At 62.8% G+C, this 115,343-nt stretch carries 101 protein-coding genes, 1 tRNA gene and 1 pseudogene (1 of these 103 running past the window's edge); 80 read left to right on the top strand and 23 right to left on the bottom strand.

What is annotated here, in order from left to right; all coding sequences use genetic code 11:
• On the top strand, positions 1 to 3,575 hold the 3' portion of the coding sequence (locus tag V6F88_RS27070; protein ID WP_332613406.1) for a YhdP family protein. It extends 139 nt beyond the left edge of the window; 3,575 of the gene's 3,714 nt are visible here — the last part of the coding sequence; its start codon lies beyond the left edge, outside the window; its stop codon occupies positions 3,573 to 3,575.
• A gap of 96 nt (positions 3,576 to 3,671) precedes the next feature.
• On the opposite strand, the gene rho is transcribed toward V6F88_RS27070, so the two are convergent.
• Positions 3,672 to 4,931 (bottom strand): transcription termination factor Rho, encoded by a 1,260-nt coding sequence (rho, locus tag V6F88_RS27065; RefSeq protein WP_006218533.1) that lies wholly within the window; start codon positions 4,929 to 4,931, stop codon positions 3,672 to 3,674.
• Positions 4,932 to 5,047: 116 nt separating this feature from the next.
• Complete coding sequence (gene trxA / locus V6F88_RS27060; protein WP_006218534.1) at positions 5,048 to 5,374, bottom strand: thioredoxin TrxA; 327 nt, start codon at positions 5,372 to 5,374, stop codon at positions 5,048 to 5,050.
• A gap of 328 nt (positions 5,375 to 5,702) precedes the next feature.
• On the opposite strand from trxA, the gene parE reads away from it, so the two are divergent.
• From parE to V6F88_RS27040, 4 genes are read left to right on the top strand one after another with little or no spacing between them, the layout of a single operon-like run.
• Positions 5,703 to 7,664, top strand: a complete 1,962-nt coding sequence (parE, locus tag V6F88_RS27055; RefSeq protein WP_046803714.1) for a DNA topoisomerase IV subunit B — start codon at positions 5,703 to 5,705, stop codon at positions 7,662 to 7,664.
• A complete protein-coding gene (locus V6F88_RS27050) occupies positions 7,664 to 8,272 on the top strand; it encodes a YcxB family protein (protein WP_332613405.1) in 609 nt (202 codons plus the stop codon). The genes parE and V6F88_RS27050 overlap by 1 nt, the downstream gene beginning before the upstream one ends.
• 45 nt (positions 8,273 to 8,317) lie before the next feature.
• Positions 8,318 to 10,648, top strand: coding sequence for a DNA topoisomerase IV subunit A (gene parC, locus V6F88_RS27045; RefSeq protein WP_332613404.1), 2,331 nt, complete (start codon positions 8,318 to 8,320; stop codon positions 10,646 to 10,648).
• Positions 10,649 to 10,677: 29 nt separating this feature from the next.
• Positions 10,678 to 11,889 carry a DUF418 domain-containing protein gene (locus V6F88_RS27040; RefSeq protein ID WP_332613403.1) on the top strand — a complete coding sequence of 404 codons (1,212 nt, stop codon included), beginning with the start codon at positions 10,678 to 10,680 and terminating at the stop codon, positions 11,887 to 11,889.
• Between the two features lie 13 nt (positions 11,890 to 11,902).
• Here V6F88_RS27040 and V6F88_RS27035 read toward each other — a convergent pair whose 3' ends face one another.
• Positions 11,903 to 13,249 (bottom strand): aspartate aminotransferase family protein, encoded by a 1,347-nt coding sequence (locus tag V6F88_RS27035; protein ID WP_332613402.1) that lies wholly within the window; start codon positions 13,247 to 13,249, stop codon positions 11,903 to 11,905.
• A 31-nt stretch (positions 13,250 to 13,280) separates the two neighbouring features.
• Entirely contained in the window at positions 13,281 to 14,222 is a 942-nt protein-coding gene (locus tag V6F88_RS27030) for a MurR/RpiR family transcriptional regulator (RefSeq protein WP_332613401.1), read from the bottom strand.
• A 289-nt stretch (positions 14,223 to 14,511) separates the two neighbouring features.
• Here V6F88_RS27030 and V6F88_RS27025 point away from each other — a divergent pair, with 289 nt between their 5' ends.
• The 6 genes from V6F88_RS27025 to V6F88_RS27000 all read left to right on the top strand — a co-directional run bounded on the left by V6F88_RS27025 (position 14,512) and on the right by V6F88_RS27000 (position 19,444).
• Positions 14,512 to 15,063 (top strand): MarR family winged helix-turn-helix transcriptional regulator, encoded by a 552-nt coding sequence (locus V6F88_RS27025; RefSeq protein WP_046803710.1) that lies wholly within the window; start codon positions 14,512 to 14,514, stop codon positions 15,061 to 15,063.
• Complete coding sequence (gene ectA, locus V6F88_RS27020; RefSeq protein ID WP_332613400.1) at positions 15,060 to 15,620, top strand: diaminobutyrate acetyltransferase; 561 nt, start codon at positions 15,060 to 15,062, stop codon at positions 15,618 to 15,620. Before V6F88_RS27025 ends, ectA begins: the two co-directional genes overlap by 4 nt.
• 127 nt (positions 15,621 to 15,747) lie before the next feature.
• Positions 15,748 to 17,055, top strand: coding sequence for a diaminobutyrate--2-oxoglutarate transaminase (gene ectB, locus V6F88_RS27015; RefSeq protein ID WP_104145719.1), 1,308 nt, complete (start codon positions 15,748 to 15,750; stop codon positions 17,053 to 17,055).
• Entirely contained in the window at positions 17,052 to 17,456 is a 405-nt protein-coding gene (locus tag V6F88_RS27010; protein ID WP_332613399.1) for an ectoine synthase, read from the top strand. Before ectB ends, V6F88_RS27010 begins: the two co-directional genes overlap by 4 nt.
• Before the next feature lie 15 nt (positions 17,457 to 17,471).
• The gene (gene thpD / locus V6F88_RS27005; protein ID WP_332613398.1) at positions 17,472 to 18,398 is read left to right on the top strand and encodes an ectoine hydroxylase; all 927 of its coding nucleotides are present in this window, start codon (positions 17,472 to 17,474) and stop codon (positions 18,396 to 18,398) included.
• 173 nt (positions 18,399 to 18,571) lie between these two features.
• On the top strand, positions 18,572 to 19,444 hold the full coding sequence (locus tag V6F88_RS27000) for an MOSC domain-containing protein (protein ID WP_332613397.1): 873 nt from the start codon (positions 18,572 to 18,574) through the stop codon (positions 19,442 to 19,444).
• Between the two features lie 52 nt (positions 19,445 to 19,496).
• Here V6F88_RS27000 and sugE read toward each other — a convergent pair whose 3' ends face one another.
• Positions 19,497 to 19,814 (bottom strand): quaternary ammonium compound efflux SMR transporter SugE, encoded by a 318-nt coding sequence (sugE, locus tag V6F88_RS26995; protein ID WP_332613396.1) that lies wholly within the window; start codon positions 19,812 to 19,814, stop codon positions 19,497 to 19,499.
• 211 nt (positions 19,815 to 20,025) lie between these two features.
• Here sugE and panD point away from each other — a divergent pair, with 211 nt between their 5' ends.
• From panD to V6F88_RS26925, 14 genes are all read left to right on the top strand, one after another.
• Positions 20,026 to 20,394 (top strand): aspartate 1-decarboxylase, encoded by a 369-nt coding sequence (panD, locus tag V6F88_RS26990; RefSeq protein WP_332613395.1) that lies wholly within the window; start codon positions 20,026 to 20,028, stop codon positions 20,392 to 20,394.
• Between the two features lie 70 nt (positions 20,395 to 20,464).
• On the top strand, positions 20,465 to 21,511 hold the full coding sequence (locus tag V6F88_RS26985) for a CDP-6-deoxy-delta-3,4-glucoseen reductase (protein WP_332613434.1): 1,047 nt from the start codon (positions 20,465 to 20,467) through the stop codon (positions 21,509 to 21,511).
• 178 nt (positions 21,512 to 21,689) lie between these two features.
• A complete protein-coding gene (locus V6F88_RS26980) occupies positions 21,690 to 22,946 on the top strand; it encodes a D-amino acid dehydrogenase (protein WP_332613394.1) in 1,257 nt (418 codons plus the stop codon).
• 4 nt (positions 22,947 to 22,950) lie between these two features.
• Positions 22,951 to 24,291, top strand: coding sequence for an extracellular solute-binding protein (locus tag V6F88_RS26975; RefSeq protein WP_332613393.1), 1,341 nt, complete (start codon positions 22,951 to 22,953; stop codon positions 24,289 to 24,291).
• A 215-nt stretch (positions 24,292 to 24,506) separates the two neighbouring features.
• Positions 24,507 to 25,448: a TcpQ domain-containing protein gene (locus V6F88_RS26970; protein WP_332613392.1), complete on the top strand. Its 942-nt coding sequence runs from the start codon at positions 24,507 to 24,509 to the stop codon at positions 25,446 to 25,448.
• Positions 25,445 to 27,034 (top strand): type II secretion system protein GspD, encoded by a 1,590-nt coding sequence (locus V6F88_RS26965; protein WP_332613391.1) that lies wholly within the window; start codon positions 25,445 to 25,447, stop codon positions 27,032 to 27,034. Before V6F88_RS26970 ends, V6F88_RS26965 begins: the two co-directional genes overlap by 4 nt.
• A 135-nt stretch (positions 27,035 to 27,169) precedes the next feature.
• Positions 27,170 to 28,414 carry a hypothetical protein gene (locus V6F88_RS26960; protein ID WP_442880410.1) on the top strand — a complete coding sequence of 415 codons (1,245 nt, stop codon included), beginning with the start codon at positions 27,170 to 27,172 and terminating at the stop codon, positions 28,412 to 28,414.
• Complete coding sequence (locus V6F88_RS26955) at positions 28,401 to 28,865, top strand: hypothetical protein (protein WP_332613389.1); 465 nt, start codon at positions 28,401 to 28,403, stop codon at positions 28,863 to 28,865. The genes V6F88_RS26960 and V6F88_RS26955 overlap by 14 nt, the downstream gene beginning before the upstream one ends.
• A complete protein-coding gene (locus tag V6F88_RS26950; protein WP_332613388.1) occupies positions 28,862 to 30,643 on the top strand; it encodes an ATPase, T2SS/T4P/T4SS family in 1,782 nt (593 codons plus the stop codon). The genes V6F88_RS26955 and V6F88_RS26950 overlap by 4 nt, the downstream gene beginning before the upstream one ends.
• Positions 30,640 to 31,776, top strand: a complete 1,137-nt coding sequence (locus V6F88_RS26945) for a hypothetical protein (protein ID WP_332613387.1) — start codon at positions 30,640 to 30,642, stop codon at positions 31,774 to 31,776. The genes V6F88_RS26950 and V6F88_RS26945 overlap by 4 nt, the downstream gene beginning before the upstream one ends.
• Positions 31,777 to 31,853: 77 nt before the next feature.
• Positions 31,854 to 32,471: a type 4 pilus major pilin gene (locus V6F88_RS26940; protein WP_332613386.1), complete on the top strand. Its 618-nt coding sequence runs from the start codon at positions 31,854 to 31,856 to the stop codon at positions 32,469 to 32,471.
• 104 nt (positions 32,472 to 32,575) lie between these two features.
• Complete coding sequence (locus V6F88_RS26935) at positions 32,576 to 33,559, top strand: prepilin (RefSeq protein WP_332613385.1); 984 nt, start codon at positions 32,576 to 32,578, stop codon at positions 33,557 to 33,559.
• 79 nt (positions 33,560 to 33,638) lie between these two features.
• On the top strand, positions 33,639 to 36,263 hold the full coding sequence (alaS, locus tag V6F88_RS26930; RefSeq protein ID WP_046803697.1) for an alanine--tRNA ligase: 2,625 nt from the start codon (positions 33,639 to 33,641) through the stop codon (positions 36,261 to 36,263).
• Complete coding sequence (locus V6F88_RS26925; protein ID WP_332613384.1) at positions 36,263 to 36,526, top strand: sulfurtransferase TusA family protein; 264 nt, start codon at positions 36,263 to 36,265, stop codon at positions 36,524 to 36,526. The genes alaS and V6F88_RS26925 overlap by 1 nt, the downstream gene beginning before the upstream one ends.
• A gap of 120 nt (positions 36,527 to 36,646) precedes the next feature.
• Here the strand turns inward: V6F88_RS26925 and V6F88_RS26920 are convergent, their stop codons facing one another.
• Complete coding sequence (locus tag V6F88_RS26920) at positions 36,647 to 37,228, bottom strand: hypothetical protein (protein ID WP_332613383.1); 582 nt, start codon at positions 37,226 to 37,228, stop codon at positions 36,647 to 36,649.
• A gap of 427 nt (positions 37,229 to 37,655) precedes the next feature.
• Between V6F88_RS26920 and rpsP the strand changes: the two genes are divergently transcribed.
• The 8 genes from rpsP to V6F88_RS26880 all read left to right on the top strand — a co-directional run bounded on the left by rpsP (position 37,656) and on the right by V6F88_RS26880 (position 43,984).
• Positions 37,656 to 37,916 (top strand): 30S ribosomal protein S16, encoded by a 261-nt coding sequence (gene rpsP / locus V6F88_RS26915; protein ID WP_006218566.1) that lies wholly within the window; start codon positions 37,656 to 37,658, stop codon positions 37,914 to 37,916.
• Between the two features lie 84 nt (positions 37,917 to 38,000).
• Positions 38,001 to 38,618, top strand: a complete 618-nt coding sequence (rimM, locus tag V6F88_RS26910; RefSeq protein WP_046803694.1) for a ribosome maturation factor RimM — start codon at positions 38,001 to 38,003, stop codon at positions 38,616 to 38,618.
• The gene (gene trmD, locus V6F88_RS26905) at positions 38,618 to 39,466 is read left to right on the top strand and encodes a tRNA (guanosine(37)-N1)-methyltransferase TrmD (protein ID WP_332613382.1); all 849 of its coding nucleotides are present in this window, start codon (positions 38,618 to 38,620) and stop codon (positions 39,464 to 39,466) included. The genes rimM and trmD overlap by 1 nt, the downstream gene beginning before the upstream one ends.
• A 154-nt stretch (positions 39,467 to 39,620) precedes the next feature.
• A complete protein-coding gene (locus tag V6F88_RS26900) occupies positions 39,621 to 40,325 on the top strand; it encodes a helix-turn-helix domain-containing protein (RefSeq protein ID WP_332613381.1) in 705 nt (234 codons plus the stop codon).
• Positions 40,326 to 40,424: 99 nt separating this feature from the next.
• Positions 40,425 to 41,180: an ABC transporter substrate-binding protein gene (locus V6F88_RS26895; RefSeq protein WP_332613380.1), complete on the top strand. Its 756-nt coding sequence runs from the start codon at positions 40,425 to 40,427 to the stop codon at positions 41,178 to 41,180.
• 123 nt (positions 41,181 to 41,303) lie between these two features.
• A complete protein-coding gene (locus V6F88_RS26890; protein WP_332613379.1) occupies positions 41,304 to 41,957 on the top strand; it encodes an amino acid ABC transporter permease in 654 nt (217 codons plus the stop codon).
• Positions 41,954 to 42,685, top strand: coding sequence for an amino acid ABC transporter ATP-binding protein (locus tag V6F88_RS26885; protein ID WP_332613378.1), 732 nt, complete (start codon positions 41,954 to 41,956; stop codon positions 42,683 to 42,685). The genes V6F88_RS26890 and V6F88_RS26885 overlap by 4 nt, the downstream gene beginning before the upstream one ends.
• A gap of 9 nt (positions 42,686 to 42,694) precedes the next feature.
• The gene (locus V6F88_RS26880) at positions 42,695 to 43,984 is read left to right on the top strand and encodes an NAD(P)/FAD-dependent oxidoreductase (protein ID WP_332613377.1); all 1,290 of its coding nucleotides are present in this window, start codon (positions 42,695 to 42,697) and stop codon (positions 43,982 to 43,984) included.
• An 82-nt stretch (positions 43,985 to 44,066) separates the two neighbouring features.
• Here V6F88_RS26880 and V6F88_RS26875 read toward each other — a convergent pair whose 3' ends face one another.
• Complete coding sequence (locus V6F88_RS26875) at positions 44,067 to 46,961, bottom strand: valine--tRNA ligase (RefSeq protein ID WP_332613376.1); 2,895 nt, start codon at positions 46,959 to 46,961, stop codon at positions 44,067 to 44,069.
• A 405-nt stretch (positions 46,962 to 47,366) separates the two neighbouring features.
• Between V6F88_RS26875 and ndk the strand changes: the two genes are divergently transcribed.
• From ndk to V6F88_RS26775, 20 genes are all read left to right on the top strand, one after another.
• On the top strand, positions 47,367 to 47,792 hold the full coding sequence (gene ndk / locus V6F88_RS26870) for a nucleoside-diphosphate kinase (protein WP_006218576.1): 426 nt from the start codon (positions 47,367 to 47,369) through the stop codon (positions 47,790 to 47,792).
• A 44-nt stretch (positions 47,793 to 47,836) separates the two neighbouring features.
• Positions 47,837 to 48,991 (top strand): 23S rRNA (adenine(2503)-C(2))-methyltransferase RlmN, encoded by a 1,155-nt coding sequence (gene rlmN / locus V6F88_RS26865; protein WP_332613375.1) that lies wholly within the window; start codon positions 47,837 to 47,839, stop codon positions 48,989 to 48,991.
• Positions 48,988 to 49,482, top strand: a complete 495-nt coding sequence (locus V6F88_RS26860) for a helix-turn-helix domain-containing protein (RefSeq protein WP_332613374.1) — start codon at positions 48,988 to 48,990, stop codon at positions 49,480 to 49,482. Before rlmN ends, V6F88_RS26860 begins: the two co-directional genes overlap by 4 nt.
• 13 nt (positions 49,483 to 49,495) lie before the next feature.
• The gene (gene ispG, locus V6F88_RS26855) at positions 49,496 to 50,782 is read left to right on the top strand and encodes a flavodoxin-dependent (E)-4-hydroxy-3-methylbut-2-enyl-diphosphate synthase (protein WP_046803684.1); all 1,287 of its coding nucleotides are present in this window, start codon (positions 49,496 to 49,498) and stop codon (positions 50,780 to 50,782) included.
• Positions 50,783 to 50,837: 55 nt separating this feature from the next.
• Positions 50,838 to 52,124: a histidine--tRNA ligase gene (gene hisS / locus V6F88_RS26850; RefSeq protein WP_332613433.1), complete on the top strand. Its 1,287-nt coding sequence runs from the start codon at positions 50,838 to 50,840 to the stop codon at positions 52,122 to 52,124.
• A 3-nt stretch (positions 52,125 to 52,127) separates the two neighbouring features.
• Positions 52,128 to 52,766, top strand: coding sequence for a YfgM family protein (locus tag V6F88_RS26845; RefSeq protein ID WP_046803682.1), 639 nt, complete (start codon positions 52,128 to 52,130; stop codon positions 52,764 to 52,766).
• Between the two features lie 5 nt (positions 52,767 to 52,771).
• On the top strand, positions 52,772 to 53,929 hold the full coding sequence (gene bamB / locus V6F88_RS26840) for an outer membrane protein assembly factor BamB (protein WP_046803681.1): 1,158 nt from the start codon (positions 52,772 to 52,774) through the stop codon (positions 53,927 to 53,929).
• 25 nt (positions 53,930 to 53,954) lie between these two features.
• Positions 53,955 to 55,313, top strand: a complete 1,359-nt coding sequence (gene der / locus V6F88_RS26835; protein ID WP_332613373.1) for a ribosome biogenesis GTPase Der — start codon at positions 53,955 to 53,957, stop codon at positions 55,311 to 55,313.
• A gap of 3 nt (positions 55,314 to 55,316) precedes the next feature.
• Positions 55,317 to 56,390, top strand: a complete 1,074-nt coding sequence (hisC, locus tag V6F88_RS26830) for a histidinol-phosphate transaminase (RefSeq protein ID WP_332613372.1) — start codon at positions 55,317 to 55,319, stop codon at positions 56,388 to 56,390.
• Between the two features lie 158 nt (positions 56,391 to 56,548).
• Entirely contained in the window at positions 56,549 to 56,785 is a 237-nt protein-coding gene (gene hfq / locus V6F88_RS26825; RefSeq protein ID WP_006218585.1) for an RNA chaperone Hfq, read from the top strand.
• Positions 56,786 to 56,869: 84 nt separating this feature from the next.
• Positions 56,870 to 57,976, top strand: coding sequence for a GTPase HflX (gene hflX / locus V6F88_RS26820; protein WP_332613371.1), 1,107 nt, complete (start codon positions 56,870 to 56,872; stop codon positions 57,974 to 57,976).
• Positions 57,942 to 59,246, top strand: coding sequence for an FtsH protease activity modulator HflK (hflK, locus tag V6F88_RS26815; protein WP_332613370.1), 1,305 nt, complete (start codon positions 57,942 to 57,944; stop codon positions 59,244 to 59,246). Before hflX ends, hflK begins: the two co-directional genes overlap by 35 nt.
• A gap of 18 nt (positions 59,247 to 59,264) precedes the next feature.
• Positions 59,265 to 60,167 carry a protease modulator HflC gene (hflC, locus tag V6F88_RS26810; protein WP_046803676.1) on the top strand — a complete coding sequence of 301 codons (903 nt, stop codon included), beginning with the start codon at positions 59,265 to 59,267 and terminating at the stop codon, positions 60,165 to 60,167.
• Between the two features lie 275 nt (positions 60,168 to 60,442).
• A complete protein-coding gene (locus tag V6F88_RS26805) occupies positions 60,443 to 61,600 on the top strand; it encodes an ATP phosphoribosyltransferase regulatory subunit (RefSeq protein WP_332613369.1) in 1,158 nt (385 codons plus the stop codon).
• A 76-nt stretch (positions 61,601 to 61,676) separates the two neighbouring features.
• Positions 61,677 to 62,972: an adenylosuccinate synthase gene (locus V6F88_RS26800; RefSeq protein ID WP_050446295.1), complete on the top strand. Its 1,296-nt coding sequence runs from the start codon at positions 61,677 to 61,679 to the stop codon at positions 62,970 to 62,972.
• 81 nt (positions 62,973 to 63,053) lie between these two features.
• Entirely contained in the window at positions 63,054 to 63,596 is a 543-nt protein-coding gene (locus V6F88_RS26795) for a phosphoribosyltransferase (protein WP_046803673.1), read from the top strand.
• Between the two features lie 399 nt (positions 63,597 to 63,995).
• Positions 63,996 to 64,208 (top strand): 30S ribosomal protein S21, encoded by a 213-nt coding sequence (rpsU, locus tag V6F88_RS26790; RefSeq protein WP_006218592.1) that lies wholly within the window; start codon positions 63,996 to 63,998, stop codon positions 64,206 to 64,208.
• 19 nt (positions 64,209 to 64,227) lie between these two features.
• Entirely contained in the window at positions 64,228 to 66,291 is a 2,064-nt protein-coding gene (gene dnaG / locus V6F88_RS26785) for a DNA primase (RefSeq protein ID WP_332613368.1), read from the top strand.
• 779 nt (positions 66,292 to 67,070) lie between these two features.
• Positions 67,071 to 69,347 (top strand): RNA polymerase sigma factor RpoD, encoded by a 2,277-nt coding sequence (gene rpoD / locus V6F88_RS26780; protein WP_332613367.1) that lies wholly within the window; start codon positions 67,071 to 67,073, stop codon positions 69,345 to 69,347.
• A gap of 9 nt (positions 69,348 to 69,356) precedes the next feature.
• Positions 69,357 to 69,435, top strand: a tRNA-Ile gene (locus tag V6F88_RS26775).
• Between the two features lie 26 nt (positions 69,436 to 69,461).
• Here the strand turns inward: V6F88_RS26775 and V6F88_RS26770 are convergent.
• From V6F88_RS26770 to V6F88_RS26765, 3 genes are all read right to left on the bottom strand, one after another.
• Positions 69,462 to 70,253 carry a tyrosine-type recombinase/integrase gene (locus V6F88_RS26770; RefSeq protein WP_332613366.1) on the bottom strand — a complete coding sequence of 264 codons (792 nt, stop codon included), beginning with the start codon at positions 70,251 to 70,253 and terminating at the stop codon, positions 69,462 to 69,464.
• Positions 70,254 to 70,264: 11 nt separating this feature from the next.
• On the bottom strand, positions 70,265 to 70,606 hold the full coding sequence (locus tag V6F88_RS27955) for a helix-turn-helix domain-containing protein (RefSeq protein WP_442880405.1): 342 nt from the start codon (positions 70,604 to 70,606) through the stop codon (positions 70,265 to 70,267).
• 82 nt (positions 70,607 to 70,688) lie between these two features.
• Positions 70,689 to 71,036 (bottom strand): hypothetical protein, encoded by a 348-nt coding sequence (locus V6F88_RS26765; RefSeq protein ID WP_332613365.1) that lies wholly within the window; start codon positions 71,034 to 71,036, stop codon positions 70,689 to 70,691.
• A 99-nt stretch (positions 71,037 to 71,135) separates the two neighbouring features.
• Here V6F88_RS26765 and V6F88_RS26760 point away from each other — a divergent pair, with 99 nt between their 5' ends.
• The 4 genes from V6F88_RS26760 to V6F88_RS26745 all read left to right on the top strand — a co-directional run bounded on the left by V6F88_RS26760 (position 71,136) and on the right by V6F88_RS26745 (position 74,394).
• A complete protein-coding gene (locus V6F88_RS26760; protein WP_332613364.1) occupies positions 71,136 to 71,588 on the top strand; it encodes a DUF2612 domain-containing protein in 453 nt (150 codons plus the stop codon).
• Positions 71,578 to 72,546, top strand: coding sequence for a glycine-rich domain-containing protein (locus V6F88_RS26755; RefSeq protein ID WP_332613363.1), 969 nt, complete (start codon positions 71,578 to 71,580; stop codon positions 72,544 to 72,546). Before V6F88_RS26760 ends, V6F88_RS26755 begins: the two co-directional genes overlap by 11 nt.
• Before the next feature lie 8 nt (positions 72,547 to 72,554).
• The gene (locus tag V6F88_RS26750; protein WP_332613362.1) at positions 72,555 to 72,986 is read left to right on the top strand and encodes a hypothetical protein; all 432 of its coding nucleotides are present in this window, start codon (positions 72,555 to 72,557) and stop codon (positions 72,984 to 72,986) included.
• A 70-nt stretch (positions 72,987 to 73,056) separates the two neighbouring features.
• Positions 73,057 to 74,394 (top strand): hypothetical protein, encoded by a 1,338-nt coding sequence (locus V6F88_RS26745; RefSeq protein WP_332613361.1) that lies wholly within the window; start codon positions 73,057 to 73,059, stop codon positions 74,392 to 74,394.
• A 43-nt stretch (positions 74,395 to 74,437) separates the two neighbouring features.
• On the opposite strand, the gene V6F88_RS26740 is transcribed toward V6F88_RS26745, so the two are convergent.
• A complete protein-coding gene (locus tag V6F88_RS26740) occupies positions 74,438 to 75,229 on the bottom strand; it encodes a class I SAM-dependent methyltransferase (RefSeq protein ID WP_332613360.1) in 792 nt (263 codons plus the stop codon).
• Between the two features lie 123 nt (positions 75,230 to 75,352).
• Between V6F88_RS26740 and V6F88_RS26735 the strand changes: the two genes are divergently transcribed.
• Genes V6F88_RS26735 through lysC form a run of 4 tightly spaced genes read left to right on the top strand, consistent with a single transcriptional unit; the run spans position 75,353 to position 76,638 of the window.
• Entirely contained in the window at positions 75,353 to 75,640 is a 288-nt protein-coding gene (locus tag V6F88_RS26735; protein WP_332613359.1) for a hypothetical protein, read from the top strand.
• The gene (locus tag V6F88_RS26730; RefSeq protein WP_332613358.1) at positions 75,637 to 76,131 is read left to right on the top strand and encodes a lysozyme; all 495 of its coding nucleotides are present in this window, start codon (positions 75,637 to 75,639) and stop codon (positions 76,129 to 76,131) included. Before V6F88_RS26735 ends, V6F88_RS26730 begins: the two co-directional genes overlap by 4 nt.
• Positions 76,110 to 76,520 (top strand): hypothetical protein, encoded by a 411-nt coding sequence (locus V6F88_RS26725; RefSeq protein WP_332613357.1) that lies wholly within the window; start codon positions 76,110 to 76,112, stop codon positions 76,518 to 76,520. The genes V6F88_RS26730 and V6F88_RS26725 overlap by 22 nt, the downstream gene beginning before the upstream one ends.
• The gene (lysC, locus tag V6F88_RS27950) at positions 76,417 to 76,638 is read left to right on the top strand and encodes an Rz1-like lysis system protein LysC (RefSeq protein ID WP_442880412.1); all 222 of its coding nucleotides are present in this window, start codon (positions 76,417 to 76,419) and stop codon (positions 76,636 to 76,638) included. The genes V6F88_RS26725 and lysC overlap by 104 nt, the downstream gene beginning before the upstream one ends.
• Here the strand turns inward: lysC and V6F88_RS26720 are convergent.
• On the bottom strand, positions 76,631 to 77,311 hold the full coding sequence (locus V6F88_RS26720) for a class I SAM-dependent methyltransferase (RefSeq protein ID WP_332613356.1): 681 nt from the start codon (positions 77,309 to 77,311) through the stop codon (positions 76,631 to 76,633). The genes lysC and V6F88_RS26720 overlap by 8 nt on opposite strands.
• A 660-nt stretch (positions 77,312 to 77,971) precedes the next feature.
• Between V6F88_RS26720 and V6F88_RS26715 the strand changes: the two genes are divergently transcribed.
• Positions 77,972 to 78,175, top strand: a complete 204-nt coding sequence (locus V6F88_RS26715; RefSeq protein WP_172616244.1) for a cold-shock protein — start codon at positions 77,972 to 77,974, stop codon at positions 78,173 to 78,175.
• Between the two features lie 241 nt (positions 78,176 to 78,416).
• Positions 78,417 to 78,755, top strand: coding sequence for a DUF6693 family protein (locus V6F88_RS26710; protein ID WP_332613355.1), 339 nt, complete (start codon positions 78,417 to 78,419; stop codon positions 78,753 to 78,755).
• 672 nt (positions 78,756 to 79,427) lie between these two features.
• Here the strand turns inward: V6F88_RS26710 and V6F88_RS26705 are convergent.
• Together V6F88_RS26705 and V6F88_RS26700 are read right to left on the bottom strand one after the other, a co-directional pair.
• Complete coding sequence (locus tag V6F88_RS26705) at positions 79,428 to 79,721, bottom strand: hypothetical protein (RefSeq protein WP_046803669.1); 294 nt, start codon at positions 79,719 to 79,721, stop codon at positions 79,428 to 79,430.
• Positions 79,722 to 79,769: 48 nt separating this feature from the next.
• Complete coding sequence (locus V6F88_RS26700) at positions 79,770 to 80,432, bottom strand: SOS response-associated peptidase (RefSeq protein WP_332613354.1); 663 nt, start codon at positions 80,430 to 80,432, stop codon at positions 79,770 to 79,772.
• 380 nt (positions 80,433 to 80,812) lie between these two features.
• Here V6F88_RS26700 and V6F88_RS26695 point away from each other — a divergent pair, with 380 nt between their 5' ends.
• The 10 genes and pseudogenes from V6F88_RS26695 to V6F88_RS27945 all read left to right on the top strand — a co-directional run.
• On the top strand, positions 80,813 to 81,079 hold the full coding sequence (locus V6F88_RS26695) for a hypothetical protein (RefSeq protein WP_332613353.1): 267 nt from the start codon (positions 80,813 to 80,815) through the stop codon (positions 81,077 to 81,079).
• A gap of 2 nt (positions 81,080 to 81,081) precedes the next feature.
• A complete protein-coding gene (locus tag V6F88_RS26690) occupies positions 81,082 to 82,485 on the top strand; it encodes a hypothetical protein (RefSeq protein WP_332613352.1) in 1,404 nt (467 codons plus the stop codon).
• Between the two features lie 50 nt (positions 82,486 to 82,535).
• Positions 82,536 to 83,117, top strand: a complete 582-nt coding sequence (locus tag V6F88_RS26685) for a pilus assembly protein (RefSeq protein ID WP_332613351.1) — start codon at positions 82,536 to 82,538, stop codon at positions 83,115 to 83,117.
• Positions 83,114 to 83,845 (top strand): hypothetical protein, encoded by a 732-nt coding sequence (locus V6F88_RS26680; RefSeq protein ID WP_332613350.1) that lies wholly within the window; start codon positions 83,114 to 83,116, stop codon positions 83,843 to 83,845. The genes V6F88_RS26685 and V6F88_RS26680 overlap by 4 nt, the downstream gene beginning before the upstream one ends.
• The gene (gene cpaB, locus V6F88_RS26675) at positions 83,842 to 84,699 is read left to right on the top strand and encodes a Flp pilus assembly protein CpaB (RefSeq protein WP_332613349.1); all 858 of its coding nucleotides are present in this window, start codon (positions 83,842 to 83,844) and stop codon (positions 84,697 to 84,699) included. The genes V6F88_RS26680 and cpaB overlap by 4 nt, the downstream gene beginning before the upstream one ends.
• An 8-nt stretch (positions 84,700 to 84,707) precedes the next feature.
• Positions 84,708 to 86,081, top strand: a complete 1,374-nt coding sequence (locus tag V6F88_RS26670; protein WP_332613348.1) for a type II and III secretion system protein family protein — start codon at positions 84,708 to 84,710, stop codon at positions 86,079 to 86,081.
• A gap of 19 nt (positions 86,082 to 86,100) precedes the next feature.
• Positions 86,101 to 87,924 (top strand): ATPase, T2SS/T4P/T4SS family, encoded by a 1,824-nt coding sequence (locus V6F88_RS26665; protein ID WP_442880411.1) that lies wholly within the window; start codon positions 86,101 to 86,103, stop codon positions 87,922 to 87,924.
• Positions 87,921 to 88,766 carry a type II secretion system F family protein gene (locus V6F88_RS26660; RefSeq protein ID WP_332613346.1) on the top strand — a complete coding sequence of 282 codons (846 nt, stop codon included), beginning with the start codon at positions 87,921 to 87,923 and terminating at the stop codon, positions 88,764 to 88,766. Before V6F88_RS26665 ends, V6F88_RS26660 begins: the two co-directional genes overlap by 4 nt.
• A gap of 12 nt (positions 88,767 to 88,778) precedes the next feature.
• On the top strand, positions 88,779 to 89,648 hold the full coding sequence (locus tag V6F88_RS26655; RefSeq protein ID WP_332613345.1) for a type II secretion system F family protein: 870 nt from the start codon (positions 88,779 to 88,781) through the stop codon (positions 89,646 to 89,648).
• Positions 89,645 to 89,920 (top strand): annotated as a pseudogene (locus V6F88_RS27945) (hypothetical protein); the annotation flags it as partial. The gene V6F88_RS26655 and the pseudogene V6F88_RS27945, both read left to right, overlap by 4 nt.
• Positions 89,921 to 89,926: 6 nt before the next feature.
• Here the strand turns inward: V6F88_RS27945 and V6F88_RS26650 are convergent.
• Both V6F88_RS26650 and V6F88_RS26645 read right to left on the bottom strand, forming a co-directional pair.
• Complete coding sequence (locus V6F88_RS26650) at positions 89,927 to 90,730, bottom strand: BPSS1780 family membrane protein (RefSeq protein ID WP_332613344.1); 804 nt, start codon at positions 90,728 to 90,730, stop codon at positions 89,927 to 89,929.
• 66 nt (positions 90,731 to 90,796) lie between these two features.
• A complete protein-coding gene (locus V6F88_RS26645) occupies positions 90,797 to 91,765 on the bottom strand; it encodes a homoserine kinase (RefSeq protein ID WP_332613343.1) in 969 nt (322 codons plus the stop codon).
• A gap of 182 nt (positions 91,766 to 91,947) precedes the next feature.
• Here V6F88_RS26645 and dusA point away from each other — a divergent pair, with 182 nt between their 5' ends.
• Complete coding sequence (dusA, locus tag V6F88_RS26640) at positions 91,948 to 92,964, top strand: tRNA dihydrouridine(20/20a) synthase DusA (RefSeq protein WP_332613342.1); 1,017 nt, start codon at positions 91,948 to 91,950, stop codon at positions 92,962 to 92,964.
• Between the two features lie 55 nt (positions 92,965 to 93,019).
• Here the strand turns inward: dusA and V6F88_RS26635 are convergent, their stop codons facing one another.
• Entirely contained in the window at positions 93,020 to 93,478 is a 459-nt protein-coding gene (locus V6F88_RS26635; RefSeq protein ID WP_006218678.1) for a CBS domain-containing protein, read from the bottom strand.
• Positions 93,479 to 93,514: 36 nt separating this feature from the next.
• Entirely contained in the window at positions 93,515 to 94,828 is a 1,314-nt protein-coding gene (locus V6F88_RS26630; RefSeq protein WP_332613341.1) for a YihY family inner membrane protein, read from the bottom strand.
• 17 nt (positions 94,829 to 94,845) lie between these two features.
• On the opposite strand from V6F88_RS26630, the gene V6F88_RS26625 reads away from it, so the two are divergent.
• The 3 genes from V6F88_RS26625 to V6F88_RS26615 all read left to right on the top strand — a co-directional run bounded on the left by V6F88_RS26625 (position 94,846) and on the right by V6F88_RS26615 (position 97,646).
• Positions 94,846 to 95,217 carry a DUF2069 domain-containing protein gene (locus V6F88_RS26625; RefSeq protein WP_332613340.1) on the top strand — a complete coding sequence of 124 codons (372 nt, stop codon included), beginning with the start codon at positions 94,846 to 94,848 and terminating at the stop codon, positions 95,215 to 95,217.
• Positions 95,214 to 96,701, top strand: coding sequence for a protein adenylyltransferase SelO (locus V6F88_RS26620; RefSeq protein ID WP_332613339.1), 1,488 nt, complete (start codon positions 95,214 to 95,216; stop codon positions 96,699 to 96,701). The genes V6F88_RS26625 and V6F88_RS26620 overlap by 4 nt, the downstream gene beginning before the upstream one ends.
• Positions 96,702 to 96,926: 225 nt before the next feature.
• Positions 96,927 to 97,646 (top strand): response regulator transcription factor, encoded by a 720-nt coding sequence (locus tag V6F88_RS26615; RefSeq protein WP_006218682.1) that lies wholly within the window; start codon positions 96,927 to 96,929, stop codon positions 97,644 to 97,646.
• On the opposite strand, the gene V6F88_RS26610 is transcribed toward V6F88_RS26615, so the two are convergent.
• On the bottom strand, positions 97,628 to 98,908 hold the full coding sequence (locus tag V6F88_RS26610) for a sensor histidine kinase (RefSeq protein ID WP_332613338.1): 1,281 nt from the start codon (positions 98,906 to 98,908) through the stop codon (positions 97,628 to 97,630). The genes V6F88_RS26615 and V6F88_RS26610 overlap by 19 nt on opposite strands.
• A 287-nt stretch (positions 98,909 to 99,195) precedes the next feature.
• On the bottom strand, positions 99,196 to 101,163 hold the full coding sequence (locus V6F88_RS26605; RefSeq protein ID WP_332613337.1) for an EAL domain-containing protein: 1,968 nt from the start codon (positions 101,161 to 101,163) through the stop codon (positions 99,196 to 99,198).
• Positions 101,164 to 101,687: 524 nt separating this feature from the next.
• On the opposite strand from V6F88_RS26605, the gene V6F88_RS26600 reads away from it, so the two are divergent.
• The 3 genes from V6F88_RS26600 to V6F88_RS26590 are packed head-to-tail and all read left to right on the top strand — an operon-like array spanning position 101,688 to position 105,038.
• Entirely contained in the window at positions 101,688 to 103,070 is a 1,383-nt protein-coding gene (locus V6F88_RS26600; protein WP_332613432.1) for a putative bifunctional diguanylate cyclase/phosphodiesterase, read from the top strand.
• Positions 103,071 to 103,106: 36 nt separating this feature from the next.
• Positions 103,107 to 104,174, top strand: coding sequence for a chorismate synthase (gene aroC, locus V6F88_RS26595; protein ID WP_332613336.1), 1,068 nt, complete (start codon positions 103,107 to 103,109; stop codon positions 104,172 to 104,174).
• 36 nt (positions 104,175 to 104,210) lie between these two features.
• Positions 104,211 to 105,038, top strand: coding sequence for a M48 family metallopeptidase (locus tag V6F88_RS26590; RefSeq protein ID WP_332613335.1), 828 nt, complete (start codon positions 104,211 to 104,213; stop codon positions 105,036 to 105,038).
• Between the two features lie 107 nt (positions 105,039 to 105,145).
• Here V6F88_RS26590 and V6F88_RS26585 read toward each other — a convergent pair whose 3' ends face one another.
• The 3 genes from V6F88_RS26585 to V6F88_RS26575 form a co-directional block, all read right to left on the bottom strand.
• A complete protein-coding gene (locus tag V6F88_RS26585; RefSeq protein WP_332613334.1) occupies positions 105,146 to 107,098 on the bottom strand; it encodes a bifunctional diguanylate cyclase/phosphodiesterase in 1,953 nt (650 codons plus the stop codon).
• Between the two features lie 17 nt (positions 107,099 to 107,115).
• Positions 107,116 to 107,799 (bottom strand): transglutaminase-like cysteine peptidase, encoded by a 684-nt coding sequence (locus tag V6F88_RS26580; protein WP_332613333.1) that lies wholly within the window; start codon positions 107,797 to 107,799, stop codon positions 107,116 to 107,118.
• Positions 107,800 to 107,904: 105 nt separating this feature from the next.
• Positions 107,905 to 115,343 (bottom strand): VCBS domain-containing protein (locus tag V6F88_RS26575; protein WP_332613332.1); only part of this gene is annotated, 7,439 nt, incomplete at its 5' end.

Genomic DNA, 115,343 nt, shown 5'->3' with positions numbered 1-115,343 from the left:
ACGCCAGCGAGGCGCTGGGCGCGCGCGTCACCATCGGGGACATCAAGGCCGAGTGGCAGGGCCTGAACCCCCGCCTGGACCTGACATCGGTTCAAGTGGTGGACGACAGCGCCACGCCGGTTCTGTCCCTGCCTTCCGTATCCGCCGTGCTGGCGTGGCGCAGCGTGCTGACCTTGTCGCCCCGTCTGGTGCGCTTGCAGGTGCGCAAGCCTGAACTGACCCTGCGCCGCGATCCCGATAATCATCTATGGGTGGCCGGCCAGAACATCGACCTGAATGCCAGCGACCATCGGTCCGATCTGGACCACCCCGCGTTGCGCTGGCTGGTGCGTCAGCGCGAATTGGCAATTAGTGACGCGACCATCATCTGGCAAGACGATCTACGGCGCGCGCCCGCGCTGCCGTTGACCGGCGTCGATTTTCTGATGCGCAACGGCAGCCTGTCGCATCGCTTCGTGCTGCGCGCCTCGGCCGGCGATGCGCTGGCGCGCAAGGTTGAACTGCGCGGCGAATTCAATCGCAGCCTGTTCGCGGCCAACTCGTCCAACCCCGCCAGCTGGAGCGGCCAGCTTTATACAGAGCTTGATGACGTCGAACCGCAAGCGTGGGCGCCGTGGGCACCGGCCCCGGTCATCTCCGGCCGCATTGCCGCCCGCGCGTGGCTGCAACTGGAGCGCGGCAAGTTCACCGATCTGACGACCGACGTGGCGGTGCGCGGGGTGAATTGGGCGGCCTCCAAGGACGGCACGGCAGTACGCGGCGCCTCGGCGCAATTCCGTTTGCAGGGGCTGCCCGGCGATTTTTTCCAGGTTGAAGGCGTGCCGTTGGCGCGCAGCCCGGGGGCGGCCGATGTGTCGCTGAAGGGCGCGGCGCAGCACCTGCAAGTGACGCTGCCGGGCGTGTTCCAGGAACCTACCCTGGTCGCGCGTGAATTGGCCGTGGACGCGCAGGTGAAAGGGCCCGATGCGAAAAACTGGTTTGTCGACGTGGCCGGCCTGCACGTGGTGAACGACGACCTGGACGTGCGCTTGCAGGGCCAGTGGAAGCGCGAAGGCAAGACAGCGGCCGGCAGCGTCGACATGCGCGGCACGATGGTGCGCGGCGCTATGTCGGCTATCCACCGCTACCTGCCGCTTGAGGTAAACGCCGACGCCCGGGAATGGCTGGCCGTAGGCTTGCCCGCCGGGGAAATGCGGTCGGCCTCTATCTTGCTCAAGGGCGACCTGGACGATTTCCCGTTCGCCGCGCCCAACGCAACGGGCGAATTCGTCATCGCCGGCGCCTATGCGGGCGCCAAGGTCGATTACGCGCCTCCCGGCCAGCGACGCAAAGGCTGGCCGATGTTGGAGAATCTGTCCGGCAACTTCCGTATCGACAAGGTCAGCCTGAAGCTGGATAGCGCAGGCGGTGCCACCGCGCGCACCGGACCCGGCCAGACGCTGAATATGGGGGCCGTGACCGCCACCATTCCCGACATGGACCAGGGCGCGGAATTGTTGCTCAACGGCGAGACGTACGGCCCGGTGTCGGCCTATCTGGCGATGGCGGCCAATTCCCCGCTTGGCGGTCTGTTGGACGGCGCGCTGGACGAGGCGCGCGGCACCGGTGACTGGCGGGTGCCGCTGAAGCTTAAGGTGCCCTTGTTGAACACCGACGACACGCAGGTGCAGGGGCACATCCTGTTCTCGGACAACAGTTTTACCTTCATGCCGGAAATGCCCTTGCTCAAGGACATGCACGGCGATCTGGAATTCTCGGAAAAAGGGGTGCAGACCAAAGAACTGCGCGCGCAGTTCCTGGGCGGGCCGGTGAAGATTTTCGGCACCCTGGCGCAGAACTCGGACGCGCTTCAGTTTGAAGGAGCCCTGACGGCGGGCGGATTGACGCAGTTGGGCAATATGCCTTCGATGTCGCGCTTTTCGGGCAAGACGGCCTACAAGGGGCGGCTGGGTTATCAGAAGGGCGGATCGGTCGAGATCTCGATGGAATCGAATCTTTCGGGCATGGCCATCGACATGCCGGCGCCCGTGGGCAAAGCGGCGTCGTCATCGCAATTACTGAAATTGCAGTGGGGAACGGCCCAGGACCGCGGCTCAAAAGACCGCCGCTGGCTGACGGCCAGCCTGGGCGAGAACGTCAACGCGCTGTTCGAGCGCGACCCTGCTGATGGGGCGCCGTCTTACTTTGCCCGGGGCGCATTGGGCATCGGCCGGCCCGCCAGCTTGCCGGAACGCGGAATGAGCCTGAACGCCAGCCTGCCAGGACTCGACATGGACGGCTGGGAAGCCGTGGTGGACGGGTTCGACACGCCGGCGGGCAAAAGCGGCGCCAAGAAAGCCGCGCAAAAACCGGTATTCCCGCCGCCTGAACGCATCAGCCTGGCCACCGGCATGTTGCGCACCAGCGGCTACACGCTTAATGACCTGACGCTGTATGCCATGCGTCCCGGGCCGTCTCAGTGGCGGGTGGACATCCAGTCGCGCCAGGCGACCGGGTCATTGGAATGGCAGGAGGCCTCGGGCGCAATCGCGGGCCAGATCAAGGCGCGAATGAAGCACCTGGCGTTCGGCGGCGAGGGCGACACGAACGAAGCCGACAAGGCCCTGGCGTCCGGCAACGACTTGTCCGATATTCCGGCCATCGACCTGCAAGCGAAGGAGTTCTTTCTGTATGGCAAGAACGTAGGCGAGCTTCAGGTGGTGGGCACGAACCTGGCACGCGGGCGCCAGTGGCGGCTGGACAAACTGACGATCACCAACGATGCCGCCAACCTGAACGCCACCGGCACGTGGCGGCTGGAAGGACCCGATCGGGGCCTGAGCGTGGACGTCAACGCCAACTTCGTGGACCTGGGCAAGTTCATGAACCGCATCGGCTTCGAGAACGTCGTGTCGGGCGGCTCGGGCACCGCGCAAGGCAAGGCAACCTGGCGCAATCTGCCGTGGACGCACAAGGTGGCGGATGTGGCGGGCGAGGTCGATATCAGCCTGGACAAGGGCCGCTTCATGCACGTGAATTCCCGTACCGCCCGGCTGCTGGAATTGTTGTCGCTGCAATCGCTGCAACGTCTGGCGCGGCTGGATGTCAACCCGACCAACCTGCTGCGCGACGGGTTCCCGTTCGATACCATCCGGGGCCGCGTGAAGATGGCCGACGGCAAGATGTCCACCGAAGGCTACAAGATCAACGGGCCCGTGGCGGCGATTGTTCTGGCGGGCGGCGTGAACATCATCAGCGAACGCTGGGACTTGAAGGCGGTGGTGATCCCCAACCTGGATGCCAGCGGGGCGGCCATGGTGACGGCGCTGGCCGTGAATCCGCTGATCGGCCTGGGCGCTTTTGTCACGCAATGGCTGCTCAAGCAGCCGCTGGCGCGCGCAATGACGATGGAATATTCGGTGACGGGTAACTGGGACGATCCGCAGATCGAGCCCATCGAAGCCGCGGGCAAGTCGGGCGACAAGTCGGGCGACAAGTCAGGCGACAAGTCAGGCGACAAGCCGGCAGACAAGCAGACGCCGCGCCCCTTCACGGCGCCAGCCCGGGGCGCCATGCCGGAATTCATCGAACATTAGCGCCAAGCCAGTGCACTGAGCCCATAAAAAAACCGCCTGTATGCAATGCAGGCGGTTTTTTCTTTGACGCAGGGCGCCGGCTTACCGAATGTCGGCTTACTTCTTCTTCATCATGTCGAAGAATTCGGCGTTGGTCTTGGTGGCACGCATTTTGTCCAGGATGAACTCCATGGATTGCACTTCGTCCATGTCGTGGATGAACTTGCGCAGCACCCACACCTTTTGCAGCAGGTCGGGGGCAATCAGCAGTTCTTCGCGGCGCGTGCCCGACTTGTTCAGGTTGATGGACGGGTAGACGCGCTTTTCAGCCAGACGACGCTCAAGGTGGACTTCGGAGTTGCCCGTACCCTTGAATTCTTCGTAGATGACTTCGTCCATGCGGCTGCCGGTTTCAATCAGCGCCGTACCCAGGATGGTCAGCGAACCGCCTTCTTCCAGGTTACGGGCGGCGCCGAAGAAGCGCTTCGGACGTTGCAGGGCGTTGGCGTCCACACCGCCGGTCAGCACCTTGCCGGAGGCCGGCACAACGGTGTTGTAGGCGCGGGCCAGACGGGTGATCGAGTCCAGCAGGATCACGACGTCCTTCTTCATTTCGACCAGGCGCTTGGCCTTTTCGATAACCATTTCAGCCACTTGCACGTGGCGCGTGGCGGGTTCGTCAAAGGTCGACGCCACCACTTCGCCGCGCACCGTGCGCTGCATTTCGGTCACTTCTTCAGGGCGCTCGTCCACCAGCAGGACGATCATGACGGCGTCCGGGTAGTTGGTGGTGATGGCATGCGCGATGTGCTGCATCATCACCGTCTTGCCGGACTTGGGGCTGGCGACGATCAATCCGCGCTGGCCCATGCCGATCGGGGCGAACACATCCAGGATGCGGCCCGTCAGGTTCTCTTCGCTCTTGATGTCCCGTTCCAGGCGCATCGTGCGGTTCGGGTGCAGCGGCGTCAGGTTTTCGAACATGATGCGATGCTTGATCGCTTCGGGCGCCACGCCGTTGACCTTATCCACCTTGACCAGCGCAAAGTAGCGTTCGCCGTCTTTCGGCGTGCGCACTTCACCTTCGATGGAATCGCCGGTGTGCAGGTTGAAACGGCGGATCTGCGAGGGCGAGATGTAGATGTCGTCCGTGCTGGCCAGATACGAGGTCTCGGGCGAGCGCAGGAAACCGAAGCCGTCAGGCAGGACTTCCAGAACGCCGTCGCCAAAGATCTGCTCGCCTTGCTTGGCGCGCCGTTTCATGATGGCGAACATCAATTCCTGCTTGCGCAGGCGGTTGGCGTTCTCGATTTCCAGGCCAGCGGCCATTTCGAGCAGCTGCGAAACGTGCAGCGCCTTCAGTTCGTTGAGGTGCATCGCGGTGAATGTGGGGGAAAAGTAAAGGAGGGTTCTGGCGGCGCGCCACGGACGGGCTCGCGCGGTATTGAATGAGCGCCGCCTCCAGGGCGGCGCCTTCGTTCACAGCACGCAGTTTACAACGCGCCGTCCAGGAATGCAGTGAGTTGCGACTTCGACAGCGCGCCAACTTTGGTGGCGGCGGCTTGGCCGTCTTTAAAGAGCATAAGGGTGGGGATGCCGCGGATGCCGTACTTCGTGGCGGTACCCTGGTTTTCGTCCACGTTCAGCTTCGCGATCGTCAGGCGACCTGCGTACTCGGTGGCGACTTCTTCCAGGATCGGGGCAATCATCTTGCAGGGGCCACACCAGGCAGCCCAGTAGTCCACCAGCACCGGCTGGCCGGATTTCAACACATCGGCATCGAAGCTTGCGTCACTGACGTTCTTGATTTGGTCGCTCATGATGGTGATTCTCGGTTCGGCAGCAAAAGGCGCGTAAAAAGGAACGCGCCTTGCCGTTGTTCTTGTATGTGGAATGGATTAAAGCATACCACTGTCAATAACAACAGGCATACCACTGTTAATAACAACAGGGTTTGCTGGTTTTGTGTAGGATGTTGCGGCGCAGTCGTTTGTGATCCGGGCATTGAAGCCCTGACGCGCTGGCTGTGACTGTCATCATCCTACCGAATTCGGAGTTGGTCAGGTCGTGCGCAACCCACCGGGAGCCGCGCAGAATCTAGGCTTATCCGTAAAATGTCGGTTTTTTTCCACAGATGTTGGGGATAACTTGGCCACTCCACGTTACACCGAGGCGTCCATTCGCGTCCTGAAGGGGCTGGAGCCCGTGCGCCAGCGCCCGGGCATGTACACCCGCACCGAAAACCCCCTGCACGTTGTGCAGGAGGTCATTGATAACGCCGCAGACGAGGCCTTGGCCGGCTACGGCAAACAGATCCAGGTCACGCTGCACAGTGATGGCAGCGTGTCCGTCGAGGATGACGGCCGGGGCATCCCCGTCGGCCTGCATCCCGAAGAAGGCGCGCCCGTCGTCGAATTGGTCTTCACCCGCCTGCACGCGGGCGGCAAGTTCGACAAGGCGGGCGGCGGCGCCTATGCCTTCTCGGGCGGGCTGCACGGGGTGGGCGTTTCTGTCACCAACGCGCTGGCGACCCGGCTTGAAGTCGTGGTCTGGCGCGACGGCGCGGTCAACCGGCTGGTGTTCAAGGGCGGCGACGTTGCTGAACCCCTGGCGCCGTACGACCAGGGCGGCCGCAAGAAATCGGGCACCCGCGTGCGCGTCTGGCCCGATGCCAAATATTTCGACAGCCCCAATATTCCGCTGGGCGAACTGACGCACCTGTTGCGTAGCAAGGCCGTGCTGCTGCCCGGCGTGAAAGTCACGCTGGTCAACGAGAAAAGCGGCGACACCAAGACGTGGCAATACCAGGATGGCCTGCGCGGTTACCTGGCCGAAGCGCTGACCGGCGCCGAATTGATGGTGCCGTTCTTCGAAGGCCAGCAGTACGCCGGGGCCGACCACGAGAACTTTGCCGAAGGCGAGGGCGCCCAGTGGGTTGTGGCCTGGACCGAAGACGGCAACGCCGTGCGAGAGTCCTACGTCAACCTGATCCCGACACCGGCCGGCGGGACGCACGAGTCCGGTCTACGCGAAGGCCTGTTCGGTGCGGTGAAGGGCTTTGCCGAATTGCACAGTCTTTTGCCCAAGGGCGTGAAGCTGTTGCCCGAAGACGTGTTCGCCCGCGCCAGCTTTGTGCTGTCGGCCAAGGTGCTGGACCCGCAATTCCAGGGCCAGATCAAGGAACGGCTGAACAGCCGCGACGCCGTGCGTCTGGTGGGCGGCTTTGCCAAGAGCGCGCTGGATCTCTGGCTGCACAGCAACGTCGAATACGGCAAGAAGCTGGCGGAGCTGGCAATTCGTCAGGCACAGGCGCGCCAGCGCTCGGCCCAAAAGGTTGAAAAGCGCAAGAGCTCCGGCGTGGCCGTGCTGCCCGGCAAGCTGACCGATTGCGAATCCAGCGACGCCAGCCGCACGGAAGTGTTCCTGGTCGAGGGCGACTCCGCGGGCGGGTCCGCCAAGATGGGGCGCGACAAGGAATTCCAGGCCATCCTGCCGCTGCGCGGCAAGGTGCTCAATTCCTGGGAAGTGGACCGCGACCGGCTCTTTGCCAATAACGAAATCCACGACATTTCCGTTGCGATCGGCGTAGACCCCCACGGCCCCAACGACACGCCGGACCTGTCCGGCCTGCGTTATGGCCGCATCTGCATCCTGTCGGACGCTGACGTCGACGGCTCGCACATCCAGGTCTTGCTGCTGACCCTGTTCTACAAGCACTTCCCGAAACTGGTGGAAGCTGGCAACGTGTTCGTGGCCAAGCCGCCGCTGTTCCGGCTGGATGTGCCCGCGCAGGGCAAGCGCCCGGCCCGCAAGATCTACTGCCTGGACGAAGGGGAACTTGAAGCCGCGCAGGACAAGCTGCGCAAGGAAGGCGTGCGCGAAGGCGCCTGGTCGGTCAGCCGCTTCAAGGGCCTGGGCGAAATGAACCCGGAACAACTGTGGGAAACCACCATGAATCCGGACACGCGCCGCCTGCTGCCCGTGGGTTACGGCGATCAGACCCCCGAAGACACCACCCGCATGTTCGACATGCTGATGGGCAAGGGCGAATCCTCGCAGCGCCGCGCCTGGATCGAGGAAAAGGGCAATCTGGCAGAGTTGGACATCTGATGACGTCCACCTTGCCTGACCCCGCCTCCGACTCCGCTCGCATGACCGTCGACATGACGGCCGACGACTACGCCGAGTTCGCCGCCTATGTATACAGGCGGCCCGAACTGCGTCGGCGTCGGTATCGCTCGCACCTGCGCTTTGGCGTGCTGATGATCGTGGCGCTTTTTGCCTACCTGGTCTGGCAGACCTGGGACGGCAAGGGGCCCAACTGGTCGCAGATGCTGCCTGTGTATTTCGAGGGGCTGGCGGTGGGCCTGGGCATTCTGGCGCTGTTGGCGCTGGCGTATGAATTCGTCCTGCCGCCGCTGGTGCGGATGAACACGCGCCGCATGCTCAAGAGGCAGCCCGACGACCTCTTCCTGGGACGGCATCAGCTGGACTTCGGCCCGGACGGCATTCTGGATACCACCGGCAGCGCTTCCGGCCGGATGGAATGGTCGGATATCCGTCGCGTCGAGGAAACGCCGCAGCACCTGTACGTCATTCTGGGCACCTTGCAAGGCGTGATCATTCCCAAGCGCGGCCAGGATGCCGCCACGCTGGCAGCGGTGCGCGCCCAACTGCGCGCGCACGTCGCCGATACCCAGCTGGCCCCGTCCGCGTAAAGGCGCATTGGCGCCGTTTCGATGAAATTGTCTACCTGAATAACCATGACCGACAGCAATCAACCCGGCCTGTTCGACCCCACCCCGCCCGATGGCGATGGCGATGCCAATGCCGCCATCACGTTGGCGCGCTACGCGGAACAGGCTTATCTGGACTACGCGGTGTCCGTGGTGCGCGGCCGCGCCTTGCCCGACGTGGGCGACGGGCAGAAGCCCGTGCAACGCCGCATCCTTTTCGCCATGCAGGCGATGGGGCTGGCCGCCGGCGCCAAGCCGGTGAAGTCCGCGCGCGTCGTGGGCGACGTGCTGGGTAAGTACCACCCGCACGGCGACCAGGCCGCCTATGACGCCATGGTGCGCATGGCACAGGACTTCTCGCTGCGTTATCCGCTGATCGATGGCCAGGGCAACTTCGGTTCGCGCGACGGCGATAACGCCGCCGCCATGCGATACACCGAGGCGCGCCTCACGCCCATTGCCAAGCTACTGCTTGATGAGCTGGACGAAGGCACGGTCGACTTCGTGCCTAACTACGACGGCAGCCAGCAAGAACCCCAGATGCTGCCCGCGCGGCTGCCCATGATGCTGCTGAACGGCGCATCCGGCATTGCCGTGGGCATGGCCACCGAGGTGCCGCCGCACAACCTGCGCGAAGTGGCGCAGGCCTGCGTGGCGCTGATCAAGCAACCGCAATTGCCCGACGCCGAATTGCACGCCATGATTCCCGGCCCCGACTTTGCCGGTGGCGGCCAGATCATCACGCCGGCCGCCGATATCGCGCAGATCTACGGCGCGGGGCGTGGGTCCCTGAAGGTGCGCGCGCGCTGGCAGTTCGAAGAAATGGCGCGCGGCCAGTGGCAGCTGGTCATCACCGAATTGCCCCCGGGTACGTCGGGCCAGAAGGTGCTGGAAGAGATCGAGGAAATCACCAATCCCAAGGTCAAGTCCGGCAAGAAGAGCCTGACGCCCGAGCAGACGCAGGCCAAGGCCATGATGCTGAATCTGCTGGACGCCGTGCGCGATGAATCCGGCAAGGATGCGGCGGTGCGCCTGGTCTTCGAACCCAAGACCTCGCGCGTGGACCGTGACGAATTCGTCAACACGCTGCTGGCGCAGACCAGCATGGAAAGCAGCTCGTCGATCAACCTGGTGTGTATCGGCACCGACGGCCGGCCGCGCCAGAAGGGCCTGCGCGACATCCTGGTCGAATGGGTGGCGTTCCGCACCAATACCGTGGTGCGGCGCACGCGTTTCCGCCTGGACAAGGTCACCGACCGCATCCACGTGCTGGAAGGCCGCATGCTGGTCTACCTGAACGTGGATGAAGTCATCCAGACGATCCGCGAATCCGACGAGCCGCGCGCGGCGCTGATGGAACGCTTCAAACTGTCCGAGCGCCAGGCCGAAGACATCCTGGAAATGCGCTTGCGCCAGTTGGCTCGCCTTGAAGGCTTCAAGATCGAGCAGGAACTGGCCGACAAGCGCAAGGACCAGATTTCGTTGCAGGAACTGCTGGACAATCCGACGACGCTCAAGCGCCTGCTGATCAAGGAAATCGAGGCCGACGCCAAGCAGTATGGCGACGACCGCCGCACGCTGATCGAAACGGCCGAACGCGCCGTGCTCGAAACCAAGGTGCTGGACGAGCCGGTGACGGTGATCGTGTCGCAAAAGGGCTGGCTGCGCGCGCGTCAGGGCCACGGCCACGATGCCGCCCAGTTCACCTTCAAGCAGGGCGACGATCTGTACGGCGCCTTTGAGTGCCGCACCACCGACACGCTGATCGCCATGGGCGACAACGGCCGGGTGTATTCGGTGCCGGTGGCGGGCTTGCCCTCGGCCCGGGGTGACGGCCAGCCGGTCACGACCATGATCGATCTGGAGTCCGGCACGCGCATTGTCCACACGATCGCGGCCGCGCCCGAATCTCGTTGGCTGTTGGCCACGCGCGGCGGCTATGGCTTTGCGGCCAAGCTGTCCGACATGGTCAGCCGCCAGCGCGCCGGCAAGCAGTTCATCACGCTGGAAACCGGCGATGAAATGCTGCGCCCCGTGCCGTTGTTCGACGGCGCCACGCAACTGGCGCTGCTGTCGGCCAAGGGCAAGTTCCTGGTGTTCGGGCTGGACGAATGCAAGTCCTTGTCGGGCGGGGGCCGTGGCACCATCCTGATGGGCCTGGACGCGTCCGACAAGCTGGATCAGACGGTGCCGATCGGCGCTCGCGGCCTGCGCGCCACGGGCATCTATCGCAACAAGCTGACCGAGGACATCCTGGTGGGCGCTGCGCTGGCGCCGTATGTGGGCAAGCGCGCGCGCAAGGGTCGTCAGCTGGACGTGCGTCCCAAGCAGCCGGTCCTGTCGCCCGTGCTGGGGTAAGGCCAAAGGCCATGCCCGGGCGCGCGCCCATGACTCACGCCGCAGCGCATGCCATGCCCGCCAGCCGCTTGGCGCACGTGGATGCGCTGCGCGGCTTTGCGCTTTTCGGCATCCTGGTCGTGAACATCGGCGTTTTCTCGTCGCCTTTCTACGGCGCGGGCATGGCCGACCCGAACTACTCCCGCCCGCTGGACCTGGCGGTGCGCTGGCTGATCGCCTGCCTGTTCGAAACCAAGTTCTATCTGCTGTTTTCCTTTCTGTTCGGCTACAGCTTCACGTTGCAGATGGCGGCGGCTGAACGCAGCCACGCGGCCTTCGCCCCGCGCTTTCTGCGGCGGTTGGGGGGCTTGGCCATGCTGGGCGCACTGCACGCCGTGCTGTTCTATCAAGGCGATATCCTGCTGACCTACGCCTTATTGGGTTTGGGCTTGCTGGCGTGCCGCCGGATCGCACCCCGGCATGCACTGCGCACCGCGCTGTGGCTGATCGTGCTGGCCGCAACGGTGTGGGGGGTGCTGGGCCTGCTCAGTTTCCTGGACCCTGTACCCACCGGCTACGAGGCGCGGTATTGGGCCGACGCGCTGGCGTCTATCGAGGCGTATCGCGGCACGATCGGCACAACAATCGCCCAGCACATCAAGGAATTGACGACGTCGGTGTGGTTCATGGTGCTGTTCGTGCAAGGGCCGTTTGTGTTCGCGATGTTCCTGGCCGGCTACGCGCTGGGCCGGCGCCAGGCGCTGGCCGACCCCTGGCGGCAACCGCGCGCGCTGTGGTTGCTGTGCGCGTTCGGCTTGCTGCCGGGCCTGGCGGGATCTGCGTTGTATGCGACCTCGTCCCTGCCGTTTGCCGGTGCCGCCTGGGAATTGCCCGGGCTGGCGGTGGACTTGCTGACGGCACCGCTGTTAAGCATGTCGTACGCCGCCGTGTTTCTGCTGGCGATCCGTACCCGCGCGGCTGGTGGCTTGGGGGCGTGGCTGGCGCCGGCCGGGCGGATGGCGTTAAGCAACTATCTGATGCAGTCGGTCGTTTGCGCGTTCCTGTTCACCGGCTGGGGCCTGCGCCTGTTTGCGTCGGTGTCGCCGCTGGCGACCGTGGGCATCGCGGTAGCCATATTCGCCGCTCAGCTGCCGTGGTCCGCGTGGTGGTTGAAGCATCACGCTTACGGCCCTGTGGAGTGGTTTTTACGCGCACTGACCATCGGAGCATTGCCGCCGTGGCGGCGGGCGCGCGCGGGCTGATTGGCATACCGGCTTACTCGTTGCGGCGGACCGCGTTTAGCGCGGTATCGATGGCGCCAACCAGACGTTCGGTCAATTGGTCCAGCTCGTCATCGGAAATGATGAATGGCGGGGCCAGCAACACGTGGTCGCCTTGGCGCCCGTCAATGGTGCCGCCCATCGGGTACACCATCAGCCCCTGGGCCATGGCTTCGCGCTTGATGCGTGCATGTAGCGCCAAGGCGGGGTCGAAGGTCTGCTTCGTGGCGCGGTCTTGCACCAGCTCAATCCCCATGAACAGGCCTCGACCACGGATGTCACCCACGTGCGGATGCTGGCCCAGCGCCTGCTCTAGCCGTTGCCGCAAGCCCGCGCCTTGTTCGCGCACGCGTTGCAGCAGCTTGTCGCGGCGGATCACCTCTTGTACGGCAAGCGAGGCGGCGCAGGCGATGGCGTGGCCCAGATACGTGTGCCCGTGCTGAAAGAAGCCGCTGCCTTGCTGCATGGCGTCCACGATGCGTTGCTGCGCCATCACGGCGCCAATGGGCTGATAGCCGCCACCCAGGCCCTTGGCGATGGTGATCAGGTCGGGCACGACGCCTTCCTGCTCCACCGCGTACAGCGTGCCCGTGCGGCCCATGCCGCACATCACTTCATCGGCAATCAGCAGCACGCCGTGGCGGTCGCAGACCTCACGCACGTGCTTGAAGTAGCCGGGCACGGCGGTGACGGCGCCGCTGGTCGCACCCACCACCGGCTCTGCCACGAACGCCATCACGGTGTCCGGCCCAAGCTTCTCAAAGGTCTGTTCCAGTTCCCGCGCCAGGCGTTCGCCGTACTGCTCGGCGCTTTCGCCGTCGCGTTGATCCCGATACGCGTAGCAGGACGAGACGTGTTCGACGTCGATCAGCAACGGCGCAAATTGCGCACGGCGCCACGCGTTGCCGCCCACCGCCAGCGCGCCCAGCGTGTTGCCGTGGTAGCTCTGGCGGCGGGCCACGATGTGGCGCCGTTGCGGCTGGCCGATTTCGACAAAGTACTGGCGCGCCATCTTCAGCGCCGCCTCGACGGCCTCGGACCCGCCCGACACGAAGTACGCGTGCGAAATGCCTTCCGGCGCGTCGGCCACCAGCCGCGCCGCCAACCGTTCGGCCACGTCGGTCGTGAAGAAGCTGGTGTGGGCGTAGGCCAGCGCATCGATTTGGGCGTGCATGGCGGCCTGGACGTCGGGGTGGTTATGTCCCAGGCAGGACACGGCGGCGCCGCCGGAGCCGTCCAGGTACGCGCGGCCGGCGCTGTCGCGGATCCACACGCCTTGGCCACTGACGGCGACTGGGGGCGTCTGGCGCAGGGAACGATGCAGAACGTGGGTGTGGCTCATGGCAATCCGTTTGGCAAAGAAAGGGTTGAAGTCAGCCGGGGCGGCGGGAAGTCGGGGCGGTCCAATAGATGTTGTCGGCGCGCAGACGCTGTTCCACTTCGGTCAGGCGGTTCAAGACGTCCGCGCCGCCGCGCGCCGTCAACCGGGCGATCAGATGTTCTGCCAAGCCAAGCAAACCGGCCGTGGTGTGAAAGAACGACCCCGGGCCTCGGCGGGCGGGACTAGCCTGCACGCCTTCGCGGTCGGGCGGGGCGAAGCGCAGCGTGTGGCGCGCGCCCACCGCCAACGGCGACAAGGGGTCGTCAGTCAGGGCGATCAGGGCCACGCCTCGTTGCGCCGCCTGGCGGGCGAGCTGCACGGTGGCGGTGGGATAGGGCGCCTGCGAAATCACGATGAGCGCGTCCTGGGCGGTAAGGCTGTCGGCCTGTTCGGCCGGCGCGCCGCCCAGGCCGTCGATCAGCACGCTGTTACGGCGCACCAGTTGATACGCGTAACGCATCTGAAACGCGATGCCAAAGGCGGATCGCGTGCCCAGAAAGCCCACCTGCCGCGCGTTCAGCAGGGTCTGGACGGCCGCGTCGAAGGCGGGCGCCGGGTTCAGTACACATACTGACGTCACCGCCTGCACCTGGTAGTCGGTCAGCACGTCGTGGCCTGGCGCGGCGGCATCGTCCGCCGCCGCTTGCAGCGCGGCGGCACGATCACGCAGGCCGGGCAGGGCAAGCCCGCTGTTGCCGGCAAGCGCTTGTTGAAAAGGCTGTCTAAATGCTTCGTAGCTGGAATACCCCAACGCCCGCGCCAGCCGCAGCATGGTGGCCGGCGCAACGCCCAGCGCCAGGGCTTGCCGCCGCATGGACCACAGCCCCACTTCCGCCGGATGCGCCGCCACCCAATGCGCTGCGCGTTGCAGCTCGGGCGGTAGTCCTTCCATTTTTTGCTGCAACGTCGCGAGGAGCTCGGAGGGCACAGGCATAGGGGTAAAGCGCGGGGTCGGCGACAAAAAACAAATGATATATCGATGGATTTGAATAAAACAAATGTTTTTATGTGCGCCTTTCTCAGTGGTGGTTCCGCATTTTCGGCCACGTCGGGGTAACCTTGAGCACGCAACTTGCTCCTCTCGCAAGTGCCCGAAGTTTGCTTATATCTTCTGCAAATCCGTGTTCATTTATTTACATCGTGCACGGGTTTTTTGTTTGACGCGAATACATCGGGCGCATATCATTCGTGTAGAAATGAATTTGACCGAACCTTTCTCTTCCATGACCAGCCCCGCGAACACTGATCCCTCCCAGCAGTACGATCTGCGCATTTTGCGAGCCCTGCGCCGCATCACGCGTTCGATCGCATTGCACTCGCGACAGTTGTCCGCGGTCAGCCATATCACTGCGCCGCAGTTGATGTGTCTGCGTACGGTAATGGCCAATGGCCCGATGACGGCCACGGCCATCAGCCGTGAAATGCATGTCAGCCCCAGCACGGTGGTTGGCATCCTGGACCGCCTGGAAGACAAGGGTTTGATCCGCCGTGAACGCGGCCGCGAAGATCGCCGCATTGTTTTCGTTACTGCCACGGACGCCGGGCGTGAATTGGCCCAAGGCGCGCCGTCTCCCTTGCAAAAGCACCTGGCCGACGCATTGAATGCGTTGCCCGAGCTTGAGCAAGCCACCATCACGCTATCGCTGGAACGCATCGTGGCGCTGATGGAACAGGAAGGCCAGGCAGTCGCAGCGGAACCGCACGGCGATGTATCGTCGCCCATCCTTGAAGTGCCCACGGGCGGGGCACCCCCAGAATCGGGAATCGTTGCATGAAGAAAAACGAACTGGATACCCCCCATCTCTCAAGTGCCGTGGCGCCGGCGGTTCGCGCGCAGACCCATACGATGCGTCTGCCCACCCGCAAAGACGGCGCCGCCATTCACCACCTCATTTCCGAGTGCCCGCCGCTCGACCTGAATTCCCTCTACGCCTACTTGCTCCTTGTTGAGCATTTCAGCGACACCTGCGTCATCGCCGAAAGTGCCGGCGGACGTATCGACGGTTTTATCTCCGCTTATGTGATCCCGACCCGACCCGACGTGTTGTTCGTCTGGCAGGTTGCGGTGCACACCCGCGCACGCGGCCATCGGTTGGGCCGCGCCATGCTTCGCGAACTCTTGCAACGCAAGGGGCTCGAGCATGTTCGATATCTTGAAACCACGGTGGGGCCTGACAACCAGGCATCGCGCCGCAGCTTTACCGGCCTGGCCGGCGAGCTTGGCGCCCACGTTTCCGAACAGCCGTTCTTCGACCGGCAATTGTTTGGTGGCGCGGACCATGACGACGAGATGTTGTTGAGGATAGGCCCGTTCGCATTGCCTGCCCCGTAGGGCAGCGCAACCCCAGCGGACTTATCGAAATTACCGGGATGGCAGTGCCTGTCCGAATGCGTTCGCCGCATCCGGAGGGATCGTGCCGTCTATTCAACTTATGAGATGAAAAGGGAGGATTGATCATATGGACTTGAAAATCTTTGACCGGATGGAATCCGAAGTGCGGGGCTACATTCGGTCGTTTCCCGTGATATTCAGCCAGGCCCGAGGCTCGACGCTGATCGACGAAGACGGCACCGAGTACATCGATTTCTTCAGCGGCGCAGGCACGCTGAACTACGGCCACAACAATCCTGTTCTCAAGGAAAAGCTGCTGGAGTATGTGCAGGCGGACGGCGTCGTCCACGGCCTGGACATGGCGACCAGCGCGAAGAAGCGTTTCCTGGAGACGGTGGATCGCGTGCTGCTCAAGCCGCGCAACTGGCAATACACGCTGCAATTCACCGGCCCCACCGGCACCAACGCCGTGGAAGCCGCGCTGAAGATCGCGCGCCAGGTCAAGGGCCGTTCGAATGTGATTTCATTCACGCATGGTTTTCATGGTGTCAGCGGCGGATCGCTGGCTGTGACAGCCAACATGAAGTTTCGCGAAGCGTCGGGCTATGCACTGGGCAACACCACGTTCATGCCCTATGACGGCTACTTCGGTCCCGACGTGGACACGATGGCCTACCTGGAACGCATGCTGGAAGATCCCAGCAGCGGCATGGACAAGCCCGCCGCCGTCATCGTTGAAACCGTGCAGGGCGAAGGCGGCGTCAACGTTGCCACGCTACGCTGGTTGAAAGAGCTGGAAAAGCTGTGCAAGCGCCACGACATGCTATTGATCGTGGACGACATCCAGGTGGGCTGCGGTCGTACCGGCACCTTCTTCAGCTTTGAAGCCGCCGGCATCCGCCCGGACATCATCACGCTGTCGAAGTCGCTGTCCGGTTTCGGCCTGCCGATGTCCTTGGTGCTGATGAAGCCCGAGCTGGACATCTGGAAGCCCGGCGCGCACAGCGGTACGTTCCGTGGCAACAACCTGGCGTTCGTCACCGCCACGCAAGCCTTGGAAACCTACTGGGCCAACACCGCGTTCACGGCTGACATCCAGCGCAAGGAACGCACGGTGCGCGACTGGCTGGAAAACCTGGTGCACAGCTATCCCAACGCCGGCCTGTCGGTGCGTGGCCGTGGCCTGATCCAGGGCCTGGTGTGCAACACCACGCCCGCGCTGGCCAACCGCATCGCGCAGCAGGCATTCAAGAAGGGCGTCGTCATCGAGACCTCGGGCGCGCATGACGAAGTGCTGAAGTTGCTGCCGGCGCTGACGATCGAAGAGGATCTGTTGAGCAAGGGCCTGGACATCATCGAGGCCAGCGTGGCCGACGCGCTGGCAGAAGAAGGCCAGTCCGCCCGCATTCTTAAATTTGGAGGAAAACGTCAATGATCGTACGCAATGTCAAAGATGTGATCGGCACCGCCGACGAAGTCCGTACCGACACCTGGGTCAGCCGCCGCGTGCTGCTCAAGAAGGATGGCATGGGCTTTTCCTTCCACGAGACCACCATCTTTCCCGGCGGCCGCACGCACATCCACTACAAGAACCATCTTGAAGCGGTGTGGTGCATCGAAGGCGACGGTTCCATCGAGACCATCGCCGACGGCAAGAAGTATGACCTGGGCCCCGGCGTGGTCTACGCGCTGAACGAGAACGACGAGCACTGGCTGTGCGGCGGTAAAGAGCCGCTGCGCGTCATCTGCGTCTTCAACCCCCCGCTGACCGGTCAGGAAGTGCACGACAAAGAAGGCGTCTACGCCTTGCCTGAAGCCCAAGCCAAAGCGGCTTGATATAAGGAGGTTCGCATGATCTCACCTGCAAAGGATCCGTACGCCTCCCGTACGGACCGAGGTTCCGCCATCATTGCCCGCCAGGACCCTGTGGTCTATGGCGACGGCAAGTACGCCAATGCCTTGTCGGGCGACCAGGTCGGACAGTATGAGCGTGATGGCTTCCTCTTGTTGGAAAACCTGTTTTCCGAAGAAGAGATCCGCGCGCTGTCCGCCGAGGTCGAGCGCATGACGCGCGACCCGTCGATCATCCGGCGCGAGGAATCCATCACCGAACCCGGCAGCAATGCCGTGCGCTCCATCTTCATGGTGCACGTGTTGAACCCCGTGCTGTCACGCCTGGTGCGCGATCCGCGCCTGGTCAACGTGGCGCGGCAGATCCTGGGCTCCGAGGTTTACATCCACCAGTCGCGCGCCAACATGAAGCCCGGCTTCAAGGGCAAGGAGTTCTACTGGCACTCGGACTTCGAGACGTGGCACGTGGAAGACGGCATGCCGTCGATGCGCGCGCTGAGCTGCTCGGTGCTGCTGACCGACAACAACGAGTGCAACGGCCCGTTGATGCTGGTGCCGGGCTCGCACCGCCAGTTCATCTCGTGCGTGGGGGAAACACCGAACGAGCACTACAAGCAATCGCTGAAAAAGCAGGAATACGGGGTGCCGGACCCGGTCAGCCTGCAATTGCTGGTAGAGCAGGGCGGCATTCGCTCGATGACGGCCAAGTCCGGTTCGGTGGTGTTTTTTGATTGCAACACCATGCACGGCTCGAACAGCAATATCTCGCCGTGGCCGCGCGCCAATGTCTTCATGGTTTACAACAGCATGGAGAACACCTTGAACCCGCCCAAGTACGGCTTGACGCCGCGTCCCGAACATATCGCGACGCGCAAGGGCTTCAAGGCGGTCACGCCGCTGGATACGCTGAAGCTGGTGGGCGGCTGATCCGCCGCATTCAGCCCGCCGACGCACAACCGCGGGCTGTGCATCACCACACCGAAACCCGGGCCTTGCCCGGGTTTTTTGTTGGGCGGCGCGGCGCCGAAAAATCGGACGATACCGGCGTCTGCTCTCTGCTATTCTTGCGCGGATTCCCCTCACGCCTAACCGATGCCGCCATGTCCGCCCGTATCCTGAGCTTGCACATTTACCCGATCAAATCCTGCGCCGGCATCGACCTGGCGGAGTCGCCCATCGACCGGGCCGGCCTGGCTTACGACCGTCGCTGGATGTTGATTGGCGCCGATGGGCAATTCATGACGCAGCGCCAATGGCCGGCAATGGCCTTGATCCGCACGGCGCTGACCGCCGACGCGCTTCGAATCAGCGCGCCGGGCATGCCCGATCTGGATGTGCCCTTGGATGAATCCGGCATCGAGCCCGGCGCGCAAGCCGTGGCGGTCTGGGCCGACACGATATCGGCGCGCCACGAAAGCGCCGCCACGGGCCAATGGTTTTCGGAATTCCTGAAAACGCCGTGCCGCCTGCTGAAGGTGGATAGCGCCGCCGCGCGCAATGCCAAGCCCGACTGGGTATCGCGCTGGGTGGATGCGCATCCCGATCTGGCGGATGCCTTCGTGGGCGAACATTACTTCGGCTTCGCGGATGGCTTCCCGCTGCTGATCGCGAACCAGGCGTCCCTGGATGACTTGAACGCGCGCCTGCAAGCCAAGGGCGTAGCGCCGGTGCCCATGGACCGTTTCCGTCCCAACATCGTCGTCCAAGGCGAATGGGAGCCCTTCGAAGAAGACCATACCGCCATGATCACGGCAGCGGGCGTCCGGATGGCGTTCGTCAAACCGTGCACCCGCTGCTCGATTCCCGACATCGACCAGCGCACCGCCCAGCAGCACGACGAGCCCGGCCGTACGCTGGCGGGTTATCGCAACCTGGATATCGGGGTGGTATTTGGCCAGAACGCCATTCTGGACGCGCCGGCCGGCGCGCGGTTGAAAGTCGGCGACGAGGTCGAGATCGAACTGGATTTCTGACCGGTCGCCGGACCGAGGCTGTCTTCGGCCACGCCGAAGACAGCGGTGCGGATTACGCCGAAGACAACTTCAGGCCGATCAGGCCCAGCACGATCAGCGCCACGCTGACCATGCGCATCCAACTGGTGGATTCCCCGAACAGCACGATGCCGGCCACAAAGGCGCCCACGGTGCCGATGCCCACCCATACGGCGTAGGCGGTGCCCAGCGGCAGTGTTTTCATGGCGACGGCCAGCAGCCACACGCTGATGGCCATGCCGCCCGCCGTAATCAGGGACGGCCAAAGGCGAGTGAAGCCATGGGTATATTTCAGGCCCACGGCCCAAACGATTTCAAACAGGCCCGCTAGCACCAGGATGATCCAGGTCATTGACGACTCCTTCTGTTGCGCTGCCGGCGTTGCGCCGGCAATAAGGGGTCGTCCCCGGATAAAAAAACACCGGTCGTTTGACCGTGCGCGGCAACGGGCCGTCCCGCTGCGGCAAAAATTATAGAATACCGGCTTCCAACGGCAAAACCGGATGCCGGGCATCACTTAAGCAACACGTCGCGGACCGGGCCGCGAACCAGGAATTTCCATCATGCAACGCATCATGCTGCGGGCAAAGCTACACCGCGTTACGGTCACCGAAGCCGACCTTCACTACGAAGGATCTTGTGGCATCGACGAAGACCTGCTGGACGCTGCCGGCATGCGCGAGTTCGAACGCATCGAACTCTACAACGTCACCAACGGTGAACGCTTCGACACCTACATCATCAAGGCGGCCCGCGACAGCGGCGCCATCTCGTTGAATGGCGCGGCGGCGCGCCGCGCCCAGGTGGGCGATCTGTTGATCATCTGCACCTACGGGCCGATGTCCGAAGAAGACTCCGCCAAGCACAAGCCGCGGGTCGTGCTGGTGGACGACGCGAATCGCGTCAAGGAAATTCGCAAGTTCCCGGCCTGAGGCCGGGCCGGGCAACGCGTCGTTCCGGCCTGGCCGGATGGCGCTTTCGTCAACCCTGAACCATTTCATCATGAGCTTCCAGGTCATCATCCAACCCAGCAAGCATCAATTCCCGGTTGAGCCCGGCCAGACCGTGCTCGACGGCGCCTTGGCCGCCGGCATCGTGCTGCCCTATAGCTGTCGCAACGGCGCGTGCTCCACCTGCAAGGGCAAAGTGGTGTCCGGGGAGTTCGACGCCGGGCAATATCCCGCCCAGATCCTGTCGCCGGAAGAGCTGGCCAACGGCTACACGCTGTTCTGCCAGGCGCGGCCCGCGTCCGACATGGTGGTTGAATCCACCGAAGTCCGGCTGGCCAGCGACATCCAGATCCGCAAGCTGCCGTCACGCGTGCAGACGCTGGAACGCGTTGCGCCCGATGTCACCGTCCTCAAGTTGCAACTGCCTGCTTCCGAGCAGTTCCGCTATTACGCGGGGCAGTACATCGAAGTCATCCTGAAAGATGGGCGTCGGCGCAGCTACTCCATGGCCGGCGCGCCGCATACGGGCAGCCCGCTTGAACTGCACATCCGGCACATGCCGGGCGGGCTTTTCACGGACCACGTCTTTGGCGCCGGCACCACCCAGATGAAGGAACGCGAGATCCTGCGGCTGGAAGGGCCGTTCGGCTCTTTCTTCCTGCGCGAAGACAGTGACAAGCCGATCGTGTTGCTGGCCAGCGGCACGGGCTTTGCGCCCGTGAAGGCCATCGTCGAGCACATGATCCACAAGAACATTGCGCGCCCGGTCACGCTGTACTGGGGCGGGCGCCGTCCCCAGGACTTGTACATGGACGCGCTGGCGCAGTCCTGGTCTGGCCTGCTGCCGAACTTCAAGTACGTGCCGGTGGTGTCCAATGCGCTGCCTGAAGACGGCTGGTCGGGTCGCACCGGCTTCGTCCATGAAGCCGTCATGCAGGACATTGCGGACCTGTCCGGCCATCAGGTCTATGCCTGCGGCACGCCGTTGATGGTGGATGCCGCACGCCGCGAATTCAGCGTGCAGAACGGCTTGCCGCCGGAAGAGTTCTACGCGGATGCCTTCACGTCCGAGGCCGACCTGGCGAAAGCCGCGTCGTAAATCGGACCAAGGGAATCATCGGGGGGGGAATTCACAGGCTGAAAAGCTTCGTGACTTCCGCCCCTTTTTTATACGTAGGCGAAGGCAAATCGGCGGGGTAAACTGCCTTCGCAGCGGCTTGCCAAAGGGGCGGACATCGGGTCCGTGGCCGATTTGGCACGCAAGGAGCAATGCGGGCATGAAAGTAGCGGTATTGGGTAGCGGCATTATCGGAATCTCCAGCGCCTGGTGGCTGAACCAGGCCGGTCACGACGTCGTGGTCATTGATCGCTGCACCGGTCCCGCCCAGGAAACCAGCCTTGCCAATGGCGCACAGATTTCGGTTTCCTATGCCGAACCCTGGGCCAATCCGCAGGCGCCGCTCAAGCTGCTCAAATGGATGTTCCAGGACAATGCGCCGTTGCTGTTCCGGCCGCAGCTGGACTGGCGTCAATGGATGTGGGGCCTGGCCTTCCTGCGTGAATGCCTGCCCGGCCGACTGGCTCCGAATATTCGCGCCATGGTGCGCATGGCCGAGTACAGCCGCGCCACACTGCGCAGCATGCGCGCGGAACTGGGCATCGAGTACGACCACCTTGAACGCGGCATCCTGAACTTCTACCGTGATCCCCACGAATTTGAAAACTCGCAACGGGCCGCCGGCCTGATGCGCGATTTTGGCGTCGAGCGCCGCGTGGTCACGGCCGACGAGGTCATCGCCATCGAACCGGCCCTGGCCCCGCACCGCCAGACCATCGTGGGCGGTGATTACACGCCTGAAGACGAAAGCGGCGACGTCCATCTGTTCTCGGTCGCGCTGGCCGAACGCTGCGCCCGCGCGGGCGTGGAATTTCGCTACAACACGCGCATCACGCGCTTGCTGACGCAAGGCGGCGCCGTGCAAGGCATGGAAATCATTGAACCCGATGGCCGCTACGGGGCGCTCTCGGCTGACGCGTATGTCGTCGCGATGGGCAGCTTCAGCCCCAATCTGCTGCGTCCCCTGGGCATCCCGTGCAACGTGTATCCCGCCAAGGGTTACTCGGCGACCTTCCCGGTGCTCAAGCCGGAAGCCACGCCTACGGTCAGCCTGACCGACAGCAGCCATAAAATCGTGTTTTCGCGCCTGGGCGACCGCCTGCGCATGGCCGGCACCGCCGAGCTTTCGGGATATTCCCGCAGTCTGAACACCGGCCGTTGCGAAGCCATGACGCGCCTGGCGCAAGAACTTTTTCCCGACGCGCTCGATTTCGAACGCGTCAGTTATTGGTCGGGCCTGCGCCCGTCCACTCCCTCGAACGTGCCCATCATCGGCCGTAGCCGCATCCCCAACCTGTATATCAATACGGGTCACGGAACGCTCGGTTGGACGATGGGCGTTGGCTCGGGCCGGGCTTTGGCTGATCTGCTCAGCGGACGGCGGCCGGAACCGGAATTTCCTTTTCTTGGTCTGTGAACCTATGAAGAATCTGCAATTGGCGGGCGTTGCCCGCGCGATGTTCGCCAGCCGGCGTGCATGGGTCTTCGGCGCCGCGATGGCGCTGGCGGGGGTGGCTAACGCCGCGCCCGTGGAAATCCAGGTCTGGCACACACTGTCGGACGCGAACAAGGCCGAGTTCGAAAAACTGGCCAAGCAGTACAACAAAGAGCAGGACCAGGTCAGCGTCAAGCTGCGTGGTTTCGCCTCGCAAGAGGCGCTGGAACAGGAAGCCGCATCGGCCGCCAAGGCCAAGAAGGCGCCCAACCTGGTACAGCTGACGGACAACCATTCGCCGGAAGTCGTGGCGCAGCACAAAGCCATCATGCCGATGTACGAACTGCTGGCCAAGTACCCGATCAAGGACCTGAACTGGTTCGTGCCGGCCACCAGCAGCTTCACGCGCGACAGCAAGGGCCGCCTGCTGGCCTTCCCATGGATGGCCGAAGTGCCGGTGATGTTCTACAACACCGCCGCCTACAAGAAGGCCGGCCTGGATCCCAACAACCCCGCGCGCACCTGGAACGGCCTGCAAGCCGAACTGCTGAAGCTGCGCGACGTGGCCGACATCGATTGTCCGTACGCGTCCAGCGATCAGGTCACCGTGCACCTGGAGAACCTGGCCCCTATCAACGGCCAGCAATTCACCAGCAACAACAACGGCCTGGATGCGGTCACCAAGAAAAGCGCCGCGCCCGCGATGCAGTTCGACACGCTTTACATGCGCCACATCTCCCTGATGGTCAGCTGGAAGCGTTCGTTGCTGTTCATGGCGCACACCGGTGACGCGTCGGCCGACAAGCTGTTCGCCAAGGGCGAATGCGCGGTGCTGACCGCCAATTCCGGCGCGTTCGGCACATTCCTGAACACCAAGTCGCTGTCGTTCGGCGTGGCGCCGGTGCCGTACTACGACCAAGCCACCAAGGCCGCCGGCCAACCGTTTGTCAGCGGCTCGGCCTTGTGGGCGCTGGAAGGCCGTCCGCAATCCGAAGAAAAGGCAACGGCACAGTTCCTGGCTTGGTTGTCCAAGCCGGTCGTGGCCGCCGAATGGCATCAGCGCACGGGTTTCCTGCCCCTGACCGAGGCCGCGTTCCGCGCGTCTGACGTGTCGTTCTACAAGAGCATCCCGGGCGCACAGGCCGTGATCGCGGCGATGAGCAACCGTCCGGCCAGCAACAGCCGCGGCTTCCGCATGGCCAACTACGCGCGCATCGAACCCGTTCTGAACCAGCAACTGAACGACGCCTTCGAAGGCAAGGTTCCGCCCGTGTCGGCATTGAACAATGCGGCCTCGCAGGCGCGCAGCATTGCCGCGCAGCGTTAAGCTCCGAGCTTGGCCCGGGCAGCGCTGAAGCTGCCTGCCGCCACCGCAAGAACCCGGTCTATCAGGCCGGGTTTTTTTTCGTCTTCGGCAGGCCTGGCCGGCTGGGTGGATCAATTCATCCATGCGTACATGCCAGTCTGGCGGCCCGCCTTGCCCTCGTCCACCATGCCGTGCATGCGTACCGATTCCGGTGCGCCTTCAGCTTGCGGTGAGGCATGGTTCGAATCATTTTCCTGGTGGCAGGCGTGTCCTGTCTGGGGGCTTGCACTGGCTGGCCCGCCAACGACGGTGCCGGCATGGGTTGGCAGGCCGCCGGGTCTGCCGCGCGCACTTTTCGTTTTGATTGGCGCTTGTCGGGCGACCCCTCGGTCGCACCCATGCAGGTTTTTGATGACGGCAAGGACGTCTGGCTGCAATTCGCGCCGGGGCAGCCCTTGCCTGCCATCTTTGGTGTGCGCGCACATGTCGAACATGCGTTGCCCTATACCCGGCGCGAACCCTATGCGGTGGTGGCGGGGGCGTGGGACGCGCTGCGTTTTCGCGGCGGACGGCTGATGGCACTCGCAGAACGCGAAGCCGATGTTGCGGCCGCGCCTGGCGCACCGGTTTCGCTGTCGGCAGAAGCCGCCGTCGCCGTCCCACTTGCGGGCGTGGGGCAGCTGGCGGGTGCAGGGCCGCTGGGCATCCGCGATGCGGCTGAGCACGCGTCGGCTGCGGCGGACGGGGTGGCGGGCAAGAAGGGGGGCGAGGGCGCCGTGCTTGGCCACGGCGGCGCCGTGGACCATGTGAGCGGGACGGCCGCATCAACGTCGGGCATATCCGCCACCGCCGATCCAAGTCCAAAGTTGGCCGGTGCGGTCAGCAGGTATCGGGCCGCACCCCCGGACACTACGCTGCGCGCCGTGCTGGCGCGTTGGGCCGATGATTCCGGCTGGACCTTTCGCCCGCAACACTGGGCCGTCGACGTCGACATTCCTCTGTCCGCCTCGGCCGATTTTGCCGGTGATTTCAAATCCGCTGTCCGCGAATTGCTAAGCGCGACCGAGCTGGCCGACAAGCCCTTGCAGCCTTGCTTCTACGGCAATCAGGTCCTGCGCGTGGTGCCGCTGGCCCAATCGTGTTCGCGGGCCACGCCTGCACAAGGGGGTGGGACATGAACCGGCTTCATTGGTTTGCGGTGGCTGCGTGCTGCGCGTTGGCCGGCTGTGCGGCAACGGAGCAGGTGGCGCGCTTGAACCGGGCGGCGAACGAACGGCTTGACGTGGTCTCCAGCCATCATCGGGCATTCGCTCAGGGCTTGTCCGACCGCCAGGCCCGCATCGCCGCGCAGGACGTGGCGGCGCCGTGGGTGGCCGGCACGCCGCAACCCTTGGCGCGCGACGTGTCGCTGCCGCCCGCCTTGCGCGAGAACGTGCCAACCACGTTGATGCTTGCCGACGACGCCGATCTCTTCGGATTGGCGCAGCGCCTTGGCGCGGCCACCGGCATCCCGGTGCGGGTGCAACCCGAAGCGTTGCTGCCGCTGGAACAATTTCTGCCACGCCTCGCGATAACAGGCGGCCTGTCCGTGCCCGCGCCGTATCGCATGGAAGTCCGGGACGGACCCTTGCCGCTTGCCGACTTGCTGGACGCGTTGGCCGCGCGCTTTTCGGTGCATTGGCGATACGTGCGCAATGCCCTGGAGTTCTACCGTACCGAGACGCGCGTTTTCGATGTGCGCGCGCTGTCGCTGGCAAGCGCGGTCGACGTGCGCCTGGGCCGGTCGGGCAACGCCGATGGCGAAGGCTTCGAAAGCACGTCCAGCACCACGTTGGCGGCGCGGGAACATAACGCGCTGGCGGTGCTGCGTGCCAGCATCGTGCCGTTCCTGACCAGGTCAGGTCTGGTCGCCGACGCCGTGGACGGCGCCGCGTCCATTGTCGTTACCGACACCCCCGACGCGTTGGAGCGCGTCGCGTCTTTTCTCGACCGTGAAAACAAGGCCATGACGCGTCGCGTGCGGCTGGTTTTTGAAGAAATCACCGTCATCGTCAAGCAATCCGCCTCGGGAGGCCTGGACTGGAATGCGCTGTACGCGGCGGCGGGCGCCTCCGCGCGCTACGCCATGCCCGTCGCCGCCGCTGCGGGAGCAAGCACGCTGGATGTTTCGGCCGGGCGGGGTGCCTGGCAAGGGTCGCAAGCGCTGGTGTCGGCGCTGAGCACGATGGGCGCGATCGTGCGGCACAACAAGGTTCCCGTTTTGACGCTTAACCGGCGCCCGGTCACTCATGCCATCCGCACCACGTTTTCCTACATCGACCGCGTGCAAAGCACCGCGGTGCCGGGCACCACGGCGGGTGGCGCCAATGGCACGTTGCCGGCGGTGTCCATCACCCAAAAAGAAGAAACCGTGGGCTCGTTCCTGACCCTGGTTCCGGACATCCAGCATGACGGCCAGATCCTGCTGTCCGTGGCGTATGACAACGCAGTGGCGCAACCGCTGAAGACCATCACCTTTGGCGAGCGCGGCAATCAAGTCCAGGTGCAGCAGATCACGATTGATGGCAATGGCACGGTTCAGCAAATAGAGCTGCGGCCGGGTCAACCCGTGATCTTGTCGGGCTTCGACCGCAGTACAGACCAGCATGCGGGCCAGCGTTTGGCGCCTGGGCTACCGCTGATCACCGGCGGGCACGACAGCGCGGAACAGGCGCGCGAGACAACGCTGATGCTCGTCACCGCCCAAGTGGAAGAGGGGTACTGAACCGCCATGAAAAGAGCTCCGGACCCGTTGTTGCTTGATTGCCCCGGCGCCGGCCATCGCCTGGCGTTCGGCCTGAGATGGCTGGTATTGATCGGCTCCGACACGCAGACCCTTGCGCGCGCCCGCGGGCGCCGGTTGCGCGCCACGCACGTCGTCGTAGGCGGATCGCCCGCAACCATGGCGGGGTACGGGCGCCTGCGCGGCCAGCGGCGCGCAAGGGTCGGCCATTGGTGGCGCAATCGCCTCGGGAATTTCCTGTCCGATCGCGCGGCCCGCCGTCCTGCAAGGCCGCCCGTCCTGGCCGCCGCGCAGCTTTACGCGCTGCGGTTTCCGTCCGGTGGACACTGCGTTATCGCGCTTCCTGAGGGGCGGTACTGGCTGGTCGCTGCTCAGGAAGGTGTGGTGATTTCCCAGGCGGATCGTGTGTTTGTGTCTCACGATGACGCGTTGCAGGCGCAGGCGCGGTTGCAAGAACAACGCCCTGGCTTGCTGGCGCACGATCCAGAGTCCGTCTGGCCCAGCCTGATCAGCGCGGTGGATCCGGGTGCCCGCCTGGCGCCTTTGCCATCGCGCTGGGCAGGCGTGCCGTTCGCGCTGCGTCTGTTCCTGCTGTGCGTCGCCATGTCGGCCCTTGCGCCGCCGGTATGGCGTTCTGTTGTCCCTTATGTTCTTTCCAATTGGGTGGCGGTGCCTGCTCAGGACTCCGCGCCACCAGATCCGAAAACTGCATATCAGACTATGTTGGGCGGCCTGACCGCGCATGGCCCCAACGACGTCGCGCGGCTGCTGCGCAGTGTTGGAATGTTGCCCGTCCAGGTGCAGGGCTGGGCGTTGCGCCGCGCGCAATGCGATGCCGGCGAAGGCGTTTGGCGTTGCGCGGCGGTCTATGCGCGCGCGCACCGTTTCGCGACGAATCAACGCTTGTACGCGCGGTTGCCCGCGGGCTGGCAGGTGTCTTTCAAGCCCTTGGATGAAGCCACGTTAGCGTGGCGCGTGGCATCCGAACCGGTTCCGTTGTCAGCCCTGGCACTGCCTAGCGGCTTGCATGTCGACACCAAGCTGGTGGCTGCATTGCAGCGTTTGCAGCCTGCATTCGCATCAGTGTCGCTGGCGTCGGCGGTGGTGCTGTCGTTATCGAACGCATCTGTCGGCGGCGCGCAGCCCTCCGCGTCGCAGCCCCAGCCGGTAGTGCGGCGGCGGGCGCTGCGCCTGCAAGGCCCTTTGAGATCGATCGGTCTTGTACCCGCCGCGCTTACCCCCGCGCTTGGCGCCGCGCGTTGGTCTCGGCTTGTGGTTGATGTCCAGGCACAAGCCAAGCCCACCTTAGTGGCCAGCACGCTGGTTGCCGAACTGCAAGGAGAGCTCTATGAACAGGATTAGAACGGGCCGGGTCGCCATCGCGCTTGTGGCGCTATGCGTCGGCGCCGCCTCGCGCGCAACGCCGCTATCGCTTGAAGACGCCCGGCCCTGGCCGGAGGTTGAAACCGTGCAGACCTTGCTGCGTGCCGACGCGGCTGCCGCGCTGGCCGATTGCCGTGTGCCGGGCATCTGTCCGTCCGGCCCCGCGATAGCGCAGCCCGACGAGCCCACCGCACGCCAGGTAGACGCCATCCGTGTGGCGGCCATTTATGGATCCGCCCGTAGGCTGAACGTTGACGTGGTCATCAATGGCGCGCTGTTGCGCTATCGGGCCGGCCACCACGCACCCGTCGCGGGAGCCTACTTCGGGCGCGCCTATCAACTGCTGGCAGTCGAAGGCGCTTGCGTGCATTTGCGCCGCGACGATCTTGACCACACCGCCTGCGTCGATATCGGGACAGCCACGCCATGAACCTGCGCCTTGTGCCAACCCCGCCGCAGCCACCTCCCGCGTTGGCTACCGTCGACGACATCGCCCGGCTGACCCCCGCGTTTGCGCGCGCGCTGGTCCGCGAATTCGACCTGGCCTCGTTGGCGGGCAGGCTGTGCCCTGTGTTGCTGGACAGCGGCGAGGCGGCCATCTTTGCCGTCAAGGAATATGTCCACGGCGACGCCATCGACGAGTTGCAGCGCATGGTGGTGGCGGCCGGCTATCGCTTGGCCGTGCCCCGGCGTTACCAGTTGCCCGCGCCATTGCTCCTGATGATTGCGCGGGGCCAGTTGACGGCGTCTGGTGTCAGCGGTTCGGGCGCCGGTCCGCAGCCGGATCGCGCGTCCGCCTTGGCCGCGCTGTTTCTGGACATTGTTCGCTGGGGCGTCTTGCAGGGCGCCAGCGACGTGCACATCAACGTGAATCGCCGGCACGAGTCCTGCGACGTTCGCTACACGATCAATGGCGACTACGTGTCCACGGACCGGTTCGCGGGGTTGTCGAACGACACCTTGCTGGAGGTGCTGGCGGTGGCCTGGATGGATGTGCGCGGCGGCAACGGCGCCGTTTTCGACCCGGCGCTTGAACAGCAAGGGCGGCTGGCCTTTGTGGTCGATGGTGTTCCGATCGTGTTGCGGTGGGCCTCTTTGGCCGCGGATGCCGGGCCGTCGGTGTGCTTGCGCATCCTGCGTCTGGACGCCACGGCCGACGGCAACCTCCAGACCTTGGGTTACCCGCCCGGGCAAATCGCCACCTTGCTGCGCGCCCGAGACCGGGAAGGCGGCGCCATCGTTCTGGCTGGCGTGGTCGGGTCGGGCAAGTCCACGACCATCGCGACTTTGATGCGCGGTATCGATCCCGCTCGCAAGGTCATTACCTTGGAAGATCCGGTCGAATACATCATCGCCAATGCGCTGCAAAACACATTGGGTGGCGCGCTGGCGGAATCTGCCTGGGCGTCGTTCGATGCCAAGTTGAAGACCATCAAGCGCTCGGCCATGAACGACCTGCTGATCGGTGAAATCCGTGACGTCAATACGGGTCGCGCGTTCATGGATCTTGCCAGTTCGGGCATCAGCCTTTACGCCACGACCCATGCGGGCGCGGCCGCCATGATTCCCGAACGCCTTGCCTCGGATGCCATCGGGGTATCGCGGGATTTCCTCGCCACGCCAGGCATTTTAAAACTATTGGTCTATCAGACGCTGCTGCCGCGCTTGTGCCTGGCGTGTGCGTTGCCGGTCGACAGTCTCTGGCGGGCCGCCGATGTCGTTGGGGGTGTCGAAGGCGCGTACGCGTCGTACGACGCGGCGGGTTGGCGGACCTGGGTGCATGCTCTTCAGAGCACCTATCAGCTGGACGCGGGCCAGCTACGGGTCAGGAACGCGGAAGGATGTCCGGCGTGCCGACGCGCCCAGTTGCCGCAGCTGAACGGCACGTCGGGCCGCTGTGTGGCGGCAGAAATGATCGAACCCGAGCGCCTGGACGGATTTCTGGACCGCGTGCGCGTCCGCGATAACGCGGGGCTGGACAAGCTGGTGCGCGAGGCGGCCTTCCAGTCAGGCCCGGGGGCAAATCCTGCATGGCGCGACTGGCGCGACTGGCGGGAATCCGCAACGCGCGGCGCACGCGCGCTGCACTGTGCCTTGCTTAAGGTCAGCACCGGCGAGGTAGACCCGCGCGCCCTGTTGCGGCGTTTCGATGTCCCGCTGGAGGAGTCGGCGGCGGCCGTGCTTCAAACCTCGCGAGGCGCCGCATGAACAGATCGCAAGCATTTGCTCGCTGGTGGCCGCGTATCACAGGGCATGGCGTTTTGCCGTGGTTTGACGCGCTGCGGTTTTGGGCCCATCGCGCGGACTACTACGCGTATCTGGCGGATCTTATCGAGGGCACGCAAGGGCGCAAGAGCCTGCGCGACATCTTCGATGACGACGCGCGCCGCTACGGCTCGCGGACAGTGCGTGGCCGCCTGTCCAGGCATTGGGCAACGTCCTATCAGGAGGAAGGCGGCGACCTTGGCGTTGCGTGGTCGGGCACCCTGCCGCTGGACGAGTGTCGTCTTGTCAGCTGTGTGCAGGAAGAGGGCGGTGATCTTGCCGCCGCGTTGCGCGATCTGGCCGGGGCCGTCCGGTTGGCGGGGCAGGCGTGGCTGGCGGTAGCCTCGGCCGCTGCCGCCGGGGTGGTGGCGGCCACGGTCGCCTTTGCGTTGCTATGCGCCATTCCGTACTTCACCGTGCCACGCCTGCAATCCGTCTTCCAACTGGTGCCGCCGGAAGACTACGGCCGCTTGACGCGCAACCTGTTCGGGCTGGCGGGGGCGCTGGATCAGTGGCTGTTGCTATGGCTCGTGTTGAGCCTGGGCATCGCGTTGCTAAGCCTCTGGTCCTTGCCGAACCTGACGGGCAGCGTCAGAGCCGCTTTGGACAGATGGCTGCTATGGCGCCTGTATCGCGACTTTCAGGCGATTCGCTTTCTGTGCCTGTTGTCGGTGCTGATCCGGCAACGCGGGTCCGCCGACACCCGGCTTCGCCGGGCGTTGTCGGTGCAGGCAGGCGGCGCGCCGCCTTGGCTGCACATGCATCTGCAAGCCATGCTGGACCACATTGACGCCGGCGATAGCGGGCCGGACATCTTCGCCACCGGCATGCTGGACCAGGAAACGTGGTGGTACATGGCCGACATGATGGACGCTTTGGGGCTAGAAGCGGGCTTGGCGCGAGTACGCCAGCGCGTCGAATCACGCCTGTTGGCGCGCGTGCGCAGGCAGGCCACCGCATTGCGTTGGTCGCTGCTTGTCGCCTCGCTGGCAACGGTATTGGGCATCACGCTTTGGCACTACGGGGTCATTGACGAGTTGCGGCGCGCCCTTACAAATTTTTATGCAAGTCAGTAGCGCGGGGCAGGACTGTAGGCAGCGACCCCTCGCGCACATTTCATTCATCCACGGAGGCAGCGATGCAGCGAATAACCATGAACAGTAAAAACCGGCGTCGATGCCGCATAACGCGGCAGCGGGGCTTTTCCTTGATGGAGGTGTCCATCGTGACCGCCATCGTTTTGCTGATCGCCATTGTCGGGATTCCGGCGATAGGCGCCTACGTCATCGAAAACAAGGTGCCCAAGGTCGGGGAAGAAATTCAGCGTTTCATTGCCAGCATGAAAATCAACGCCCAGGGCGGCGGGGTGACGCCGTACGAAGGCCTGGATACCGGCGCGCTGGCGAATGCGCTGCGCGACTCCAGCGTGCTGGCAGTTGTGGGCAGCGGCACGTCGGCGCGGGTGGCGCACGGTCTGGGCGGCAGCGGAACGGGTCGCAACGGGGTGGTCGAGGTGGCCGCCGCCGCGTCCGGTGGAGGCGGGCTGGGCTCGGCATTCGTCGTCACTTTGACCAACGTCAGCCACGCCGCGTGTCCAGCGCTGGCCTCGGTGTTGCAACGGGTTTCGGAAGCAATTTCCATAGGCGGCGGCACGGGCGCAAAAGTCGTGAAAGACGCGTTGGCCGTTCCCAACGTGCCGTATCGCGCCGCCTTGGCGCAGGCGCAATGCAGCCAGGGTGAAGTCAACACCTTCACCTTCACCGCCAGATGACGCGGCCGGCCTTTGCCTCGAGTGCGCGCGGGTCGCGGGGCGCAGGGCTACGCCAAGGCGGGTTCTCGTTGGTGGGGCTGGCGCTGGCCTTGGCGTTGACCTCCATGATTGCGATCTGGGCGTCAAGCCAGCTCGTCCAGCGGATCGAAGATGCGGCGGCCCGCTCAACGGGCGTGTGGCTGATGCAGGTCAGGCAGGCGATGGCGCAGACGCTTGAGCGCCATTTCGACGCCTTGGCCAACGGCGGCCCATTGGTGGGCGAGGGCGGAGCCCCGTCGTTCGCGGACCCGTTTTCCCCCACCGTGGCGGAACTACGCACGCAGGCATATTTGCCCGCTGACTTCCCGACGCGCGCCGCGTTGGGATTCGGCGCGCGCATCCATATCCTCAGACACGATGCGTGCCCCGGCCCGCGTTGCCGGCTTGACGCCCTGGTCTATAGCGACTCGCCCGTGCTGAAAAAGGGAACGTATGCGCCGGACTTGATCGGCATCTCGGCGATCATCGATGCCGCACAAGGGTATGCGGGGGCCGTCTGGCCCGAGGCGCCCGGGCGGGTAAGGGGGCCGGCCTTCAGCTTTTCCAACCCCTTGGCCGTCAACGCGCCGCCGTATGCGGCCGGCACCGTGGCACTTTGGGCGGGTATCGGCGGCCAAACCGAGGCAAGCGCCCAGCCCGTCATGCCGGACCTGTCGCCGTACATCAAGATCGGAGATGCGCGGGACCCCAGCCTGGCTGGCTCGCTCACGGCGGCATCCTCGATCGTCGCCGGCGGGTATCTTTCCGTGGGCGCCCGCGCCACGGCCGGCCACGCCTGCAACGTCGGGGTCGGCACCGTGGCGTCATCGCATGAAAGTGAACTGTTGACCTGCCAGTCCGGAGTTTGGCAGCGTGCAGCAAGCGGCTTTGGCGGCGCTTACAGCCTCAATCACCCGCGCGGATGCCGGCATTACACCGGCGTGTCGACGGCCAATCCCGTGACAGGGCAGTGTTCCTGTCCCCCGGGCTTTGCCGGGGTCATTGTGTCCGCGGGCGGAAAGTGGACAGAAACGGAAGGGTGGACGACGGGCTATGTGTGTGTCAGATAGGACGGCCAGGCCGGCCTTTTCCGCGCTTTCGCGCTAAGCCTCTATAATCAAAGATTCGCCTAAATCTGCGTCATCCACGATGAAATCCTCCGAGATTCGCCGCCAGTTTCTGCAATTCTTCAAGTCGAAGGGGCACACCATTGTCCCGTCGTCCTCGCTCGTTCCCGGCAACGATCCGACCCTGCTTTTCACCAATTCGGGCATGGTCCAGTTCAAGGACGTGTTCACGGGCAAGGAATCGCGGTCGTATACGCGCGCCACGTCTTCGCAGCGCAGCGTGCGCGCGGGCGGCAAGCACAACGATCTGGAGAACGTGGGCTACACCGCCCGGCACCATACGTTCTTCGAAATGCTGGGTAACTTCAGCTTTGGCGACTACTTCAAGCGCGACGCCATCCAGTACGCCTGGGAACTGCTGACGCAGGTCTACAAGCTGCCGGCCGAAAAGCTCTGGGTCACCGTCTATCAGGAAGACGACGAGGCCTACGACATCTGGGCCAATGAAGTGGGCGTGCCGCCCGAGCGCATCGTGCGCATCGGCGACAACAAGGGCGCACGTTACGCGTCGGACAACTTCTGGCAGATGGCCGACACCGGCCCTTGCGGCCCTTGCTCGGAGATCTTCTTCGACCACGGCCCCGACGTCTGGGGCGGTCCTCCCGGATCGCCCGAAGAAGACGGCGACCGCTACATCGAGATCTGGAACCTGGTCTTCATGCAGTTCGAGCGCGACGCCGAAGGCAACATGCCGCGTCTGCCGCGCCCCTGTGTCGATACCGGCATGGGGCTGGAGCGCATCGCCGCCGTTCTGCAAGGCGTGCATTCCAACTATGAAATCGACCTGTTCCAAAAGCTGATCCACGCCGCTGCGCGCGAAACGGGCGTGCAGGACCTGGAAAACAATTCCCTCAAGGTCATCGCGGACCACATCCGTGCCTGCTCGTTCCTGATCGTTGACGGCGTGATCCCCAGCAACGAAGGTCGGGGCTACGTGCTGCGCCGCATCGTGCGCCGCGCCTTGCGCCACGGCTACAAGCTGGGCCAGACCAAGCCGTTCTTCCATCGCCTGGTGCCTGATCTGGTCGCCGAAATGGGCGAAGCCTATCCGGAATTGGCCAACATGGCCGACCGCGTTGCGCAGGTGCTCAAGCAGGAAGAAGAGCGTTTCGGCGAAACGCTGGAACACGGCATGCGCATCCTGGACACTGCCCTGGCCAATGTGCCCAAGGGCGGCGTGCTGGACGGCACGACGCTGTTCACCCTGTACGACACCTACGGCTTTCCCGTCGACCTTACCGCTGACATCTGCCGCGAACGCGAAGTCGAAGTCGATATGGCGGGTTTTGAAGTCTCGATGGAGCGCCAGCGGGATCAGGCGCGGGCCGCCGGCAAGTTCAAGATGGCCGAAGGCCTGAGCTATGAAGGCGCCGAAACGCGCTTCGAAGGCTACGAAAAGCTGGAGCTCGACAACGTCAAGGTCACGGCCCTGTACGTGGACGGCACGCAGGTACAGCAGGTGCAGGCCGGCCAGAACGCCGTCGTGGTGCTGGACGCCACGCCGTTCTACGCCGAATCGGGCGGCCAGGTCGGCGATACCGGCTTGCTGGAAGCCGACGGCGTACGATTCGCCGTCGCCGACACCCTGAAGATTCAAAATGGCGTGTTCGGCCACCACGGTGTGCTGGAAGCGGGGTCGTTGTCGGTAGGCACGACGCTGCTTGCGCGCGTGGACGCCGTGCGCCGCGCGCGTACCGTGCGCAACCACTCGGCCACCCACCTGATGCACAAGGCCTTGCGCCAGGTGCTGGGTGCGCACGTGCAGCAGCGTGGTTCGTTGGTCGATGCCGACAAGACGCGCTTCGACTTCGCACAAGATGCGCCGATGACCGCCGAGCAGATCGCGCGCGTCGAAGCCATCGTCAATGCTGAAGTGTTGGCCAACCATCCCACCGTTGCGCAGGTCATGGCCTACGACGACGCCGTCAAGGGCGGCGCCATGGCGCTGTTCGGCGAGAAATACGGCGATACGGTGCGCGTGCTGGACATCGGTTTCTCGCGTGAGCTTTGCGGTGGCACGCACGTCAGCCGCACCGGCGACATCGGCCTGTTCAAGATCGTGTCCGAAGGTGGCGTGGCGGCGGGTGTGCGCCGTATCGAAGCCATTACCGGCGACAACGCGCTGGCCTGGGTGCAGAACCAGAACGCCTTGCTGACCCAGATCGCCGGCATGCTGCGCAGCACGCCCGCCGACGTGCCGGCGCGTATTGCGCAGGTGCAGGATCAGATCAAGGCGCTTGAGAAAGACCTGGAGCAGTCCCGCAACAAGCTGGCCGCCAGCGCCGGCAACGACCTGGCGACCAGCGCCGCCGTCGACGTGAAGGGCATCAAGGTCCTGGCCGCCAGCATCGGCGACGTGGACCCGAAGGCCCTGCGTGGCATGGTCGACAACCTGAAAGACCGCCTGAAGCCGGCAGTCGTGCTGCTGGCCACCGGCTCGGCCGATGGCAAGATCAGCGTGGTGGGCGGCGTCACGGCCGACCTGACCGACCGCATCAAGGCGGGCGACCTGGTTGGCTTCGTCGCCAGCCAGGTGGGCGGCAAGGGCGGCGGTCGTCCGGACATGGCCATGGGCGGCGGCACGGACCTGGCGGCCTTGCCGGCTGCCATCGCCGGCGTGCAGAAGTGGGTGGACGAGCGTCTCTGATGAGCAGCGCGGAAACCGGCGTCGGCGCGCAAGCGCCGGCTTTCGAGCACGAAATCGATGCCAGCGGCCTGACGTGCCCGCTGCCCATCCTGCGCGCCAAGAAAGCGTTGGCGCAGATGGCAAGCGGCGAGGTCTTGCGCGTTGTCACGACCGACCGTAATGCAGTCCGCGATTTTCAGGCGTTTGCCCGTCAAACCGGCAATACCCTGGTCGCCCAGGAAGAGGCCGATGGGCGCGGCGTGCATTATCTGCGTCGTCGCTAGCCTGCGCTGTTGCCCACCCGGCCAGCCGTGCGGGCACGCACTCGATACGCAGCCGAAAAAAGGCCCGCTTGATACCAAGCGGGCCTTTTTTTGTTCCGGCCGATGCGCTTACCGGGGTGCTTACTTGTGGATGGCCGCGGCAACGGCCTGGGTAACCGTGAAATCCACGAGATCGCCTTCCTTGAGTTGTTGCAGGCGCGCTTGCAAGGCAGGGTCCTTGACCTGGATCGTGCGCTTGCCGCCCTGCGGGCCTTTCAGCGTGACGAGGTTGGCGCTTTTGTTGATGTGCCAGATCTCGGCGGTGATGGTGGTCTGGCGGCCCATCGCCCCGCCCGGCATGGCGCCGGGGGCACTGCGCGTTGCCGCCGTTTCGGTCCTGACTTCTGGGGCGCCTGAACCCGCGGGGCGCACATCCACCCCCACGGATTCGTAGTAGTCCAAGGTCAGCATGTCGCCCGGCTTGATCTGCTTGAAATTGCGGACTTCCGGGCCGGCCACGACCTCGACCGTATTGCCGTTGTCGCCTTGCAAAGTGATGGCGCGCGTGGCCGGGTCCACGGCGGTGACTTTGCCTGTAGCGGTGGTCATCGCCGCGCCGACGATGCGGGCGGAAGCCGCCATGGGCATCGCCAGCGTGCTTAGCAACAGGCCCGTCAAGGCCAGGCGCGCGATGGGTTTGAAGACGGATGTCGGGTTCTTCATGGTGTGGCACCCTCCGAGAGAGGAAGTGTTGGGGAAAAAACACGAACGAACAGGCATAACGATGCCGGAAGGAGTAGATCCGTCGTCAGAATGAAGATTGCAAAACACGGGAAATGCCGCGCCGAAACGGCACAGCCAAAGGCAGGCAAACGGGAGGTCTGGCGTAGGACGACATAAATCCGATCTCTCCAACCGGTTATTTCTTCAAACGCACTAAGGGTGAATCGCAGGAAATGCGGGCGAAAGCGCGGCCAGGCGGCTACACTTCGGCCTGCGGCGGGCTCCGGCCCGTTTTGTAGAATACCCGCATGCGGTGTTTTACGACACAAATTGCGCCGCCCTGACTGATTCAGCACCTGCATTTGCCAGCTGGCTTGTTTAAGTGCTAGAATTTCCCGTTTTTCACAACTAATTCAAGGGATTACCTATGGTGGTGATTCGCCTGGCCCGCGGTGGGTCCAAGAAGCGTCCGTTTTACAACCTGGTGGCCACCGATTCGCGTAACCGTCGCGACGGCCGCTTCATCGAGCGCGTGGGTTTCTACAACCCCGTAGCTAGCGAAGGCACGGAAAACCTGCGCATTGCGCTGGATCGCGTGCAGTACTGGACCGGCAATGGCGCCCAACTGTCGCCCGCCGTCGAGCGTCTGGTCAAGGACTACTCGGCTAAGGTTTCCGCCGCAGCTTAATTGCCTGCGTCGTACAACCGAACCGTTAGTTCAGCTGTAAAGCTACCATTCTTAGCTGTTTCATAATTACCAAGAGCACGATACATGTCTGATGCCGCAACCTCTAACGCGGCGCCTACGGATTTGATCGAGCTGGGCCGCATCACTGCAGCCTACGGTGTGAAAGGCTGGGTTAAGGTGCAGCCTCATTCGGCCAATGCCGAAGTGCTGCTCTCAGCATCTCAATGGTGGTTGACTCGCCCTGTGCCTGAATTGGCGCGGGGCGCTGTCGCGTCTGCGCCTGTCGCAATCAAGGTATTGCAATCCCGTTCGCAGGGCGCCACGGTGGTGGCCCAGCTAGCGGGTATTGCGGACCGCGATCAGGCCGAAGCCTTGCGCGGATATTCCGTGCAGGCGCCGCGCGGTTCTTTTCCCGCGCCCAAAGAAGACGAATACTACTGGGTCGACCTCATCGGCTGCGCGCTGTATACCAGCGCCGACGGTGAACCCACGCTGATTGGCGTGGTGGACGAAGTCCTTGATAACGGCGCTCATGCCGTTTTGAAGGTCTTGTGCCAGAAGGTTGGAGCCGAAGGGCCCGAACCTATTCTGAACGCCAAGGGCCGACCCGCCGAAATGCTTGTTCCGTTCGTACGCGCGCACATCCACGCCGTCGACCTGGCTGCTCGCCGCATTGACAGCGACTGGCCGGCGGATCTTTGATGCGATTCGACGTCATTACGCTCTTTCCCGAAATGTTCGGGGTGGTGCGCGATCTAGGTGTCACCGGTCGGGCGCATGCCCAGGGCCGGTGGTCCCTGTATGCGTGGAATCCTCGCGATTTCACGCATGACGTCCATCGCACGGTGGACGACCGCCCCTACGGCGGCGGCCCCGGGATGGTGATGATGGCAGCGCCCCTGGAAGCTGCCGTCAACGCCGCCCAGGATGCGCGCGCCGCGCAAGGCCTGGGCCGTGCCCCCGTGGCGCTGTTGGCCCCAGTCGGCCAACGCTACGATCAGGCGGGCGCCGAAACCCTGGCCGCCAGCGACGGCATCATCTTGATTTGCGGACGCTACGAAGGCGTTGACCAGCGCTTCATTGAACGTTGCGTTACCCACGAGATCTCGCTGGGCGACTTTGTCCTGTCCGGTGGTGAAATCGCCGCGCTTGCCGTTATCGACGCCGCCGTGCGGTTGTTGCCCGGTGTACTGAACGATGGCGATTCCGCATTGCAGGACTCGTTCAACGATACCTTGTCCGGTCTGCTGGACAGCCCCCACTACACGCGCCCGGAAGTCTACGAGGGCGAATCAGTGCCCGCACCGCTGCTAAGCGGCCATCATGCGAATATCGCCCGCTGGCGGCGCGAGCGTTCGCTGGCATTGACGGCCTCGCGCCGCCCGGAACTGATCGAATCCGCGCGTGCCAAGGCGTGGCTGAACAAGGCGGACGAGCGCTACCTGGCCGAGCTGGCCGGCACGTACGACCCCGCAGCCGATGCGCCCAAGCGCCGGCGCCGGCCCGCCGCATCTCCCCCCAAAAAAACCAAAGCGCCCGACGCACCCTGAGCATTTCGCTTCCGCGTGCCGGCGTCTTGGTGCCGACTTCCCCCTTCCGCTTTCCGCTTGCTGCATCCGTCCGCAACCGCTAGGGATGTTCCTAGGTTGTGAGCCCTCCGCGCGCTCCTTAGTATTGAAAATTACACCATCGTGAAATTTTCACATGAGCAGATCCAAGCCCGGCGGGTTGCGTTCGACGCGGACCGCCCTTGAGAACCGTTCCGCGGCGTCGCCCGCGTCGAAGACTCTGCCGCCCGATCGGCCGGAGTCGGCCGTGGATTTATGGCTGGGCCAGCAACTGCGGCAGCTGCGTAAAGAACAGGGCCGTTCGCTGGCGGAAGTGGCGCGTGCCTGCGGCATGTCCTTGGGCTTGTTGAGCCAGATCGAACGAGGCCTGAGCTCCGCTTCCGTCAAGGTGCTGCACCTGCTGGCTCGTGAATTTCATGTCTCGGTCAATTCGCTGCTGCGCAATGCCGAGCCGACGCAGGGCGAAGATGGGGGGCGCGTGGCGCGCGCCGGCACGCATCGCTTCATCGACCTTAGTGAAAAAGGCATTAGCAAAGAGATGTACACGCCGCCGGCGTGCCGCAGCATGGACCTTTGCCGCGCCAGCATCGAGCCGGGCGGCTCCACCGGCAACGAGCTGTTCGTGACGGGGCAGGGCGAGCAGATCGGTGTGGTGCTGAAGGGGTCGCTGGAATTGTGGGTGGGCGATCGCGTGGTTCTTCTCAATGAAGGTGACAGCTTTTGTTATGCCAGCAGCACGCCGCGGCGCTGGCGCAATCCCGGCTCGCAGACGACCGAGGTTATCTGGGCCATTTCCAACATCACACCAGCCGCGGGGGACGACACGCAACAGGCGCCATAAGCGCGCAGCAGCCACATCCGCGCGACGACACTGGGGATTGTCGCGCCACCGGACACCCAAGGCGTTGCCCGGACTTCTTTGCCACGATGAGGAAATGTCATGAAATTCAAGACTCTTGTTGTCTCTGTATTTGCAGCATTGTCCATGGGCGCGGGCGCGCAAGCCCAAACGGTGTTGAAGGTGGGGTCCACGCCCACAGGCAGTCCATTTACGTTTCTGGACACCAAAGCCAATAGCATCGAAGGCGTGATGGTCGACATCGTCAAGGCCGTGGGCAAAGAGGCCGGCTTTGAGGTTCAGATAGAACCCATGGCGTTTTCCGCATTGATCGGGTCGCTGACATCCAAGCGCATCGACATCGTGTCGGCCGCAATGTTCATCACTCCGCAGCGCCAACAGGTGGTGAGCTTTTCCGAGCCGGTCTATCGCTATGGCGAAGGGCTGATGGTGCTTAAGACCGATAACAAGGAATACAAGTCGTTCGCGGACATGAAGGGCATGACCGTGGGCGTGCAGGTGGGCACGGCCTTTGTCGAGCCCATCCAGAAAAGTGGCGTGTTCAAGGAAGTGAAGCTGTACGACAACCCGCCGGACATGATGCGCGACGCAAATGCCGGCCGCATCCAGGGCGGGTTCATGGACTACCCGATCGCCGCCTACATCCTGACGCAAGGCAACTATCCCAATCTGAAGATGGCGCAAGCCTATCAACCTACCGTCATGGGCAGCCTGGGGCTGGCCACCCGCAAGGAAGATACCGCGCTGTTGGACCGCATCAACAAAGCGTTGGCCAAGCTCAAGGCCGACGGGGCCATCGACGCGATCCTGAAAAAGTGGGGGCTGTCCGGCGCATAACGCCGGCTGCTTGCAGGCAACCAACGTTTTTGGCAACGGCCAAGCCGACGTGCGTGCATGCGCGTCGGCGGGCGGGGCGCATCCCGCGTCCCTGCCGGCAGTCGAGCCTGGGTGGATGAGGTCATGACGGAATTCTTCAACGACGCGGCGGAGTTCCTGCCGATATTGCTGCAAGGCGCCAAGCTGACGATCCTGGTCACGCTCGGTTCCCTGGCGCTGTCCACGGTGCTGGGCCTGGTGTGGGCGCTGATGCGCGTCTCGGGCAATAAATTCCTTTCCAAGGTCAGCGGCGGGGTGATCAACCTGCTGCGCGGTATCCCGATCATCGTGCTGCTGTTCTACATCTATTTCGTGATGCCGGACATGGGGGTTTCGTTGACCGCCGTGCAGGCCGCCATCATCGGTCTGGGCGTGGCGTATTCCGCGTATCAGGCCGAGAACTTCCGCGCCGGTATCCAGGCCATCGACCGGGGGCAGATCGAAGCAGCGATGGCGATGGGCATGAGCTGGAGCATGACGATGCGGCGGGTGGTCTTGCCACAGGCAGTCAAGATCGTGCTGCCGCCGTACGGCAACATCATGATCATGATGTTGAAAGATTCGTCGCAGGCGTCGACGATCACGGTGGCCGAACTTGCGCTGCAAGGCAAGCTGATTGCCGTGTCCACCTTCAAGAACGCCACGGTGTTTTCGTTGGTGGCGCTGATGTACCTGGTGATGTGCGTGCCGTTGATTCTGCTGGTGCGTCACCTGGAAAAAAGGAGCGCCACCAAATGATCGAACTTCAAGGAGTGCGCAAGAGCTTTGGCTCGCTTGAGGTGTTGAAAGGCATCGATGCCGAAGTCCGCAAGGGCGAAGTGGTGTGCGTGATCGGCCCGTCCGGTTCGGGTAAGTCCACGATCCTGCGTTGCATCAACGGGCTTGAGCGCTATAACGCCGGCCGCATCACCGTGGACGGTGAACTGGTCGATGCCGACGCGGCTTCCATCGTGTCGATCCGCACGCAGGTGGCGATGGTGTTTCAACGCTTCAACCTTTTCCCGCATCGCACCGCGCTGGAAAACGTGATCGAAGGGCCTATCTTCGTCAAGAAGGAGCCGCGTGCGCAGGTGATCGAACGCGGGCGCGAATTGCTGGCCAGCGTGGGCCTGGCCGACAAGGCGGACGCGCATCCCAATCAATTGTCCGGGGGGCAGCAGCAGCGCGTGGCCATCGCCCGGGCATTGGCGATGCAGCCCAAGGCCATCCTGTTCGATGAGCCCACCTCGGCGTTGGACCCGGAGCTGGTTGGCGATGTGTTGGGCGTGATGCGCAAGCTGGCGGAAGCGGGCATGACGATGGTGGTCGTCACGCATGAAATGAGCTTTGCCCGCGAGGTCGCGGACCGTGTCATGTTTTTCGATGGCGGCGTCATGGTAGAGCAGGGCGCCGCCCGCGAAGTGCTGAATCATCCGCAGCATCCCCGGACGCAGGACTTCCTGCACCGCGTGCTGCATCCCATGTAAGGATCCGTCATGTCGCAAGCGCCGTTTCCCCTGTCGCCTTCCCTGTGGGCCGCCACCGCGGCGCCGCCGCCTCCGACCGAGCCGCTGACCGCGTCAACGCAAGCCGACGTGTTGGTGATTGGTGGCGGTTATGCCGGGCTGAGCACGGCCTTGCACCTGGCCGAGCGGGGCGTGAAGACCATCGTGCTGGAGGCCCGCGAGATTGGCTTCGGCGGGTCCGGGCGCAATGGTGGCCAGGTAATCCCCGGGCTGAAATATGACCCCGACGATTTGATCGCCATGTTCGGACACGACAAAGGCGAGCGGCTATTGCGGTTTGCCGGCGCCACGGCCGATTCGGTCTTCAACCTGATCGACCGGCATGCCATGGACGTGCCGCATGTGCGCAAGGGGTGGATCCAGGGCGCGCACACCGCCGAAGCCTTGCGTATTGCGCACGGCCGCGCGGCGCAATGGGCGCGCCACGGCGTGGATGCGCAACCGCTGGATACTGATCAGGTTGCACGCCTGCTGGGCACGAATCGCTACCTGGGTGGCTGGGTGGACAATCGCGCGGGCGCCGTGCAGCCCTTGAGCTATGTGCGTGGCCTGGCACGCGCCGCGCTGAACGCGGGGGCGCTGATCCACACGGACACGCCGGTCACGGGTTTGAAGCGTGACGGCGGCAAGTGGACGGCCACGACTTCGCGCGGAGCAAGCGTGATGGCGGAGCGCGTCGTCATGTGCACGAACGCTTACGGCGGAGACCTGCTGCCCGGCCTGAAGACGTCCGTCATCGACGCCAACACCTTCCAGGTAGCGACTGCACCGCTACCGGAAGCGGTGCGCGCGGGCATCTTTCCCGAAGGCCACGTCACGTCCGATACGCGTAACCTGCTGCTGTACTTTCGGCTGGACCATCAGGGCCGCCTGTTGATGGGCGGGCGCGGGCCGTTCCGTGAACCCAAGGGGCCGCAAGACTGGGCGCATCTGGAACGCGTGATGTTCAAGATGTTCCCCCAGGTGGCCGGCACGCCGTTTGAATACCGCTGGTGTGGGCGCGTGGCCATCACGCGCGACTACCTGCCGCATTTGCACGAGCCGCAGCCGGGCTTGCTGGTGGATATCGGCTGCCAGGGTCGCGGCGTGGGTCTGCAAACGAGTATGGGGCGCGCGATGGCGCAGTACGTGGCAACGGGCGACGTGGCCGCGCTGCCCGTGCCTTTGTCACCGGTGGTGCCGTTTCCGCTCTACGGCCTGCGGCGGCTCTATGTGAATGCGGTGGTCACGTGGTATCGCATGACGGACGGGGGCGTGTAAGCCACCCGCCAAACGAAAAAAACCCCGGAACGCGTTCCGGGGTTTTTTGTTTGGCAGGCGTTTTGCCCTGCACCGATCAGACTCAGTCCGCCAGCTTGGCGCGCTGTTCGCGCACCTTTTGCAGGGTTTCGCCAAACTGCGCCATGCGCGCCTTTTCCTGCTCAACGACGGCCGCGGGTGCCCGTTCGACAAAGCTGGCGTTGGACAATTTGCCGTTGGCCTTGGCGATTTCACCTTCCAGGCGCGCGATTTCCTTGTCCAGACGGATGCGTTCGGCGGCCACGTCGATTTCAACGTGCAACATCAAGCGGCTGGCACCCACGACCTGTACCGGTGCGCCGGCGTCGGGCAGGGTGTCCAGCACGTCGACCTGGCTCAGCTTGGCCAGCGCGGCAAGGTAAGGCGCGTTGCGCTTGAGCACGGGCGCATCGCCCTGGGCGCACAGCGGCACCTTCTGGGCGGGCGACAGGTTCATTTCGCCGCGCAATGCGCGCACGGCTTCGACCTGCGCTTTCAGTTCGGCCACGTCGGCTTCGGCGGCGGTGTCCACGGCGGCCGGATTGGCTTGCGGATACGGCTGCACGCTGACGCTGTCAGCAACGCCTTCCTTGCGCTTGCCCGCCACCACCGACACCTTCTGCCACAGTTCTTCGGTGATGAAGGGGATGATCGGATGGGCCAGGCGCAACACGCATTCCAGCACACGAATCAGCGTGCGGCGCGTGCCCAGTTGCTGGGCCGGCGTGCCGGTCTGGATCTGGACCTTGGCCAGTTCCAGGTACCAGTCGCAGTATTCGTCCCACACGTAGCGGTACAGCGCATTGGCGATATTGTCGAAGCGGTAGTCGGCAAAGCCGCGCGCCACGTCGGCTTCCAGCGTTTGCATCTGGCTGATGATCCAGCGGTCGACGAACGACGTTTCGCCCGCGTCGGAACCCGTCAGGTCATGGCCCTCGGTGTTCATCAACACGAAGCGCGTGGCGTTCCACAGCTTGTTGCAGAAGTTGCGATAGCCTTCGCAACGCTTCAGGTCGAAGTTGATGTTGCGGCCCAGCGTGGCGTAGGCGGCCATCGTAAAGCGCAGCGCGTCGGTACCGAACGCGGGAATGCCGTCCGGGTATTGGCGGCGCGTTGCCTTTTCGATGGAGCCGGCCTGCTTGGGGTTCATCAGGCCGTAGGTGCGCTTGGCGACCAGCCCGTCCAGGTCGATGCCGTCGATCAGGTCGACCGGGTCCAGCGTGTTGCCCTTGGACTTGCTCATCTTCTGGCCGTCTGCATCGCGGATCAGACCGTGCACATAGACGTGCTTGAACGGAATCTGGCCGGTCATGTGCGTGGTCAGCATGACCATGCGCGCGACCCAGAAGAAAATGATGTCGAAGCCGGTGACCAGCACGCTGGACGGCAGGTAGCGTTCCAGGTCGGGCGTTTTTTCCGGCCAGCCCAGCGTCGTGAAGGGCACCAGGCCCGACGAGAACCAGGTATCCAGCACGTCAGGATCGCGCTTGAGATCGCCCGTGACACCCGCGGCGCGCGCCTGCTCGATGGCGCCGGCTTCATCGTGCGCCACGAAGATCTGGCCGTCTTCCGAATACCACGCCGGAATCTGGTGGCCCCACCACAGCTGGCGCGAGATGCACCAGTCCTGGATGTTGTTCAGCCACTGGTTGTAGATGGTGGTCCAGTTGTCCGGGTAGAACTTGATGCGGCCGTCGGCCACCACTTCAAGGGCCACTTCGGTGATGCTCTTGCCCGGGTTCAGCGTGCCTTCGGGCGCGGGTTTGCTCATGGCCACGAACCATTGGTCCGTCAGCATGGGTTCCAGGACGACGCCGGTGCGGTCGCCCTTGGGCTGCATCATTTTGTGCGATTCAACCTTGACCAGATAGCCTTCGGCGTCCAGTTGCGCAACGACGGCTTTGCGCGCTTCGTAGCGTTCAAGGCCCTGGAATTGCTTGGGGCCGTTTTCGTTGATGTGCGCGTCCAGCGTAAAGATCACGATCAGCGGAAGATCGTGGCGCATCGCGCAGGCATAGTCGTTGAAGTCATGCGCGCCGGTGATCTTCACGCAGCCCGTGCCGAATTCCGGGTCAACAAAATCGTCGGCGATGATCGGGATATTGCGGTCGCACAGCGGCAGTTCGACTTCCTTGCCGACTAGGTGCTGGTAGCGGGGGTCGTCCGGGTGCACGCACAGCGCGCCGTCGGCCAGCATCGTTTCCGGGCGGGTCGTGGCGATGGTCATGCCGCGCAGCGTGACGGTCTGGCCGTCTTTGTCCACGATGGTTTGCGGACCGTCCACGAAGGGATAGAGGATGTGCCACATGTGGCCCTCGGTCTCTTCGGACTGCACTTCCAGGTCGGACACGGCGGTCAGTAGCTTCGGGTCCCAGTTGACCAGGCGCTTGCCGCGGTAGATCAGACCCTGTTTATGCAGGCGCACGAAGGTTTCGACCACGCCGCGCGACATGCGGTCGTCCATCGTGAAGTATTCGCGCGGCCAGTCGGCCGAGGCGCCCAGGCGACGCACCTGTTCGGTAATGGCGTTGCCCGACTTTTCCTTCCATTCCCAGACTTTTTCCACGAATTTTTCGCGGCCGAGGTCATGGCGCGAAACCTTCTGGGCATCCAGCTGTCTTTCAACAACGATCTGCGTGGCGATGCCGGCATGGTCGGTGCCGGGAATGAATACCGTGTCGTCGCCGGACATGCGGCGATAGCGCACCAGGCCGTCCATGATGGTCTGGTTGAACGCATGGCCCATGTGCAGCGTGCCCGTGACGTTGGGCGGCGGGAACTGGATGACATATGGCTGGCTTTCCGTCCCCGTTTTTACGTGCTGGCCCGCCGTGAAATAGCCGCGCTTTTCCCATTCGGCGTACCAGCGCGATTCCAATTCAGAAGGTTCGAAGCTCTTGGAGAGTTCCGGGGCGTCGCTCGCGGGATTCGCGGCGGTGGGGGGAGCAGCTTGAGTCATTACAGGGTTCCGGCAGACAGGGCGCCCGGCGTAGGGATACGGGCAGCAAACCGCTCATTCTAAGATGTAATGCGGTCTTCTCAGCGTGTTAGAATACCGGGTTACTGTAAACCTTTTAGAAGTCCCTGAATTCATTGAGGATTCCTTCAGAAATGTGCGCTTAAAAGCTCCCGTTTCGGTATCCTCGGTAAGAATCCATGGCACGTCCGATCGGTGGCCAGTGTCGAATCCCTGCCATGGCAAGCGGTTCGGGCCGGCCCGGAATGTTCAACGAAATCGTTCAAACACGCCGGACCGCCCGCGCGCCCATCGCGCGATGACACTTCAAGGGTGACACCGACAAGTGCAGAGGCACGCCAGGCAATTCATCAGAAACCAGTCAGAAATCAGCTTTCGGAGTTCCTAATGTCCATCCAACGCACCCTCTCGATCATCAAGCCCGACGCCGTCGCCAAGAACGTCATCGGCCAGATCGTCGGCCGCTTCGAGCAAGCCGGCCTGAAGGTCATCGCTGCCCGCCTGGCGCAACTGTCGCGCGCCGATGCCGAGCGTTTCTACGCCGTGCACAAGGAACGCCCCTTCTTCAAGGACCTGGTCGATTTCATGATCTCGGGCCCCGTGTTCGTGCAAGTGCTGGAAGGTGAAGACGCCATCCAGAAGAACCGTGACCTGATGGGCGCCACGGACCCGAAGAAGGCTGAAGCCGGCACCATCCGCGCCGACTTCGCCGACAGCATCGACGCCAACGCCGTGCACGGCTCCGACGCTCCGGAAACGGCCGCCGTTGAAGTCGCTTTCTTCTTCCCCGAAATCAACATCCACAGCCGTTGATTTTCGCGTAAGCACTGAATTAGTTTTTTAGCGTTACCCAGGTCATGGAATCCGTCGAACGAATCAATCTGCTGGGGCTGGATGGCTCCGCCCTGTCCGAACTTGTCGGGCAGTGGGGCGGCAAGCCGTTTCGCGCCCGCCAGCTGCAGCGCTGGATGCACCAGCGCGGCGCCGATTCGTTCGACGCCATGACCGACCTGGCTCGCGAATTCCGCAGCCAGCTCGCGTCCAACTGCCGTATCGAGGCCTTGCCCGTCAATATCGAGCAACGCTCGACCGACGGCACGCGCAAGTGGCTGTTTGATGTGGGGCAGGGCAATGCCATCGAAACCGTCTTCATCCCCGAAGACGACCGCGGCACCCTATGCATTTCCAGCCAGGCAGGCTGCGTGGTCAATTGCCGCTTTTGCTCGACCGGGCATCAGGGCTTTAACCGCAACCTGAAAACCAGCGAAATCATCGGCCAGCTGTGGTGGGCCAAGCGCGTGCTGGAAGCCGATATCGGCACCGCCCGCCTGGAAAGCGCCAAGGCCACCGAAGATACGCGCGTCATCAGCAACGTGGTCATGATGGGCATGGGCGAACCCTTGCTTAATTACGACCAGGTCCTGCCGGCGCTGCGCCTGATGCTGGACGACAACGCCTACGGCCTGTCGCGCCGTCGCGTCACGGTGTCCACCTCTGGTGTGGTCCCCATGATGGACCGCCTGTCGCAAGACTGTCCGGTGGCGCTGGCGGTGTCGCTGCACGCACCCAACGATGCGCTGCGCGACGAACTGGTGCCGCTGAACAAGAAGTACCCGCTGAAAGAGTTGCTGGCGGCTTGCGAGCGCTATCTGGCGTTTGCGCCCCGCGACTTCATCACCTTTGAATACTGCATGCTGGACGGCATCAACGATACCGACCAGCACGCCAGGGAACTGATCCAAATTGCACGCCAGCTGCGCTGCAAGCTGAACCTGATTCCGTTCAACCCCTTCCCTGAGTCGGGCCTGAAGCGTTCCAATTCTGCCCGCGTGAAGGTGTTCGCGCAGCGGCTGATGGACGCCGGCATCATTACGACCGTGCGCAAGACCCGGGGCGACGACATCGATGCAGCTTGTGGTCAATTGGCCGGAGAAGTGCGCGACCGCACTCGGATTACCGAGCGCAACGCCGCACAGCGCCAGACCATACCAATTAAACAGGTGCATGCATGACGCAGGAATTCGCTTCTGCAGTTTCTGAAACGCCCGCCGGGGCCGCGGGCAACATCGGCTCGGCATTGCGCGCGCTGCGACAGTCCAAGGGTTGGTCCCTGGACGAGGTGTCCAGCCGGATCAAGTTTTCCACGAAGCAGATCGAAGCCCTTGAAAACGAAGCGTGGGCAGACTTGCCCACCGGCGTTTCTTTGCGCGGCCTGGTCCGTAACTACGCGCGTTTGCTGGGCGCCGATTCCCAAGCCATCGTCGACTCGCTTGACCCCAAGGCCCGCGTTACCGGCCCCGTCAAGCTGAGCCCGGGCGCCTTGCATTCGGCGCATTCCATTCCCCAATCCAGTGCTGACGACGAGCGTTCGTCGTCCACGTCCTGGGGCTGGTTGATCGCCATCGTGCTGGTCCTGGCCGCCGGCGTGGCGTATGCCTTCTGGCAAGGCTGGTTGCCGCAGCAATGGCTGCCGTTCGACTGGCTGCCCAAGCCCACCAAGTAAACCGGTTCCATTGATGCAAGATTCCTCTCTGCCTTGCCATGATGCGCCGCCTCCGTCTGTCGGGGCCGCCATGCGCCGCGCCACGCGCTCGGTAGCGGTGAAGTGGGGCGATCGCGTTGTCATGGTTGGCGGTGACGCCCCGGTCGTGGTGCAGTCCATGACCAACACCGACACCGCCGACGCCATCGCCACGGCAATCCAGGTCAAGGAACTGGCGCAGGCCGGCTCCGAGTTGGTGCGTATCACGGTCAACACGCCCGAGGCGGCCCGCGAAGTGGTCGCCATCCGCGAACAGCTGGACCGCATGGGCGTGAACGTGCCGTTGGTAGGCGACTTCCACTACAACGGCCACAAGCTGCTGACGCAGTTTCCGGAATGCGCGCAAGCGCTGTCCAAGTACCGGATCAACCCCGGCAACATGGGCGGCGGCAAGCGGCGCGACGACAACTTTGCGCAGATGATCGAAGTGGCTTGCCGTTACGACAAGCCGGTGCGCATCGGCGTGAACTGGGGCAGCCTGGATCACGAACTGATGGCGCGCAAGATGGACGAAAACAGCCGCCGCGCGCAACCCTGGGAGGCCCAGGCTGTGATGCGTGACGCGCTGGTCGTGTCGGCCATCAGCAATGCGCAGCGCGCCGAGGAACTGGGCTTGCGCCGCGATGCGATCATCCTGTCGTGCAAGGTCAGCCACGTGCAGGACCTGATTGCCGTTTACCGAGATCTGTCCGCCCGCTGCGACTATCCGCTGCACCTGGGCCTGACCGAAGCCGGCATGGGCAGCAAGGGCATCGTGGCGTCCACCGCCGCGCTGGCCGTGCTGTTGCAGCAAGGCATCGGCGACACCATCCGTATTTCGTTGACGCCGGAACCCGGCGGCGACCGCAGCCGCGAAGCCATCGTGGCGCAAGAAATCCTGCAGACCATGGGCCTGCGCGCGTTCACCCCCATGGTGGTCGCATGCCCCGGCTGTGGCCGCACCAGCAGCACGTTCTTCCAGGAACTTGCCGACAGCATCCAGTCCTACCTGCGTCGCCAGATGCCGGTCTGGAAGTCGCAATATCCGGGCGTCGAAAGCATGAACGTCGCGGTCATGGGCTGTGTGGTCAATGGGCCGGGCGAAAGCCGCCATGCGGATATCGGTATCAGTCTGCCGGGAACGGGCGAAGTGCCCGCGGCGCCGGTATTCGTGGATGGCGAACGCACGGTCACGCTCAAAGGCGACCATATCGCCGAAGAGTTCCAGGCCATCGTCGAAGACTACGTGGCGCGCCGGTACGGCGTGCTCGCCTCTCATTAAAAGAAAGGGTGTAGCCACAAGCGCGCCGCCAGGCGCGTGATGCGGCATGATCAAGATGACTCAAGCTTTCCAGAAAGTCGCCGCCATACGCGGCATGAATGACGTGTTGCCCGGGCCGAGCGCCCGCTGGGAACAATTCGAGGAAATCGTGCGCGGCTGGCTGCGCGGCTACGGCTATCGCAACGTGCGTACGCCCGTGCTTGAGCATACGCGCCTGTTCACGCGCGGCATCGGCGAAGTGACCGACATCGTCGAAAAAGAGATGTACACCTTCACCGACGCGTTGAACGGCGAGTCGTTGACGATGCGTCCTGAAATGACGGCCGGCATTGTGCGCGCCTCCATCGAGCACAACATGCTCTATGACCGCCCGCAACGCGTTTATTCGATCGGCCCGGTTTTCCGCCACGAACGCCCGCAGCGGGGCCGCTACCGTCAATTCCACCAGATCGACGTCGAAGCCCTGGGCTATGTCGGCCCCGACGTGGATGCTGAACTCATCGTCATGCTGGCCCGCCTGTGGAAGCTTCTGGGCCTGAAGGACGTACGCCTTGAACTCAATTCGCTGGGCCAGCCGGCCGAACGCGCCGCGCACCGCGCCGCGCTGATCGAGCACCTGGAAAAGCACCGCGACATCCTGGACGAAGACGGCCAGCGCCGCTTGTACACGAACCCGCTGCGCGTGCTGGATACCAAGAATCCGGCCATGCAGGAAATGGCCAACAGCGCGCCGCGCCTGTTCGATTTCCTGGGTGATGAATCGCGCGCGCACTTTGAAGGCGTTTGCCAGCGCCTGACGGAAGCCGGCATTGAATACAGCTTGAATCCGCGCCTGGTGCGCGGGCTGGACTACTACAACCTGACCGTGTTCGAGTGGGTTACCGATCGCCTCGGTTCCCAGGGCACGGTGTGCGGCGGCGGTCGTTACGACGGGCTGATCGAACTGTTGGGCGGCAAGCCCGCGCCGGCGGTTGGCTTTGCCATCGGCATGGAACGCCTGCTGGACCTCTGGGAACAGAGCGTTCAGCTGGACGCCCCTGCCGAATGCGACGTGTACGTGGTGCATCAGGGCGAAGACGCACAGCGCCTGGCGGCCCGCGTGGGCGAGTCGTTGCGCGATGCGGGCCTGTCCGTGATCGTGCATGCCGGTTCGGCGGGCTTCAAGTCGCAATTCAAGCGCGCCGATGCCAGCGGCGCCCGCGTTGCGGTTATTCTTGGCGCCGACGAAGTCGCATCGCAGACCGCCAGCGTCAAATATTTGCGCGCGGATGCCCAAGGCGACGCGGCGCAGCAGCAGGTCCCGCTTGCGGATCTGGCTGCGGTACTGAACAACAAGGGTTAAGGCATGGCATACGATCTCGAAGAACAGGAAAAGCTGGACGCCATCAAGGCGTGGTGGGCTAGATACGGCACGCTGGTCGTGACGCTGTTTGCCGTGGTGGCATTGGCCTGGGGCGGTTGGTGGGGCTGGAAGGCCTATGAATCGCACCGTGCCAACCAGGCCATGGGTTACTTCGAAGCGCTGGAAGATGCGGCCCGTTTGGGCGGCGCCGATTCGGCGGTGCGCATCAAGACGGCGGCCGCGACGCTGCGTGAACAATACCCGGCCACCGGCTATGCGGCGCGCGGCGCCTTGGTCGCGGCGCAGGCCCTGCAAGCCCAGAAGGACGAAGCGGGCGCGCGTGAACAGCTGGAATGGCTGGCGGCGCAAGGCAAGAATCCGTCGATGCAAGCGGTGGCGCGCCTGCGTCTGGCCGGCATGCTGCTGGACCAAAAGCAGTTTGATGCGGCGCTTGCGCAATTGAACAATCCGCCGGCCGCGTTTGCCGCCTTGTTTGCTGACCGTCGTGGCGATATTCTCGCGGCGCAAGGCAAGCGCGATGAAGCGCGTGCGGCCTGGCAAAGCGCCATTGATGGCTTGGGCACGGCGAATCCGCTGACCCAGGTTGTGCAATTGAAACTGGATGCCCTGAGCGGAGCGTAACTGTAATGCGTAAATTTGCACCTGGTCGTACGTGGCGTGGCGCTGTCTGCCTGGCAAGCTTGCTTGCCCTGGGTGGCTGCGGTCTGTTCTCCCACGATGATGGCCGCTACGATCCCGCCCCACTGACCGAATACAAGGCCGGCATGTCCGTGCGCCAGATCTGGTCCACGTCGATCGGCAGCGGCTCAGGCCTGGGCTTTGCGCCCACGGTGCTGGGCACGGCCGTCTACGCCGCCACGCCGGATGGCTCGGTCGGCAAGTTCGACCTGCAAAGCGGCCGCCCGTTGTGGAAGGCCAAGACCGAAGGCAAGCTGTCCGCGGGAGCCGGCAGCGACGGCACCACGACCGCCGTCGCCTCGCCCGATGGCGATGTGATTGCGTTTGACGACACCGGCAAGGTCAAGTGGAAGGTCCGCGCGACCAGCGACGTCACGATCCCGCCGGTGGTGGGCTATGGCATCGTCGTCGTGCGCAGTGGCGATTACCGCATCCAGGCGTTCGACGCCAATAGCGGCGAGCGCGTCTGGAACGTGCAACGCCCCGGCCCGTCGCTTGCCTTGCGCAGCGTGTCGCAAATGGTGCTGGCCGAAGGCCTGGTCATCACCGGCCTGCCCGGCGGCAAGCTGATGGCAATCGCGTCCGACAGTGGCAACGTGCAGTGGGAAGGCACCGTGGCTACGCCGCGCGGCGCCAGCGACCTTGAACGCCTGACCGACGTCGTCGGCACGCCGCGTATTACGGGCAACCTGCTTTGCGCAGTCGCCTACCAAGGGCGTATCGTCTGCTTTGACGTGACCGCCGGCGGTCGCCCGTTGTGGGCCAAGGACTTCTCCAGCGTCAGCGGCATGACCCTGGACGACCGTTTTGCGTACTCGGCGGATCAAAATAGCGTTGTCAACGCGTTTGCGCTGGATAATGGCGGCAATGTGTGGAAGCAAGCGGCGCTGAAAAATCGCCAGCTGACCGCCCCGGCCATGCTGGGCGGCGCGCTTGCCGTGGGCGACCTGGAAGGGTATCTGCACTTTCTGTCGCGTAGTGATGGCAGCCTGATGGCGCGGCTGTCCGTGGGTGGAGGCGCCGTCGTTTCGCCGCCGCAAACCACCCCCCAAGGTGTGCTGGTCCAGACGGGCAATGGCAATCTCGTCATGATCGGCGCCAACTAAAACTCATAGAACAAAGCCTTACACCGTGTCTTTCAAGCCTGTCGTTGCCCTGGTCGGTCGCCCCAATGTGGGGAAGTCGACCCTTTTCAACCGCCTGACGCGATCGCGCGCCGCGTTGGTGGCCGATTTTTCCGGCCTGACCCGCGATCGCCATTACGGTGAGGGCAGGGTAGGCGAGATCCCCTTCATCGCTATCGATACCGGTGGTTTCGAGCCCGTCGCCAAGGACGGCATCCTGCTTGAGATGGCGCGCCAGACCCGGCAGGCCATCGCCGAGGCCGACGTCGTGGTGTTCCTGGTGGACGCTCGCGCCGGGCTGAACGCCCACGACCACCAAATCGCCCAATTGCTGCGCAAGTCTGGCCAGCAACGCGTTCTGCTGGCGGTGAACAAGGCCGAAGGCATGGGCCTGGGCCCCGCCATTGCCGAATTCCACGAACTTGGTCTGGGTCAGCCCTTTCCGATCTCGGCGGCGCACGGTGACGGCATTGTCGACCTGATCGAACTGGCCCTGAAAGACCTGGCCGAACCGCCGGCCGAAGACGAGCCATTCGAAGAAGGCGAGGGCGAGCACGATCACCGCATCAAGCTGGCCATCGTCGGCCGTCCCAATGTGGGCAAGTCGACGCTTATCAATACGCTGATGGGCGAAGAGCGCGTCATTGCGTTCGACTTGCCCGGCACGACGCGCGACGCCATTGAAATTGACTTCGACCGCGATGGCCGCCGCTACACGCTGATCGACACGGCCGGGCTGCGCAAGCGCGGCAAGGTCTTCGAGGCCGTCGAGAAATTCTCGGTCATTAAGACGTTGCAGGCCATTGAGGCCAGCAACGTCGTGCTGCTGATGCTGGACGCGCACACCGAAATTTCCGAGCAGGACGCCCACATCGCGGGCTTCGTGCTGGAAACGGGCCGTGCCGTGGTGGTCGCCATCAACAAATGGGACGGCCTGGACGGCGAGGAAAAGGAACGCATCGAACGCGAATTCCAACGCAAGCTGCGCTTCCTGTCGTTCGCGCGCATGCACACCATTTCGGCCTTGCGCGGCCAGGGCATCAAGCCCTTGCTCAAGTCCATCAACTCGGCGCACGCCGCGGCATTCGCCAAGTTGTCCACGCCGAAGCTGACGCGTGAACTTCAGGCCGCCATCGAACAGCAACAGCCGCCGCGCAAGGGTATCTTCCGCCCCAAGATGCGCTACGCGCACCAAGGAGGGCAGAACCCGCCGCTGGTCGTCATTCACGGCAATGCGTTGGATGCCATCCCCGATTCGTATCGCCGCTATCTGGAAACGCGTTTCCGCAACGCGTTCGATCTGGCCGGCACGCCGCTGCGCATCGAATTCAAGTCGTCGCACAACCCCTACGCGCAGGAAAGTTGATCCATGAGCCGTTTCTGGAGTCCCGTGGTCGGGACGCTCAGTCCGTATGTCCCGGGCGAGCAGCCCAAGCTTCAGAACCTGGTCAAGCTGAACACCAACGAGCATCCGTACGGGCCGTCGCCCAAGGTGCTTGAGGCCATACGCGCGGCCGCTGACGACACGCTCAAGCTGTATCCGGACCCGTCTTCGGACCGGCTGCGCCAGGCAATCGCAACCACTGTCGGCGTGCAAGCCAACCAGGTCTTCGTCGGCAATGGGTCCGACGAAGTGTTGGCCCACGCATTTCTTGCGCTGCTCAAGCACGACAAGCCTCTGCGCTTTCCGGATATTACCTACAGCTTCTATCCGGTCTATTGCGGCTTGTACGGCATCGAGTTCGAAACGGTGCCGCTGGCTGCGGACTTTTCCATCAATGTCGACGACTACCTGCCGGGTGCAAACGGGCAGGCGGGCGCCATCATCTTCCCCAATCCCAATGCGCCGACCGGCCGGGCGCTAAGCCTGGCCGATGTTGAACGCATCGTGACCGGCAACCCCGACTCGGTTGTGGTGGTGGACGAGGCCTATGTGGACTTCGGCGGGGAATCCGCGGTGGGCCTGGTGGGCCGCTATGACAACCTGCTGGTCGTGCAGACGTTGTCCAAGTCGCGCTCGCTGGCTGGGCTGCGTGTTGGCTTTGCCGTGGGCAGCGCTGAACTCATCGATGGCCTTGAGCGCGTAAAGAACAGTTTCAACTCCTACCCGATAGATCGCCTGGCGTCGGCCGGCGCAGTAGCGGCATTGGAGGATACAGAGTACTTTGACAAGACTCGCCAAGCCGTGATCGAAACCCGGTCGCGGATGACGATGGGCTTGCAAGCGTTGGGCTTCGAGGTTTTGCCGTCGGCCGCGAATTTCGTGTTCGCGCGGCACGCTTCAAAAGACGCTGCGGGCCTGGCCGCCGCCTTGCGCGAGCGCAGCATCATCGTGCGTCATTTTCGTCATGCTCGCATCGATCAGTTTCTGCGTATCACGGTGGGCACTGACGAGCAGGTCAACCTGCTTCTGAAGGCGCTTGAAGAGGTCCTGAAAGCGTGATCTTCAGGGGCATTTCAGCTTGAAATTTCTGGTGTCACTTTTGCTTCCTGGCCAAGTAGCACGGGCCGGGAAAACCCTGTAGAGTACATGTTTCGGTGTGCTCCACCAGCACAAGAAAGCACATCATCACTCAATAACAAACAAATGGAGCCTGGCCAATGAGCAATAAAGGGCAAACTCTGCAAGATCCGTTTCTGAACACGCTGCGCAAGGATCATGTGCCCGTGTCGATCTACTTGGTAAACGGCATCAAGCTTCAAGGGCAAATCGAATCTTTTGATCAGTACGTGGTGCTGCTGCGCAATACGGTTACGCAAATGGTTTACAAGCATGCCATTTCCACCGTCGTCCCCGCGCGCGCCGTGAATTTTCAGGTGGAAGTCCCTGCTGAATAATCTCGCTCCAGCTTTACCTTTTTTTGCCCGCCTGACGGTTGACGTCGGCGGGCATTTTCGCTTTGGCTCCAATATGGTGCATGTATGCGCGCTCTGATTATCAGCGTGGATCTGGGTGACCCGGACCACGCTGCCCACGCCGAGGAATTCACCATGCTGGCCAAGGGCGCGGGTGCGGAAGTCGTCGGTACGCTGACTGCCCGGCGCGATCGCCCCGACGCCAAGTTCTTCATCGGTTCGGGCAAAGCGGACGAAGCCGTGGGGATGGCGCAAGCCCTGCTGGCCGATATCGTCCTTTTCGACCAGCCGTTGTCACCGGCTCAGCAACGCAACCTTGAGCGGGCTTTCAACCTGCGCGTGGTGGATCGCGTTGCGCTCATTCTGGATATCTTCGCGCTGCGCGCAAAAAGCCACGAAGGCAAATTGCAGGTCGAACTGGCGCAGTTGCAGCATCTGGCCACGCGCCTGACGCGCATGTGGAGCCACCTGGAACGTCAACGCGGCGGTATCGGGATGCGCGGTCCGGGCGAGTCGCAGCTGGAAATGGATCGCCGAATGATCGGCGCCAAGGTCAAGACGCTGCGCGAGCGGTTGGACCGCGTCGAGCGCCAGCGGGTGACGCAACGGCGCGCCCGCGCCAGGGGCGGTGCGCTGTCGGTGTCGCTGGTGGGTTACACCAACGCGGGCAAGTCCACGCTGTTCAATGCGCTGACGCGTGCTGACAGCTACGCCGCCGATCAGCTGTTCGCCACGCTGGACACGACCACGCGTCGTATCTGGATCGACGGCGCCGGGTCGGTAGTGGTGTCGGACACCGTCGGATTCATCCGCGACCTGCCGCACGGCCTGATCGCCGCGTTCCGCGCAACACTCGAAGAGACCGTCCACGCCGATCTGCTGCTGCATGTGGTCGACGCGGCCAGCCCGCAGCGTGACGAGCAGATATTTGAAGTCAACAAGGTTCTTGCCGAAATCGGAGCCTCCGCGATTCCGACCATTCTGGTATACAACAAGATTGACCGGGCGGGTTTGGAACCCCGGGTGGAGCGCGATGCACATGGTACGATTGCGCGAGTATTTGTAAGCGCCACCGAGCGCGCCGGTCTGGATGCGTTGCGCGGGGCAATTGCGGAGACCGGACAGATTGTGGGAAACAATGCCGCGAATTATCAAACTCTTCAATCTGAATGACCCCGGTTGGGGTCGTGGGAACAACAATGGCTCCGAGCCGCCGCCGAAGCGGCCTCAAGGCAATGGAGACGGCCCACCTGACCTGGACGAAGTCTGGCGCGATTTCAATAATCGCATCGGCTCCTTGTTTGGTCGCAAGGGCGGTGGCGGTGGTAACAACCGCCCCGGTAACCGAGGCGGCATGACGCCGCCGTCGCCGCGTGGTACGCGCATCGGCCTGGGCGTCATCGCCCTGGTCGCGGCGGGTATCTGGCTGGCCAGTGGCTTCTACATCGTGCAAGAAGGCCAGGTCGCGGTTGTGACCCAGTTCGGCAAGTACAAGAGCACGTCGCAAGCCGGCTTCCAGTGGCGCTTGCCGTATCCCATTCAAAGCCAGGAAATCGTCAACGTGTCGCAGCTGCGCACGTTTGAAGTCGGTTTCCGCGGCGGTTCGCGCAACAAGGTCCTGCCTGAAGCGCTGATGCTCACGACGGACGAGAACATCGTCGATATGCAGTTCGTCGTGCAATACCGTCTGCGTGCCGACGGCGGCCCTGATTACCTGTTCAAGACGCGCGACCCGGACGAATCCGTCCGCCAGGCTTCTGAAACGGCCATGCGCGAAGTCGTGGGCAAGCAGTCGATGGACTTCGTCCTGTACGAAGGCCGTACCGCGGTTGCCACGCAAGTGCAGGCCTTGATGCAGCAGATCCTGGATCGCTATCAAAGCGGGGTGCAGGTCAGCACTGTTGCCATCCAGAACGTGCAGCCGCCCGAGCAGGTGCAAGCCGCCTTTGACGACGCCGTCAAGGCCGGTCAAGACCGCGAACGCCAGATCAACGAAGGCCAAGCCTACGCCAACCAGGTCGTGCCATTGGCCAGCGGCCAGGCATCGCGCATGACCGAACAGGCTGAAGGCTACAAGGCCAAGGTGGTGGGCGATGCGCAGGGTAATACCTCGCGCTTCACCAGCATCCTGGGCGAATACGAAAAGGCGCCGCAAGTGATGCGCCAGCGTATGTACCTGGAAAGCATGCAAGACATCTTCACGCGCGCCAGCAAGGTCATGGTCGACACCAAGAGCAACAACAACATGTTGTATTTGCCCTTGGACAAAATCATGCATCTGGCTGCCCAGGACGCCAGCAAGTCCAGCGTCGGCAACCCGGGTTCGCCTGCGTTGATCAGCCCGCCAGTCCAACCGCCGTTGCGTAGCAACGCGGCGCCGGCGCCCCAGTCTTCCGGCAGCAGCAATAGCAACACGCTGCCCCGCGACCGCACGTCGCGCTAACCCGGAGGATTTCTGATCATGCAACGTTTTATGCCCATCCTGGTCGGCCTGCTTATCGTGCTGGCTGCCCTGTCGTCATGCGTCTTCGTCGTGCGCGAGCGCGACTACGCCCTGGTGTTCTCACTGGGCGAAGTGCGCAAGACCATTAATGAACCCGGCCTGTACTTCAAGGCGCCGCCACCGTTCCAGAACGTCGTGACGCTGGACAAGCGCATCCTGACCATCGAAACCAACGAAGCCGAACGCATCCAGACTTCTGAAAAGAAGAACCTGCTGATCGATTCCTACGTGAAATGGCGTATTGCGGACCCCCGCCAATACTACGTTTCGACGGGCGGCAACGAGCGCGTCGCACAAGAGCGGCTGCAAGCGCTGATCCGTGACGCCTTGAACGCTTCGGTCAACGTGCGTACCGTGCGTGACGTGGTGTCGACCGAACGCGACAAGATCATGGCCGAGATCCTGACCAACGTGGCAAAGCGCGCCGAGCCTCTGGGGGTGCAAATTGTCGACGTGCGTCTGCGCCGTATCGAGTTCGCGCCTGAGATTTCGGAATCGGTGTACCGCCGCATGGAAGCGGAGCGTACGCGCGTCGCCAACGAGCTGCGTTCCATTGGTGCCGCCGAGGGCGAGAAGATCCGCGCCGAAGCAGATCGCCAGCGCGAAGTGATTGTGGCTCAGGCTTACGCCACGGCGCAGGGCATCATGGGCGAAGGCGACGCCGCCGCCGCTTCGATCTATGCCCAGGCCTACGGCAAGAACCCGCAGTTCTACACGTACTACAAGAGCCTGGAGGCGTACCGCGCTTCGTTCTCGAAGCCGGGCGACGTGCTGGTGGTCGACCCCAGCTCCAGCTTCTTCCAGTTCATGAAGGACCCGGCGGGCGAAGCATTGGCGCCGGTTACCGTGCCCGCCAAGTAAGTCACCACGCACCTTGCGCACTGAAAACCCCTTGGAATTCCAAGGGGTTTTTTATTGCTGCAAGGGCGTTGTAGGTTGGGCGGTGCCGCCTGTTCGTCGATAGGGGGACGGCTTGCGGCCCTGATAATCCCGGCTAGCGCTGTCGGCCGACTCATGTACAATACCGCGTAAGCTAGAAAACATTCCGCAGCGGCTGAGCGGGCTTACGCCCCCTCAGCCGCTTTTTCGTTTGGGCGACGCCCACGCATCACTTGGCGTTATTCAGGTAAACATTCATGGGTAACTGGTTGCTGCCCGAGAGCCTTGCCGACGTACTTCCGGCAGAGGCCCGGCGCATCGAGGAATTGCGCCGCGAACTTCTCGACTTGTACCGTACATACGGCTTCGAGCTGGTCGCGCCGCCCCTGGTCGAATACATCGATTCATTGCTGTCCGGCACCGGTAGCGATCTGGATCTGCGAACCTGCAAGCTGGTTGACCAGCTGACCGGTCGCACTCTGGGTGTACGGGCCGACATGACTCCTCAGGTCACGCGCATTGATGCGCACTTGTTGAACCGTGCCGGCGTGACGCGCCTGTGCTATTGCGGCAACGTGCTGCACGCTCGCCCGGCGGATCTACTGTCCAGCCGCGAGCTGCTGCAGATCGGCGCCGAGATTTATGGCCATGCCGGGTTTGAGGCCGATCTGGAAATCATCCAGCTTGTGTTGGAAACCGTGGCAATCGCAGGCGTGCGCAACCCCCGTCTGGACTTGTGCCATCCGGGTGTGGTGCGCGCCATTGTCGAATCCGACCCTGCCGCCGTCGCCTTGGCCGAAGACGTCATCCGTCTGTTGCGCGAGAAAGACGTGCCGGGGCTGGGTGAGCTGGCTGAAAGGGCGCCCGGCATGCGCGAAGAGACGCTGACTGCGTTGAAGTTGCTGCCAAATTTGTATGGTGGGCCCGAAGTGCTGAAAGTTGCACGTCGTGACCTGCCTTTGTTGCCTGGCGTGGCAGCGGCGCTGGATGCGCTGCAGGCCCTGGTGGATGCCATGCCCAACGTGGCATTCGGCGTGGACCTGGCTGATGTGGGCGGCTACGGCTACCACTCCGGCGTCAAGTTTGCGTTGTATGCCGAAGGGTGGCACGACGCGCTGGTCAGCGGTGGACGCTATGACGACGTCAGCCGTGCATTTGGCCGCGCTCGTCCGGCCACGGGCTTCAGTTTGGATTTACGCAAACTGGCGGCGGGTTTGCCGCCAGCAGAGCGGGCGCGAGCGGTTCGCGCGCCCTGGGGGCAGGCCCCCGCCTTGACCGAGGCGGTTCGCCGTTTGCGCCGGTCAGGGGAAATTGTCGTTCAGGTATTGCCCGGTCACGAGCAGGATCAGGACGAATTCGTTTGCGATCGCGAGCTGGCGCTGCAAGATGGCGCCTGGACGGTCAGAACGCTGTGACTAACTCCCTCTTGGAAACGAGAGGGCCGCGGGGAGATTTCCGGATTTCCCGAGAAACTCGATATTGATTCGTAACATGAGCAAGAACGTAGTCGTAATCGGCACCCAATGGGGTGACGAGGGCAAAGGCAAGATCGTCGATTGGCTGGCGGAATCCGTCCAAGGCGTGGTCCGCTTCCAAGGCGGTCACAACGCCGGCCATACGCTGTGGATCAACGGCAAGAAGACGATTCTTCGCCTGATCCCGTCGGGCATCATGCATCCCGGTGTCACCTGCTTTATCGGCAATGGCGTCGTGCTGTCCCCGGAAGCCCTGCTCAAGGAAATCGAAGAGCTGGAAGCCGCCGGTCTGGACGTGCGCTCGCGCCTGCAGATTTCCGAAATCTGCCCGCTGATCCTTCCTTATCACGTGGCCATCGACAAGGCGCGCGAAGCGCGCAAGGGCGAAGGCAAGATCGGCACGACCGGTCGTGGCATCGGTCCGGCGTACGAGGACAAGGTTGCCCGCCGCGCGCTGCGCGTGCAGGACCTGTTCAACCCGTCGCTGTTTGACGAGAAGCTGGCCGAAGTCCTGGATTACCACAACTTCGTGTTGACCAAGTATCTGGGCGCCGAAGCGGTTTCCGCCAACGAAGTGCGCGATCAGGCCATGGCGCTGGCTCCGGCCATCGCTCCCATGGTCAAGGACGTTTCCAGCAACCTGTATGCCATGCAGCAGGAAGGCAAGCGCATCCTGTTCGAAGGCGCGCAGGGCGCATTGCTGGATGTCGACCACGGCACGTATCCCTTCGTCACCAGCAGCAATTGCGTGGCTGGTGCCGCTTCGGCCGGTGCTGGCGTGGGTCCGCAGCAGCTGGATTACGTGTTGGGCATCACCAAGGCGTACACCACCCGCGTGGGTTCGGGTCCGTTCCCCACGGAGCTGGTCGACGAAATCGGCACGCGTCTGGCCACCATCGGCAAGGAATTCGGTTCGGTCACCGGCCGTCCTCGCCGTTGCGGCTGGTTCGACGGCGCCGCGCTGAAGCGTTCGGTTCGCCTGAATGGCATTTCCGGCCTGTGCATCACCAAGCTGGACGTGCTGGATGGCCTGGAAACGATCCAATTGGGCGTCGGCTACCGCGTCAACGGTGAATTCCGCGACGTGCTGCCTTACGGCGCTCACGCCGTTGCGCAAGCGCAACCGGTGCTGGAAGAGTTGCCGGGCTGGTCCGAGTCCACCGTCGGCATCACCGAGTACGACAAGCTGCCCGCCGCTGCTCGTCGCTACCTGGAACGCGTGGCCGAAGTTTGCGGCGTGCCGATCGACTTGGTGTCGACTGGCCCTGACCGCAATGAAACCATTGTCCTGCGTCATCCCCTGAAGGGCTGATCGGGTTATTATTCCAAAGGCCGCCGCCGGTCTCATACCGGCGGCGGCCTTTTCGTATCTTTAAGCAGGAGACGCTTACCTATGAGCGCGCCGACCAATGATGAGAGCCATCTGTGGGTGACGTGGGACGATTACAACCGGCTGATTGAGCGCCTGACCTTGCAGGTGCACCAGTCGGGATGGAAGTTCGACAAGATTCTTTGCCTGGCGCGCGGCGGTATGCGCGTCGGCGACGTTATGTCCCGTATTTTTGATGTGCCGCTGGGCATTCTGGCCACCAGCAGCTACCGCGAAGCTGCGGGCACCAAGCAGGGCGACATGGACATCGCGCAGTTCATCACCATCACGCGCGGCACATTGTCCGGGCGGGTGTTGTTGGTGGACGACATGGTCGACACCGGCAAGACCTTCAGCAAGGTCTACGATCATCTGAAAAGCCAATTCGCCGACATCACGGAATTGCGCAGCGCCGTCCTCTGGTGGAAAGGGCATTCCCAGGCCACGCCCGACTATTACGTCGAGAAGTTGCCCACGAATCCCTGGATCCACCAGCCGTTCGAGGACTACGACAGCCTGCGCCCGCATCAGCTGGAGGCGTGGATCCGCAAGGGTTATAAGAGCTGAGCTCGGCCAGTCTGAAGTCCAATGCAGGAAAGGAGGGATGCATCTGTGCGCCAAGTGTCCCTCCTAGTAGTCAAAGCGTGCATGACCATGCTAGAATCGCTGGTTATCGCTAAACCGAACTTGGCTTGTTACTCTTTGGGTAGTCTTTGGGTAACGGAAACAGCCAGCGGAAATCCGAGAAATACGTAAAAAACGGGCAAGAGTGGGTACGCATCGGTACTGCAAAGCAGCGCTGCATGTTTTCCCGCTACGTCGTTTTTCGAGAACTTGGGTTGCGCTTTCAAGGTTCCTCGTTCCGCGGTTATTGGTTACCGCGGACCTGGACCCGCGCAGCGTTGCTGGTAAGCAAGCCAGGTTTGTCATCAACTTTTGTTACCCTACAAGCAGGCCAATCACTTTATGCCTATCGTTCGACTGAAGGAAAACGAACCGTTTGAAGCCGCTCTGCGCCGCTTCAAGCGCACCATCGAAAAGACCGGTTTGCTCACCGAGCTGCGTTCGCGCGAGTTCTATGAGAAGCCCACGGCCGAGCGCAAGCGCAAGCACGCCGCCGCCGTGAAGCGCCACTACAAGCGCATTCGTAGCCAACAACTGCCCCCGCGCCTGTATTGATTTTTGATTCCCGAATCTATTGATTCCAGAATCATTCATCCAGGATCTACTCGCCCGAGTCGACGTCGTCGATGTAGTCGGGCGATATGTGCAGTTGCGAAAGGGTGGGGCCAACTTGCTTGGCCTGTGCCCCTTTCATAACGAAAAAAGTCCGTCGTTCACTGTCAGCCCCACCAAGCAGTTTTATCACTGCTTCGGCTGTGGAGCCCATGGCAGCGCCATCACATTCCTGATGGAACATACGGGTACCAGTTTCCCCGAAGCCGTGCGCACGCTCGCGGCTTCGGCGGGAATGACGGTCCCGGAAGAAAATCGAAGTCCACGTCAGCAGCAGGAAACCGCGCGCCGCAAGGCCGAGGAATCACGCCATACGCAGGTGCTGGATGCCGCGCAGGCGCACTATCTGAAGCAGTTGCGCGCCTCTCCGGCCGCGATCCGTTACCTGAAGCAACGTGGCCTGACGGGCGAAATTGCCGCGCATTTTGGTTTGGGGTGGTCGGGAACCGACCGCCACGGCCTTTCGCAGGTCTTTCCCAATTACGACGACCCCACGCTGGTGGAGTCGGGCCTTGTCATTGAGTCCGAAGATGGGCGCCGTTATGACCGCTTTCGCGAGCGCGTCATGTTCCCGATCCGCAACGCGCGAGGCAGTCTGATCGGGTTTGGCGGTCGCATCATCGGGAAGGGCGAACCCAAGTACCTGAATTCTCCCGAGACACCGCTTTTCTCGAAGGGCCATGAACTGTATGGCCTTTGGGAAGCGCGCCAAGCCATCCGCCAGGAAGGTCAGGTGATCGTGGTTGAAGGGTACATGGACGTGGTCGGCTTGGCGCAGCAAGGGATCGCCAACGCGGTCGCGACGTTAGGCACCGCAACGACGCCGGACCACGTTAAGAAGCTGCTGCGCGCCAGCGACAAGGTGATATTCAGTTTTGACGGTGACGGCGCCGGTCGGCGTGCCGCTTGGCGCGCGTTGCAAGCCTGTCTGCCGGTGCTGCGCGACGATATCGCCATTCGATTCCTCTTCTTGCCGTCCGAGCACGATCCGGATTCCTACGTGCGCGAACTTGGCGCTGAAGCATTCCGCGCATGCCTGGGCGACGCAGTGGCGCTGTCCCGATTTCTGCTTGACGAGTTGGCCTCGCGCCACAACATGAATGAAGCGGAAGGGCGCGCCAGTTGTCTGCACGAGGCCAAACCTCTGCTGGCGGCCATCCCGGAATGCGCCTTGCGCGTCCAGATCGAGCGCGAAATGGCCAAGCTGGTGCAACTGACGCCTGAGGAAATGTCCCAGATCCTGGCACAGCAACCGGCTAAGCCTTTTGCGCCGCCTGGCACCGCGAAAGCCAGCGCGAGCGAGGCCGGCGCGCCGTCCGGGAATTCGGGTCCGGATCAGGACGGCGGTCACTCCGATATGGGCTATGACTTTGCCGGCCATGATTTCCACGACATTCCTGCTGAAGAACCCGACTTTGCCGATTACGGACAATTTCCGTCGACGGGTGGAGAAGCTGTGGCGGGCTCCGGCCAACGGTCCGGTGGAAAGCCTGATTGGAAGAGCAAAGGCGATTGGAAAGGCAAAAGCGACTGGAAGGGCAGCAAGGGCAGTTGGAAAGGGCGCCGGGACAATGATGTCGGCGGCTTTGAGGGGCGCCGCACCATGCCGTCGCTGGCCAAGCGTTTGCTGGGGCTTTTGCTTGCTCACCCCGAACTTGTCGACTCGATGGGCGATCAGCAGCTTGAAGTCATCGACCATGGTCCCCATCTAGGTTTGGTACGGGACTTGATCATGCTGGCCCAATCCAGCGGCGCGCGCCATGTCGGTGCCCTGCTGGAGGCGGCCGAGCCGGATTCCGACCTGGCGACCGTCCTGAAGGGGCTGCGCGCGGACATCCTGTCTCAGGAAGATCTGCCGGATCCCCAAACCGAGTGGGACGACGCCCTGCGGCGCATTGAATTTGATTCAGCGAAGCTTGAAATGGCCAAGCTGGCAGCGACGGGGCTGTCTACGGAAGAAGCGCGAAAGCGCTATCTGGAGCTGTCCAGCCGTTTGGCGGTGTTGAAAGGTGCTGGGATACGGTAAATGCGCTAAAATCGAAGGTTGTCCGCTGGCAAGGGCGCCTGCCGGGCTGTGTAGTGCCAAGGGCGGCCTTCCAAGCGTAGCCTTGCATTTTATGCACCGACGTTTGCAGCGCAAAGATTCCTGAAATATTTCTGAATCCGAGATGACCCTTGCCCCGGCCGGCTTGTGCTCATGGATTTGCCCAAGCCGGCGGAATCAATTCCGGCTAGGTGAATCTAATAGATTTCCGCGGCTGCTGCTGCTTGAGGCGGTCTGGCAGGAAGTAGGCGCGCGAGACGTAGTGAAGAAGATTTGAAGCAAAAGCAGTATTGAGAAAGACCGAAGTACATCGAGGACGAAGTACATCGAGGACGAAGTACATCAAGGTACTTGTTTTAAGTGATTTTATGGCCGACGGCTGGAGCCGAAGGCTGAGCGGTGAATCAGGCAGTTCAGCGGTGAGCATTTTTGCGTAGCGTTAGTGGTCTGGGTGCTGTGTCTACATAGCTGCTAGGGGCAACCGTCCCCATAAGCAAGCAAAGCCTATTTATAGGCAGGCAGCCCCCCCGACGCCCGGAATCCGCCGCAGGATGAGGTTATGCACGTTAAGCGCCCGAACGGTATTGCACCGGCAAGGCGCCAAGCGGGCTCGCAAGAGCTGGCGCTGCGAACAACGCAGCCGCGTGATCTTGGCCGGTTTATCTGTTTTACCCGTATCTGCGTCGCGCTGGGCCACCGTCCAGGGTGAACCAGCGCGGTGCAACATGCCCAAACGGGTTGCGACGACCACGGAAGCGACTATGACCAAATCCACCGGCAAATCCTCCTCTGCAATTGATGCGGCTGAAACTCAGGCCCCCGCGGCCAAGCGTGCCGTAAGCATGGCGGCGGAAAAAGCGCCCGCCAAGACGGCGGTGAAGGTCGCCAAGCCTGCCGCCAAGACGGCTGCCAAAAAGGCAACCAAGACGGCTGCGGGTGACAAGCCCGAAAAAGTGACCAAGGCGCGCGCTAAGAAGGCTGAGGACAAGCTCGCCGACTTGGTGGGCGGCAGCGCGCCTCGCTCGGGTCCGGTACCCAGCGGCCGCCGCCCGGGCCGCCCCGCCAAGAACGCCAATAACGACGGCGATGGCTTCGACGACACGATGGACGGCGAAGGCGAAGTGCTGCCTGACCTGAAGCCGCCCAAGCGCGGCGGCAAGCGCGGCAAGGCAGATCCCAAGGATCTGATCGCGCGCGGCCCCGTCACGCCGGAAGAATACGAAGCTCGCCGCAACCGTCTGAAGCAGCTCATCAAACTGGGCAAAGACCGCGGCTACCTGACTTACGGCGAAATCAACGACCATCTGCCCGACGATCTGGTCGACGCCGAAGCCATTGACGGCATCATCAGCACGTTCAGCGACATGGGTATCGCGGTTTACGACCAAGCGCCCGACGCCGAAACGCTGTTGATGAGCGAAAACGCCCCCGTTGCGTCCAACGACGACGATGTCGAAGACGAAGCCGAAGCCGCGCTCACCACCGTGGATTCCGACTTTGGCCGGACCACCGATCCCGTGCGTATGTACATGCGCGAAATGGGTTCGGTTGAACTGCTGACGCGCGAAGGCGAAATCGAAATCGCCAAGCGTATCGAAGACGGCTTGAAGCACATGGTCATGGCCATTTCGGCCTGCCCGACCACGATCAACGAAATCCTGGCCCACATCCTGCGCGTGCGGGAAGGCCAGGCGCAGATCGACGAAGTCGTCGACGGCCTGGTTGATCCGGAAGACGGCGAAGAATACGCCGGCGCCGGTGTCACCGCTGACGAAGACGAAAGCGATGACGGTCCCGCCGGCGGGATGTCCAGCAAGCAGCTGGAAGACCTGCGCGTGAAGGCGTTGGCCAAGTTTGACGAAGTGGGCAAGCAGTTCGACAAGATGCGCCTGTCGTACGAGAAAGACGGCTACAAGTCGGACATCTACGTGCGCGCGCAGGAATCCATCCAGAACGAACTGATGGGCATCCGCTTCACCGCGAAGATGGTCGAAAAGCTGGCTGACACGCTGCGCAACCAGGTGGAAGAAGTGCGTCAGCTTGAACGCGCGGTCCTGCACACGTGTGTGGACCGTGCCGGCATGCCGCGCACGCACTTCATCAAGGTCTTCCCGGGCAACGAAACCAATCTGCAATGGGTCGTTGACGAAGTCAGCGCCGGCCATCCTTACGCCGAAACGCTGGAACGTCAGATTCCCGCGGTTCAGGAACTGCAGCAAAAGCTGATCGACCTGCAGACGCGCGTCGTGCTGCCGCTGAAGGACCTGAAGGACGTCAACAAGCGCATGGCAACGGGCGAAGCGAAGGCCCGCAAGGCCAAGCGCGAAATGACCGAAGCCAACTTGCGTCTGGTGATCTCGATTGCCAAGAAGTACACGAACCGTGGTCTGCAATTCCTGGACTTGATCCAGGAAGGCAACATTGGCCTGATGAAAGCCGTGGACAAGTTCGAGTACCGTCGCGGCTACAAGTTTTCGACGTACGCCACGTGGTGGATCCGCCAAGCCATCACGCGTTCGATCGCCGACCAGGCGCGCACCATCCGTATTCCGGTTCACATGATCGAAACGATCAACAAGATGAATCGGATCAGCCGTCAGATTCTGCAGGAAACCGGTGCTGAGCCGGATCCCGCGACCCTGGCGCAGAAGATGGACATGCCCGAGGACAAGATCCGCAAGATCTTGAAGATCGCTAAAGAACCGATCTCGATGGAAACGCCGATCGGCGACGACGATGATTCGCACTTGGGCGACTTCATCGAAGACACCTCGACGCTGGCGCCTTCGGACGCGGCTTTGCATGGTTCCATGCGTGATGTGGTCAAGGAAGTGCTAGACTCTCTGACCCCGCGTGAAGCCAAGGTTCTGCGTATGCGTTTCGGTATCGAAATGAGCACCGACCAGACCCTGGAAGAAGTGGGCAAGCAGTTCGACGTGACTCGCGAGCGCATCCGCCAAATAGAGGCTAAAGCGCTGCGCAAGCTGCGTCACCCCAGCCGCGCCGATAAGCTGAAAAGCTTCCTCGAAGGGCAGTAATCCTTTCCTGGGCCTCTAGCTCATGCCTGGTTAGAGCAGCGGACTCATAATCCGTTGGTGCCGAGTTCGACTCTCGGGGGGCCTACCAAGTAACAGCGCGGGTTTGCGGGCAGTTCACGCAACCCGCGCTTTTTTTTGTGTGGGGGATTTCTTGCCAATCTCCCCGAGCGCTGATTTCATCGCTTCGGTTGCCAAGTGACTGTAGCGTTGGGTGCTGGCTGCCGACTTGTGACCAAGCACGGCGCCGACGGTGTACAGGTGCACATTGGCGTTGATCATGGCGCTGGCTGCGCTGTGGCGTAGGTCATGAAAGCGCAGGTGACCCATGCCCACCGCGACCGCTGCCGCCTTGAACTCCTTGGACACGTTCCACTTGTTGCGTGGTGCCACCTTCGACGCCGAGCGGATCTTCGGGTGCATAGGCACGTGGCGGGGTTCGCCGTTCTTCGTGTCCTCCAGCATGAACATCCCATCCTGGCGTACCGCCTCCAGAATTTCGCTTAGGCGCATCCCGCTGTAGAAGGCGATCCGGATAGCCGCGCGCGACTTCTTGCACTTGCACGCCCGGGCGATGGCCAGCATCTCGGCCCGGTTCACATAGTTCCGGCGTTCGTTCCGAACCTCCGGGGCGATTACTCGCTCGGCCGGGTCGCGGTCGTGCCTCCCGTGGCGCTTCCATCCCCAGCGGCAGGCGCTGGTCAGGTAGCGGATTCGGTTGCGCTTGGTGGCCGGGGCCAGCGGCTCGCCGGTCAGATCATGCAGAGCCTTGTCGGCGTATTCCTTGCAGACCTCATGCAGCGCGCCCATGGGTTTTCCCTGGTAGGCCCACATCATCTGCGCCAGCTCGCGGGTGATGATCTCACCGGATTTCAGGTCCGGAATGCGCTCCTTGATGTAGATCGCCACCGCGTCCTCAATCAGGAACTGCGGGCGTTCGACACCAGTTGCAAGCGCGTAGAGTCGGGCCTACTCTTGGCGGTCGTAGGCGTCAGCTTGGGCTTTACTCCACGACTTTGGAAGAGCTTTTCGAGCGCGGACCCGCTGCCCTTCAATGAGACGGTCGAACTCAAACATGAGGCAACCGCGCGCTTTGTCTCGGTATATCGGCATGATTGCAGGTACTCGGCTAGGTCTTCGGGTGCGAACAAGATCCGGCGCCCGACGCGGTGGCAGGGGATCGGGCCACCCGGGGCGGCCAGATCATAGACGGTACGGGGGGAGAGCCCCAATTCTCGGGCGGCCTCGGGGACAGAAAGCATATCGCCTCCAAAACGAAGCCCGCGCTAGGCGGGCTGTTTCATCCAATTCTTGCGGGTGGTTCTGAGCATCTGCTCAATAACGTCAGTCATCCGCATCCTTTTGCAAACACCGGATCGTCACGCCATCAGGCGCTTCGATGACCAATGACGGCTGAAAACCGTTGCGGTAGTTCAGCGCTTCGATTCGCATCGGCCAGCGGGGGAAATCGCGGTCGTCCAATTGCGGATCGTGATTGGCCACACCGATCAGCCATGAGCCGCAGTTTCCTGGGCAATGCTGTCCAGTGACGATCAAGCCCAGGCCGCTTTCTTTGTGCTCGACCAAGTATTCGATTGGACGCCCACTGGCGCAGTTGTCGTAGTCGTCCTTGGAGTGCTCGACTTCACCGAACGTATCGTCGCTATAGCCTTCAAATCGTAGGATTGGCATTTATTGCTCCTTCTCCGGATTAACCTTCACCCACTGTCTCGCCCAGCGCTCCATCAGTACGCCCGCATGCGCCCAGTTCTCGCCATGCCGAAAGATGAGATGCCACGCTACACCTACCTTGGATACAAGGAGGCCCTGGACTGCCAGCCATTCAATCAGGCGCCAATGTTCACAGGCGTGCCATCGACGCAAACGTACCGGCTGTCGGATGACGCATACCGCAAGTTGATCCTGGTCAAGGCGTTGGCCAACATTTCCGACTGCACGTCGCCCAGCTTGAACAGGCTCCTTTCGAACTTGTTTGCCGGGCGCGGACGCTGCTATGTGTCCGACACGGGGCAGATGGAGTTCCGGTACGTGTTCGAGTTCGCGCTTGAACCGTATGAGATTGCGATTCTGACCCAGTCAGGCGCGATTCCAAAGCCCGCCGCCGTCCTCGCTAACGTCCTGCAAGTCGACCTACCCACAACCTTCGGATTCAACGAGGCGCTGATGCAGCCGTTCGGTTCCGGTGTCTTCTTTACCTCTTCGGGGCTTATCAATGCAAGCTAGCAACGCACCTACCAAGTCGGCCGTCCCGTTCGCCAACAGCGGGACGAAGAACACCATCCCCGTCGCCTCGCAGATTGGCATTACGCCTGGCCTGGCGTCGTTCACCGACGGTTTCCCACCGTTGACTATGACGCCGCTCGCGGCCGGCGGCGTGCCGCCCTACGGCGCGGACTTCAACGGTATTCTGAACTTCTTGAGCGCCGGCATGCGCTGGAACCAAAGCGGCGGCGGCTACACCTACGATTCGGCCTTCGCGACGGCTGTGGGCGGATACCCGAAAGGGGCTCTGCTGCTGCGCGCGGACTTGTCCGGGTACTGGCTGAACGTGGTCGAGAACAATACGACCAATCCGGATACCGGCGGCGCCAATTGGCTCAGCCTCTTCACCTCCCCGACGCTTGTGTCTCTAACTACGAGCGGGAGCTTCACTGTCCCAGCTGGCGTTCGGTCGATCGATATCGAACTCTGGGGTGGCGGCGGTGGCGGTGGTGGCGTTGGGGCGACAGGCGGAATTGGCGGTGGCGGTGGTGGCGGGGGTGGCTATGCTCGGGGAATCTTCCCCGTTGTTCCTGGAACCGTCTATTCATACGTCGTAGGCGCAGCCGGCTCGGCAGGAGGTTCGGGCGCCAACGGCGGCAATGGTGGAGCTAGCTCATTTGGCGCGCTGCTGAGCGCAACAGGTGGGAGTGGGGGGACGTCGAACGCGAGCGGCAATGGCGGCGCGGGCGGAATCGGCGCTGGCACCATCCTGAATATCACCTCTGGCGCAGGCTCTGCGAGTTCTACTGCCTTAGGTGGATCGGGTGGGAATACTTCCTTCGGAGGTGCCGGTGGCGGTGCTGGCGTCGGGTCTTCTGCGCCTGGCTGCATGCCCGGAGGCGGTGGGGCAGGGCGCGGCCCCTCCAACGTTGGTTCTGGTGCAGCAGGCGGCGCAGGCCTCATCAACATTCGATATTGAGATCCAATATGGCAACATACGCACTGATCCAGGATGGCGTCGTCACGGAACTGTACGAGACGGAGAAGGATATCTACGAGATTTTCCATTCGTCGCTTGTGTGGCTGGACACTACAAAAGTAATACCGGCTCCTGTGGTTGGCTGGACATACAACGGCAAGAAGTTCTCGCCACCGGACGCGGAACCCTTGACCCATGTGGTCCCGAGCGAAGTATCCGCCGGGCAGGCCTATGCAGCTTTGGCTGTGGCAGGATTGCTTGACGTGGTCACGGATTGGGCCGCAGCGCCCGACACGGACCCGATTCACCGGATTGCTTTCGAGAAAGGGACTTCGTTCCGACGCGATAGCCCGGCAGTTGAGGCCGCGCGCATTGCATTGGGCTTGAGCGACACTCAACTGGACGAGCTATTCGCGGCTGCCAGTGGCATTCGGCTTTGAAAGGTGGGCACTGAATTGACGGACGGGGCGTGGCATATAAAATCGCTGCAACCCAAAAACGTTGAGCTAGATGCAAATATCCTACAAAAAACCGGCGTGGTATTGGTTCTTCAGCTTCGTGCTGTTCATGATCGGCGGGGTGCTGTTGAGAGACGGCGGCGCCCAGCCGGCGCTTCTCGCGACGATTGATCACGTCAATGACGGACTCGGCATCAGTGACCCCGGCTCATTTGCCATCGGCGCCAAGGACATTTTCCTGCATGGATGGGTGCAGCCGGCGAATTATTGGGTGGTGGGTTTCTGGCCACCTGGCTTCATGCTGCTGGAAGGCTGGCTGCTGAAGGTGTTCGGCGGCAACGCACCGATCATCGTATTGGCTCAGGTCTGTGCCTGCGCGATGCTGGCCACGATGGTGACCGTGCAGCGCCGGTATTTGTCGCGCTTCGTGAGCATTGCCGCCGCTAGCCTATTGCCCTTTCTAATCTTCGTCTTTCCGATGCCTCGGCTGTTTCTTTTCGAGCCGATCGGTATCGTGATGAGCGAAACGTTTTCGGTCAGCTTCTTCATCACCGCAGGATTGCTCATGCTGGAGGCGGTCGAATCTGGCCGCTTGCGCGTCGCGGCCTGGGCGGGGTTGCTGTATGCACTCTCGGCTTATTTTCGGTCGCAGTACGAGGTCTTTGTGATGGTAGCCACCGCCGTAGGCGTCCTCGCTGTGGTTGCCTTGGCATGGCGGGCGCGCAAGGCGAAGGCGCCCAGCATCAGAACGGACAGCCTGTTCTCTATCAAGGCGATCTTGTTGGCTCTGACCGTCGCGCACGTTCTCATGGTGCCGTGGCGCATGCACAGCTATGCCACGCATGGGAACTTCCTTTGGGTGCAGACATCCAGTCTGACGGTTAGGACTGCGCTTAGCACCGACGACGCGCTGCTGGCGGAGAATGGCTCATTTGTGATCAACGGCGGCGGCAACCTGGCTTGTAAGTTGGAGCCTGACTACTGCGGCAAGAACGATAGATCATTGTTCCTAAAGGCATTCTTCCAGAACCCCGTGAAGTGGATCTCCGCGAAGCTTGCCCTGGCGCGGAACTACTGGAATACGTTCTCCTATCCACACAATCCATTGTCGGCCTGGTTCTATGCCATGGACGGCGTTGCGAACATCGTGTTCCTGTTGTGCCTGCTGATCTCGCTGCCGTTGTTGTGGGTGGTGCGCGGTTACCGCTGGTGGGCGGTGCTGGCGTGGTCGGTGGCTTCGCTTTACGGGGCCGCCGCTGTGATCTTTGTGCTGGTGCATTTTGAGTCACGGTACTTCTACATTCTCAAAATATTCTCCTTTACGACTGTCATGAGCATGATGGCAATATGGTGGCGGGGGTCCAGCGTTGGGTGGAGAATGGCGCGTTGAAGGCTATGGGCGGGAACGGCACGATTACCGTTCTGGCGCCGGCCTAGTAGGCGTACTTCTTCATCGCCTCGGGAAGCTTGAAGTCGACGGGCTCCGGATCGTCGGCGAGGCGCGCGACGATAAAGAGCTTGTCCAGATCTTCGATGCCGTGCTTGAGGAAACAATTCACCATGCGGTACCGCTCAATGGTGAAGTACTTGTTCATGATGGCGACCTTGTGTTCCATGTCGCCATCGTCACCCATTCCGCCTTTCCCTTCCGCGAAAACATTGTGGCTCTCGAATAGGAGATGGCCACCGGGGCGAAGAAACGAAACGATCCGCTTGATGTAGTTCTCGAACCCCATGTCAAGGTTCCCATCGATGGTGTGGTGGTTCGAGAACGACAGGACCACATCGTATTTTCGGTCGCTTTGGAACGTGGAGAAGTCGCCGTCGATGACCTCCATATTGCTCAGTTTGAAGTGCTTTGCGGTGTCTCGGGCTACGCGGTTGAGATGCGGGTTCAATTCGATCGCTGTGACGGACTTGGCCCGCCAGGCACAGTAAACGGCGACAAAGCCAGCGTTACTGCCGATATCAAGAATGTCAGCGTTATTCAGAATCTGATCGACGTCGTACTGCTTAAAGCGAAAACCGGTTGGCTTGCCACCAGTAATCCCAAGTTCTTCTAGGCCTTGGTAGAAATACCCGTGTGTGTATTGCTTTTCCTTCGGCCAGGACCTCACCTGCTCCTTGAGGTGACCAAAGAGCTTGCGCTGAATTAGCGCCTTTCCTTTGAACAATCCTTTCCAGAAATCGTAAATGGGGAACTTGCGGTAGTACGGAATAGCCATGCCGCCCTCGCTTTGTCGAAGGGATGGATTTTATCTTTTTCACAGTTTCAGGGAAGAAGCCCGCTTCGGCGGGTTTTTTTTCGTCTATAGGGGGCGCGATGTTGTCGCTTCAAGGGGAATGCCATGGCTGACGAGCATCTGTCCGACCCCTTTATCAAGTCACTGCACGCGCGCGTCGCGCAAATGGAGCAAGACATGGCCCACAACGCGGAAGCCACCGCGCGGAACACGGACTCAATCGAGACGATCCGGCAAAACACACAGGACATCGTTGATACCTTCGCGGCGCTGGCTGGGGGCTTCAAGGTCTTGCAGGGGCTGGGGCGGCTTGCCCGACCGATCGGGTACATCGCGACGGCGATCGCAGCCACGTTAGCTGCGGTTGCGGCAGTGAAGGGAATTTGGAGATGATCTCGGACAGCTTGAAGCGCAAGTTGATGGCGGCGGCCAGCGCTGGATCGATTGCGATTGCCGGCGTGCTGGTGTCGCACTTCGAGCCCGGGAAGATTCGGGGCAAGCCCTACATCGACCCCGTAGGCGTGCTGACGGTCTGCGACGGGCACACCGGCCCTGACATCGACCCGAAACGGATCTACACCGACGCGGAGTGTGACTCGTGGCGCCACGCTGATCTGGCCATTGCCGACCGGGCTGTGCGTCGCCTGATCACCGTGCCGCTGAACGACTGGCAGCGCGCCGCCTTGATCGACTTCACGTACAACCTGGGCGCCGGCAACCTGGCCGAGTCGACCATGCGACGCAAGTTCAATGCGGGCGACTACGCCGGCGGCTGTGCCGAGCTGGACCGCTGGGTGAAAGGGCGGGTGGGTGGCGTGCTGGTGACGCTGCCAGGCCTCGTCACGCGCAGGGAGGTGGGCACATGGGTCTGTCTACAGCGTTGATCGGCTGGAAGGGCTACGCCGCCGCCGCACTGGTCGGCGCAATCGTTCTCGCAGGCGCGGCTGCCTCGGTTCTTTGGTACGGAGCAGCAGAACGGAAGGCTGGCCGTGTCGAATGCCAGGAAGCGCACCGTGTCGCCGGCCTGGAAGAGTTTAAGACTGAGGCGGAGCGACTGACCGGCCTGTCGCAGAGCCTGGCTAATACGGCGGAGAGACTTGCCACCGCCGAGCCCAAGGTAATCGAGAGGTACACCCGTGAAATTATCCAGAGCCCTTTGCCTGCTGACTGTGTGCGCGACCCTGGCCGGGTGCGCACAACCAACGACGGGATCGACGCGGCCAACGCTTCCCGTCAATCTGAGCGCGCCGTGCCCGCCAGTTCCGCACATTGATTCTGCGTCCTGGGACGATCTGGCCAGGGCTCACATCGCGCTGGCGTTCCAATATGCGGAATGCGCTGCCCGGCATCAGGCGGTAGTGGACGCATGGGCGGGGGCAGAGTTTAGGTAGGACGTGTCCCGCACACCCAATACTGCCCCCCAAGCGGAAGCCACCCCAGGTGCCGCTCAACCCATGCCAGTGCAGATAGCTTTGGTGGGATGAACAGACAATACTCAAAAGTGTGCAGGTCGAGAGAAGCCTGTTTGATTAGAGATTTCATCTGTTTTGGCTTGAGCAAAACCGCATCTGCGTCATAGATGCAGTTGTTCACTATCCGGCGAGTGATAGGGTTGTATGGGTTGTGCTCGAAGACGCACAAAGCGCCTCCTGGGATCAACCGATCCACCAATCCTTCAGTCGCGCGCGTACGCTCAGCCGGGGGTATGTGGTGATAGACGCTAGCGACAAAGATCAAGTCATAGGCGCCGCGTGGTGACGTGTCACCTTCCAAGAAGAAATTATGCCCGGGGTGTTCTTGGCGGGCGACTTCTAGGCTTGCTTCGGAGACGTCAGAACCCTCAATGACGGCGCCAGGGAAAGATTCCCGGAGAAAGGGGATGTTCCTGCCGATTCCGCACCCGTACTCTAATATCCGCGCAGGCTGGATTTTCAATGTGTTCTTAACGAGATCCACCTTGTAGCGCGCGAAGTACTCATCATCAGCAGAGAAAAACCCCACGCTCTCTCGTAGGAGGTCGTTGTAATTCTCTGTGTGGTTATCGAAATCGACCTTCTCACTCATGCCGGCTCCTTTTTTGTGCGGGCATATTACAAGAGCAAGCTAGCTAACGATATCCTGAATTGTCCGGGTCAGGCCCTCGGTCCTTCACCAGCTTGATCTCATCGTCGGCCCCGATCTCGCGCACCCATGATCCGCACCCCTCGTCTGGGTAGACAGGGGCGATGCGGTGGCCAGGATCGCGGCGGCAGTACGGCCTGCGCCCCTGGTCGGTGGTTTCACCATGCCAGTGGGTACAGGTCCAGCTACCCGCCGAGTTTTGGGGGCATGGGCTTGAAGTAGGACATTGCTGGACAAATATACAGCAAAGAGTGTGGGGGATTTATTGGCAAAGTAGGCGCAATCCGGCGTAATCGACGCGCTGGGCGCGAAGGGAAAGCCCTGCAAAATCAACGCCCTAGGGCTATGCGCCTATCGCGTCCGTTGACTCATAATCCGTTGGTGCCGAGTTCGACTCTCGGGGGGCCTACCAAGAAAATCCTGAGCGATCAGGTACGAAACAGCCGCCAGCAATGGCGGCTGTTTCGTTTTTGGGGCGAAGAGCAGCCTTCAATGTGTGCGAATTGTGTGTCATTGAGAAACAGCGATATCTTTGTTGACGTTAAGCGCCCATAGTGGCTGCGGGAATATTTTTTCCCTGTACATCTAGGACATACATTGAAGATAGAAACTGGTATCGTGAAGTGGTTCAACAACGACAAGGGCTACGGCTTTATTTCGCCGGAACTGGGTGGTAAAGACCTCTTTGCGCATTACTCGGAAATTCAGGGTGACGGGCACAAATCTCTTGAAGAGAACCAGCGCGTTTCTTTCGTCGCCGGCCAAGGACAGAAAGGTCCTCAGGCGACCATGATCAAAGCGATTTAATAACCTGTTTGCCCGCTGTCAGGCGGGCAGGTTGGTAGCAAGCTGCGGGGCCGAATCCATTGGAACAATGGATTCGGCCTTTTTGTTGGGTGGAGAGGTGTCAGGCGACGGTTTCCAGAAGCGGGGCGGCCTTCCCCGTCAGGCCGGATAGCCATCAGTTTCAAAATGAAATGTTACGGAAAAAATGGTAAAACCTATCCGTCTGTACTTTTCATTGTTCTCAACAAGGAACTGAAGTTTCATGAAGCAACTTAATTTGAAGTCCGATTTAACGGTTGGCGACATCATCGGTCACGGAATCATCTGGATCCTCTTGAGCATCGTGACCCTGGGATTGGCGTTGTTTGTTTTCCCGTATTACATGCAGCGATTTATCATTAGCCGCACGTCCGTGCTGGACGATTCGGGACGGCGGGTAGGGCGGCTGGTATGCACGATCGATTTGGCCAGCATTATCGGGAATATCGTCATTTGGGCCATCATCTCCGTAATCACGTTGGGAATCGGATACTTGATCTTCCTGTATAAGATCAACGCTCATTGCATGAACCACACAAAAGTGTTGGACGTGACGATCTGAAGCCTAGCGCTATGAGCAAGCTCGCCTCTTGGGCGGGCTTTTTTTATGGCCGACGCCTTACCGCTCGGCGGAAATGCCGTCGGTTCAATCATGAGCATCGCCCGAATCACTTCAATGGTCGATCCAGCGCTCATTTGAGCGCCAGCTGATGGGTTCGCTTGAATCCTGGCCGCTGCTTGCGCAGCCAAGGCAAGGTATGCGGATAGGTTTGCGGCGGCCCCGACAAAAGCTATGGGCATTGGCCGGGGCGTTCGCAGTCTTCATTGTGCAAAAGTCATACGGATATGGCCTTTACCGCCTCGTTCGGGAGCGTGTGGAACGCCCCCTTGCCTTTTCAAGGTCGGTAACTGCTGAAGGCACATCCGTATGGTGGGTTTCCGTGGGCTTATCTAATGCCTGCGGGCGTCGCCTGCCTATTCATCCGGATCCGGGCGCATGCCTCTCGCTTCTTGCAACGCTATCTCTGCGCAGAACGCTCGGATCATCGTTATGCAAAGCTCTTTGTCGGCTTCGGAGAGCGCCCGGAATTCGGCGGGCGGGAAATCGGGATAGGGCCATGTGTTCATTCAGACACTCTAGCAACGGGATTCGCTTCTGTATCGTCTGAAGCCCGGAACTAGGACCGATTGACGGGTCTATGCGCGGCGCTCCGGGGCTTGTGGACTTGCCTTTTCAGCGCGGGGCCATTCCCTTGCGAAGCTTGTCAGGAGCCTCCAGCAGCGAGGCCGCCAGGCTGTCGCGCTCTTGCACACAGGGCTCGTCGCACAGACTTTTGACGAAATCATCGTACAGTTCGCCCGTCACGCCGGCGGGCCGCTTGAAGTCTCCCGATAGTTGATAGGCGCGCAGGATCACCGACCTTAGGCGCTTGACCTCCCAAAGCAGCGAGATCACGTCGGAGTTCCAGGGTTGACGCTCGCGGATCGTCCGGAGGTCGTCTAGGGTGAGGGGGGCTTTGAACGTCATGGCGAAAGACACTGTTTATATATCCAGTATATTCCACCAGAAACGGGGTCATTTCACGGCGTCGGCATTTAGTTTCAGGGCCGGATAGGGGGCCAGAAGCTCACGCGTGTTCTCCGGAGGCGCGCTCAGCCAGTCGCGGTAAGAACCTTCGGCCAGAATCACCACCATCCGCTTTTCCTCGTTCGGCCGGTGATACCGGCTGAACAGCGGGTCGTGGTCGCCGTTGATGGTCAGCATCGTGTAGCTCTCGTGCATGTGTCCTGCGGCGTCGCGCCACCGGTCCCAGAGCCCGGCGATGCCTAGCGGCATGCCGTCGGCTCGGCTGATGCGAGTTGGCACGGCCGCGCCTGATCGCCAGTCCGGTTCGAAGATGGCTTGGGCCGGGATGATACAGCGTTGCGCGCGGCGCCAAGCGTTGCCAAAAGTGTATGACTTTGCCGCGGTTTCGCTACGAGCGTTGAAGGTGGACAATTTGGCGGCTTTATCCACCGCATCCGGGCGCGTGGCCGCCGAAATCAGACCCCATCGGCCGATCACAGGCTCTCGTTCCTGCACCGCTTCATCACCCGAATCCCACTCTATCGGCCGGCGAACAAACAAGCCTTCGTAACGCGGCCACATGTCGTACTTCGTACTAAGAGCAGGGGCGCGAACGCCAAATTTCTGCAGCAGCAGTTCTGCATCTTTCAGCGTCTGATAGTGGGAACACATGCGCGCCTCGATGGCTGAAAAACCGACGCCAAAACGGAAGAGCGCCCCAGCTCAAGATGAGTCTGAGGCGCTCCTGCCCGGCTTCGCACGCGATGGGTGTCAGACAGCCCGGCAACTCAAATCTACTGCTGAAAAAAACTACCGGCAATAGGGAAAACCCCAAAGGAATTAGAGGGTTACAAGATCCCGGCGTTAAGCGGGTCACTCCGTTGAGCCGCGTTACGTCCGTCTGGCGCTAAGGGATTTTTATGGCCCGTTGTCGCGGTCCGCCAAGGCGTCAAGGCCCCGGGACACATTTGCCCACCTCGGCTTGTGCGAATTGCGGCACCTGGGCGCGACGTCGACACTGACGCCTACTTTCAACGCAGCGGAGAGCAGAAATGTGGAGCAGTCGAAAACGTCAGCTTGGCCAGGGCATGACGGAGTACATCGTCGTCGTGGCCCTGGTCGCGGTTGCGGCCATCGCCGTCTATCAGTACTTCGGACAAGTGGTTCGTTCACAAACCGCGGCAATGGCGCGCGAGCTGGCCGGAGAAGACGGTGGAACGCAGACGCGTGCGGCGCAGCAAGCGGCCCAGAAGGCGGGCGCGCAGACCAAGGCCCGTTCACTGAAGTCTTTCACCGGCAATGCAGCGGACGGGAAGTGAAGATGTTGACTCGTACGCCACGTGCCCTTCAACATGGCCAAGCCCTGGTGCTTGGGATGGTGGTTGTGTCGGTGGCGGTAGCGTCTCTGGTGGTGCTCTACAACCTGGGCCAGACCGCCGAAGGCCGCGTAAGGCTGACGCATGCAGCGGATGCGGCGGCGTACAGCGGCGCGCTGGAACAAGCGCGCACGCTCAATGCGATCGCCTACGTCAATCGCACCCACATTGCCCATCAGGTCGCCATGGCGCATCTGGTCACGCTGGCAGCGGCCGCGCAGTACGGCGGCGCCTTGCACACGCAGCACACTCGCCGCAATCCGCCAGCTGGCCTGATAGCCATGCTGTTTGGTGCCGATATGGGCCTGGCCTATCGATCCGGGCAAGCCCCATCGGACGCGCAGTCGCGGCTGGCAGGCGCATTTGCTCAACATGATCGGGTGGTGCATCGCGTATTGAAGGCGGGGGCGGAATCCGCCATGAGCGGTCTTTTCGCTTCCCGCGATCGCATCATGCGCAAGGTGCTTGAAGCCAATATGGTTGACTCCGGTTCCGACGTAGGCGCACCTGCGACAGGCTTGGCGATGGATCTGCTGTCCGACAACTGGCCTGGCTTTATCGGGCGCAGCGCCGCTGCCCGGGAAGCGGGCCTGCGACCGGCCGTGGAGCAGGCCACCGAACGTTATCGCTTTCTGAATAGCCGCGATGCAACGCGTCGCAATGCCTGGCCGGTCAGCCGCCGATGTCCGTTGAAAAGGCATGAATTGCGCCGTCGTGGAATGACCTGGCTTGGCCCGGACGGGCGATGGGGCGCGTTAGATACGCAATCGTTCCATGCGCTGCGTTCCAATCGCTGGATTGGGTGCTACTTCCGTGAGTACGCCATGGGTTGGGGCACGGCCCAAGGGAAAAAGTCCCAGACGCCTGACGGCATCGATTACGTGGATGAAGCACCCGCGGATTTCTCCCAAGAGGATTTTTGGCGATGGGTGCAGCAGTCCACCGGGTGGGACATTTTCAGCGGCGCGACCAATCCGATGTCCAACTCCTATGCGATGGCATCAGCGCAGCGTTGGCCCGCCGGTGGCTTGCCGTCTTATCTGGAAATACCCACTGAGCGTATGCGCGACCCGTTACGTTTTGCCGTGCGCGTGGCATGGTCAGGCACCCGGCTCAAGACGACGGATGCGGATAGCGCACTGGCGCAACCTCGTGGTCGCTTTCGCTATGACGGCTTGGGCCAGTCGGGCGCCATCACCGTCGCCAGCGCCGCCGAAACGTATTTTTTGCGGCCGGAACCTAGAGCCGACAAAAAAAGTGAATTGCCGACATTGTTTCGACCCTATTGGCAGGCACGTCTATCCGCAATCACTCGCGACGAATCGCTGCGAACCAGGGAGGCACGATGAGCTCGATGTCGACTCGCGCTGGCTTTCCGGCCGCCCAGCAAGGGCAGGCAATGATTGAAGCGCTGCTGATGCTGCCATTGATGGCGGCGCTAGTGTGGGGTGTCACCTGGATCGGAGGGTTGCAGTTTTCGGCGCAACAGTTAGCACATGCCAGCCGCAAGGCGGCGATGGCCGGCGCGTTGGGCGAACCGGTGACGCCACTACATTCTTTCGCGGCCGCCGCGCAAACTCGCCGGGTACTCGGCCTTGCTGACATCGCAGCGCCAAACCTGTCCCGCTTGCAGCACGAGTGGTTTGGAGCAGGGCTCCATTTGCTTGCGGTGTACGCCCGGTCGGCGCCTTCAGGGCGAGACGGACCGCCGGCGCCTTTGATCGTGCGTCATACGCACGTGGCGGTCGGCACGGGACACGCACACGGAGACGCCGATGCACGCCGACGCATCGCCAACGCGCCCACGGCATGGCGTCACGTCGGACAAACGTCTCTTGACGAGGCGCGTCGGATGGCGCCGTACGTCCAGCGTATGGACCGCGCATGGGGCAGGGCGGCGATCCACACTGATTGGTTGTCGGCGTGGGACGACGTCGTCCCGCCGGGCCGATTGGGCCAACAAAAGGAACGATCCCGATGACCACGACTACGAACACGACGCAGAGACAAAGAAGGCGCACTGTCAGCGGCGGCCTTCGTCCGCTGACGGCCGGCGTGCTGCTTGGCTGTATGGCCGTATCTTCCGTCGCGTGGCCTTCCGGCCGTTCGGCGGTATCGCCTGGCGTTACGTTGAACCGACTACGTTTTCCCGAAGGAAGCCGGCATGACATGTTGGCGGATCGGATATGGCTGCACGGGCTTCCCGCTCAGGTGCTTGTGTTCGACTCGCCTGTAGCAGTGCCCGACCTGATCCGCGACTTGTCGAATCAGCAGCCGGCCTTGGTCGACTTGAATGTGCTTCCCGATCAAATCATTTTGTCTGGCTGGGTCGACGACATGCAATGGGTGGTGCAGCTGCAAGCTGCGGGCCCGAGCCACACAGTCGGCACGGTTTCTACGCTGCGCATGAATTCAATTCCAGGCCTTGCGACACCGGCCTGGCTGCCGCAGGGCGCAATACCGAGGCTGGATCTTGCGGTGCAGGAAAAGGGAGGCAAAGTGTCCGATCGCATCTGGCAACTGGCCCTGTCGCCCGCCCGGCTTGGGCGGTTGCTGCACGGCGCGTTGCGCCGCGAAGGATGGGTATTCGAGACCGAAACCGAAAGCGGTGCAGAGCAGTCGTGGGCACAGGCTGGCGAACGTCTGCAGATATCGTTGACTGCGTTGGATGGGGGCAGCGCGCTCCACGTCAGAAGGTGGACGCCATGAAGGCCGCACTGATGCACGGCGTTCTGCGGTTGCGGCGCGTTGGCGTTTATGGGCTGGCATTGGCGGCGGGGCTGGTATCCGCGTGGGCCGTGCGCGAGCATGTGCAGCAGCGAGTGGAAGCGTTGGAAGCCCAAGCCCGCGCGCCCGTCGTCGAGCGTCTGGTGGCGGCATATGACTTGGCGGCGGGAACGCAGCTTGAAGACATCGACGTGGCCGTGCGAGAGATCCCGGTGAAGTGGGCGTCTGCCGCCAGTTTGGAGCCGCAGGCCGTGAACCATCTTCTTGGCGGCACGCTGGTCGTGGATGTCGCCCAGGGCGAACCCCTGCTGAAGTCGCAAATGACGTTCACCGCGCCGGCACCCGCGTTGGCATCCCGATTGCGATCGGGCCAACGGGCGCTGACCGTCAGCGCCGCGGACCTTGGCGGCTTGGCCGATAGCTTGCGCGCCGACGACCTGATCGACCTTTACGTGACTTTCATCCATCACCAACGAGAGGTCACTGTGCCTCTGTTGCAAGGGATGCGAGTGCTGACAGTAGGCGCCGGGGCGGACGAAGACGGCCTCGTCGGCTCGGCCGGCAGCATCACGCTTGCCGCCGATCCCGATCAAGCAATGAAGTTTGTTGCAGCCAGGCAGGCAGGCGCGCTTACCGCCATGCTGCGGCATCGCGACGATGTGGCCACCGTGGCTGATTCGACTCAAACGGATCTGGCGTCCCTGATCGGGCTTGACCCCGAGCCCAAGCGCGCGCCGGACGTGACCATTTTGTATGGAGATCGTATGGACAAGCATTCGGTGATGTTCCCACCGGAAGCCGTCGACGCGCCGAACTATTCCGCGAGGCGGCCATGAGACAAGTCATGGTGATTTTGCGGACTCTCTGCGTGGCGGCTGTCACCGCGCTTCTGACGCCGTGCGTAGCGGCTACCCAGGCGAGCTCCGAAGTGCTGGAGCTACAGGTCGGCGAAACCCGAGTTCTTTCCCACCCCGGTGTAAAACGCGTGGCGATCGGCAACGGGCAGGTACTAAGCGCCATTGCCGCCGAGGGCCGCGACGTGGTGATCTTCGCGCGCGCGGAAGGAATGTCGTCGGTGCATGTCTGGACTGCCGCCGGCCGAGCGGCGGCGTATGAGTTGCGCGTGGTGGCTGCCGGGGCGCCGCGCTTGCGCGCAGAGGTCGACTCGCTGCTTTCTCGCATTCCCGGCGCCCGCAGTACCCACGTGGGCGGCCGGATCGTGATCGAGGGGGATGACTTGTCCGACGATGACAGGGCGCGCATCGCCGCCTTGGCTGAACGCTATCCCGCCATCCTGGATTTCACCGGGCAGGTGGGATGGGACCGCATGGTGCTTCTTGATGTGCAGGTCGTGGAAATTCCGACCTCGCGAATGCGAGAGTTCGGTGTTCGTTGGGACGGGGTATCGCAGGGCGGCTTGAACGCCGGCGCCGCCTGGGACGCGGGCTCCAGAGGCCGCATGACGCGTCCGGGCGAACCTGTGATCGAGACGCCCGGGCCCATGTCGACCGCGGCCGGATATTTCGGAGTCAACGCCTTGCTGTCCGCCCGCATCGCCGCGCTGGCCCAAAGCGGCGAGGCGGTCATGTTGGCTCAGCCGCAATTGCTGGCGCGCAGCGGCGCCAGCGCCACTTTCCTGGCGGGCGGCGAGGTCCCCTACACATCGACGGACTCGCGTGGCAACCCTACCACCTTGTTCAAACCGTATGGGGTGTCCCTGAACATCACGCCCCGCATCGACCGCAATGGCGTGATCCGTTCATTGATTGAAGTCGAGGCAAGTTCCGTGGACAGCTCGATTAGCGTCGCAGGAGGACCGGCGTTGCGCACGCGGCGGGCGTCTACCGAATTCAATGTCAGGTCGGGCAACACGCTGGTTATCGGCGGCTTCTTGTCGCGCGAGCAGGGGCAAGAGTCCACCGGATTGCCGTGGCTGAAGAACATTCCCATTCTGGGGGCTTTGTTTTCGTCCCGCCGATTCCAGCAACGCGAAACGGAACTAGCCATATTCGTCACGCCAAAAATCGTGTCGCAAAGCGAGCCGGCCCTGATGGAGCGTGTGCAGCGGGGGCGGGGCGTTATTGATGCGGCGTTCCCGGAGCCGCCTCGGTTGGGAACGAAGGCTCCAGTCGCCAGCCAGGGATGGGATCCCTATTCCGGCGCGGGCTCACAGTGGGCCGCGAACGATGAACCTGCGCAGCCGCGAGATCAGCCCTGAAGCCATGCTAGACATCGAAATGACCTATGAAAACGCCGGCGTTCGCCGCCTGACCACCACCGCGCCGGTACTGATCGGGCGAGGTGCCCAGTGCGGCCTTCGCATCGTCAATTGGCGAGTGGGGCGGCAGCATGCCCGGCTGCTGCGCGAGGACGGCCATATCGTCCTGGAGGATCTGGGTACGCTTGCCGGCACTATCGTCAATGGCGCTCGTGTCGTGCGCCACGCGCCCGTGCTGCCGGACGAGGCCATCCTGATTGGACCGTGCCGCCTCAGGGTGCGCTTGGCAACGCCTGACGCAGCCGCGCTGCCGGATCCGTCCGCCAGTGCCTCGGCGCATTGCCACGCCCCGCCCGGCGGCGATGCAACCGCCCATTTGCAGCCGGCCGCCGTCTCCCGGTTAACCCCATCCCCGTCCCCGTCCCTATCCCCATCGCCATTGCCATCGACCCTGCCGTCGCCCACCTCATTGACCGCATCAAACGCATCAACCCGAGCGACCACGGCAACGCAACAGGAGCCAACGCCCCCGCCTCAACTTCAACGTCAGCTTCAGCCACAGCAGGTGCAGGCGCGGCGTCGCCTGCATGCGGCGCTGTTGGACGCGCTGGACCTGCGCAGGCGCGATGTGGCGGGCATGAGCGATGGCACGTTGCGTGCCGAGGCCGAGCGCCTGCTGACGCGGATCGTGGCGTCGGACACCGACCTGCCGCCGGACGCCGACCGGCAGGCCCTGTGCGCCGAGGTGCTGGACGAGGCCGTGGGCCTGGGCCCGCTGGAACCGCTCCTGGCCGCGCCCGATATCACCGAGATCATGGTCAACCGCTATGACGAAATCTATGTTGAACGCGCTGGGCGTCTATGGCGGCATCCGGCCGCGTTCACCAGCGAACAGTCGGTCCGTTGGGTGATCGAACGTATCGTCACGCCGCTGGGCCGCCGCATCGACGAAAGCTCACCGATGGTGGATGCACGCTTGCCGGATGGCTCGCGCGTGCATGCCATCATCCCGCCCGTCGCCATGAAGGGCGCAAGCCTGACCATCCGCAAGTTTCCACAGCGCCGGCCCCAGATGGCGGATTTGATTGCGGCGGCGTCATTAAGCGGTCCCATGGCCGGGTTCCTTGCGCTATGCGTCAGGATGCGCAAGAACGTCGTCGTGTCCGGCGGAACGGGGTCCGGAAAAACGACATTGCTGAACATCCTGTCCGACGAAATCCCCGAGGACGAGCGGGTCGTCACCATTGAAGACGCGGCCGAGCTGCGGCTTAACCACGATCATCTGGTTGCGCTGGAAGCGCGTCCCGCCAACCAAGAGGGCAGGGGGCATATCGCGATTCGCGAATTGGTGCGCAACGCGCTGCGCATGCGGCCCGACAGAATCGTCGTAGGCGAATGCCGAGGGCCCGAGGCGTTCGACATGCTGACGGCCATGAACACCGGGCATGAGGGCTCTTTGACCACGCTGCACGCCAATTCCCCCCGGGATGCACTGGCGCGGCTTGAATCGATGATCCTGATGGCCGGCCTGGATTTGCCTCTGTCGGTGGTGCGCGAACAGATAGCCGCCAGTGTGGACGTGATCGTGCAGCAAGCAAGATTGGCAAACGGCCGGCGAGTGGTGACATCGATTGTTGAAGTCGCAGGCATGGAAAGCGGCCGCATACAGATCCAGCAGCTATTTCGATTTGATCGTGCAGCCGGCTTCAGCGGATGCGGAGCCTTGCCCGGCTTCACGCAGGATTGGGCCGACGAGGGTGTGTCTCTGGAACCGGCATGGTTCTCCGAGGCCGTATCCCTACCCGGGCCGGTGGATGCCCATGGCGCATGGGGGGCATCATGATCTGGTTGGCCGCTGGGGCGGCGATGTTTTGCGCAGCGATGCTGGCGTGGCATGCGCAGGCCTGGTTTGCGCCGGCGTTGCGCCGCTATCGGGCGCTTTATACACAGGACGCCGGCGTGCGCTTGAGCGAGGTCTTTCTGTTCATTGACCCGGCGCAGTTATGGGCCGCCGCCATGGCGTTTGCGGCAATGTCCGCGGCGCTGGTCTTTTCATTGACCGGCAGCGGCATTTTGGCTGCCTTGTTCGCGGGCGTGGCCTCCAGGGCTCCCCGCATGACGGTCGACCTGTTGCGGCGAAGGCGGGCGCGACGTTTCGAACAGCAATTGCCGATGGCGTTGTTGATGCTGGCGGCGGCTTTGCGCGCAGGTGTTGCGTTGACGACGGCGTTGCGTCATGTCGTCGAGCAAAGCGGCGCACCCCTGGCGCAGGAATTCGGGTTGATGCTACGCGAACAGCGCCTGGGCGTGCCCTGGGACGTCGCGCTGGAAAACCTGCAAGCGCGGATGCCTGGGGATTCCACCGCATTAGTGGTAGCCGCAATGCGCATCGCTGCGCAAACCGGGGGGAACCTGGCAGAAGCACTGGACAGCATCGCGCAAACCCTGCGGGCCCGCTTGCAGCTACAGGCGAAATTGCACGCCTTGACCTCGCAAGGTCGCTTGCAGGCGTGGATAGTCGGCGCGTTGCCCGTGCTGTTGCTGGCCGTGCTGGACCGTCTTGAACCCGACGTCATGGGCGTGCTGTGGCACACGCCGATGGGTTGGGGCGTGCTGGCGATATTGACCGTGTTGGAAACGGCGGGGGTGTTGTTGGTCCGGCGTATCGTCCGAATCGATCTTTGACAGGGGTGAACCATGTTGCTGACCTTTAGCATGATGATGGCCGCGGCGGCCGTGGGCTGGCTGACCTGGTCCGCATTGCGGCCGTTGTTGGACGGCAATCGACTGGTATTGGCCGGCCTGCCGTGGTGGTGGCGGGCGGCTTGGCCCTGGGTGTCGGCCGTGGCGCCCCTTGTGGGACCGCTCTGCTCGTGGCGTCTGCGGGCCCGATTGACCCGTGCCGTCGAATTGGCCGGGTTGCCAGCCGAGGTCGGCTACGCGCACGTAGCGGCGTTGGGCGTCAGCGCGGCGTTGCTTGCCGGCGCTGTGTGCGGGGGGCTGATGATGGCCTTCGACGCTTTTTTCCCCAACGGGTGGCTGTGGTCGATAGCGGTGGGCCTTGCGGCTGGCGTGGTGCCACGCCTGTGGTTGCATGGCCAGAGCGAAGCGCGGCGCCGCGGCATTGAGCGCGACTTGCCCTTTGTATTTGACATGATGACGCTATGCGTGGAAGCGGGCCTGAGTGTGCAGGGGGCGCTGCAAATCGCGGCGCAAAGCGGGCCTGAGGGCGCGCTGCGGGATGCCTTGTCAGACGCACTGTCCGAAATGCGGGCGGGTGTGACGCGCACTGCGGCGATCAAAGCGCTTGCCGAGCGCTGCAATAGTCAGATTGCCAAGACGTGGGCGGCTGCGCTGGCGCAAGCCGAGACGCTGGGCATCAGCCTGGGCCCCGTCCTGCGCGCGCAGGCGGCGCAGTGCCGTGGTGATCGGCACGTGCGGGCTGAACAGCAAGCGATGCAGGCGCCGGTAAAAATGCTGTTGCCCTTGATCGGGTGCATCTTCCCGTGCACATTTATTGTGCTGGCCTTTCCCATTGCGGTTCAGCTGCTTCAGAGCATTCCATGAACGGGAACAGGAACAGGAACAGGAACAGGAACAGGAACAACCCAAGCCAAAGCCGCTTGCCGCTGGCCCGGCTGCGATTTTTGCGGGTGCTTGGCTGGAAAGGGCGGATGCGCGGGTTGCTCGGGCGACGACCGCCGGGCGGTCGGTCCGGATTGATGCTGATGCCTTGTGCCGCCGTGCATACTTTTGGCATGCGCTACGCCATCGACGTAGCGTTTGTGTCGCGCGATTATGGCGTGATGGCAGTACGCAGATCGCTGCCGCCATGCCGCATCGCCTTATGCCTGGGCGCTATTGCCGTTGTCGAGATGCGTGCTGGCGTTATTGATGCCGAACACGGAGGTATACGCAGGATAGAAGCTGCAATACAACGCGCCGCCCGCGGCGATGTTGAACGGAATTTGCAACGTGCCGGCAAACTGCGGCGACAAACCCATGTAGACCAACAAGCCCGCGCACAGGTCGATGAAAAGAAACACCAGGGCCCACGTTGCGCCATACACAAGAAAGGGCCACTTATTCCGCCAGCATGCGATGCCCGAGAAAAACAGGGCTTGCACCAACCGCAGGCCGTGCCAAGCGACCAGCACCGGCGCATGCCAGAACAAGGCGGCGATCACGACATAAATGATGGCAAAGATGGTCAGCGGCACGCGCATGGCCATCAGGATGGGGTCCAGGGAACGTTCGACCGATGCAATCCGATAGGCTTCCGCCATCGAATCCATGAACGGCAGGAACGTCAGCAGGCCGGCCGCCATGCTCAAACCGGCATACAGCAGGCCCATGACGAACAGCTTTCTGAACACGCCCGGCTGCTTCAGGGGCTTGCCCCACATGGACGGCAACATGACGCGGTCGGCCTCGACGTGCTTGCACGCGGACAACGTCATGAGGGTGATGATGGGCATGAATGCCACGACCAGGATGGGGCCGACGGGCGGTGTCGCGCTGGCGAATACGACCAGCAGGCTGATGAACATGGCCCAGGTGAACATGGCCAGGGGTTGCTTGCGGAACAGGCGGAAGCCGTCTCGAACCCATTGCCAGCCGGATGTCGCGGGTAGGAATGCTGCTTGCATGGCTCTCTAAAGGGAGGGAGTCTCTCAAAAAGGGACGCGCGAGCCCCATTATGGGGGGCGTTACGGTTACGGCAATATTGGCAAGCCCGAGCGGTGGCGCGCCTGCAACACTCTTTCGAAGTGCCGGGGGTCATGCGGCTTAAGCGTTTGGGCGGGGCGGGGCAGATAAAAGTCGTACAGGCGCGACACCCAGAACCGCAACGCGGCGGCGCGCAGCATCAGGGGCCATACCTGGCGTTCGGCGTCGGTGAAGGGGCGCACGCCCGCATAGGCGGACAGCCAGGCTTGCACCAGTTCGGGAATGAACTCGCCCGTGTCGCGTTCGATACACCAGTCGTTGACGCTGACGGCCACGTCGAACAGCCAAGTGTCGCAGCCCGCGAAATAGAAATCGATGATGCCGCCCATGAGCGGATCTTCGAATGTACCCGCGAACAGGACGTTGTCACGGAAAAGGTCGCAATGGGCGGGGCCGGTTTGCAGGGCTTGCCAGGCGGGCGTTGCCACCGCGGCTTGCTGGGCCGTCAATTCGGCGGTCAGCAGTTCGGCTTGCGCCGGCGCCAGGAACGGCATCACCTTGGGCGCCGTTTCCAGCCACCAGCCCAAGCCGCGCAGGTTGGGTTGGTGAATGGGAAAGTCCTGCGCCGCAAGGTGGGCGCGGGCCAGGGTCGCCCCGGCAAGCGTGCAGTGGGCGGCGCCGGGAGCCGGCTCGTACCCGCCGGGCAGGCGCGACACGATGGCGCAGGGCTTGCCATGCAACGTCGTCAGGCGGGTGCCGTCGCGCAGGTTTTGCGGCCGAGGTACCGGGATGCCGCGTTCCGCCAGGTGATACATCAGTTCGATATAGAACGGCAGCTGGGCATGCGTCAACACTTCGAACAAGGTCAGCACGTATTCGCCGCGGGTCGTATACAAGAAGTAGTTGGTGTTCTCGATACCCGCCGTAATCCCTCGAAGCGAGACGAACTCGCCCAGATCGAATTGCGCCAGCAGGGCGCGCGCGTCGTCGTCGGATACGGGAGTGAATACGGCCATTGATATGCAGGAAAGAGGGGTTAACGGACGCTCGGACATCCCTGTGCGGCGGCGGCGGCGCAATTTTAGACCACATAGCGCCAGGCTGTTTGCAAGCGCCGGGCGCTGCCCGCAAGGGCGTCCCGGACATAATGCCGCGAAGCCCGTAAAATACCGCATCCCCTTGTTTTGTAGAGTGATTCTTGGACTCCCCCGACTGGCGGCTGTGCGTCGCCCCGATGATTGACGTGACCGATCGCCATTGCCGTTTTTTTCACCGGCTGCTGGCCCCCCGCGCACGCTTGTATACGGAAATGATCACAACGGGCGCGCTGCAGCACGGCAACATCCCGCGCCACCTGGACTTTGACGAAGCCGAACACCCCGTTGCGTTGCAGCTGGGCGGCAGCGAGCCCGATGCCCTGGCCCAATCGGCCAAGCTGGGGCGTCAATGGGGGTACGACGAGATCAATCTCAATTGCGGCTGCCCATCGGAACGCGTGCAGAAAGGCGCTTTCGGGGCGTGCCTGATGGCGGAACCGGAGCTGGTGGCGGATTGCGTGAAAGCCATGCAGGACGCGGTCGACATTCCTGTCACCGTTAAACATCGCCTGGGTCTGGATTACGAAAACTCCTACGACTTTGTCCGAGACTTCGTCGGCAAGATCTACGACACGGGCTGCCGCGTTTTCATCGCACACGCCCGCAATGCCGTGTTGAAGGGCCTGTCTCCGAAGGACAACCGTGAAATTCCGCCGCTGCGCTACGACGTGGTCAAGCAGCTGAAGCGGGATTTCCCCGACTGCACTTTCGTGCTGAACGGCGGCCTGGCGGATGCGGACCAGTCGGTGCAGGCGGCGGGCGAATTCGATGGCGTGATGCTGGGCCGTGCGGCGTGGCACACGCCGCGCGTGTTGTCCGAGGTGTCGCTGCGCTTGTGGCCGTCGGTACGCCTGCCCGGCGACGCGCAAGTGGTCGACGCCATGACGCAGTACGCCGCCCGGCAGGTGGCCAAGGGCGTACCGTTGCGGGTGATGACCCGGCCGATGCTGGGTTTGGTGAACGGGCAGTCCGGCGCGCGTCGCTGGCGCCGAATGCTGTCGGACCCGGCTTTGCTTGCGGCCAACAACCCCGAACTGATCTACGACGCATGGCGCAGCCAGCGGCAGGCGCCTGACGTGCGCGGCGCCGCATTTGAAGCGGCGCCGGCAGGGGTATAGCGTTGACCTGGGGCAGACGGCTAGCGCGGCCTGAACCCCGGTCTGATCAGAACGTTCAGGACTTTGCCGGTTCGGCGGTTTCAGCCGGCCAGTCGCGGATATAGGCCTTCAGCATGTTGTTTTCGAACTGCTGCGCCGCGACGATCGCCTGCGCCATGTCGTAGAACGAAATCACGCCCATCAGCGTCGGGCCGTCCATGACCGGGATGTACCGCGCATGCTTTTCCAGCATCAGGCGCTGCACTTCATCGGCGCTGGTATTGGGCGAAACGCTGACCGGTGCATCGTCCATGATCGATCGAATCGTGGTTTCGCCGGCCCCGCCGTGCGCGTGCATGTGGCGGATGATCTCTCGGAACGTGAGCATGCCGGTCAGCGTGCCGAATTCCATGATGACAAGCGAGCCTATATCCTGCTCGCTCATGGTTTGCACAGCCTGGGACACAGGCATGTCTGGCGACGCCGTATAGAGCGTATCGCCCTTGACGCGCAAAATCTCGCTGACCTTCAACATCGGTTCCTCCCGGGCGGACTACGCCCTGATGCTTTGCTATTTCTTGTTCGCTTCCAATTGCAATAAGGGAGCGATTCCATTTTCGGTATTCTGCGCTTCTCCGCACAGTTCTTCCAGCGTGGGCGTATTTTGCTGCGAAATAACGGCCGAAGCGACTCGCAGAATTTCCGGGTCGTTCCGGACCCGGGGCTGGCTGCGGTCCAGCAGGAAATTATCGACCACGGGCGCCATCGACGTCTCGCGCGCGTCGCAGGTCAACACCCAGTGATCGTCTGGGCTGCGGGTGGCCAGGCCCATCGCGCTTAGCGTTTCCAACACCTCGTTCAGTTCATCCTGATGCAACCGCAACTGGGACGCCAGCGCATTGGCGGGCAGGCCAGGCGGGTTGGCGGACTGCACACGGCGCAACGCGCGCAGCGCATCCAGGGCGTCGACGAATTGCGCGCCGGGGTAGCGGTTGATTTCCCAGCGGCCCAATCGGATCAGGGGTGCGCTTGAGGCCAGGGTGGCGCCCAGCAATACGGCCAGCCACGACAGGTAGATCCACAACAGGAAGATGGGAAGCGTCGCGAATGCGCCGTAAATGACCGTGTAGGTGGGAAACCGGGTCAGGTAATAGGCGAAACCCGACTTCATGATTTCCAGCGCAACCGCTGTCACGCCGCCGCCGACCAACGCGTCGCGCCACAGCACGTCGCGGTTCGGCACGACGACAAACAGCGCCGCAAAGCCCAGCCCTGTCAGGACAAGCGGGACAAAAGAAACGATGACGCTGACGACTTCCGGCACGTCCCGAACCAGCCCCAGCGATTCGCGCGCCACGAACGAGGTCGCCCACAGGCTGGCGCCCGCCAGCACGGGACCCAGCGTGATGATGGCCCAATACACCAGCGCCCGCTGCGGCAAGGGCCGCTGGCGGGACACATGCCAGATGTCGTTAAAAGCCTGGTCGATCGTCATGATCAGCAGCAGGGAAGTCACCAGCAGGAATGCGCCGCCGATCGCCGTCAGGCGAGACGCCTGGCGTGCGAACTGGTTCAGGTATTCCATGATGTTGTCCGAGACGGACGGGGGCATCAAGCTGTTGGTCAGGAAGTCTTCAAGGGCGACACGAAACTCCTGGAACACCGGGAAGGCGGTGAACAGGGAAAGCACCACTGCCAGCATGGGCACGATGGCCAGCACCGTCGTGAAGGTGAGGCTGGAGGCAACCTGCAGCAGCTTTTCTTCGCCGGCGCGTTGCAACGTGAACCGGAAGACGCGTCCGGCCCTTGCTACCCATGAAGAGCGCGCGGTCGAGGGTTCGGGGGCCACCGGCGTAGCGGCGCCGGGCTCGGCGGGGCGATTCATCAGGCGATAATAGCAGCATGAATCCCGAACTCAACCCCCGTCTACGCCTGCTGGCTTCGGCGTCATTGTTCGCTTTGATCGTCTTGTGCATCACCTGGGAAACGGTGGTGGCGCCGCTGCGTCCGGGCGGTTCGTGGATGCTGCTGAAGGCCTTGCCACTGGCCTTTCCACTGCGCGGCATTTTGCGCGGCAACCTCTACACCTATCAGTGGGCGTCCATGTTGTCGCTGCTGTATCTGATGGAAGGCGTGGTGCGGGCGATGTCGGATCCGGCGCCGCTTTCCGTCCTGATGGCGTGGGGTGAAATCGTTCTTTCGGCTGTATTTTTCCTTAGCGCCATTTTCTATGTGCGGCCCGCCAAGCGCGCCGCCAGGAGCCAACGCGCATGAATGCCAGATCTCTTACCGAACTTCAGGCGGTCAACAGCTTTGCCGCGTTGCCCGCTGCTTTCTACACCCGCCTGGCGCCGCAAGGCCTGAACAACCCCCGGCTGTTGCACGTTAATGCGGACGCCGCGGCGTTGATCGGCCTGGACCCGGCCGCGTTGGATACGCCGGAATTCCTCGAAGTGTTCTCCGGCCGCGCTCCGTTGCCGGGCGGCGACACCTTGGCGGCGGTCTACAGCGGCCACCAGTTTGGCGTGTGGGCAGGCCAGTTGGGCGATGGCCGCGCACACCTGCTGGGCGAAGTCCAAGGGCCGGACGGCGGCTGGGAATTGCAGCTGAAAGGCGCCGGGATGACCCCTTATTCCCGCATGGGCGACGGCCGTGCCGTGCTGCGGTCCTCGGTGCGCGAATACCTGGCCAGCGAGGCGATGCACGGCTTGGGCATCCCCACGACGCGGGCACTGGCGTTGGTGACATCGGACGACCCGGTCATGCGAGAAACCGTCGAGACGGCCGCGATCGTTACCCGGATGTCTCCCAGCTTCGTGCGATTCGGTTCCTTTGAACATTGGTCGTCACGCCGCCAGCCCGAGCTGCTCAAGACGCTGGCCGATTACGTGATCGACCGTTTTTACCCTGAATGCCGCGAAGCTCCGGCCGATCCGGCACAGGCCGAAATTGCCCCATACCTGAATCTGCTGCGTGCCGTCACACACCGCACGGCCCGGCTGATGGCGGATTGGCAGGCCGTGGGTTTTTGCCATGGCGTGATGAACACCGACAACATGTCCATCCTGGGCTTGACCCTGGACTACGGCCCCTATGGGTTCATGGACGGTTTCCGTCTGGGGCACGTCTGCAACCATTCCGACTCGGAAGGGCGTTATTCGTGGAATCGTCAGCCCTCGGTGGCACTGTGGAACCTGTACCGTCTGGGCGGAAGCCTGCACGCGCTGGTGCAAGACGTAGAGCCCTTGCGCGCGGTGCTGGACGAATTCGAGGCGGTTTTCACCCGCGCTTTCCATGACCGCATGGGCGCCAAACTGGGATTGGCGGCTTGGCAAGCCGCCGACGAGCCCCTGCTGGACGACCTGCTCAAACTGATGGACGCCAATCAAGCCGACTTCACTTTGTCGTGGCGCCGACTGGCGGACGCGGTGCTGGGCCAGCGCAGCGGCTTCCAGGACCTGTTTATCGACCGCCCGGCCGCCGCCGCGTGGCTGGACCGCCTGCTGGCGCGTCACGCACAAGAGGGCCGCCCGGCGCAGGAAGTTGCCGACGGCATGAACCGCGTCAACCCGCTATATGTGCTGCGAAATCACCTGGCTGAAGAGGCGATCAGGGCGGCGAAGAAGGGCGACGCCAGCGAAATCGACACATTGATGAAGCTGCTGCGCGATCCGTACACGGTGCAGGCCGGGTACGAGCGCTACGCGGCACTGCCCCCGGATTGGGCGGGAAGTTTGGAAGTCAGCTGCTCGTCCTGACGCGAATTATTTCCGAATCGCACAAATGCCGGCGGCGGCGGGCGGCGTTTTCCTGCGATTTACGCGAAAAAGCGATGATAGAGAGCGAAATATCACGCTTTTTTTCGCTGCAATCATTCGTTTCCATTGTAAATCTCGTAAGATTGTCGCCTGCGGGACACTCAGGATCGCATACCGCATCCATGGGGCATTTGTCGACAATTTTCAATATAAAGCACTCTGAATATGCCTGGCGCAGATGGTTTGCTATGTATCGGTCTGCTTGAGGATGACGCTGACTTCCGCGAGGAGTTGGCGTTAGGCTTGGGCGGCTATGGTTTTCGGGTAGCGTTTGCTTGTGACAATGCTGCGGCGTTCTATCGTCGATTGCAGGAACAGCCGTGCGACATTGTCATCCTGGATGCGCATCTTCCTGGCGAAGACGGCTTTTCGGTTGCGACCCGTTTACGAGCCTTGAGTCCCGTGGGCATTGTCATGCTGACCGGCCGCAGCGCGCTTGAAGACCGCGTGCGCGGGCTCGAAGGTGGCGCCGATGTCTACATGACCAAGCCGGTCGACCTGCTTGAACTCAGTTCCGTGATTCGCAGCCTGGCGCGACGCATGCGGCTGGCCAAGGCCCCACGGCCCGCCGATGCCGAAACCCGTGCCTCGGCCGACAGCACCTGGTCCTTGCAAGACGGGGGCTGGATCCTGGTGGCCCCGGACGGCGCGTCGCTGCACCTAAGTGCCCAAGAGCGGACGTTTTTGATGGCCCTGATGGATGCGGCAGGCAATGCCGTCAGCCGTCAGGTGCTGGCGGAACTGTTTTTGCCCGAAAGCCCCGGCGGTTTTGAATTGCGCCGTATTGACGTACTGGTCAGCCGGCTGCGCGCCAAGGCGCAAAGCGCAGGCCTGAAGTTGCCGGTGTTGTCGGTGCGCGGGCAGGGTTACGTTTTCGCCGCCTGATCCGCGCCCGGTTCTCCGGGTGCATTGACGGGCAGGGTGATCACAAAGCGCGTCCCCACGCCCACCTTGCTGTGCAGGGTCAGCGAGCCGCCCTGGTTCTGGCAAATGCGTCGCGCCAGATACAGCCCGATGCCCATGCCTTGCGTTTCCCGATGTGCGGAACGCCGGAAGTGCGGTTCAAACACGCGGGGCTGGTCCTGTTCTTCGATGCCCGGGCCGCTGTCCACCACCGCCAGCCACGCCATCGGCGCATCCCCTTCACGTATCTGACCCACTTCAATCCTGACCGGCTCATTGGCCGGTGAATACTTGATCGCGTTGTGGATCAGGTTGCGCACGACCACGCTGGTCAGCGGGCGGTCGCAGAACACCGGCAAGCGGCCGTCGGCATGCAGCAGCAGCGCGTGCGCGGTGTCCGGCCGCATCGCCGTCACCACATCGCGTGCCAACTCCGCCAGATCCGTGTGCTCGCCCCGGGGCGTCCAGGCCTGGTCGCCCAGGCGGTCCTGGTTCAGCAACTGGTCCATCAATTCCGTCATCCGAGAAACGGACCGATGGATGCGAGCCAGGCGCGTGTCGACCGCTTCACCGCTGTCGGAAAGGATCATGTCCAGCGATTGCGCGGCTGCGCTGATGGTGGCCAGCGGCGCGCGCAATTCGTGCGAAATCAACGCGTTCATCTGGCGTTGCGTGTCCAGCGCGCCGGCCAGTTCCGCCACTCGCAGTTCGCCCTGGGCAACATGTTCGGCATCCGCGTGGTCTTGCTGTGTCCGGCGGTCGCCGGCGCTTCCATGACGTTGGCCCATCAGCGCCAAGCCGAGCAGGGCGCCGGTCACCAGCAACAACCGCGCCACTTCGATCAGAGAACCGGACGCGTCGGCGCCGCTCGATAGCCAGGCTTCGCGGCCCAGCATCCACGCCGTTGTGGCATGAATGCAAGCCAAGGTCAGCGCCAGTGCGGGGCCGGTTTTTTTCGTTGCGGCCTGGACGGCGAACCAGATGGTCAGGCCTGCGCTAATGGCGGCGCCCAGTCCCGCGATCAAGGTTGGAATCAGCCCGTCTTCGGTTTCGTAGACGAATATCAGCGCCAATGCCGCCACGGCGGCCAGCGCCATGCTCAAAGCCCGGCATGCGGTCGCGATGCTTCTGGGCCTGCCCACGCCGGTACCCGAAAGCAACGGCGCCGTCACGGCCAGCAACGCCGCGTAAGAGCCGGCTTGCAGGGCGCCCGGGGGCAGCAATGTGGGCAAGGTGCGAAACACGCCTTCCAGTGCCACAAAGGCCAGGCCAGCGCCGTAAATGGACGCGCGGGCGCATGCCCATACAAGCGCGCACGCCAAGCCGCACGCAATGGCCACTCCCGCCGTCAGGCCAAGCTGTAGTCCTTCAACCGGGGCAGATACACCGTATGCCCGCGCGACGGCGGGCAAGAAAAAACCACACGCCAGCAATAGCCCTGGTTGCGATAACCGGGCTTGCGATCTTGGCGTGGCGCGCCGTCCACCTCGTGCGCCGAAAAGGCCGCGGATGCGAAGAAACAATCCTTCCTTCAACTAGTAACCCATTGGTGATCCGGCGCCAGCTCGTGCGCATGGGCGAAGTTTACGACAGCCCCACGTATCGCGCGGACGCCCAGGTCTTCCAGGATGACCTGGGTGGCGGAATCGGGAACGTCTTCGGCGTATACGGCCATGTCCAGCGTTGCCGCCGTGGCCATGACGGTGGCGGCCAGGTGCTGGCTACCCGGGCTATGGCGTAATCCGGTAATGAAGCTGCCGCACAATTTCAAATAGGACACGGGAAATTCGTGCAGCCGTTCCATCGCGCCGAATTGCTGCGACAGCCTGGACAGGCCGACGCGGGCGCCCGCCGCGGTAACGATGCGGCACAGCTGGCGCAGGTCGCCGGCTTGTTCGATCAGGCCATCGGCGTCCACCTCGATGATCAGCCGTCCGGTCAACGCGGGGCGATCCGCCAACATGCGTTCAAGCCGGGACAGGAAAGAGGTTTGGGTCAATGACGCCAGGGACACCGGCACCGTCAGCGCGGCGGATCGGGTGAACAGCCAGTCCAACCCCAGGCGGATCGCCTGGATGTCGCACTCGGCCGACAGGCCAAGCCGCACCGCCGGCGGCATGAAGATCGAGGCGGGGACCGGGTCTCCGTCCGTGGTGTCATGCAGCGTCAGGCTGGCCTCGTGATGCAGCAATTCGCCTGTCACGGCGTGCAGCGGCATCACCGACAACGAAAACCGGTGTTGCTCCAGGGCAGTGACCAGCGCGTCGTGCCAGCTGAACTCGCCGATGCGCGTACTGTCGGCCGTCTGGCTGGCGGGCGTGATTTGGTCGTCGTCGGCGCTTTCCGCGCACATCAGCGCGTGGTCAAGACGGGCCAGCGTATCGCTCATGTTGTCGCCGGGGGCGAAAGCGGCCATCGCCAGCGCCCACCGGCACCATCCGAATTTGTCCATGGGAACGCGCAGCGCGCGCAGTTCATGACGTACGCGCTCAGCCAGCACGCTGGCCTGCGGCGCCGAGGTGCACGGCAGCAACAACGCAAAATCCGACCCGCTGATCCTGGCCAACTGCGCCGACGGCCCGCCAAATTCCGCCACCAGTTTGCGCAGGCGATCGGACGAGGACCGCAGCCATTGGTCCGTGAACGCCCGCGACAAATGGCGGTTGATCTGCGCCAGGTCTCGCTGGCGAAACATCAGGAGGTGGCCACCCGCATCGGTGGACCGGTCCGCCAGCGCTGCGCGGAACAGGTCGATGAAGTGCTTGCGGTTGGACAAACGGGTGATGGGATCCCGGTAAATCTCGCTTTGCAGCGATTCGATCTTTGCGTTCTGTTCCTCGACGGTCGCGGCCACGCGGCGCTGGGCGTCGACAAACGCCTGATCTACCCCGGCTAGCTCGCAAGACCCGACGGGCGGGGCGCTGCTGCCCGGCGCCAACGCGCGCACGCGTTCGCAAATGTCGCGCGAGGTGCGTGTTTCGATCCAGCGCACCAGATTGAACGCAAACAGCGACCAGAACACGCCGGCAGCCAGCACCAGTCCCAGCACGCGTACCCCGCCTTGCCAGAGGGTGTCGCGCGCCAACCGCGCGTCGGCCTGCACCGTTACGGTGCCGCGCGTGCCGCCGTCCATCGACGCGTAGGGGCGCGACACGGCGGGCGCCTGGACGTTCAGCCACGCCGTGCGCCAGGCGCTGTCGCGCCCGGCCGCTGCGGCCTTGTGCCGTTCCAGCACCGTGACGCCGCCTTCATCGGCGATGCGCACCATGGAATACAGGCCCTGTCCGAATAGGTCGTCCGCCAGCGCCGCGCGTTCCTCGGGGCGGGACGAGGCGTGTGCCAATGCCCACGACAACGCGCTTGCGCCGCCTTCGCTCTGTTGGGCAAGTTGCGTATTTAGATAGCGATGGGCAGCGACCATCCCCAGCGCCTGGGCGCCAAGCAGGATGAAGCCGACCAGCAGAGCAGTGCAGAAAAGTAATCGGCGTAATGTCGACATGTCGGTCAATTCCCTTCGCGGGGCAGCAAGCAACCAAGACTACAGGGCCGCCCGGGTAAAGGGGGCGCCGGGCAAGGAGCGTGCCCGCCGCGAAAAAAAGCTGGATAAGAAACGTGACACACGTTACTAATACCTCAGCGACGCCGCTTACACTGTAATTCGGCATGTCACAGAACGTACAGAATATTACGAAATTAGGCGCAACGTCAGACAAGCTGTGCAATTATTTCGATCGTGATAATCGTCTTGTTGAGAACTATTGAGACACCACGTATTAATTTTTGGGCTTTGCCTGTCGTAGTAAGGGTAGGGCATGGGTCTATGGACCGGCCGGTTAACGGTATCCAAGGACCCACATGACCCTCCGCGAGCATCCGAAGAACCTTCGAAACACAAGGAAAAGAGGCGCGTTGCCTTCGAAGTGTGGCGTTTTTTTGCGAAAATAATGCATAACTTAAAAAATGTTACAACCCTTGGGTTTCCTGCTGGACCGCAACGTCAAGGGTTTCCAGATAGGGGGCTCCGTGCGTGAGAGTTACCTGCTCGCACTGTGTCTGACGCTTGCAGGCGCTTTGGCGGCGATCAGTCTGTTCTTCGTGCGCAGGGAACGCGCCCTCCGTCGGCGGCTGACGCGCGACGAGTTGACCGGCGTGTTGAGTCAGCAGGAATTGCATCGCCGTGCCCGCGCCTGGTTGACGCAAAAAGAGGGGCCCGCGCGCCGAGGCGCTTTTTTTCTTGTCAGTTTTGAACAATACGCCGAGATCAGCGCCATGCTGCGTGCCGGCGAAGACCAGGCGCTGCTGGTGCTGGTTGCCGATCGCTTAAGCCTGATCAGCCGGACGCTGGGCGGCATGGTGGCCCGAAGCGGTACCGATTCATTCACCATATGCGTGCCCGAGGTGGACGAAGTGGGCGCCGCACAGGTGTCTGCCAAGCTGCTGGAAGACCTTAGCGAACCCTACGCGCTGGGTGGGCGGACCTTGATAGCGGTCTTCAGGGTAGGCGCGGCGCTGTATCCCGAGCATGGCCGCACGGTCGAAGAACTGCAACGCTGCGTGCAGGTTGCCATGGTGTCGCTCAAAGAGCGCGGTGGACCGGGCTGGAACCTGTTTGACTTCCGCCTGCTGGCGCGGCATCGCGATGAGCAGGGCCTGGAAAACGATCTGCGCCTGGCCTTGACCACGCCGGCCATGGAACAGTTCGAGCTTTTCTACCAGCCGGTTTGCGATAGCGGCTCCGGCGTCGTGCAGGGTTGCGAGGCCTTGTTGCGCTGGCATCACCCCACGTTGGGCAGCGTGTCGCCCGCCGTCACCATCGAGCTGGCCGAGCGCAGCGGCCTGATTGTTCCGCTGGGCGCCTGGATCCTGGAACGCGCCTGCTCGCAGGCCGCCCTGTGGCCGCCGGCATGGCGCGTGCATGTGAATCTGTCCGTCAAGCAGATGAATGAAGACGGACTGGTGCAGTTGATTGCCGACGTGCTGAAGGCCACGCAGTTGTCGCCCAGCAAACTGGTATTGGAAATCACCGAGTCAATTTTCATCCTGCACTACGAGCGGCACGTGAAGATGCTGAACACGCTGCGCGCACAGGGCATCGGCATTGCGCTGGATGATTTTGGCTGTGGCTATTCCAGCCTGAACCATCTGCGCCATCTGCCCATCGACTGGGTCAAGATCGATCGCAGCTTCATTTCCGCGCTGGAGTCCGACGCCGGCAGCCGCGAGGTGGTCTCCGCCCTTTTCGGCTTGTGTCAGGCGATGCGTCTGCCAGTTGTGGCCGAAGGCGTGGAGACCGAAGGCCAGCGCGAAATCTTGAAGTCGCTGGGCTGCCGGGTGATGCAGGGCTTCCTCTTGGGGCGGCCCGCTCCCGCCTCGGAAATCCAGGCTTTGGCCTCGGCGGTGTCATAATCGGGGTTGCTTGCAAACCCGACCTGTTGACTCCCTATGCCCGGCAATACCCTAGGTACCCTTTTTACCGTCACGAATTTCGGCGAATCCCACGGGCCGGCCATCGGTTGCGTCGTGGATGGCTGTCCCCCGGGGCTGAGCCTGGACGCCGCCGATATCCAGCTTGAACTGGATCGCCGCCGCCCTGGCACGTCGCGTCACGTCACGCAGCGCCAGGAAGCCGACCAGGTTGAAATCCTGTCGGGCGTATACGAAGGCGTCACCACCGGGACCCCCATCGGTCTGCTGATCCGCAACACGGACGCACGCAGCAAAGACTACTCAAACATTGCCGACACATTTCGCCCGGGCCATGCCGATTACGCCTACTGGCGCAAATTCGGCGTGCGCGATCCGCGCGGCGGCGGCCGTTCGTCGGCCCGCCTGACGGCGCCCACAGTGGCGGCCGGCGCCATCGCCAAGAAATGGCTGGCCGAACAATATGGCGTGAAGGTGCGCGGCTACATGAGCCAGCTGGGGCCCATCGCGATTCCGTTCGAGTCCTGGGACGAGGTGCCCAACAACCCCTTCTACGCGCCCAACGCGCAGGTCGTGCCGGAACTTGAAGCCTATATGGACCAATTGCGCCGCGATGGGGATTCCGTCGGCGCGCGCATTGAAGTCGTCGCGGAGAACCTGCCAGCCGGCTGGGGCGAACCCATCTACGACCGCCTGGATGCCGACATCGCGCACGTGATGATGGGCCTGAACGCCGTGAAGGGCGTTTCCATCGGCGCGGGCTTTGACTGCATCGCCCAGCGCGGTTCCGAGCACGGCGACGAGATCACGCCCGATGGCTTCCTGACCAACCGCGCGGGCGGCGTGCTGGGCGGTATTTCAACGGGCCAGCCGATCACGGTGTCGCTGGCCATCAAGCCCACGTCCAGCATTCGCGTGGAACGCCGCTCGGTCAATCGTGCGAATGAGCCTGTCATGGTGCAGACGCTGGGCCGCCACGATCCGTGCGTCGGCATTCGCGCCACGCCCATCGCCGAAGCCATGCTGGCGCTGGTGCTCATCGACCACGCGCTGCGCCATCGCGGCCAGTGCGGCGACCCGCTTTGATCCCCACAATCTTGCCATCGACTCCAGGAGGCCGACTTGAAACGTAAACCTCATCTGTTGCGCGGCGCCGGCGCTGTGCTTGCCTTGGCACTGCTGGGCGCTTGCACGGGCATGAACACCACGCAGTCCGGCGCCATCGGCGTGAACCGTACGCAGTACATGTCCAGTCTGGTGCCGTCCCAGGCGCTGGAGCAGGAAGCCAGCCAGCAATATGCCGACATCCTCAAGCAGGCGCAGGCCAAGGGCCTGTTGGACCGCGACGCCCAGCAACTGTCGCGCGTGCGCGCCATTTCGCAGCGGCTGATCGCGCAGGCGGGTGTATTCCGGCCTGACGCGGTGGGTTGGAAATGGGAAGAGCATGTGATATCCAGCGATGAAATCAACGCGTGGTGCATGCCCGGCGGCAAGATCGCCGTCTATACCGGCCTGCTGACCAAGATCAAGCCCTCCGACGACGAGCTTGCGGCGGTGTTGGGCCACGAGATCGCCCACGCGCTGCGCGAACATGCGCGCGAGCGCGTCTCGCAGCAGATGGCCACGAACCTGGGCTTGTCGGTGCTGTCCATCGCCACGGGTTCCAGCGCCGCGTCCGATCTGGGCGGCCAGCTGACCGATGTGATGTTCTCACTGCCCAACAGCCGTACCCACGAAACCGAGGCCGACCGCATGGGTGTCGAACTTGCGGCCCGCGCTGGTTTCGACCCGCGCGCCGCCGTCACGTTGTGGCAGAAGATGGGCGCGGCCAGCAGCGGCAACGCGCCGCCGGAAATCCTGTCGACGCACCCGTCGGCAGAGTCTCGCATCACCGACCTGCAAGCCGCCGCGCAGCAAGTGCTGCCGCTGTATCAGCAAGCAAAGAAATAGCCGCATCGTCCTGCAATCGCGGGAAAAAAAATACGCCGCCCGGAGATCCAGGCGGCGTATTTTATTGCAGGCACCGGCTATGCCTTTGCCTTTGCCTTTGCCTATGCCTATGCCTGTGCCGCGCCGGCTGCGGGCTTGACGCCCGGGCCGCGCATCACGGCGATGCCCAGGCCAGCCAGGATGCGCTGCGTTTCGGCGTCGGGCACGTCCTCGGCGTAGACGTCGATGTTCAGCGAACGAGCCGTCTCCAGCACCGACGCCGTCAACTGCTGGCTGCCCGGGCTTTGCGACATGCCGCCCACAAAACCGCCGCCCAGCTTCACATAGGACAAGGGCAGGGTATGCAACTGCGCCACGGCGCCAAACTGCTGCGCCAGACGGCGCACGCCGATATGCGCGCCAAACTCCGAGGTCACGCGCGCCAGCGTGGCGATCTGCTCGTGGCATTCCACCAAGCCGTGCGCGTCGATTTCAAGATACAGGCGATGTGCCAGCGGACGGCGTTCGGTCAGCAACAGCGCCAATTGACGGAAGAACTTCTGGCCCCGTAGCGACGGCAGCGCCACGCGCACCGCCAGTTCGCCCGGGTTGTCCGCCAGCCAGTCCAGGCCAAGGCGCACCGATTCCAGATCGCAGTCGGCCACCAGGTCAAGACGTACCGCCGGCGGGATGAACAGCGTGGCGGGAATGGCGACCTGGTCGGGCGCCGTGCGCAGCATCAGCATTGCCTCGGTGCGCAGCGCGGTGCCCTCGGCGGCTAGCAGATGCTCGGTCGCAAGCTCGAAATGCTGCTCTTCCAGCGCGGTCAGGATCGCGTCCTTCCACGCCCGTTCGCCCGATTCCGACGGAGACTGCATGTCCGTCGCACCCGCAATCACCACTTGATCGCTATTGGCGCTTTCAGCGCGCATCAAGCCAAAGTCCAGCCGCGCCAGCACGGGGCCGGCCTGGCTGCCTTGGCCATAGTCCGTCATGGCCAGCGCCCAACGGCACAAATGCCCTTCGCCCACCGGAATGCGCGTGGAGTGCAGATCCGTGCGCAGCCGTTCGGCAACCATCATCGCCTGGGGCGCGGCGCAACCGGGCAGCAGCAATGCAAAGTCTGAACCATTCAAGCGCGCCAGCAACGGGGCCGACACGTTCAGCGCCTTCAAGGCACCCTGGATGCGTTCGCAAGCGGCGCGCAGCCACTGGTCGATGAATTCGCGCGGCATATGGCGGTTCAGGTCGGCCAGGTCGCGCTGGCGGAACACCAGCACATGGCCGCCCGTCACGCCCGGTGCTTCCAGCGCACGGCGGAATTCGTTCACGAAATACTTGCGGTTCGGCAGGCGCGTGACCGGGTCCTGGTTCAGTTCCAGTTCCAGCGATTCGATCTTGGCGTTCTGTTCCTCAACGCTGGCGTAGACCCGCTCGCGCGTCTGGTTCAAGGCCTGCACCACGCCCGACAACTCGGGCACGCGCGCCTCTACCTGTTCGGGCGGCGTGTCGCGCCCGATGCTGCGCACGTGGTCGCTGATTTCGCGCAGCAGGCGGTTCTTGATCCAGCCCACCAGCACGAACGCAAACACCGCCCACAGCACGCCCGCGCCGACCACCAGCGCGATCATCTTCAAGCTGCTGCGCCACAGCGCTTCCCAGGCGTACGAGTCGTTGGCGATCAGCGTCACTTCGCCCACCTGACGCCAGCCGTCGCTGACCGCGTGGCTGGCCGGTTGCGTGTCCAGCGGCGCCAGCTTCTGAAACCATGCCGGCACCGACTTCGGCGTGGCGGTGGACCGCCGTTCGATCAGCACCTTGCCATCCGGATCCGCCAGCCTCACCAACGAGAAATGCCCGCCGTCATACAGCGCCGACACCAGCAGTTCCTGCAACACCGGATCGTTGTTCGCGGGCTGCGACAAGGACAGCGCCAGCGACACGGCCGCGTCGGTGCTCTGTACCTGCAACTGGCCGGACAGGTATTCCCGCGCCGAATTCACGCTAAGCGCCAGCGTACCCAGCAAAATCACGCCGATTGCCAGGGTAACGCTTAGCAGTAACTGTCGAAGTATGGACATAGTCTTATTTCCGGACATCAGGGGCGGATGCCTTCCCGTTCCATGCGTTGAAGTAGATCACGCCAGCGGCTCAGGCGGTCAACCGGTGCGGCGGGCTTGCCGTCCACGTAGACGCCGTCGGCGTTGAAGCTGAAAACCGGCGTCAGGTCGCGTCGCTGCGTGGCCGGCAGGATCGTTGAAATCAAGCTGTCCAGCACCAGCGGGACCGCGTTGGGGGTGTCGTAATAGCCCAGCACCATGTGGGCGACCTGGCTGCTGCTGGCCGGTCCGCCCACGCGCGCGCGGACGTAAATGAAACGCAGCTTGTTGGCGGGCACGCCCATAGCCAGCAACGTGAAGTACTTGCCGATGACGTAGTCTTCGCAATCGCCGGCGCCCCTGCCCAGGGATTCCAGCGGCGTGGCCCAGTAGTCTGCCTGCTTCCAAAGGGTGATGTCTTCGCCGGACAGCAGGGACTGATTCCAGAAATCGTTCGCGGTCGTCAGCTTGTCACGCTCTTCGGGCGGGGGCGGGTTGCGTAGCAGCTGTAGCCAGTTGCCCACCGATTTCGCGCCCTTGGCGCCGTAGCGGCTGGCGGCCAGGCTTTGCAGCCGGTCCGAGCTGACCTCCAGGGCGAAACTTCCGCCCCAGACGCAAGCCAGGCACAGCAACATCAACCGGCATAGACCCCGCAGGCCGCGGAAACGGTGAGTCGAAGACATGAAACGGATTTTCACATTTTTCCAGCGCGTATAAGGCACGCCTGAAAAAAATATAGGGGGAAGGCGGTTGCCCGCCGTCCCCCCCTGCGCATACGCGACTACGGCTTAGCTGTGGTCGACGTTCAACTTACCCTTTTGCAGCAGGTCATTGATGATGGCCTGGTTGCTCATGGTGCCGTTGCCCGTCAGGTCCACGTTCTCAAGCACGATCTTCTGGTCGGCGCCTTGGGCGATCTGGCCCTTGGTGTTGATGTCGATGACCGTGTTGTTGCCTTCCTTGTGGATGTTCAGGAACTGCGTCAGCGTGCCGTCCTTCTCACCGATCAGCAGGTCCTTCAGGTCCAGCACGTCGCCGCCATTGGCCAGGGTGTCCGCCGAGAAGTCCTTGATGGTGTCGACGGCCGGGGTGCCAACCGAGCCCTGGTCGTTCAACTCCCACTTGAACGTGTCGCTGCCCAGGCCGCCGTACAACGTGTCGTTGCCCGCGCCACCGATCAGCGTGTCATTGCCCGCGCCGCCGTCCAGCGTGTCGTTGCCCGCACCGCCATGCAGCAGGTCGTTGCCGGCGCCACCGTACAGGATGTCGTTGCCGTCATCGCCGTACAGGGAGTCGTCGCCGCCCTGGCCGTAGATGATGTCATCGCCCGTGCCGCCGTGCACCGTATCGTTGCCGCCGCGCGGATCATCCGCAATGTTGAACTGCGCGTGGTTGGCCTTCAGGTAGTCATAGACCTCGGCGCTGGTTGCCGCATGACCATTCTGGTAAGCCAGGAAGTCTTGCAGCGCCTTCAAGCCCTGACCATCGTGCGAACCGGCGGCGACATTCCCCCAGGCAAGGTGATCGGTATTGATCGTGTCGCCGAAGATGATGTCGTTGCCGGCACCGCCGTTGATGACGTCATTACCCACCACGGCCGGGTCGGTGCTGGAGCTGCCGCCTTGCAGGGCAGCCGCCAGGTCCGCACCCTTCAGCACGATGTCGACTTGACCCGCAGGCGCGACGACGACCTGGCTGGCGGCGTAGGCTGCCAACGAGATATTGTCGATGTTCACCGTTGCATTCGAGTTGTTGTTCGTGCCATCCACCACTTCATAAACAAAGCGGTAATCGCCGGACGTCAACATCTTGGATGTGATGGTCGTCGTGCTGCTGAAGCCAGAGTTCGACGTCCCGCCATCGACACCGACCCACGTCTTGGAGACGGCATCGTAGCGCTGCAACGTCCAGGTGAATTGGTCGCCCGTGCTGAAATTGGACGTTTGAACCGTGAAGCTCAGCTTTCCGAATTCGCCGATGGAGATCTTCGTGTCGTTTGTCGCGGTGGTGCTGCTACCGCCGGCAAAGTCCACAAGCCTGAGTACGCCGTTGGTCTTGGACACCGACCCGGACTGCGAACCCGTACCGGTCGTAGTCCAGTTGCTGATGTTATTCAAGCCCGAGTTGCTGCTGCTGCCGAAGGTGGCCAAGGAATAGTCGGTGCTGTCGCCGAAAGTCGTGTAGGAAGTGCCGCCGCCGCCTGTGTTATCGAACAGACGCAGATAGTCTGCATTCACGCCGTTACCGATGCCGATGCCGTGCACGGTACTTACCTTGGACAACGGATCGAAGGCGTTGACCGATTCTTGCAAAGTCGTGGCGCTGGTCGAGCTACCCGTGCCGTTAAGGTTGCCATAACGGTCGTAGTAGTACGTGGGATCGCCGTCGGTCAGGAAGAACGTGACGTTTTCGTAGCCTGCCGCTGCGGTTTTGCCGGCCGTAGCCTGGCTGTTGAACCACGACACAGCCGTATTGAACGCAGCCTCGTAGTTGGTTCCGCCATTGGCCGACAGGTTGCCGATGGCGTCCGTCAGTTGCTTCAGGTTGGACTGCGACAGGTTTTGCAGCGTCAGGTTCTGGCCGGCGTGGGCGGCAAAGCCGATCAGCGTCACGTTGACCGTTCCGTCGTGTCCCGCCAACTGGTTAGCCAACGACTTCAGCGCGTCAATGACGAGCTTCATCCGCGAATTGGCATAGCTGACGTTTTCGCTGCCGTTCAGGCCATAAGCCATGCTGCCCGACGTATCCACGACCAGGGCAATGTTGTAGTTCTTGCCCGGCTCCACGGTCACGACCGTACCGCCCTTGTCGCCCAGGATGATGTCGTCGCCCGAACCGCCGTTCAGCACCGGCGTCGTACCCGTGCCGCTGCCGACGTTTTCGCCCGTCACCATGTTGTTGGTGTTCAACACAAAGTTGTACGTGCCCGACGTGTTCTGGCCACCGTGGTCCGTGCCGCCGTTGTCACGCACCTGGAAGCCAATCGAGGTATCCAGGCCGTTGGCCGACGGCGTGAAGACCAGCTTGCCGGCGGCAATGTCCGCTGCCGAGACAGCGGTGTTCAGGCCCACGGGGTTGCCGTTCAACGTCAGCGTGCCGTCGGTCGGCAAGCGCGAGATGATCACGCTTTGCAACGCGTTGCCTTCGGCGCCGTCGCTGAAGTTGAATTCGGAGAGCGTGAAGACGTGGCTGTCGCCGATCTCTACATTGGCGGAGTTGTCCGCGGCAACCGGCGCATCGTTCGTGCCGACGATCGACACCGAGATCGGCTGCACCGTCGTGCCGTCGCCCGCCGTCACATTAAACGACTCGGAGAGCAGGGCCCCGGCCGGCAGATTCTGCACCACGGCCAAGCTGTTGTTCAGCGTGTAGGTCCAGTTGCCGTTGGCGTCAATCGAGAACGTGCCGTACTTGCCGACCACGTTGGTCTGCGCCAGGACGCCGCTTTGGCCGACGTCCGCGTCCACCACGTTCACCTTGCCGGTGGTCGTCAGGGTGTAGTCCTCGGTCACCGTGCCAGAGGTCTGGCCGGTGATGACCGGGGCGTCGTTCGTGCCCGTGATGGTAACCGTGACAGGCAGCTGCGCCGTACCGCCGTGGCCGTCGTTGACGGTCACGGTGATGGTGTCGGTCACCTGCTGGCCTTCCTTCAGGCCCTGGACGCTGGCGCTGGTGTTATTAAGCGTGTAGGTCCACTTGCCACCCGAATCCACCACAAACGTGCCATACGTGCCGGCGCCGTTGTTGCTGACGGACCAGGTGTGCGTGTCGGTGAGGTCGATGTCCGTCTTGGTCAGTTGGCCATTGGCGGTCAGCGTGCCGTCTTCCTTCACGGCGCCCGTGGCGTTGCCCGCGATGGTCGGGGCGTCATTCGTGCCCGTCACCGTCACGGTGATCACTTGCGTGGCGGTGCCGCCATGGCCGTCGTTGACGGTCACGGTGATGGTGTCGGTCACCTTTTGGCCATCCGCCAGGCCTTGCACCTTGGCATTGGCGTTGTCCAGCGTGTAGGTCCACTTGCCGTTCGCATCCACCACAAAGGCGCCATACGTGCCCTTGCCGGCGTTGTTCAGCGACCAGGTGTGGGTGTCCGTCGTGTCGACGTCCGTCTTGGTCAACTGGCCGCTGACCACTTGCGTACCATCTTCGGTCACGCCGCCGGTGATGACGCCGCCCAGGGCCGGAGCGTCGTTCGTGCCGGTAACGGTGATCGTGATGGTTTGCTGCGCCGTGCCGCCATGGCCGTCGTCGACGGTCACGGTAACGGTGTCGGTCACTTGCTGGCCATCGGCCAGGGCTTGCACCTTGGCGTTGGCGTTGTCCAGCGTGTACGTCCACTTGCCGGCGCTGTCCACCGTCAGCGTGCCGTACGTGCCCTTGCCGTTGTTGCCGACCGACCAGGTGTGCGTGTCGGTAGCGTCAACGTCGGCCTTGGTCAGCTGGCCGGTGACCACTTGCGTGCCGTCTTCCTTGACGGCGCCATTGGCCACGCCGCCGATGGTCGGGGCGTCGTTGGAACCGGTGACCGTAACAACCACTTGCTGCTGCGCCGTACCGCCATGGCCATCGTCGACGGTTACGGTGATGGTGTCCGTCACCTGTTGGCCAGCGGCCAGGGCTTGCACCTTGGCGCTGGTGTTGTCCAGGTTGTACGTCCACTTGCCCGTGGCATCGACCGAGAACGTGCCGTACGTACCCTTGCCGGCGTTGTTGACCGACCAGGTGTGCGTGTCGGTCGTGTCAACGTCGATCTTGGACAGCTGACCCGACACGCTGCTCTGCGCGGCATCTTCCGTCAATGCGCCGGTGGACGCACCCGAGATGGTCGGGGCATCGTTGGTGCCGTTGATCGTGATGGTGATGTCTTGCGTGGCGGTGCCGCCATGGCCGTCGTCGACGGTCACGGTGATGGTGTCGGTCACCTGTTGGCCGGCTGCCAGGGCTTGTACCTTGGCGCTGGTGTTGTCCAGGTTGTAAGTCCACTTGCCGTTCGCATCGACCGAGAACGTGCCGTAGGTGCCCTTGCCGGCGTTGTTCACCGTCCAGGTGTGCGTGTCGGTCGCGTCAACATCGGTCTTGGACAACTGGCCCGAGATGCTGTTGGGCGCAGTATCTTCCTTGACCGTGCCGACGGACGTGCCCGAGATCGTCGGAGCATCGTTGGAGCCGTTGACCGTGATCGTGATCGTCTTTTGCGCCGTACCGCCATGGCCGTCGTCAACGGTCACGGTGATGGTGTCCGTCACCTGTTGGCCGGCAGCCAGGGCTTGCACCTTGGCGCTGGTGTTGTCCAGGTTGTAGGTCCACTTGCCGTTCGCATCGACCGAGAACGTGCCGTAGGCGCCCTTGCCGGCGTTGTTCACCGTCCAGGTGTGCGTGTCGGTCGCGTCAACATCGGTCTTGGTCAGTTGGCCGGTGACGCTCGATTGCGTTGCATCTTCGGTGACCGCGCCGGTGGACGTACCCGAGATCGCCGGCGCGTCGTTGGTACCGGTGACCGTGATCGTGACGGTTTGCTGCGCCGTACCGCCATGGCCGTCGTTGACGGTCACGATGATGGTGTCCGTCACCTGTTGGCCGGCAGCCAGCGCTTGTACCTTGGCGCTGGTGTTGTTCAGGTTGTAGGTCCAGTTGCCATTGCCATCAACAGAGAACGAACCGTACGTTCCCTTGCCGTCGTTGTTGACGGTCCAGGTGTGCGTGTCCGTTGTATCGACGTCGGCGACATTCAGCTTGCCGGTGGCGACCAAGGAGCCGTCTTCGGCGACTGCACCGTCGGCCTTGCCGGTCACGACGGGGATGTCGTTGGTACCGACGATCGTGACAACGACCTGACCCGTCGTGCCGTCAGCGGTGGTGACGGTAAACGTTTCGGTCAGGGTCTTGCCAGCGCCCAGGCCTTGGACAGCCGGGTCGTTGTTGGTCAGGTTGTACGTCCATGCGCCGTTTGCGCCGACGGAGAACGTGCCGTGTTGGCCAGGAGCGTTCGTCTGAACTTGGAACACGGCTTGGCCGACGTCCGGATCGGTGACGTCAAGCTTGCCACCCACGGACAGCGTCTTGTCTTCGATGACTTCGCCCTTGTCGCTGTCAGGCGTAGACGGGGTGATGATCGCGCCGTCATCGGTACCGTTAATCGTGACCGTAACGTCCTTAGTGACGACGCCGCCGTTGCCATCATCGACCGTGACGGTGAACGTTTCGGTAATCGACTGGCCCGTCTTCAGACCTTGGACATCCTTATTGGCGTTGTCCAGGTTGTAGGTCCAGTTGCCATTGCCGTCGACGGAGAAGGAGCCATACGTTCCCTTGCCCTCGTTGTTAACCGTCCAGGTGTGGGTATCGGTCGTGTCGACGTCGGCCACATCCAGCTTGCCGGTTGCAACCAGCGAACCGTCTTCGGTAACTGCACCATCAGCCTTGCCGGTCACGACGGGGATGTCGTTGGTCCCGACGATCGTGACCACGACCTGACCCGTCGTGCCGTCAGCGGTGGTGACGGTAAACGTTTCGGTCAGGGTCTTGCCAGCGCCCAAGCCTTGGACAGCCGGGTCATTGTTCGTGAGGTTGTACGTCCACGCGCCATTGGCACCGACAGAGAACGTACCGTGTTGGCCAGGAGCGTTCGTCTGAACTTGGAACACGGCTTGGCCGACGTCCGGATCGGTGACGTCGAGCTTGCCGCTGACGGACGACTTCTCGTCTTCAATGACTTCGCCCTTGTCGCTGTCAGGAGTAGAAGGCGTGATGATCGCGCCGTCATCCGTGCCATTGATCGTGACCGTAACGTCCTTGGTGACCACACCGCCATTGCCGTCGTCCACCGTGACGGTGAACGTTTCGGTGATCGATTGGCCGGTCTTCAGACCCTGAACGTCCTTATTGGCGTTGTCCAGGTTGTAGGTCCAGTTGCCATTGCCATCAACAGAGAACGAACCGTACGTACCCTTGCCGCCGTTGTTAACCGTCCAGCTATGCGTATCGGTCGTATCGACGTCGGCCACATCCAGCTTGCCGGTTGCAACCAGCGAACCGTCTTCGGTAACTGCACCATCAGCCTTGCCGGTCACGACGGGGATGTCGTTGGTACCGACGATCGTGACCACGACCTGACCCGTCGTGCCGTCAGCGGTCGTAACCGTGAAGGTTTCGGTCAACGTCTTGCCAGCGCCCAAGCCTTGGACAGCCGGGTCGTTGTTGGTCAGGTTGTACGTCCATGCGCCGTTCGCGTCGACGGAGAATGTGCCGTGTTGCCCGGCCGTGTTGGTTTGAGCCTGGAACACGGCTTGACCAGCGTCCGGATCGGTGACGTTGAGCTTGCCGTCAACAGACAGCGTCTTGTCTTCGATCACTTCGCCCTTGTCAGCGCCCGGAGCTCCCGGATTGATGATCGCGCCGTCATCCGTGCCATTGATCGTGACCGTAACGTCCTTGGTGACCACACCCCCATTGCCGTCGTTCACCGTGACGGTGAACGTCTCGGTGATCGATTGGCCCGTCTTCAGACCTTGGACGTCCTTATTAGCGTTGTCCAGGTTGTAGGTCCAGTTGCCCGACGAGTCGACGGAGAACGAGCCGTACGTGCCCTTGCCGTCGTCGTTAACCGTCCAGCTATGTGTGTCGGTCGTATCGACGTCGGCGACATCCAGCTTGCCGGTGGCGACCAGCGAACCGTCTTCCGTGACGGCGCCGTCAGCCTTGCCGGTCACGACGGGGATGTCGTTGGTACCGACGATCGTGACCACGACCTGACCGGTCGTGCCGTCAGCGGTGGTGACGGTAAACGTTTCGGTCAGGGTCTTGCCAGCGCCCAGGCCTTGGACAGCCGGGTCGTTGTTGGTCAGGTTGTACGTCCATGCGCCGTTCGCGCCGACGGAGAACGTGCCGTGTTGACCAGGAGCGTTCGTCTGAACTTGGAACACGGCTTGGCCGACGTCCGGATCGGTGACGTCGAGCTTGCCGCCCACGGAGAGCGTCTTGTCTTCGATGACTTGGCCCTTGTCGCTGTCAGGCGTGGAAGGGGTGATGATCGCGCCGTCATCGGTACCGTTAATCGTGACCGTAACGTCCTTGGTGACCACGCCGCCGTTGCCATCATCGACCGTGACGGTGAACGTTTCAATAATCGACTGGCCCGTCTTCAGCCCCTGGACGTCCTTGTTGGCGTTGTCCAGGTTGTAGGTCCAGTTGCCATTGCCATCAACGGAGAACGAACCGTACGTACCCT

Origin of the sequence: Achromobacter sp. ESBL13 (assembly GCF_036668755.1) — a bacterium.
Taxonomy (GTDB): Bacteria; Pseudomonadota; Gammaproteobacteria; order Burkholderiales; family Burkholderiaceae_B; genus Achromobacter.
Note: the sequence above shows the minus strand (reverse complement) of the source record. Positions and strands in the feature narration are given on the sequence as shown.

Bases quoted from the DNA above. Each gene is read 5' to 3' on its own strand.
- rho (WP_006218533.1), bottom strand. From the start codon at position 4,931: ATGCACCTCAACGAACTGAAGGCGCTGCACGTTTCGCAGCTGCTCGAA.
- trxA (WP_006218534.1), bottom strand. From the start codon at position 5,374: ATGAGCGACCAAATCAAGAACGTCAGTGACGCAAGCTTCGATGCCGAT.
- V6F88_RS27050 (WP_332613405.1), top strand. From the start codon at position 7,664: ATGACGTCCACCTTGCCTGACCCCGCCTCCGACTCCGCTCGCATGACC.
- parC (WP_332613404.1), top strand. From the start codon at position 8,318: ATGACCGACAGCAATCAACCCGGCCTGTTCGACCCCACCCCGCCCGAT.
- V6F88_RS27040 (WP_332613403.1), top strand. From the start codon at position 10,678: ATGACTCACGCCGCAGCGCATGCCATGCCCGCCAGCCGCTTGGCGCAC.
- V6F88_RS27035 (WP_332613402.1), bottom strand. From the start codon at position 13,249: ATGAGCCACACCCACGTTCTGCATCGTTCCCTGCGCCAGACGCCCCCA.
- V6F88_RS27030 (WP_332613401.1), bottom strand. From the start codon at position 14,222: ATGCCTGTGCCCTCCGAGCTCCTCGCGACGTTGCAGCAAAAAATGGAA.
- V6F88_RS27025 (WP_046803710.1), top strand. From the start codon at position 14,512: ATGACCAGCCCCGCGAACACTGATCCCTCCCAGCAGTACGATCTGCGC.
- ectA (WP_332613400.1), top strand. From the start codon at position 15,060: ATGAAGAAAAACGAACTGGATACCCCCCATCTCTCAAGTGCCGTGGCG.
- ectB (WP_104145719.1), top strand. From the start codon at position 15,748: ATGGACTTGAAAATCTTTGACCGGATGGAATCCGAAGTGCGGGGCTAC.
- V6F88_RS27010 (WP_332613399.1), top strand. From the start codon at position 17,052: ATGATCGTACGCAATGTCAAAGATGTGATCGGCACCGCCGACGAAGTC.
- thpD (WP_332613398.1), top strand. From the start codon at position 17,472: ATGATCTCACCTGCAAAGGATCCGTACGCCTCCCGTACGGACCGAGGT.
- V6F88_RS27000 (WP_332613397.1), top strand. From the start codon at position 18,572: ATGTCCGCCCGTATCCTGAGCTTGCACATTTACCCGATCAAATCCTGC.
- sugE (WP_332613396.1), bottom strand. From the start codon at position 19,814: ATGACCTGGATCATCCTGGTGCTAGCGGGCCTGTTTGAAATCGTTTGG.
- panD (WP_332613395.1), top strand. From the start codon at position 20,026: ATGCAACGCATCATGCTGCGGGCAAAGCTACACCGCGTTACGGTCACC.
- V6F88_RS26985 (WP_332613434.1), top strand. From the start codon at position 20,465: ATGAGCTTCCAGGTCATCATCCAACCCAGCAAGCATCAATTCCCGGTT.
- V6F88_RS26980 (WP_332613394.1), top strand. From the start codon at position 21,690: ATGAAAGTAGCGGTATTGGGTAGCGGCATTATCGGAATCTCCAGCGCC.
- V6F88_RS26975 (WP_332613393.1), top strand. From the start codon at position 22,951: ATGAAGAATCTGCAATTGGCGGGCGTTGCCCGCGCGATGTTCGCCAGC.
- V6F88_RS26970 (WP_332613392.1), top strand. From the start codon at position 24,507: ATGGTTCGAATCATTTTCCTGGTGGCAGGCGTGTCCTGTCTGGGGGCT.
- V6F88_RS26965 (WP_332613391.1), top strand. From the start codon at position 25,445: ATGAACCGGCTTCATTGGTTTGCGGTGGCTGCGTGCTGCGCGTTGGCC.
- V6F88_RS26955 (WP_332613389.1), top strand. From the start codon at position 28,401: ATGAACAGGATTAGAACGGGCCGGGTCGCCATCGCGCTTGTGGCGCTA.
- V6F88_RS26950 (WP_332613388.1), top strand. From the start codon at position 28,862: ATGAACCTGCGCCTTGTGCCAACCCCGCCGCAGCCACCTCCCGCGTTG.
- V6F88_RS26945 (WP_332613387.1), top strand. From the start codon at position 30,640: ATGAACAGATCGCAAGCATTTGCTCGCTGGTGGCCGCGTATCACAGGG.
- V6F88_RS26940 (WP_332613386.1), top strand. From the start codon at position 31,854: ATGAACAGTAAAAACCGGCGTCGATGCCGCATAACGCGGCAGCGGGGC.
- V6F88_RS26935 (WP_332613385.1), top strand. From the start codon at position 32,576: ATGATTGCGATCTGGGCGTCAAGCCAGCTCGTCCAGCGGATCGAAGAT.
- alaS (WP_046803697.1), top strand. From the start codon at position 33,639: ATGAAATCCTCCGAGATTCGCCGCCAGTTTCTGCAATTCTTCAAGTCG.
- V6F88_RS26925 (WP_332613384.1), top strand. From the start codon at position 36,263: ATGAGCAGCGCGGAAACCGGCGTCGGCGCGCAAGCGCCGGCTTTCGAG.
- V6F88_RS26920 (WP_332613383.1), bottom strand. From the start codon at position 37,228: ATGAAGAACCCGACATCCGTCTTCAAACCCATCGCGCGCCTGGCCTTG.
- rpsP (WP_006218566.1), top strand. From the start codon at position 37,656: ATGGTGGTGATTCGCCTGGCCCGCGGTGGGTCCAAGAAGCGTCCGTTT.
- rimM (WP_046803694.1), top strand. From the start codon at position 38,001: ATGTCTGATGCCGCAACCTCTAACGCGGCGCCTACGGATTTGATCGAG.
- trmD (WP_332613382.1), top strand. From the start codon at position 38,618: ATGCGATTCGACGTCATTACGCTCTTTCCCGAAATGTTCGGGGTGGTG.
- V6F88_RS26900 (WP_332613381.1), top strand. From the start codon at position 39,621: ATGAGCAGATCCAAGCCCGGCGGGTTGCGTTCGACGCGGACCGCCCTT.
- V6F88_RS26895 (WP_332613380.1), top strand. From the start codon at position 40,425: ATGAAATTCAAGACTCTTGTTGTCTCTGTATTTGCAGCATTGTCCATG.
- V6F88_RS26890 (WP_332613379.1), top strand. From the start codon at position 41,304: ATGACGGAATTCTTCAACGACGCGGCGGAGTTCCTGCCGATATTGCTG.
- V6F88_RS26885 (WP_332613378.1), top strand. From the start codon at position 41,954: ATGATCGAACTTCAAGGAGTGCGCAAGAGCTTTGGCTCGCTTGAGGTG.
- V6F88_RS26880 (WP_332613377.1), top strand. From the start codon at position 42,695: ATGTCGCAAGCGCCGTTTCCCCTGTCGCCTTCCCTGTGGGCCGCCACC.
- V6F88_RS26875 (WP_332613376.1), bottom strand. From the start codon at position 46,961: ATGACTCAAGCTGCTCCCCCCACCGCCGCGAATCCCGCGAGCGACGCC.
- ndk (WP_006218576.1), top strand. From the start codon at position 47,367: ATGTCCATCCAACGCACCCTCTCGATCATCAAGCCCGACGCCGTCGCC.
- rlmN (WP_332613375.1), top strand. From the start codon at position 47,837: ATGGAATCCGTCGAACGAATCAATCTGCTGGGGCTGGATGGCTCCGCC.
- V6F88_RS26860 (WP_332613374.1), top strand. From the start codon at position 48,988: ATGACGCAGGAATTCGCTTCTGCAGTTTCTGAAACGCCCGCCGGGGCC.
- ispG (WP_046803684.1), top strand. From the start codon at position 49,496: ATGCAAGATTCCTCTCTGCCTTGCCATGATGCGCCGCCTCCGTCTGTC.
- hisS (WP_332613433.1), top strand. From the start codon at position 50,838: ATGACTCAAGCTTTCCAGAAAGTCGCCGCCATACGCGGCATGAATGAC.
- V6F88_RS26845 (WP_046803682.1), top strand. From the start codon at position 52,128: ATGGCATACGATCTCGAAGAACAGGAAAAGCTGGACGCCATCAAGGCG.
- bamB (WP_046803681.1), top strand. From the start codon at position 52,772: ATGCGTAAATTTGCACCTGGTCGTACGTGGCGTGGCGCTGTCTGCCTG.
- hisC (WP_332613372.1), top strand. From the start codon at position 55,317: ATGAGCCGTTTCTGGAGTCCCGTGGTCGGGACGCTCAGTCCGTATGTC.
- hfq (WP_006218585.1), top strand. From the start codon at position 56,549: ATGAGCAATAAAGGGCAAACTCTGCAAGATCCGTTTCTGAACACGCTG.
- hflX (WP_332613371.1), top strand. From the start codon at position 56,870: ATGCGCGCTCTGATTATCAGCGTGGATCTGGGTGACCCGGACCACGCT.
- hflK (WP_332613370.1), top strand. From the start codon at position 57,942: ATGCCGCGAATTATCAAACTCTTCAATCTGAATGACCCCGGTTGGGGT.
- hflC (WP_046803676.1), top strand. From the start codon at position 59,265: ATGCAACGTTTTATGCCCATCCTGGTCGGCCTGCTTATCGTGCTGGCT.
- V6F88_RS26805 (WP_332613369.1), top strand. From the start codon at position 60,443: ATGGGTAACTGGTTGCTGCCCGAGAGCCTTGCCGACGTACTTCCGGCA.
- V6F88_RS26800 (WP_050446295.1), top strand. From the start codon at position 61,677: ATGAGCAAGAACGTAGTCGTAATCGGCACCCAATGGGGTGACGAGGGC.
- V6F88_RS26795 (WP_046803673.1), top strand. From the start codon at position 63,054: ATGAGCGCGCCGACCAATGATGAGAGCCATCTGTGGGTGACGTGGGAC.
- rpsU (WP_006218592.1), top strand. From the start codon at position 63,996: ATGCCTATCGTTCGACTGAAGGAAAACGAACCGTTTGAAGCCGCTCTG.
- rpoD (WP_332613367.1), top strand. From the start codon at position 67,071: ATGACCAAATCCACCGGCAAATCCTCCTCTGCAATTGATGCGGCTGAA.
- V6F88_RS27955 (WP_442880405.1), bottom strand. From the start codon at position 70,606: ATGCTTTCTGTCCCCGAGGCCGCCCGAGAATTGGGGCTCTCCCCCCGT.
- V6F88_RS26765 (WP_332613365.1), bottom strand. From the start codon at position 71,036: ATGCCAATCCTACGATTTGAAGGCTATAGCGACGATACGTTCGGTGAA.
- V6F88_RS26760 (WP_332613364.1), top strand. From the start codon at position 71,136: ATGCCACGCTACACCTACCTTGGATACAAGGAGGCCCTGGACTGCCAG.
- V6F88_RS26755 (WP_332613363.1), top strand. From the start codon at position 71,578: ATGCAAGCTAGCAACGCACCTACCAAGTCGGCCGTCCCGTTCGCCAAC.
- V6F88_RS26750 (WP_332613362.1), top strand. From the start codon at position 72,555: ATGGCAACATACGCACTGATCCAGGATGGCGTCGTCACGGAACTGTAC.
- V6F88_RS26745 (WP_332613361.1), top strand. From the start codon at position 73,057: ATGCAAATATCCTACAAAAAACCGGCGTGGTATTGGTTCTTCAGCTTC.
- V6F88_RS26740 (WP_332613360.1), bottom strand. From the start codon at position 75,229: ATGGCTATTCCGTACTACCGCAAGTTCCCCATTTACGATTTCTGGAAA.
- V6F88_RS26735 (WP_332613359.1), top strand. From the start codon at position 75,353: ATGGCTGACGAGCATCTGTCCGACCCCTTTATCAAGTCACTGCACGCG.
- V6F88_RS26730 (WP_332613358.1), top strand. From the start codon at position 75,637: ATGATCTCGGACAGCTTGAAGCGCAAGTTGATGGCGGCGGCCAGCGCT.
- V6F88_RS26725 (WP_332613357.1), top strand. From the start codon at position 76,110: ATGGGTCTGTCTACAGCGTTGATCGGCTGGAAGGGCTACGCCGCCGCC.
- V6F88_RS26720 (WP_332613356.1), bottom strand. From the start codon at position 77,311: ATGAGTGAGAAGGTCGATTTCGATAACCACACAGAGAATTACAACGAC.
- V6F88_RS26710 (WP_332613355.1), top strand. From the start codon at position 78,417: ATGAAGCAACTTAATTTGAAGTCCGATTTAACGGTTGGCGACATCATC.
- V6F88_RS26705 (WP_046803669.1), bottom strand. From the start codon at position 79,721: ATGACGTTCAAAGCCCCCCTCACCCTAGACGACCTCCGGACGATCCGC.
- V6F88_RS26700 (WP_332613354.1), bottom strand. From the start codon at position 80,432: ATGTGTTCCCACTATCAGACGCTGAAAGATGCAGAACTGCTGCTGCAG.
- V6F88_RS26695 (WP_332613353.1), top strand. From the start codon at position 80,813: ATGTGGAGCAGTCGAAAACGTCAGCTTGGCCAGGGCATGACGGAGTAC.
- V6F88_RS26690 (WP_332613352.1), top strand. From the start codon at position 81,082: ATGTTGACTCGTACGCCACGTGCCCTTCAACATGGCCAAGCCCTGGTG.
- V6F88_RS26685 (WP_332613351.1), top strand. From the start codon at position 82,536: ATGATTGAAGCGCTGCTGATGCTGCCATTGATGGCGGCGCTAGTGTGG.
- V6F88_RS26680 (WP_332613350.1), top strand. From the start codon at position 83,114: ATGACCACGACTACGAACACGACGCAGAGACAAAGAAGGCGCACTGTC.
- cpaB (WP_332613349.1), top strand. From the start codon at position 83,842: ATGAAGGCCGCACTGATGCACGGCGTTCTGCGGTTGCGGCGCGTTGGC.
- V6F88_RS26670 (WP_332613348.1), top strand. From the start codon at position 84,708: ATGGTGATTTTGCGGACTCTCTGCGTGGCGGCTGTCACCGCGCTTCTG.
- V6F88_RS26665 (WP_442880411.1), top strand. From the start codon at position 86,101: ATGACCTATGAAAACGCCGGCGTTCGCCGCCTGACCACCACCGCGCCG.
- V6F88_RS26660 (WP_332613346.1), top strand. From the start codon at position 87,921: ATGATCTGGTTGGCCGCTGGGGCGGCGATGTTTTGCGCAGCGATGCTG.
- V6F88_RS26655 (WP_332613345.1), top strand. From the start codon at position 88,779: ATGTTGCTGACCTTTAGCATGATGATGGCCGCGGCGGCCGTGGGCTGG.
- V6F88_RS26650 (WP_332613344.1), bottom strand. From the start codon at position 90,730: ATGCAAGCAGCATTCCTACCCGCGACATCCGGCTGGCAATGGGTTCGA.
- V6F88_RS26645 (WP_332613343.1), bottom strand. From the start codon at position 91,765: ATGGCCGTATTCACTCCCGTATCCGACGACGACGCGCGCGCCCTGCTG.
- V6F88_RS26635 (WP_006218678.1), bottom strand. From the start codon at position 93,478: ATGTTGAAGGTCAGCGAGATTTTGCGCGTCAAGGGCGATACGCTCTAT.
- V6F88_RS26630 (WP_332613341.1), bottom strand. From the start codon at position 94,828: ATGAATCGCCCCGCCGAGCCCGGCGCCGCTACGCCGGTGGCCCCCGAA.
- V6F88_RS26625 (WP_332613340.1), top strand. From the start codon at position 94,846: ATGAATCCCGAACTCAACCCCCGTCTACGCCTGCTGGCTTCGGCGTCA.
- V6F88_RS26620 (WP_332613339.1), top strand. From the start codon at position 95,214: ATGAATGCCAGATCTCTTACCGAACTTCAGGCGGTCAACAGCTTTGCC.
- V6F88_RS26615 (WP_006218682.1), top strand. From the start codon at position 96,927: ATGCCTGGCGCAGATGGTTTGCTATGTATCGGTCTGCTTGAGGATGAC.
- V6F88_RS26605 (WP_332613337.1), bottom strand. From the start codon at position 101,163: ATGTCGACATTACGCCGATTACTTTTCTGCACTGCTCTGCTGGTCGGC.
- aroC (WP_332613336.1), top strand. From the start codon at position 103,107: ATGCCCGGCAATACCCTAGGTACCCTTTTTACCGTCACGAATTTCGGC.
- V6F88_RS26585 (WP_332613334.1), bottom strand. From the start codon at position 107,098: ATGTCCATACTTCGACAGTTACTGCTAAGCGTTACCCTGGCAATCGGC.
- V6F88_RS26580 (WP_332613333.1), bottom strand. From the start codon at position 107,799: ATGTCTTCGACTCACCGTTTCCGCGGCCTGCGGGGTCTATGCCGGTTG.